General features: G+C 47.1%; 99 protein-coding genes, 13 tRNA genes and 1 pseudogene (1 of these 113 running past the window's edge). 59 read left to right on the top strand and 54 right to left on the bottom strand.

Going from position 1 to position 115,343, the window contains the following annotated elements:
- Positions 1-174: 174 nt before the first annotated feature.
- Together ACF8CV_RS07120 and ACF8CV_RS07125 are read right to left on the bottom strand one after the other, a co-directional pair.
- A pseudogene (locus tag ACF8CV_RS07120) lies at positions 175-482 on the bottom strand (transposase); the annotation flags it as partial.
- A 278-nt stretch (positions 483-760) separates the two neighbouring features.
- Positions 761-1,750 (bottom strand): sensor domain-containing diguanylate cyclase, encoded by a 990-nt coding sequence (locus ACF8CV_RS07125; protein ID WP_025590452.1) that lies wholly within the window; start codon positions 1,748-1,750, stop codon positions 761-763.
- Positions 1,751-2,239: 489 nt separating this feature from the next.
- Between ACF8CV_RS07125 and ACF8CV_RS07130 the strand changes: the two genes are divergently transcribed.
- Positions 2,240-3,805: an ABC-F family ATP-binding cassette domain-containing protein gene (locus ACF8CV_RS07130; protein ID WP_138938211.1), complete on the top strand. Its 1,566-nt coding sequence runs from the start codon at positions 2,240-2,242 to the stop codon at positions 3,803-3,805.
- Positions 3,802-4,959 (top strand): MFS transporter, encoded by a 1,158-nt coding sequence (locus ACF8CV_RS07135; RefSeq protein WP_138938210.1) that lies wholly within the window; start codon positions 3,802-3,804, stop codon positions 4,957-4,959. Before ACF8CV_RS07130 ends, ACF8CV_RS07135 begins: the two co-directional genes overlap by 4 nt.
- A 127-nt stretch (positions 4,960-5,086) precedes the next feature.
- Here the strand turns inward: ACF8CV_RS07135 and fis are convergent, their stop codons facing one another.
- From fis to ACF8CV_RS07180, 9 genes are all read right to left on the bottom strand, one after another.
- Positions 5,087-5,383, bottom strand: a complete 297-nt coding sequence (fis, locus tag ACF8CV_RS07140; protein ID WP_000462885.1) for a DNA-binding transcriptional regulator Fis — start codon at positions 5,381-5,383, stop codon at positions 5,087-5,089.
- Between the two features lie 23 nt (positions 5,384-5,406).
- Positions 5,407-6,375: a tRNA dihydrouridine synthase DusB gene (gene dusB, locus ACF8CV_RS07145; protein WP_047707150.1), complete on the bottom strand. Its 969-nt coding sequence runs from the start codon at positions 6,373-6,375 to the stop codon at positions 5,407-5,409.
- A 139-nt stretch (positions 6,376-6,514) separates the two neighbouring features.
- Positions 6,515-7,402 carry a 50S ribosomal protein L11 methyltransferase gene (gene prmA, locus ACF8CV_RS07150; RefSeq protein ID WP_021484712.1) on the bottom strand — a complete coding sequence of 296 codons (888 nt, stop codon included), beginning with the start codon at positions 7,400-7,402 and terminating at the stop codon, positions 6,515-6,517.
- Between the two features lie 130 nt (positions 7,403-7,532).
- Positions 7,533-8,876: an acetyl-CoA carboxylase biotin carboxylase subunit gene (accC, locus tag ACF8CV_RS07155; protein WP_025627842.1), complete on the bottom strand. Its 1,344-nt coding sequence runs from the start codon at positions 8,874-8,876 to the stop codon at positions 7,533-7,535.
- A gap of 14 nt (positions 8,877-8,890) precedes the next feature.
- Positions 8,891-9,349: an acetyl-CoA carboxylase biotin carboxyl carrier protein gene (gene accB / locus ACF8CV_RS07160; RefSeq protein ID WP_005459553.1), complete on the bottom strand. Its 459-nt coding sequence runs from the start codon at positions 9,347-9,349 to the stop codon at positions 8,891-8,893.
- Positions 9,350-9,410: 61 nt separating this feature from the next.
- Positions 9,411-9,860: a type II 3-dehydroquinate dehydratase gene (gene aroQ, locus ACF8CV_RS07165; protein WP_005478606.1), complete on the bottom strand. Its 450-nt coding sequence runs from the start codon at positions 9,858-9,860 to the stop codon at positions 9,411-9,413.
- Positions 9,861-10,164: 304 nt separating this feature from the next.
- Complete coding sequence (gene acs / locus ACF8CV_RS07170) at positions 10,165-12,117, bottom strand: acetate--CoA ligase (protein WP_005458005.1); 1,953 nt, start codon at positions 12,115-12,117, stop codon at positions 10,165-10,167.
- Between the two features lie 237 nt (positions 12,118-12,354).
- Positions 12,355-12,984 carry a 3'-5' exonuclease gene (locus ACF8CV_RS07175; protein ID WP_021449808.1) on the bottom strand — a complete coding sequence of 210 codons (630 nt, stop codon included), beginning with the start codon at positions 12,982-12,984 and terminating at the stop codon, positions 12,355-12,357.
- 32 nt (positions 12,985-13,016) lie between these two features.
- Entirely contained in the window at positions 13,017-14,843 is a 1,827-nt protein-coding gene (locus tag ACF8CV_RS07180; protein WP_140117610.1) for a DUF294 nucleotidyltransferase-like domain-containing protein, read from the bottom strand.
- 229 nt (positions 14,844-15,072) lie between these two features.
- On the opposite strand from ACF8CV_RS07180, the gene ACF8CV_RS07185 reads away from it, so the two are divergent.
- Positions 15,073-16,263: a 3-phenylpropionate MFS transporter gene (locus tag ACF8CV_RS07185; protein ID WP_005458010.1), complete on the top strand. Its 1,191-nt coding sequence runs from the start codon at positions 15,073-15,075 to the stop codon at positions 16,261-16,263.
- 121 nt (positions 16,264-16,384) lie between these two features.
- Positions 16,385-19,816 (top strand): PAS domain-containing hybrid sensor histidine kinase/response regulator, encoded by a 3,432-nt coding sequence (locus ACF8CV_RS07190; protein ID WP_005458012.1) that lies wholly within the window; start codon positions 16,385-16,387, stop codon positions 19,814-19,816.
- Between the two features lie 87 nt (positions 19,817-19,903).
- Here the strand turns inward: ACF8CV_RS07190 and ACF8CV_RS07195 are convergent, their stop codons facing one another.
- The 5 genes from ACF8CV_RS07195 to ACF8CV_RS07215 all read right to left on the bottom strand — a co-directional run bounded on the left by ACF8CV_RS07195 (position 19,904) and on the right by ACF8CV_RS07215 (position 24,456).
- A complete protein-coding gene (locus tag ACF8CV_RS07195) occupies positions 19,904-21,289 on the bottom strand; it encodes a lyase family protein (protein WP_140306781.1) in 1,386 nt (461 codons plus the stop codon).
- 17 nt (positions 21,290-21,306) lie between these two features.
- A complete protein-coding gene (locus ACF8CV_RS07200) occupies positions 21,307-21,684 on the bottom strand; it encodes a hypothetical protein (RefSeq protein ID WP_005458016.1) in 378 nt (125 codons plus the stop codon).
- Between the two features lie 177 nt (positions 21,685-21,861).
- Complete coding sequence (locus ACF8CV_RS07205) at positions 21,862-22,344, bottom strand: hypothetical protein (RefSeq protein ID WP_005458018.1); 483 nt, start codon at positions 22,342-22,344, stop codon at positions 21,862-21,864.
- Positions 22,345-22,452: 108 nt separating this feature from the next.
- Complete coding sequence (locus tag ACF8CV_RS07210) at positions 22,453-24,180, bottom strand: sodium:solute symporter family protein (protein WP_005458020.1); 1,728 nt, start codon at positions 24,178-24,180, stop codon at positions 22,453-22,455.
- A 12-nt stretch (positions 24,181-24,192) separates the two neighbouring features.
- Complete coding sequence (locus ACF8CV_RS07215; protein WP_005458022.1) at positions 24,193-24,456, bottom strand: DUF4212 domain-containing protein; 264 nt, start codon at positions 24,454-24,456, stop codon at positions 24,193-24,195.
- A gap of 446 nt (positions 24,457-24,902) precedes the next feature.
- On the opposite strand from ACF8CV_RS07215, the gene ACF8CV_RS07220 reads away from it, so the two are divergent.
- A complete protein-coding gene (locus ACF8CV_RS07220; protein WP_015297432.1) occupies positions 24,903-26,648 on the top strand; it encodes a potassium/proton antiporter in 1,746 nt (581 codons plus the stop codon).
- A 3-nt stretch (positions 26,649-26,651) separates the two neighbouring features.
- Here the strand turns inward: ACF8CV_RS07220 and ACF8CV_RS07225 are convergent, their stop codons facing one another.
- From ACF8CV_RS07225 to aspA, 4 genes are all read right to left on the bottom strand, one after another.
- Entirely contained in the window at positions 26,652-27,281 is a 630-nt protein-coding gene (locus ACF8CV_RS07225) for a response regulator transcription factor (protein ID WP_005465748.1), read from the bottom strand.
- Between the two features lie 194 nt (positions 27,282-27,475).
- Positions 27,476-29,317, bottom strand: a complete 1,842-nt coding sequence (locus ACF8CV_RS07230) for a protein-disulfide reductase DsbD (protein WP_155007058.1) — start codon at positions 29,315-29,317, stop codon at positions 27,476-27,478.
- Between the two features lie 160 nt (positions 29,318-29,477).
- Positions 29,478-30,785, bottom strand: coding sequence for an anaerobic C4-dicarboxylate transporter (locus ACF8CV_RS07235; protein WP_005457503.1), 1,308 nt, complete (start codon positions 30,783-30,785; stop codon positions 29,478-29,480).
- A gap of 175 nt (positions 30,786-30,960) precedes the next feature.
- A complete protein-coding gene (gene aspA, locus ACF8CV_RS07240; RefSeq protein WP_005460458.1) occupies positions 30,961-32,412 on the bottom strand; it encodes an aspartate ammonia-lyase in 1,452 nt (483 codons plus the stop codon).
- Between the two features lie 459 nt (positions 32,413-32,871).
- Here aspA and ACF8CV_RS07245 point away from each other — a divergent pair, with 459 nt between their 5' ends.
- The gene (locus tag ACF8CV_RS07245) at positions 32,872-33,390 is read left to right on the top strand and encodes an FxsA family protein (protein WP_025501248.1); all 519 of its coding nucleotides are present in this window, start codon (positions 32,872-32,874) and stop codon (positions 33,388-33,390) included.
- 71 nt (positions 33,391-33,461) lie between these two features.
- On the opposite strand, the gene trmL is transcribed toward ACF8CV_RS07245, so the two are convergent.
- The 4 genes from trmL to ACF8CV_RS07265 form a co-directional block, all read right to left on the bottom strand.
- Positions 33,462-33,941 (bottom strand): tRNA (uridine(34)/cytosine(34)/5-carboxymethylaminomethyluridine(34)-2'-O)-methyltransferase TrmL, encoded by a 480-nt coding sequence (gene trmL / locus ACF8CV_RS07250; protein ID WP_138938205.1) that lies wholly within the window; start codon positions 33,939-33,941, stop codon positions 33,462-33,464.
- 111 nt (positions 33,942-34,052) lie between these two features.
- Positions 34,053-34,661, bottom strand: a complete 609-nt coding sequence (locus ACF8CV_RS07255) for a superoxide dismutase (RefSeq protein ID WP_047707131.1) — start codon at positions 34,659-34,661, stop codon at positions 34,053-34,055.
- Positions 34,662-34,733: 72 nt separating this feature from the next.
- Positions 34,734-36,137, bottom strand: a complete 1,404-nt coding sequence (gene cpxA / locus ACF8CV_RS07260; RefSeq protein ID WP_005455264.1) for an envelope stress sensor histidine kinase CpxA — start codon at positions 36,135-36,137, stop codon at positions 34,734-34,736.
- Entirely contained in the window at positions 36,137-36,826 is a 690-nt protein-coding gene (locus tag ACF8CV_RS07265; RefSeq protein WP_023583865.1) for a response regulator, read from the bottom strand. Before ACF8CV_RS07265 ends, cpxA begins: the two co-directional genes overlap by 1 nt.
- Before the next feature lie 190 nt (positions 36,827-37,016).
- Here ACF8CV_RS07265 and ACF8CV_RS07270 point away from each other — a divergent pair, with 190 nt between their 5' ends.
- From ACF8CV_RS07270 to pfkA, 3 genes are all read left to right on the top strand, one after another.
- Positions 37,017-37,529 (top strand): CpxP family protein, encoded by a 513-nt coding sequence (locus ACF8CV_RS07270; protein WP_005487153.1) that lies wholly within the window; start codon positions 37,017-37,019, stop codon positions 37,527-37,529.
- Positions 37,530-37,644: 115 nt separating this feature from the next.
- Positions 37,645-38,553, top strand: coding sequence for a CDF family cation-efflux transporter FieF (gene fieF / locus ACF8CV_RS07275; protein WP_005482190.1), 909 nt, complete (start codon positions 37,645-37,647; stop codon positions 38,551-38,553).
- A 284-nt stretch (positions 38,554-38,837) separates the two neighbouring features.
- Positions 38,838-39,800, top strand: a complete 963-nt coding sequence (gene pfkA, locus ACF8CV_RS07280) for a 6-phosphofructokinase (RefSeq protein ID WP_005460467.1) — start codon at positions 38,838-38,840, stop codon at positions 39,798-39,800.
- A 108-nt stretch (positions 39,801-39,908) separates the two neighbouring features.
- Here the strand turns inward: pfkA and ACF8CV_RS07285 are convergent, their stop codons facing one another.
- Positions 39,909-41,291 carry an MATE family efflux transporter gene (locus ACF8CV_RS07285; RefSeq protein ID WP_025442329.1) on the bottom strand — a complete coding sequence of 461 codons (1,383 nt, stop codon included), beginning with the start codon at positions 41,289-41,291 and terminating at the stop codon, positions 39,909-39,911.
- Between the two features lie 229 nt (positions 41,292-41,520).
- On the opposite strand from ACF8CV_RS07285, the gene ACF8CV_RS07290 reads away from it, so the two are divergent.
- The 3 genes from ACF8CV_RS07290 to ACF8CV_RS07300 all read left to right on the top strand — a co-directional run bounded on the left by ACF8CV_RS07290 (position 41,521) and on the right by ACF8CV_RS07300 (position 44,395).
- A complete protein-coding gene (locus ACF8CV_RS07290; RefSeq protein WP_005381516.1) occupies positions 41,521-41,811 on the top strand; it encodes a co-chaperone GroES in 291 nt (96 codons plus the stop codon).
- 77 nt (positions 41,812-41,888) lie between these two features.
- A complete protein-coding gene (groL, locus tag ACF8CV_RS07295; protein WP_005482180.1) occupies positions 41,889-43,532 on the top strand; it encodes a chaperonin GroEL in 1,644 nt (547 codons plus the stop codon).
- 299 nt (positions 43,533-43,831) lie between these two features.
- Positions 43,832-44,395, top strand: coding sequence for a VC2662 family protein (locus ACF8CV_RS07300; RefSeq protein ID WP_005457036.1), 564 nt, complete (start codon positions 43,832-43,834; stop codon positions 44,393-44,395).
- A gap of 82 nt (positions 44,396-44,477) precedes the next feature.
- On the opposite strand, the gene ACF8CV_RS07305 is transcribed toward ACF8CV_RS07300, so the two are convergent.
- The 3 genes from ACF8CV_RS07305 to epmB all read right to left on the bottom strand — a co-directional run bounded on the left by ACF8CV_RS07305 (position 44,478) and on the right by epmB (position 48,170).
- A complete protein-coding gene (locus ACF8CV_RS07305) occupies positions 44,478-44,975 on the bottom strand; it encodes an MgtC/SapB family protein (RefSeq protein WP_005482203.1) in 498 nt (165 codons plus the stop codon).
- Positions 44,976-45,225: 250 nt separating this feature from the next.
- Positions 45,226-46,440: an alanine racemase gene (gene alr / locus ACF8CV_RS07310; RefSeq protein WP_005496464.1), complete on the bottom strand. Its 1,215-nt coding sequence runs from the start codon at positions 46,438-46,440 to the stop codon at positions 45,226-45,228.
- Between the two features lie 707 nt (positions 46,441-47,147).
- Positions 47,148-48,170 carry an EF-P beta-lysylation protein EpmB gene (gene epmB / locus ACF8CV_RS07315; protein WP_025541118.1) on the bottom strand — a complete coding sequence of 341 codons (1,023 nt, stop codon included), beginning with the start codon at positions 48,168-48,170 and terminating at the stop codon, positions 47,148-47,150.
- Positions 48,171-48,203: 33 nt separating this feature from the next.
- Here epmB and efp point away from each other — a divergent pair, with 33 nt between their 5' ends.
- The gene (gene efp, locus ACF8CV_RS07320; RefSeq protein ID WP_005456976.1) at positions 48,204-48,770 is read left to right on the top strand and encodes an elongation factor P; all 567 of its coding nucleotides are present in this window, start codon (positions 48,204-48,206) and stop codon (positions 48,768-48,770) included.
- A gap of 268 nt (positions 48,771-49,038) precedes the next feature.
- Positions 49,039-50,442 carry an SPFH domain-containing protein gene (locus tag ACF8CV_RS07325; RefSeq protein ID WP_005456928.1) on the top strand — a complete coding sequence of 468 codons (1,404 nt, stop codon included), beginning with the start codon at positions 49,039-49,041 and terminating at the stop codon, positions 50,440-50,442.
- Between the two features lie 101 nt (positions 50,443-50,543).
- Here ACF8CV_RS07325 and frdD read toward each other — a convergent pair whose 3' ends face one another.
- The 4 genes from frdD to frdA are packed head-to-tail and all read right to left on the bottom strand — an operon-like array spanning position 50,544 to position 53,858.
- Entirely contained in the window at positions 50,544-50,921 is a 378-nt protein-coding gene (gene frdD / locus ACF8CV_RS07330) for a fumarate reductase subunit FrdD (protein WP_005456924.1), read from the bottom strand.
- 11 nt (positions 50,922-50,932) lie between these two features.
- Entirely contained in the window at positions 50,933-51,316 is a 384-nt protein-coding gene (gene frdC / locus ACF8CV_RS07335) for a fumarate reductase subunit FrdC (RefSeq protein ID WP_005381491.1), read from the bottom strand.
- A gap of 2 nt (positions 51,317-51,318) precedes the next feature.
- Positions 51,319-52,059: a succinate dehydrogenase/fumarate reductase iron-sulfur subunit gene (locus tag ACF8CV_RS07340; RefSeq protein ID WP_005456956.1), complete on the bottom strand. Its 741-nt coding sequence runs from the start codon at positions 52,057-52,059 to the stop codon at positions 51,319-51,321.
- Complete coding sequence (gene frdA / locus ACF8CV_RS07345) at positions 52,059-53,858, bottom strand: fumarate reductase (quinol) flavoprotein subunit (protein ID WP_005496469.1); 1,800 nt, start codon at positions 53,856-53,858, stop codon at positions 52,059-52,061. Before frdA ends, ACF8CV_RS07340 begins: the two co-directional genes overlap by 1 nt.
- 438 nt (positions 53,859-54,296) lie before the next feature.
- Between frdA and epmA the strand changes: the two genes are divergently transcribed.
- The 4 genes from epmA (at position 54,297) to ACF8CV_RS07365 (ending at position 57,413) form a co-directional block, all read left to right on the top strand.
- Positions 54,297-55,268 (top strand): elongation factor P--(R)-beta-lysine ligase, encoded by a 972-nt coding sequence (gene epmA, locus ACF8CV_RS07350; RefSeq protein ID WP_047734065.1) that lies wholly within the window; start codon positions 54,297-54,299, stop codon positions 55,266-55,268.
- Between the two features lie 9 nt (positions 55,269-55,277).
- Entirely contained in the window at positions 55,278-55,652 is a 375-nt protein-coding gene (locus ACF8CV_RS07355) for a VanZ family protein (RefSeq protein ID WP_020904523.1), read from the top strand.
- Between the two features lie 21 nt (positions 55,653-55,673).
- Entirely contained in the window at positions 55,674-56,309 is a 636-nt protein-coding gene (locus ACF8CV_RS07360; RefSeq protein WP_005456944.1) for a TetR/AcrR family transcriptional regulator, read from the top strand.
- Between the two features lie 147 nt (positions 56,310-56,456).
- Positions 56,457-57,413 (top strand): acetyltransferase, encoded by a 957-nt coding sequence (locus ACF8CV_RS07365; RefSeq protein ID WP_025533069.1) that lies wholly within the window; start codon positions 56,457-56,459, stop codon positions 57,411-57,413.
- 43 nt (positions 57,414-57,456) lie between these two features.
- Here the strand turns inward: ACF8CV_RS07365 and ACF8CV_RS07370 are convergent, their stop codons facing one another.
- The 5 genes from ACF8CV_RS07370 to ACF8CV_RS07390 form a co-directional block, all read right to left on the bottom strand.
- Entirely contained in the window at positions 57,457-58,602 is a 1,146-nt protein-coding gene (locus ACF8CV_RS07370; RefSeq protein WP_005456946.1) for a murein hydrolase activator EnvC, read from the bottom strand.
- Between the two features lie 26 nt (positions 58,603-58,628).
- Positions 58,629-59,450: a serine O-acetyltransferase gene (cysE, locus tag ACF8CV_RS07375; RefSeq protein ID WP_005496472.1), complete on the bottom strand. Its 822-nt coding sequence runs from the start codon at positions 59,448-59,450 to the stop codon at positions 58,629-58,631.
- 78 nt (positions 59,451-59,528) lie between these two features.
- On the bottom strand, positions 59,529-60,566 hold the full coding sequence (gpsA, locus tag ACF8CV_RS07380) for an NAD(P)H-dependent glycerol-3-phosphate dehydrogenase (protein ID WP_005496473.1): 1,038 nt from the start codon (positions 60,564-60,566) through the stop codon (positions 59,529-59,531).
- A gap of 196 nt (positions 60,567-60,762) precedes the next feature.
- Complete coding sequence (secB, locus tag ACF8CV_RS07385; protein WP_005456911.1) at positions 60,763-61,227, bottom strand: protein-export chaperone SecB; 465 nt, start codon at positions 61,225-61,227, stop codon at positions 60,763-60,765.
- A 224-nt stretch (positions 61,228-61,451) separates the two neighbouring features.
- Entirely contained in the window at positions 61,452-61,886 is a 435-nt protein-coding gene (locus tag ACF8CV_RS07390) for a rhodanese-like domain-containing protein (RefSeq protein WP_005381472.1), read from the bottom strand.
- Between the two features lie 548 nt (positions 61,887-62,434).
- Here ACF8CV_RS07390 and gpmM point away from each other — a divergent pair.
- Positions 62,435-63,967, top strand: coding sequence for a 2,3-bisphosphoglycerate-independent phosphoglycerate mutase (gene gpmM / locus ACF8CV_RS07395; RefSeq protein ID WP_005456931.1), 1,533 nt, complete (start codon positions 62,435-62,437; stop codon positions 63,965-63,967).
- Positions 63,968-64,049: 82 nt separating this feature from the next.
- Here the strand turns inward: gpmM and ACF8CV_RS07400 are convergent, their stop codons facing one another.
- From ACF8CV_RS07400 to rsgA, 5 genes are all read right to left on the bottom strand, one after another.
- Positions 64,050-64,937 carry a DMT family transporter gene (locus ACF8CV_RS07400; RefSeq protein ID WP_005482188.1) on the bottom strand — a complete coding sequence of 296 codons (888 nt, stop codon included), beginning with the start codon at positions 64,935-64,937 and terminating at the stop codon, positions 64,050-64,052.
- Positions 64,938-65,093: 156 nt separating this feature from the next.
- Complete coding sequence (locus ACF8CV_RS07405) at positions 65,094-66,974, bottom strand: methyl-accepting chemotaxis protein (RefSeq protein WP_005482186.1); 1,881 nt, start codon at positions 66,972-66,974, stop codon at positions 65,094-65,096.
- A gap of 266 nt (positions 66,975-67,240) precedes the next feature.
- Entirely contained in the window at positions 67,241-68,656 is a 1,416-nt protein-coding gene (locus tag ACF8CV_RS07410; protein WP_138938202.1) for a DASS family sodium-coupled anion symporter, read from the bottom strand.
- Between the two features lie 169 nt (positions 68,657-68,825).
- Positions 68,826-69,683 (bottom strand): archaetidylserine decarboxylase, encoded by an 858-nt coding sequence (asd, locus tag ACF8CV_RS07415; RefSeq protein ID WP_005496488.1) that lies wholly within the window; start codon positions 69,681-69,683, stop codon positions 68,826-68,828.
- A gap of 124 nt (positions 69,684-69,807) precedes the next feature.
- Complete coding sequence (gene rsgA, locus ACF8CV_RS07420; RefSeq protein ID WP_029806204.1) at positions 69,808-70,872, bottom strand: small ribosomal subunit biogenesis GTPase RsgA; 1,065 nt, start codon at positions 70,870-70,872, stop codon at positions 69,808-69,810.
- 127 nt (positions 70,873-70,999) lie between these two features.
- On the opposite strand from rsgA, the gene orn reads away from it, so the two are divergent.
- From orn to ACF8CV_RS07490, 14 genes are all read left to right on the top strand, one after another.
- Positions 71,000-71,545 carry an oligoribonuclease gene (orn, locus tag ACF8CV_RS07425; RefSeq protein ID WP_005456987.1) on the top strand — a complete coding sequence of 182 codons (546 nt, stop codon included), beginning with the start codon at positions 71,000-71,002 and terminating at the stop codon, positions 71,543-71,545.
- A gap of 156 nt (positions 71,546-71,701) precedes the next feature.
- A tRNA-Gly gene (locus ACF8CV_RS07430) sits at positions 71,702-71,777 on the top strand.
- A gap of 35 nt (positions 71,778-71,812) precedes the next feature.
- Positions 71,813-71,889 (top strand) — tRNA-Met (locus ACF8CV_RS07435).
- Positions 71,890-71,908: 19 nt separating this feature from the next.
- A tRNA-Gly gene (locus tag ACF8CV_RS07440) sits at positions 71,909-71,984 on the top strand.
- Positions 71,985-72,023: 39 nt separating this feature from the next.
- A tRNA-Met gene (locus ACF8CV_RS07445) sits at positions 72,024-72,100 on the top strand.
- Between the two features lie 30 nt (positions 72,101-72,130).
- Positions 72,131-72,206: transfer RNA gene (locus ACF8CV_RS07450), tRNA-Gly, on the top strand.
- 55 nt (positions 72,207-72,261) lie between these two features.
- A tRNA-Met gene (locus tag ACF8CV_RS07455) sits at positions 72,262-72,338 on the top strand.
- 30 nt (positions 72,339-72,368) lie between these two features.
- Positions 72,369-72,444 (top strand) — tRNA-Gly (locus ACF8CV_RS07460).
- Positions 72,445-72,493: 49 nt separating this feature from the next.
- Positions 72,494-72,569: transfer RNA gene (locus tag ACF8CV_RS07465), tRNA-Gly, on the top strand.
- Between the two features lie 49 nt (positions 72,570-72,618).
- Positions 72,619-72,694: transfer RNA gene (locus ACF8CV_RS07470), tRNA-Gly, on the top strand.
- 50 nt (positions 72,695-72,744) lie between these two features.
- Positions 72,745-72,820, top strand: a tRNA-Gly gene (locus ACF8CV_RS07475).
- 35 nt (positions 72,821-72,855) lie between these two features.
- Positions 72,856-72,932, top strand: a tRNA-Met gene (locus tag ACF8CV_RS07480).
- Positions 72,933-72,950: 18 nt separating this feature from the next.
- Positions 72,951-73,026: transfer RNA gene (locus ACF8CV_RS07485), tRNA-Gly, on the top strand.
- 56 nt (positions 73,027-73,082) lie between these two features.
- Positions 73,083-73,159, top strand: a tRNA-Met gene (locus ACF8CV_RS07490).
- Between the two features lie 620 nt (positions 73,160-73,779).
- Here the strand turns inward: ACF8CV_RS07490 and queG are convergent.
- Positions 73,780-74,907, bottom strand: a complete 1,128-nt coding sequence (gene queG, locus ACF8CV_RS07495) for a tRNA epoxyqueuosine(34) reductase QueG (protein WP_025555124.1) — start codon at positions 74,905-74,907, stop codon at positions 73,780-73,782.
- Positions 74,908-75,271: 364 nt separating this feature from the next.
- Here queG and tsaE point away from each other — a divergent pair, with 364 nt between their 5' ends.
- From tsaE to hflC, 8 genes are all read left to right on the top strand, one after another.
- Positions 75,272-75,736, top strand: coding sequence for a tRNA (adenosine(37)-N6)-threonylcarbamoyltransferase complex ATPase subunit type 1 TsaE (gene tsaE, locus ACF8CV_RS07500; RefSeq protein WP_005457080.1), 465 nt, complete (start codon positions 75,272-75,274; stop codon positions 75,734-75,736).
- Positions 75,730-77,445, top strand: coding sequence for an N-acetylmuramoyl-L-alanine amidase (locus tag ACF8CV_RS07505; protein ID WP_029559151.1), 1,716 nt, complete (start codon positions 75,730-75,732; stop codon positions 77,443-77,445). The genes tsaE and ACF8CV_RS07505 overlap by 7 nt, the downstream gene beginning before the upstream one ends.
- Positions 77,446-77,467: 22 nt before the next feature.
- Complete coding sequence (gene mutL, locus ACF8CV_RS07510; RefSeq protein ID WP_025589037.1) at positions 77,468-79,477, top strand: DNA mismatch repair endonuclease MutL; 2,010 nt, start codon at positions 77,468-77,470, stop codon at positions 79,475-79,477.
- A complete protein-coding gene (gene miaA, locus ACF8CV_RS07515; protein ID WP_025442323.1) occupies positions 79,474-80,406 on the top strand; it encodes a tRNA (adenosine(37)-N6)-dimethylallyltransferase MiaA in 933 nt (310 codons plus the stop codon). Before mutL ends, miaA begins: the two co-directional genes overlap by 4 nt.
- A 193-nt stretch (positions 80,407-80,599) precedes the next feature.
- The gene (hfq, locus tag ACF8CV_RS07520) at positions 80,600-80,863 is read left to right on the top strand and encodes an RNA chaperone Hfq (protein ID WP_005438329.1); all 264 of its coding nucleotides are present in this window, start codon (positions 80,600-80,602) and stop codon (positions 80,861-80,863) included.
- A 38-nt stretch (positions 80,864-80,901) separates the two neighbouring features.
- On the top strand, positions 80,902-82,191 hold the full coding sequence (gene hflX / locus ACF8CV_RS07525; RefSeq protein ID WP_025627383.1) for a ribosome rescue GTPase HflX: 1,290 nt from the start codon (positions 80,902-80,904) through the stop codon (positions 82,189-82,191).
- 45 nt (positions 82,192-82,236) lie between these two features.
- The gene (gene hflK / locus ACF8CV_RS07530) at positions 82,237-83,439 is read left to right on the top strand and encodes an FtsH protease activity modulator HflK (protein ID WP_005460667.1); all 1,203 of its coding nucleotides are present in this window, start codon (positions 82,237-82,239) and stop codon (positions 83,437-83,439) included.
- Positions 83,440-83,441: 2 nt separating this feature from the next.
- Positions 83,442-84,422 (top strand): protease modulator HflC, encoded by a 981-nt coding sequence (gene hflC, locus ACF8CV_RS07535; RefSeq protein ID WP_005460668.1) that lies wholly within the window; start codon positions 83,442-83,444, stop codon positions 84,420-84,422.
- Positions 84,423-84,506: 84 nt separating this feature from the next.
- Here the strand turns inward: hflC and ACF8CV_RS07540 are convergent, their stop codons facing one another.
- The gene (locus ACF8CV_RS07540; RefSeq protein ID WP_005480030.1) at positions 84,507-84,692 is read right to left on the bottom strand and encodes a DUF2065 domain-containing protein; all 186 of its coding nucleotides are present in this window, start codon (positions 84,690-84,692) and stop codon (positions 84,507-84,509) included.
- A 173-nt stretch (positions 84,693-84,865) separates the two neighbouring features.
- Here ACF8CV_RS07540 and ACF8CV_RS07545 point away from each other — a divergent pair, with 173 nt between their 5' ends.
- Both ACF8CV_RS07545 and ACF8CV_RS07550 read left to right on the top strand, forming a co-directional pair.
- Positions 84,866-86,182: an adenylosuccinate synthase gene (locus ACF8CV_RS07545; protein WP_155007001.1), complete on the top strand. Its 1,317-nt coding sequence runs from the start codon at positions 84,866-84,868 to the stop codon at positions 86,180-86,182.
- 229 nt (positions 86,183-86,411) lie between these two features.
- A complete protein-coding gene (locus ACF8CV_RS07550; RefSeq protein WP_005496512.1) occupies positions 86,412-87,047 on the top strand; it encodes a flagellar protein MotX in 636 nt (211 codons plus the stop codon).
- Positions 87,048-87,129: 82 nt separating this feature from the next.
- Here the strand turns inward: ACF8CV_RS07550 and hmpA are convergent, their stop codons facing one another.
- On the bottom strand, positions 87,130-88,314 hold the full coding sequence (hmpA, locus tag ACF8CV_RS07555; RefSeq protein WP_392416602.1) for an NO-inducible flavohemoprotein: 1,185 nt from the start codon (positions 88,312-88,314) through the stop codon (positions 87,130-87,132).
- A gap of 158 nt (positions 88,315-88,472) precedes the next feature.
- Between hmpA and nsrR the strand changes: the two genes are divergently transcribed.
- The 5 genes from nsrR (at position 88,473) to trpS (ending at position 94,248) form a co-directional block, all read left to right on the top strand.
- Positions 88,473-88,898 carry a nitric oxide-sensing transcriptional repressor NsrR gene (gene nsrR / locus ACF8CV_RS07560; RefSeq protein ID WP_005460673.1) on the top strand — a complete coding sequence of 142 codons (426 nt, stop codon included), beginning with the start codon at positions 88,473-88,475 and terminating at the stop codon, positions 88,896-88,898.
- Between the two features lie 115 nt (positions 88,899-89,013).
- On the top strand, positions 89,014-91,521 hold the full coding sequence (gene rnr, locus ACF8CV_RS07565) for a ribonuclease R (protein ID WP_020839777.1): 2,508 nt from the start codon (positions 89,014-89,016) through the stop codon (positions 91,519-91,521).
- A 62-nt stretch (positions 91,522-91,583) separates the two neighbouring features.
- On the top strand, positions 91,584-92,327 hold the full coding sequence (gene rlmB, locus ACF8CV_RS07570) for a 23S rRNA (guanosine(2251)-2'-O)-methyltransferase RlmB (RefSeq protein ID WP_005455666.1): 744 nt from the start codon (positions 91,584-91,586) through the stop codon (positions 92,325-92,327).
- Positions 92,328-92,429: 102 nt separating this feature from the next.
- Complete coding sequence (locus ACF8CV_RS07575; protein WP_005496518.1) at positions 92,430-93,116, top strand: phosphoglycolate phosphatase; 687 nt, start codon at positions 92,430-92,432, stop codon at positions 93,114-93,116.
- 115 nt (positions 93,117-93,231) lie between these two features.
- The gene (gene trpS / locus ACF8CV_RS07580) at positions 93,232-94,248 is read left to right on the top strand and encodes a tryptophan--tRNA ligase (RefSeq protein WP_005468382.1); all 1,017 of its coding nucleotides are present in this window, start codon (positions 93,232-93,234) and stop codon (positions 94,246-94,248) included.
- A gap of 64 nt (positions 94,249-94,312) precedes the next feature.
- Here the strand turns inward: trpS and ACF8CV_RS07585 are convergent, their stop codons facing one another.
- Complete coding sequence (locus tag ACF8CV_RS07585; RefSeq protein WP_024699762.1) at positions 94,313-94,687, bottom strand: hypothetical protein; 375 nt, start codon at positions 94,685-94,687, stop codon at positions 94,313-94,315.
- Between the two features lie 535 nt (positions 94,688-95,222).
- Here ACF8CV_RS07585 and ACF8CV_RS07590 point away from each other — a divergent pair.
- From ACF8CV_RS07590 to ACF8CV_RS07615, 6 genes are all read left to right on the top strand, one after another.
- Positions 95,223-98,177: an ExeM/NucH family extracellular endonuclease gene (locus ACF8CV_RS07590; protein WP_138938200.1), complete on the top strand. Its 2,955-nt coding sequence runs from the start codon at positions 95,223-95,225 to the stop codon at positions 98,175-98,177.
- Between the two features lie 177 nt (positions 98,178-98,354).
- A complete protein-coding gene (locus ACF8CV_RS07595; RefSeq protein WP_005458124.1) occupies positions 98,355-98,942 on the top strand; it encodes an aminodeoxychorismate/anthranilate synthase component II in 588 nt (195 codons plus the stop codon).
- A 361-nt stretch (positions 98,943-99,303) separates the two neighbouring features.
- Positions 99,304-100,515, top strand: a complete 1,212-nt coding sequence (locus tag ACF8CV_RS07600; RefSeq protein ID WP_005458126.1) for an aspartate aminotransferase family protein — start codon at positions 99,304-99,306, stop codon at positions 100,513-100,515.
- Positions 100,516-100,624: 109 nt separating this feature from the next.
- Positions 100,625-101,644, top strand: a complete 1,020-nt coding sequence (gene astA / locus ACF8CV_RS07605) for an arginine N-succinyltransferase (protein ID WP_005458129.1) — start codon at positions 100,625-100,627, stop codon at positions 101,642-101,644.
- 28 nt (positions 101,645-101,672) lie between these two features.
- A complete protein-coding gene (gene astD, locus ACF8CV_RS07610) occupies positions 101,673-103,130 on the top strand; it encodes a succinylglutamate-semialdehyde dehydrogenase (protein WP_005496530.1) in 1,458 nt (485 codons plus the stop codon).
- A 242-nt stretch (positions 103,131-103,372) separates the two neighbouring features.
- A complete protein-coding gene (locus tag ACF8CV_RS07615; protein WP_017449501.1) occupies positions 103,373-104,164 on the top strand; it encodes a DUF1338 domain-containing protein in 792 nt (263 codons plus the stop codon).
- 156 nt (positions 104,165-104,320) lie between these two features.
- Here the strand turns inward: ACF8CV_RS07615 and crp are convergent, their stop codons facing one another.
- From crp to ACF8CV_RS07645, 6 genes are all read right to left on the bottom strand, one after another.
- Positions 104,321-104,953 carry a cAMP-activated global transcriptional regulator CRP gene (gene crp, locus ACF8CV_RS07620; protein WP_005381432.1) on the bottom strand — a complete coding sequence of 211 codons (633 nt, stop codon included), beginning with the start codon at positions 104,951-104,953 and terminating at the stop codon, positions 104,321-104,323.
- 240 nt (positions 104,954-105,193) lie between these two features.
- On the bottom strand, positions 105,194-106,063 hold the full coding sequence (locus ACF8CV_RS07625; RefSeq protein ID WP_005458134.1) for a phosphoribulokinase: 870 nt from the start codon (positions 106,061-106,063) through the stop codon (positions 105,194-105,196).
- Positions 106,064-106,188: 125 nt separating this feature from the next.
- Complete coding sequence (locus tag ACF8CV_RS07630) at positions 106,189-106,401, bottom strand: YheU family protein (RefSeq protein ID WP_005458136.1); 213 nt, start codon at positions 106,399-106,401, stop codon at positions 106,189-106,191.
- A gap of 33 nt (positions 106,402-106,434) precedes the next feature.
- Entirely contained in the window at positions 106,435-107,442 is a 1,008-nt protein-coding gene (locus tag ACF8CV_RS07635; protein ID WP_005496534.1) for a hydrolase, read from the bottom strand.
- Positions 107,443-107,528: 86 nt separating this feature from the next.
- Positions 107,529-108,017: a TIGR02444 family protein gene (locus ACF8CV_RS07640; RefSeq protein WP_005458139.1), complete on the bottom strand. Its 489-nt coding sequence runs from the start codon at positions 108,015-108,017 to the stop codon at positions 107,529-107,531.
- A complete protein-coding gene (locus ACF8CV_RS07645; RefSeq protein WP_021449774.1) occupies positions 108,014-109,933 on the bottom strand; it encodes an ABC transporter ATP-binding protein in 1,920 nt (639 codons plus the stop codon). The genes ACF8CV_RS07640 and ACF8CV_RS07645 overlap by 4 nt, the downstream gene beginning before the upstream one ends.
- A 167-nt stretch (positions 109,934-110,100) precedes the next feature.
- Between ACF8CV_RS07645 and kefG the strand changes: the two genes are divergently transcribed.
- From kefG to ACF8CV_RS07670, 5 genes are all read left to right on the top strand, one after another.
- Positions 110,101-110,694, top strand: a complete 594-nt coding sequence (gene kefG, locus ACF8CV_RS07650) for a glutathione-regulated potassium-efflux system ancillary protein KefG (protein ID WP_025578685.1) — start codon at positions 110,101-110,103, stop codon at positions 110,692-110,694.
- Positions 110,678-112,474 carry a glutathione-regulated potassium-efflux system protein KefB gene (gene kefB / locus ACF8CV_RS07655; protein ID WP_005464769.1) on the top strand — a complete coding sequence of 599 codons (1,797 nt, stop codon included), beginning with the start codon at positions 110,678-110,680 and terminating at the stop codon, positions 112,472-112,474. The genes kefG and kefB overlap by 17 nt, the downstream gene beginning before the upstream one ends.
- Before the next feature lie 33 nt (positions 112,475-112,507).
- Positions 112,508-112,708, top strand: coding sequence for a YheV family putative zinc ribbon protein (locus ACF8CV_RS07660; RefSeq protein WP_005464767.1), 201 nt, complete (start codon positions 112,508-112,510; stop codon positions 112,706-112,708).
- An 88-nt stretch (positions 112,709-112,796) separates the two neighbouring features.
- Complete coding sequence (gene slyD / locus ACF8CV_RS07665) at positions 112,797-113,378, top strand: peptidylprolyl isomerase (protein WP_005464765.1); 582 nt, start codon at positions 112,797-112,799, stop codon at positions 113,376-113,378.
- 131 nt (positions 113,379-113,509) lie between these two features.
- Positions 113,510-114,451 (top strand): isoaspartyl peptidase/L-asparaginase family protein, encoded by a 942-nt coding sequence (locus tag ACF8CV_RS07670; RefSeq protein ID WP_005496537.1) that lies wholly within the window; start codon positions 113,510-113,512, stop codon positions 114,449-114,451.
- A gap of 76 nt (positions 114,452-114,527) precedes the next feature.
- Here the strand turns inward: ACF8CV_RS07670 and ACF8CV_RS07675 are convergent, their stop codons facing one another.
- Together ACF8CV_RS07675 and ACF8CV_RS07680 are read right to left on the bottom strand one after the other, a co-directional pair.
- A complete protein-coding gene (locus tag ACF8CV_RS07675; RefSeq protein ID WP_005458294.1) occupies positions 114,528-114,755 on the bottom strand; it encodes a SlyX family protein in 228 nt (75 codons plus the stop codon).
- Positions 114,752-115,343: the 3' portion of a WD40 repeat domain-containing protein gene (locus ACF8CV_RS07680; RefSeq protein ID WP_017449506.1), read on the bottom strand. 395 nt of this gene lie beyond the right edge of the window; 592 of the gene's 987 nt are visible here — the last part of the coding sequence; its start codon lies off the right edge, out of view; the stop codon is at positions 114,752-114,754. The genes ACF8CV_RS07675 and ACF8CV_RS07680 overlap by 4 nt, the downstream gene beginning before the upstream one ends.

The following is a 115,343-nucleotide window of genomic DNA, read 5'->3' on the forward strand; positions in this document are numbered from 1 at the left end:
AGACCATTCTCGATGATCTGCAGTTCCACGACTTCGCCATTTATACCAATCTGGAAAATTAACTGGTCAGGTCTATCCACCTTCTCGAGCACATTGGGTGACTATTTTGGATCAATCCAAAACCGATTCTATGCATCGCAGACTTTGGAGATGATGTCGTCGTAATACGTAAAAGATTGGTTGCCTCAACCAACGCCATACTTGTTCGATAAGGTTTAGCTCTGGGGAATAAGGTGGAAGTTTGATGACACTGACATTTCAAAGTCACTGGCAATTTCTTCTGTATGTCATCCTCCACCATCCATAACAACGACGGCGCGGCATCCCTCCTCCGTGACTGCCAATATTTGTTTTAAGTGCTCTATCATGATGTATTTATTAACCCAAGAGACAACGATAGCCTCACAGATTCCTTTTCTGGGACAGATTGAACCGAACAGATAAGCATACTCAAATTGTTGTTGCTTCACGGCTCTTGGGCGATTTGTGTGTGAGTACCCATCTTTGAAATGAGCAAGGGCTAACAGTCTCATTTTAATCTGAATGGATTTTTGCTGACTTGTGAGCTTTTTAAGTCGACATTAAGGATTTAATGATAGTGGTTTAGGTCGATAAATAGCGAACACATATAGAGCACTTTTTACTAATAGTTATAAGGTTTTTAGATAAGCGAGTTTTTAGCGATGTTATTGTGGGGACTGCGTAGGACGGAGATTTCTTAGTAAAGAGGCTATTGTGGTCAGAAAGGGGGAACTTATATTTAAGAAACTCTTTGTATTTTTAAGTGACCGGCTTGATAAAGCTTAAGATCTGGCAGGTTTTCGTAAGCTAGGGTGACTTGATTGCGTCCTGAGTGCTTTGAATAGTACATCGCTTTATCGGCCTCGATTAGAAGCTCTTTTGAGTTGGATTGTTGTGAATTCAACTCTGCTACACCGATACTAACAGTGGTCGTAATTTCAACGTCATCGACATGACAGATCGTTGCTTGTATAGCTTGGCGGATGCGTTCAGCTACTTCATACGCTTGAATCGCATTCGTATCTGTTAAGATTACTGCGAACTCTTCTCCTCCCAATCGACCTATAAAGTCGCTGCCACGAATGACTCCTTGGCAAACGTGAGCAATGCGAGTGATAACATGATCACCAGAAAAATGGCCAACTTTATCATTAATATCTTTGAAGTGATCAATATCGATCATCAAGCATGAAAGTGTTTTAGAACGTTTTGTATGTTGAATGATCGCATTATCTAAATTGGAGACAAACGCCCGACGGTTGAGAAGACCAGTAAGTGCATCAGTTTCTGATAATTGTTTAAGGCGTTGCTCTAGTAAATGAGTCTTGGTGATATCACGTACAGACCAGATCACCAGTTTGTTTGCATTTTCAGGAGCGTTAACTGGTTTTATAATTGCCTCAAACCACATTTCTTCTGGATTTTCCAACGCTTCTAGCTCTTCTATAGGCAGGAGTAGGTGATCATGCAGAGAAAGGTTGTATTTCACGACTTTCGTTTCGTTATCTTGCATAACGTCAAAAATGAACCCCATGAGTTCGTCTGCTTTGGTCGGGGAAAGGACATCGCTAAGCTGTAAGCCAGTGTAGCGTTCTGCGTTGAACGTTTTGGAGTGGTGGGTTCCACCAAAGCTTTCAATATAGCGCCCGCTTTCGTCTAGGATAAACACATGATCCGGTAGGGTGTTTAAAATGGCTTCTAACCATGTTTCCCTTTCTTTATAAATCATGTGGTTACTTTCCTTCTTCTCGGCAAGTAGCCGATTATATAGGTTTGTATTGATGACACAATCAATATGGATCACATAATGGTTTATCGATTCAGCTAATCTGTGTGTGTTAGCTTTTGAGCTGTTTGAGTGAAATTTTTATAGCACTTTGTTTCGTCCGGGTGTAGGCTCTTGCCTGTATATTTTTGAGACAAAAATTCATGTTATATCTCTTGTTTAAAAACTTCGTAAGAAGGCTGAACTCCGTGCATAAAACGCGATGAAGTGTTGCTCGGAGTCATAAATTATCTTCATCAGATGTGGAAATACGTGCACAGCTAAGCTGGAAAATGCGTAGGTTGTATTACATCTGAGTAAAGACAAGAGACCGCCGGTGATATTTCATCACCGGCTTTTTTGTATCTGAAGTTTGAAATCAGATATGAAGTTACCCATAGTTGAAATAGGGGCCGGTATGTAAGTACCGGCCCTTTTTATTTGGTAAAAAACATGAGTGTGTTACACGTTAAAAATATGTCCTATCAGGTTGTTGATCATCACCTATATAGCCATTCCCACTTCACTATTCATGCTGGAGAGCATGTAGGAATCACCGGTGCAAACGGAGTAGGAAAAAGTACGTTGTTAAAGTTGCTTGTTGGTGAAATTTCTGCCGATGAGGGAGATATTCATTGGCAGCCAAACTTAGAGATTGGCTATCTTGATCAACATCTTGTGGTTGATAAAACTCAGACGATTAGAGAATGTTTACAATCGGCATTTAATGAGTTGTTTGAAGCTGAACGTGAATTATTTTCTTTGTATCAAGAGATGGCTGAATCTGCATCGCCTTCTTTGCTTCGCCGAGTTGCTAAGTTACAAACGGAATTGGAAGCCCAAGGCTTTTACGCCTTACATGCCCAAATTGAAAGTGTATCCGCAGGGCTTGGTATACAGCAGTTGGGACTGGATACTCTAATGAGTGCGTTAAGTGGTGGGCAACGCCATAAGGTCTTATTAGCGCGCTTATTGTTGCGTGAACCAGACGCCTTATTGTTAGATGAGCCGACTAACTATCTTGATGCAACTCATATTGAGTGGTTGAAGAGTTATCTCAATGCTTATGTAGGAACCGTACTGTTGGTGTCTCATGATGTGAGTTTCCTGAATGCGGTTACTACCTGCATCTGTGATATCGACTATCAAAAAATCCAGAAATACACCGGCTCATACCACAAAGCAATGGCGCAAAAGCGACACAACAATTCGCTGTTGGAAAAAGAGTACCGCGCACAGCAAGCAGAGATTAAGAAACTGGAACAGTTTATTGCGAAAAATAGCGCAGGTGTGAATGCGAGCATTGCGAAGGGACGTAAGAAGCAATTGGATAAAATTGAAAGGGTTCAGTTGCATAAAACAGATACCGTGACTGAATTTGATTTTTCTTATGCGCCTATTGGACATCAAAGTGTTATTAGCGCCGAAGCGTTGAGCATTGGCTATCAAACGCCTTTACTGTCACCGATTGATATCACTGTCGCACGAGGAGAAAAGTTAGTGATTGAGGGCTTCAATGGCGTAGGGAAGTCGACATTGCTTAAAACGCTAATGGGGGAGGTGCTTCCACTCTCTGGTGAAATGACGTTTGCACAAGGTCTTAAGATCGGTTACTTCGCTCAAGACCTATCTTGGCGTCATCCGGATCATACACCGGAGCAAGAGGTGTGTGCGGTCGATTCTTCAATCAATAGTAAATCGGCTCGTAAGCTGTTAGCACGCTTCGGGATAAAGGGTGATAAAGCACTACGTCGCTTAGAGGCGTTGAGTGGTGGAGAGCAAACTCGCGTTAAGCTTTGTTGTTTAGCAACACGAGGCTGCAATGTACTCATTCTCGATGAGCCAACTACGCATCTTGATACCAGCAGTAAAGATGCGTTGAAGCAGGCGCTACAACGTTTTGCGGGCAGTGTCATCTTGGTTTCACACGAGAAGGCATTTATCCAAGATTGGCCAGACAGAATCGTCGATATCGCGACCTTAGCGGAGCTTTCGTTGCAAGCGGAGGTTGAAGCATGATTCAGTCGATAGCGTTGTTCCTTATTGCATTTCTGGTAGGTGCTGACGAATTGCTGCTTGGCTCAATTTTAGAACCTATCGGAGGTGATCTTGGTGTTCCACCGAGCCAGGTGACACTCTTTATTACGGCGTATAGTCTAGCGATTGCGTTTTGTGCGCCTTATTTAGGGCGCTGGTCGGATCGAGTAGGGCGTCTTCGCCTTATGCTGCCTGCTTGTTTCGTTTTTGGCATCTCCTCGATTCTGACTGGCTTGGTTAGCCACTTTGAATTGGCTCTAGTCACTCGTGTTGTTACGGGCATTGCTAGCGCAGGAATGCTGCCAATCGCATTTGCGTTGGCTGGTGATGCAAAAGGTGGGCGCTCGATGCGGCATATTGTGATGGTGCAAGCTGGATTGACATTAGGCATGATAACCAGCCCTGCTATCGGCGCACTGATCACACAGCTCTTATCATGGAGAGCAGCTTTTATCATTTTAGGGATGGCGGCACTTGCTGTTGGGGCCTTAGTTTGGGGATGCATGAGAGAGCCTCACGATCAGAACGAGCGGTTAATGACATTACCTCCCGTTATAGAGGCATTTCGCCTTCCTGGAGCGTTGGGTGCGATTGCGGCTATGTGTTTTGGCTTAGGTGGTGGTATTGGTGTGTTCAATCTCATTGGGCTCAATATGCGAGATGTCGCGGGACTGTCGATAAGTTGGATTGGCATGATGTACGCAGCTTTAGGAATCGTGAGTGTTCTTGGAAATCTACTCACGACTCGAGCTTCTCATCGCCTTGGAAGTGGCCGAGCTGTAATGCGTATTGCGCTTGTGGTGTGCATGCCATGTAGCATCTGGGTATTTGCGTGTGGTGCGAGCCAATTCGTGGCCTATCTTCCCATATTGGCAATTTGGTCGTTGGCAGGCGGTATAGGCTCTCCGGCTCTACAGGCTTATATAGCGAGCTTATCGGATGAATATCGAGGAGTTCTAATGTCATCTGCGATGAGCATGATGCACTTTGGCGTCGCAATTTGGTCTGCGCTTGCTGGATTTGCCTATGATGTAGGGAGTGAATGGGTCGCTGTATTGGCCGTATTACTCTTTGGCTTCGCTATCGCAGCATTGAAGCCCATTCAGGAAACGGAGCAACTCCAGCGCTACTCATAAAAGAGTGTGAATCGCGTGATGCGAAAGTGTCACGCGTGTTTCTTTACTAATATTTTTAGATCAGTAGATAAAGAAAAGCCGCTACCCGAAGGTAACGGCTTGTTCCAAATACTTTTGAAATCCGGTCTTAGTTCATGCCGTATTTCTTAAGTTTCTTGCGAAGAGTACCGCGGTTGATACCCATCATAGTTGCTGCGCGAGTTTGGTTACCGCGAGTGTACTGCATGATAGTATCTAATAGTGGCTGTTCAACTTCAGCTAGAACTAATTCGTATAGTTCTGTTACTTCCTGGCCATTTAGTTGAGCAAGGTAGTTTTTAAGAGACGCTTTAACAGAGTCACGTAAAGGCTTTTGAGTAATCTGGTCTTGTGACGTTACTGTAGTTACTGTTAATGCTTCTGAAGTCAGATTTTGTTCGAACATATTCGGTCTAGCTCTTCTCTTAATTATGATGCAACGTTATCAAAATAACCTTCTAGCGCTTCAATTTGCAGCGGAGCTGCGTCGATAGCGTTGAAGGTACGGCGAAACTCACTCGCTTGTTCATGTTCTTTCAGATACCAACCTACGTGCTTACGCGCGATACGTGGACCTAAATACTCACCATAAAATTCATGAAGAGCATTCACATGACCAAGCATAATGGTTTTCACTTCCTGAGTGGGAAGCTCATCCATAGTGGTGCCGTTTTCCAAATAGTGATGGATTTCCTGGAAAATCCAAGGACGACCCTGGGCAGGGCGTCCAATCATTAAAGCGTCCGCACCGGTGTACTCCAGTACAAATTTGGCTTTCTCCGGGCTATCGATATCACCGTTCGCGATAACCGGAATTGAAATCGCCTCTTTTACCGCTTTAATGCTGTCGTATTCGGCCTCACCTTTGTACATACACGCTTTTGTTCTGCCATGCAGGGCAAGAGCTTGTATGCCGCAGTCTTCGGCTAATTTAGCGATTTGGACACAGTTTTTGTTTTCTGTATCCCAGCCTGTTCGGGTCTTTAACGTTACAGGAACGTCTACCGCATTCACTACCGCTTTCAAAATCTCTTCGATAATGGTTGGGTATTGAAGCAGTGCAGAGCCCGCCAGCTTCTTATTCACTTTTTTTGCCGGGCAGCCCATGTTGATGTCGATGATTTGCGCACCGTTTTCAACACTGAATTGAGCTGCATCTGCCATAAGCTGTGGATCGGAACCGGCAATTTGTACAGAGCGAATGCCCGATTCGCCTTCATGTACCATGCGCTGTTTCGACTTCGACGTTTTCCATAGTTTTGGGTTGGCGGACATCATTTCACTGACGGCCATGCCCGCACCATAACGAAGACACAACTCGCGGAACGGTCTATCCGTTACACCAGCCATAGGGGCTACGATTAGATTGTTCTTAAGTTGGTAGTTTCCGATTTTCAAAACGTCATCACAGTTCTGTGCCAGCAAGGGCGCGCATTTTACGCATTTTTTCACTGCGTGAAAAGACTAATATTTGAGCATTTACAAATTGTTTTTGTAAATTGTATGAATTTCAAACAATTAGCCCTGAAAACCTTGTCTAGCCTTGCTTACGACCAGAGATGCGACACCATTCGCTTTGCTCAACGATAGGGTCAATGTGAAGCTCATCACGGTAATAGCTTGCAACATCTTCCGCTTGCGTGTCCAAAACACCAGACATTGCTAGGGCGCCATTTGGCTTAACTAGGCCTTTAATGATTGGTGCAAGTTCACGTAGTGGGCCAGCAAGAATGTTAGCAACAACCACGTCTGCAATCAGACCTTCTGGTTGGTTTTGAGGAAGGTATACTTCTAGTTTTTCGGCAACGCCGTTACGCTCTGCGTTGTCTTTTGAAGCAAGTAGCGCTTGAGGATCAATGTCGATCCCGATAACTTTTTCTGCACCCAGTTTGATCGCTGCGATCGCAAGAATGCCTGAGCCACAACCGAAGTCGATAACGGTTTTACCGCTTAAGTCCATGCTTTCTAGCCACTCAAGACAAAGTGCGGTTGTTGGGTGAGTACCAGTACCGAATGCAAGACCTGGATCCAGCATTACGTTGACAGCGTCTGGTTCTGGCACTTCACGCCAGCTTGGGCAAATCCATAGGCGCTCACCAAATTTCATTGGGTGGAAGTTTTCCATCCACTCGCGTTCCCAGTCTTTGTCTTCAAGCTGTTCAACTTTGTAAGCAAAATTTTCTGCTAGCATATTGCTTGCTTTGATTTGGTCGATGATGAAGTTGGTATCGGCTTCTGCATCGTACAGTGCCAGAATGTCAGTATCGCCCCATAAGCGAGTCTCGCCAGGTAGAGGTTCGAATACAGGTGTATCCTGCGCGTCTAAGAAAGTTACAGACAGCGCACCAGTCTCTTCCATTAGCATGTCGCCGATTTGCTCGGCGTTTTCATTGGTCGCGTTGAGTTTGATTTGAATCCAAGGCATTTGTTTTTGCTCTTAAAGTGAATGAAGTGGCGCAGAGTTTACCAGAACTCTGCGATTTGTTTGAGTATAGACTTTATACAAAACAAAAATGCCCACAGATGTGGGCATTTATTTAGAGGTTCGCTGAGGCTTATTGTAGGCCTAGTTTCTTCTCTAGGTAGTGAATGTTCGCACCGCCGTGTTGGAAGTTTTCATCATTCATGATTGACACTTGCAGTGGCACGTTAGTTTTAATGCCTTCGATGATCATCTCACCCAGTGCATTTTTCATACGTGCAATCGCTACGTCACGGTTTTCACCGTAAGTGATCAGCTTACCGATCATTGAATCGTAGTGAGGTGGCACTGTGTAACCAGAGTAGATGTGCGATTCCCAACGAACACCCATGCCGCCTGGCGCGTGGAAGCGTTGAATCTTACCTGGAGACGGTAGGAAGCGCTCTGGGTCTTCTGCGTTGATACGACACTCAATCGCATGGCCGCGGATCTTGATGTCATCTTGAGTGAATGACAGTGGTTGACCTGCTGCTACGCGAAGCTGTTCTTTGATTAGGTCGATACCGGTAACCATTTCTGTTACTGGGTGTTCTACCTGAATACGAGTGTTCATTTCGATGAAGTAGAACTCACCGTTCTCGTATAGGAATTCGAATGTACCTGCGCCGCGGTAACCAATTTCAAGACATGCACGAGTACAACGTTCACCGATGTACTTACGCATCTCTTCAGTAATGCCCGGAGCTGGTGCTTCTTCCACAACTTTCTGGTGACGACGCTGCATAGAACAGTCACGCTCGCCTAGGTGAATTGCACCACCTTGGCCGTCAGCAATAACCTGAACTTCAACGTGACGTGGGTTTTCCAGGAATTTCTCCATGTAAACCATGTCGTTGTTGAATGCTGCTTTTGCTTCTGCGCGTGTCATAGCAATCGCCTGGACCAGGTCTTTTTCAGCACGGACAACGCGCATACCACGACCGCCGCCGCCGCCAGATGCTTTAATGATGACAGGGTAGCCGATACGCTTAGCGTGAGCTTTGTTCTTGTCTTCGTCGTTATCTAGTGGACCGTCTGAGCCAGGTACACATGGAACGCCCGCTTTTTTCATTGCGGTGATCGCTGATACTTTGTCGCCCATCATGCGGATAGTGTCCGCTTTTGGACCAACGAAGATGAAACCACTGCGCTCAACTTGCTCTGCGAAGTCAGCGTTTTCTGACAAGAAGCCGTAACCTGGGTGGATAGCTACCGCGCCAGTTACTTCTGCTGCAGAAATGATGCGTGGGATGTTTAGGTAGCTGTCGATACCACGAGCAGGGCCGATACACACGGTTTCATCTGCAAGTAGTACGTGCTTAAGATCGCGGTCAGCTGTTGAGTGAACAGCAACGGTCTTAATACCTAATTCTTTACAAGCGCGAAGAATACGAAGTGCAATTTCACCTCGGTTCGCGATGACTACTTTGTCTAGCATAAGGCAAGCCTCGCTTATTCGATTACAACTAGAGGTTGGTCGAATTCAACTGGTTGGCCGTCTTCAACTAGGATTGCAGTAACAACGCCAGATTTGTCCGCTTCGATTTGGTTCATCATCTTCATTGCTTCAACGATACATAGCGTGTCGCCAGCGTTAACTTTTTGGCCCACTTCTACGAATGATTTCGCATCAGGACTTGGAGAGCGGTAGAAAGTACCAACCATTGGAGAAAGAACTTGGTGACCTGCAGGTACCGCTGCTGCTGGAGCTTCAGCTGCTGGCGCGTCTGCTACAGGTGCTGCTACTGGAGCAGGTGCTGCTACTGGAGCCGCTGCGTAGTGAACTGGTGCTGGAGCTGCTGTGCCGTGACGACTGATGCGTACTGACTCTTCACCTTCAGAAATCTCTAGCTCAGCAATGCCAGACTCTTCAACTAACTCGATTAGCTTCTTGATTTTACGAATATCCATCTTTTCTTTCTCTTTTATCTTGTGATTAAGACAACCCCTGTGGGGTTGCAGAGTGTTAGGGTTACTTTGCCTGTAGCTTGTTAATCGCGGCAGACAGAGCGAATTCATAACCTTGTGCGCCTAAACCGCAGATCACGCCTTCTGCCTTATCAGACAGGTAAGAGTGATGACGAAACGGCTCACGTGCATGCACGTTCGATAGGTGCACCTCGATAAATGGGATGGCCACGCCAAGTAATGCATCTCGCAGTGCTACACTGGTGTGAGTGAAAGCAGCTGGATTGATGATGATGAAATCAATCTTACCGTAAGCGGCATGAATGGCTTCAATCAGTTCGTACTCACGATTTGATTGTAGGTGTTCCAATTCCACCCCTGCGTTGTGCGCTTGTTCAGTCAAAGCGTCCACAATTTGTGCTAGGGTGTTGTTACCATAGTGTGTCGGTTCACGCAGACCTAATAGGTTAAGATTTGGTCCGTTTAGAACAAGAATCCGTGACTTTGCAGACATTATGTTGCTATCTTCCCTTATCGTGAGTGGAACGTTTATATTCCCAAATATACGATAATTCAGCACGATTTTTTTGTTAAAACCGAGCAAATTTTAAAAAATCGACCAAGATTATAGCTAATTCATAGCAATTAGCAGCAATTTACTGGTCTAATCTCCCAATTGCCCGCCTCGTTTCTGTAACCAAGTTAACAAAAACAACATAATCACCATATCTATGTTGTGGTTAATTTGCGCCCAAAAGCAAAAAACCGCCATGCAAAGATGGCGGTTTTCGTTCACTGTTTAAAACAGGCTGGCGAGCTTATACCAGTTCTGCTTTTTCGGCGATGAGTTTGTCTACTACACTTGGATCGGCAAGCGTTGAAGTATCGCCTAGGTTGCTGGTATCACCTGTCGCAATCTTACGCAGAATACGACGCATGATCTTACCTGAACGAGTCTTTGGTAGAGAGTCTGTCCAGTGCAGTACGTCAGGCGTTGCAATTGGACCAATCTCTTTACGCACCCAATCTTTCACTTCTTTGTGCAGCTCTGCGGATGGGAATTCGCCATCGTTGAGCGTGATGTAGGCGTAGATCGCTTGGCCTTTGATGTCGTGTGGAATACCAACAATCGCGGCTTCGGCAATTTTGTGATGCGCGACTAGCGCAGATTCAATTTCAGCGGTGCCCATACGGTGTCCAGACACGTTCAGTACGTCATCGACGCGGCCAGTGATCCAGTAATAGCCGTCTTCGTCACGACGCGCTCCGTCACTGGTGAAGTACATGCCCTTAAAGGTTGAGAAGTAGGTTTGTTCGAAGCGTTCATGGTCGCCGTAAACCGTACGCATCTGACCTGGCCAAGAATCAAGAATTACCAAGTTACCTTCAGCCACGGTGTCTTCAAGGATATTACCCATGTTATCAACCAGTGCAGGTTGTACGCCGAAGAATGGGCGAGTTGCTGAACCTGGTTTGAGATCTGTCGCTCCCGGAAGTGGAGCGATCAAGATGCCGCCGGTTTCCGTTTGCCACCAAGTGTCGACGATAGGTGAATTTTCGTTTCCGATCGTTTTGTAGTACCACTCCCATGCCTCTGGGTTGATTGGTTCGCCCACTGAGCCCATGATGCGAAGGCTTGAGCGAGACGTGCCAGCAACCGCTTCGTTGCCTTTTGCCATCAACGCACGAATAGCCGTTGGTGCGGTGTACAGAATGTTCACTTGATGCTTATCGACCACTTCGCTCATACGGCTTGTGTTCGGGTAGTTTGGTACACCTTCGAACAGGATGGTTTTCGCGCCGTTCGCAAGTGGTCCGTAGATAAGGTACGTGTGGCCTGTAATCCAGCCTACGTCTGCGGTACACCAGAAGGTTTCACCTGGTTGGTAATCGAAGACGTATTTAAACGTCATGGCCGCATAAACAAGGTAGCCACCTGTGGTGTGAAGTACGCCTTTTGGTTTGCCTGTCGAGCCAGATGTGTAGAGGATGAACAGTGGGTCTTCCGCTTTCATCTCTTCTGGTGGACAAACATCAGATACTTTTGCGGTTGCTTCGTGCCACCAAACATCACGATGCTCATGCCAATCTACATTGCCGCCTGTGCGTTTTAGTACCACAACTTTGCTGATAGTTTTTACTTCTGGGTTAGTGAGTGCTTCGTCTACGTTCTTTTTCAGTGGAACGGCACGTCCACCGCGCACACCTTCGTCCGCAGTGATCACAACTTTCGCGTCAGAGTCGATGATACGACCAGACAGTGCTTCTGGTGAGAAACCACCAAACACCACGGTATGTACCGCGCCGATGCGTGTACACGCCAGCATAGCGATAGCTGCTTCTGGCACCATTGGCATGTATAAACACACCACGTCGCCTTTGCGCACGCCTTGGTCTTTTAATGCGTTAGAGAACTTGCACACTTCTTTGTGCAGTTCGTTGAAAGTCAGCGTTTTGTCGTCTGCTGGATCATCGCCTTCCCAGATGATCGCTACGTCGTCGCCGTGTTCTGCGAGATGACGGTCGATACAGTTTGCAGATACGTTCAGTGTGCCATCTTCAAACCAGCGAATGTCAACGTGGCCGGTGTCGAATGAGGTGCTTTTTACTTTGGTGAAAGGTTTGATCCAATCAACGATTTTGCCGTGCTCGTTCCAGAAGCCCTCTGGATCGGTGACCGACTGCTGATACATGGCTAGGTAGGTATCATTATCCGCGTGTGTATGAGTTTTAATATTTTCTTTTACCGGATAAACGTGGGCTTCGCTCATGGCTTCTCTCCTTGTGCCTTAATTCTCGGCCTTACACCAATCTACTTAAGATTCTGAATATGTATTTTTGTAGGGCTGTCTTTTGGTTCTTAAATACTCAGTCGTCCTAGAACGACGTTGTGCCTATAACTGTCAGTCACAGCGCGTATTTCCACAATTAGACTTTAGGATGAGACAGAGTGGTGTGCCGGAAAATGCTTGAAATAAAAGTAATTATGGGAGCTAGGTCAACAGGATTTATGTGTATGGCGCGGTGAGATTTGGCAGATCGCCCTTGGTGAGGCGCACAAAAACCAAGGCGGCAGAAATCGCATCTTGCAGCGCGTCGTGTTTATCTTGAATGGGCAGTTCAAGGTGCTTGCAAATCGCATCCAGACTTAAGTCGAAGTAGGCATTGGGTAAATGCCGTTCTAATTTGTCGTGATAAATCTGGCTGACTTCAATCAATGGGTTTGGCAGTGGGAAGCCGAGTTGCCTTTGGCAGGCAAGGTCGAGAATTTTTTTGTCATAGCGAATGTGATATCCGACTAAAGGACGGTTGCCGATGAACGTGAGCAGTTTCAGCAACGCTTCTTTCTCGCTGATACCATCAGCCAGATCTTGGTGGCGAATTTTATGAATCTTCACTGACCCAGAATCTAACGATTGGGGTGCACGTAAGCGTACTTCAAAAGGCTGACTGGTGAGGATGCGGTTGTCGATGATCTTGGTTGCCGCTATGGTTACCAACTCAGCACGGTTTGGATCAAGGCTGGTGGTCTCACAATCTAGAGACACAAACTCGGTTTTGTGTGGCGCACAAAACAGCGACTGATAAGGCGAGCCTTTCAGTTTGTAATGCCAATATTTGCGTTGTAACCAGTTCATCCTCTACGCCTCATTTTGACTTGTGTAAGCGCTTAATCGCGGATTTGATAGTGGAAGCCCAAGAACTGCTTAAACTTCTTCACCACATGCAAGCTATGACGCAGCAAGTCACGCTCGGTTCGGTCTAACTGTTTGATATCAATGTTGTTAAGTGTTTCTTGTTTACTCAATTGCTGATTAAGGCGAATCTTAAAGAACAGCTTCAACGCTTCGTTTAAGTTGTCTGCGGTCTCCGGTTCTAAGATGCGTTTTTTTCTTAGTGCTTCGATGCGTTCAAAGGTGTTTTTTTCTTCAATCGCATATTCCAACGACAAGGTGCGAATACCATGCACAATAGGGAAGATGCCACCACGTTTGATATCCAAGCCATCCTTGGCACTTTTTACGTTGCCAAACAGAGTAAGGGGCACGGAAAATTGCAAAGCAGGGCGCGTGAAATCCGACAAAACCAGCATGCGATCTTTCATGCTGTCTCTGAGGTGATTTGCTATTGGGGTGAGAAGCTCTCGATTTCCTGCTACTGCATGTGCGTCACTGAAAATCGCCAAGTCCATGATAGGTTCAGGCTCCGCCTTCGCAATCCAATGATCTAAGGTGTGGATCCACTCTTGCTGCGTTTTGACCCATTTCGGGTTGTTGACCATCACTTTTCCGGGGCAGAGTGGGTAACCAAGCTGCTGCAGTGTGTGGGTGAATGATTGCATCACTTGTTCGCAATGCGGCCATTCTAGCCCGTCTTCAATAATGAGCGCGTTGTCTTGGTCGGTCTTAAGAATTTGCTCGCCACGCCCTTCTGAGCCTAGCACGATCAAACAACAGTGGTCGTGCAAAGCGGGTGGCACCACCAGTTCAAAGGCTTTTTCGATAATTTGTTCGTTTACCGCAGAGATGAGCTCCATGATGAAGCGAGTACGGATACCGTTTCTCAGCAAGCTTTCTACCAGTTGACGTTGACGGTTTGAGGCCAACGCCAGTTCTTCTACGCTGCTTGCTCGTGCAATGCTGAGTGTTAACACGTGGGAGTGGGTCGAAAACGCGCTGAGAATCTGTGTCATGTCGAGCATGCCCACCGCGCGATTGCCTTCGCAGACCATCAAACGCTTCATGCGATTACGTGTCATGGTGATCATGGCGTTAAACAGAAAATCCCCGTTATCAACATGGTAGACAGGGAAAGTTGCGATCTCACCTACAGGTGTGTCCACGGCGCAATTATCCAACATAACCGAGTGCAGTATGTTGGTACGAGTCACGATGGCGTACGAGTGAGCTGACGGCCATTTTTCCAATCGCGGGTCGTCGTCATGGAGCTGAACCAATGCAGCATCGATGCCGTTATCTTTTAGAGTTCGAGTTACCTCGTTGATTGGCGTTTCTGGCGCGAGGATCATCGGCGGATGATAAATGCTGTTATCGACTTTGGTCAGAATAAATTCGGCCAAGTTTTGCTGTTGCTGCGCGGCTTCGATGAGTTCTTGTCGTTTGGATAAGTTGTTGTCGAAGTAAGCTGCGAACTGGCCATTCTCGTTATAAAGCTCGAGAAAAACGTCTTTTGGCAGCAAGTACGAAAGGGTGTCTTCCAGCGCGATGTATTGATGTCGAACGCATTCTTCAAACAGTGAACGCACATCAAACATGTCGTCATTAGCGTAGTGAGCGAACACTTCGGATTGGTCTTTGGAACGTTCTTCGACTGCGCCTTTGATCAATATGTGCAAGTGAGGGTTGGTCTGCCCGCTAGATAAAATGACATCTCGAGTTCGATAGTACGCCACATCTAAGGACGAGCGCAGCCGAGTTTGCTGAGCATCGGTCAGACGATCGAACGGGGGAGATTGCATATTAAATTTGTCAGGCATGGAGACACCTAAAATTGGGAGGAACACAGTATAAGTCTGACAAATTTCTTGCCGTAAGCCAGACGACTTTGGTCTAAACCGCTGGATATTGATGGGCGAATTTGGCGCATCAAAAGTCAGAATGACATCGAGGAAACGGTAAGTTGCCTATTCTTCCCTTTTTCTAATACGCATAGCGATCCATAATCCACGGTTCGAGCGATGGTGTTCCCGTTTTAGGATATTAGTAATGTTGAAACCTTCTCCGTATGGCTGGATTTCCCAGTACTTTCTCGGATTCTTTTTTGCGTATGGCGTTTACCTGCCATTTTGGTCGTTGTGGTTTAAAGAACAGGGCGTTTCTTCCACGGACATTGGTTTACTGGTTGGTTTAGGTTTGGCGACACGCTGCGTGGCTAACCTCGTCATTACCCCTCGTGTACACCGAGTTGAACATCTAATGCCAACGTTGCGTTGGTTGAGCTTTGCAGCCCTCATTTTTGTTGGTTTCCACTTTTTTACGGGCGGCAGTTTTTGGCTCATGGCATTGGCAACGGTGTTGTTTAACTTGTGTTGTGGTCCGGTAGTTCCGCTATCAGACGCGATGGCAAACTACTACGCTCGCTTGAAAATGTTGGATTACGGGCGCACGCGTTTGTGGGGGTCTATAGCCTTCATTGCGGGTTCAACGGTGGTGGGTTTCCTTGTCGCAGAATTTGGCTCGGATATGATTCTGTACACCGCGATGGTGGGGGTGTTCTTTTCATTGCTTTTCGCGATGCGCAGCATCAATCCAATGCCTGTCACTCGCGGTGACCAGCATGCTGAACGTCCGAAATTATCTGCACTGCTTACCGATAAATCAGTGGTGAAGTTCTTGGTTTTGGTATCGCTTATCCAAGGTAGCCATGCGGCGTACTACGGCTTTAGTGCCATTCACTGGAAAGCGGCGGGTCACTCAGAAGACGTGATCGGCTACTTGTGGAGTCTGGGCGTTGCGGCAGAAGTGGCTGTGTTTGCATTGAGTAAGCGTCTGTTTGCTGGTTGGGCGCTGCGCACGCTGTTTATTGTTGCAGCTTGTGGTGTGATGATGCGTTGGGGCATGACCGCTGCAACAACGTCTATCGTTGCGTTGGTTATCGTGCAACTTCTGCACGGTGTGACATTCGCGACGGCGCACATTGCGGCCATTCAATACATCCAAAACTCTGAAGAGCACAAAATGGTGGCGCTGCAAGCGCTATACAACGCGATCCCGCTTGGCGCATTTATCGCGCTGATGACGGTGCTCAGTGGTTGGGGATACGAGCACTGGGGCGCGTTGGTGTTCTGGGGTATGGCGGCAATGGGCCTATTGGCGCTGTTCATTAAATTGGACCCTCAAGAGCCTAGCCACAACGTGGTGGATGTGTCTGAAAAGGCACTTGAAACACAGAATTAGACTTCTGTGACAAAGGTTAAAAACTAATCTTTGTCTCCATTGTGAAAGCAGTGTTAAATGAAACCTCTCCCTCAAGGAGAGGTTTTTTATTTTCTGTAAGAAAAGCTAGAAAGGATATCGGATGCAAGGATGGCTGGTGGTTCCCGTTTCTTTGGCGTACTTGGGAGCCCTATTTATAATCGCGTGGTACGGAGACATACAGAAGCGCTGGCTCGCCCGTTGGCGACCGTGGATTTATAGCCTCTCGATTGCGGTGTACTGTACCTCGTGGACCTTCTACGGCACGGTCGGACAGGCGAGCAGCAATCCTTGGTCTTTCTTGCCCATCTATATCGCGCCGATTTTGGTGTTTACCATCGGATGGCGGGTTCTGGCTCGACTCATTCTGATCGCGAAGCGCGAACACATCACTTCCATCGCTGATTTTATTGGTGCCCGTTACGGAAAATCGCAAGGTTTGGCGGTGGTCGTCACATTGATTGCGGTGGCGGGGATCTTACCTTACATCGCCTTGCAGCTGCGTGGCATCACCATGGGGTTGGAGATCATCGCCCCGGAATTGGCGACCGATTTTGGTTATCAGAATGACAGCGTGTCTTGGTTTGTGGTGGTGGCACTGGCCATTTTTACCATGTTGTTTGGTACTCGCCATATTGATAACACCGAGCATCACCGTGGGATGATGATGGCGATCGCGTTCGAATCCATCATCAAATTGCTGGCGTTTTTGGTGGTGGGGATTTTCATTGTCTGGCTGGCGATGAGCACGGAAAACTTGAGTCTGATTGAAGTGGCTTCTGAAACCTACCAGTCACCAAACATTCCAACCTTATTGATTCATACTGTGCTGACCATGTTGGCGATTGTCTGTTTGCCGCGTCAGTTCCACACCATGGTGGTGGAAAATGAACGTGCGCAAGACTTGCATGTCGCGCGTTGGTTGTTCCCGCTGTATCTGATTTTGATGGGCGTATTTGTGTTGCCAATCGCGTGGGTCGGGCAAGGGTTATTGAGCGGAACATCTGCCGATACTTACGTGATCAGTGTGCCGATGGCGGTGGGGGCAAGCGAGATTGCGTTACTGGCGTTTTTGGGCGGTACTTCGGCGGCGAGCGGTATGGTGATTGTTTCAACCATTGCTTTGGCGATCATGGTATCGAACGACTTAGTGATGCCGCTGATATTACGCCGAATGCGCTTGGCGCAGCGCAACCATCACCACTTTTCTGAGCTTTTGCTGCGTATTCGCCGCGCTCTAATTCTGATTTTGTTGATTGGTGCATGGGGATTTTATCAGGCTTTAGATAGTATCCACTCACTCTCTGCGATAGGTTTTCTCTCGTTTGCAGCCATTACCCAGTTTGCTCCTGCATTGATTGGCGGTATGTATTGGCGTCAGGGTAACAAGAAAGGCGTTTATGTTGGCCTCGCGGTCGGTTTTACGATTTGGTTGATTACCTTAATGAGCCAAACCGACATGTTGGCTGGTAATGCCAGCAACAACTTTTTGATTTGGTTAATTACGCCGCCAGAGATGCTGTCGAGCTTCGACATTGCGATTTCGGATTGGGGCATGATCATGAGTGTGGTGGCGAACGCGGTGTGTTTTGTCGCGGTGTCTCTGGCGACGCGTCCAAGCCTAAGTGAGCGCTTACAGTCGGCGTCTTTTGTCGGAACACCGCTGCCTGAAAGCGAAAACATCAGCTTGTATCAAAGTCGTGTTACCGTGGCTGAGCTGGAAATGCTTGCCTCACGCTTTGTTGGTCGCACTCGGGTGAAAGTGGCTTTCCAAGCCTATTGGAGTCAGCAGCGAGAGGAGTTGTTACCGAACCAACAAGCGCCGTCTTCGTTGATTCGTCACACTGAACGCGTATTGGCTGGGGTGTTTGGTGCCTCTTCCGCTAAGTTAGTACTTACTTCTGCGTTGCAAGGCAGAAATATGCAGCTTGAAGAAGTCGCAACCATTGTTGATGAAGCATCCGAGCTGTACGACTTTAGCCGCGGGTTACTCCAAGGGGCGATAGAACATATCGGCCAAGGGATTGCGGTGGTCGACAAACAACTGCGGCTGGTGGCGTGGAACCAGCGTTACCTAGAGCTGTTTGTATTCCCACCCGGATTAATTCAAGTTGGCCGACCGATTGCTGATGTGATTCGCCACAATGCTGAGCAAGGTTTGTGTGGCCCCGGCGATCCAGAAGACCACGTACGCCGCCGCGTGTATCATCTTGAGCAAGGCACGCGACATACCTCTTCCCGTGTGCGCCCTGATGGACGAGTGATTGAAGTGCAGGGTAACCCGATGCCCGGCGGTGGTTTTGTAATGAGCTTTACGGACATCACCGTATTCCGCGATGCCGAGCAAGCGCTGAAAGACGCCAATGAAACGTTAGAAGAACGAGTGCGCGCGCGCACTAGAGAGTTGGAGCAACTCAACAAACAGTTGGTGGCAGCGACGCAGCGTTCGGATTTGGAATCGAAATCGAAATCGCGTTTTTTAGCGGCCGTGAGTCACGACTTGATGCAGCCGCTCAATGCCGCCCGTTTGTTTGCGTCTTCACTTTCTGAAGTAGCCAAAGACAGCGAAACTCGCAAGTTGTCGGCACACATCGAAAGTGCGTTAGGCGCGGCGGAAGATTTGATCGGAGATTTGCTGGATATTTCGCGTTTGGAATCGGGTAAGTTGGAAGTCAATGTTCATGGCTTCGCGGTCAACGATGTTTTGGCGAACCTCAATGCGGAATTTAGCGCATTGGCCAAACAACAGGGGATCGAGTTCACTATGATCCCATCTTCTCTCATGGTGAAATCGGACCCTAAATTACTGCGTCGTGTGGTGCAGAATTTCCTCACCAATGCCTTCCGTTACAGCCCAAATGGTAAAGTTGCGCTGGGAGTGCGCCGAGTTCAAGGGCGTGTGCGCATTGATGTGTGGGATAACGGCATGGGCATCGAGGAAGAAAAACAGCAGGAAATCTTCGAAGAGTTTAATCGCGGAACGCAAGTGCGCTCCGATCAAGGCTTGGGATTAGGCTTGGCGATTTCCAAAGGGATTGCGCAGGTGTTGGGACACGAAATTTCAATGCGTTCGTGGTTTGGCAAAGGCAGCGTGTTCTCGATAACCTTGGATAAGGCTCATCACGTTCAGCCACACCCTGCGAAAGTCGAGACCAGTCCTCAATCTGAGTTGTGCCACTTGCGAATTTTGTGTGTCGATAACGAACCTGACATTTTGGTCGGAATGGAAAATCTTCTCTCTCGTTGGGGGTGCGACATACGTGTTGCGACGGATCTCGTCGAAAGTTTACAAGCGCTCGAAGGCGATTGGGTGCCAGACGTCATTTTTTCTGATTATCGATTGGATAATGGACGTACGGGGTTAGAAGTGTTGCAACAGTGTCGTTTGCGTCTGGGGAATCGTTTTGAAGGGGTGATCATCAGTGCTGACCGTACTGACGATATGATGGAAGGCATCAAAGCGAACGGTTTCAGCTTTATTGCCAAACCAGTTAAGCCACTCAAATTGCGCTCGGTGCTCAATCGAGTCGCGTAGCTTAGGTAAGTTGAGCGCATGAGCCAGATAGTAAGAGACCTCCGATGAGAGGTCTCTTTGTATTCTGCAGATATTCAAAGCAGTGCTTTACTCAGCCACGCCACCTTGAGTCAATTTGGCTGGATTAAGCAGCCTTTCAAGCGTTTCGCGGTCTAAATCCGTTTCCTCTTCGGCCACATCAATGATGGCTCGTCCTTGTTTGTAGGCTTTTTTCGCGACTTCTGCCGCTTTCAAATACCCGATCACCGGGTTTAGTGCGGTGACTAAAATCGGATTCTTGGCCAAAGCAATATCGAGGTTATCTTGTCGAACGTCAAAGGTCGCAATCGCCTTATCGGCAAGGGCGGTCGCACTGTTCGCAACGAGCTCAATGCTCTCCATAATATTATGTGCAATCACAGGTAGCATAACATTCAACTGGAAGTTACCAGACTGACCCGCGATGGTGATGGTTGCGTCGTTGCCAATCACTTGCGCTGACGCCATGGCTGCGGCTTCAGGGATAACCGGGTTTACTTTGCCCGGCATGATTGATGAACCCGGCTGTAAGCCTTGCAGTTCGATTTCACCCAAGCCAGCCAATGGGCCAGAGTTCATCCAACGAAGATCGTTTGCGATCTTCATGATCGCAATTGCTGCTGTTTTGAGCTGTCCGGACAGTGCGACGATCGCATCCTGGCTGCTGAGGTTGAAAAAGAAATTGTCGCTTGAAGTAAAGGTGACTCGAGTGGACTGAGTGAGGTTGTCTGCAAACAGAGAGGCAAAACGCGGATCGGCGTTGATCCCTGTGCCAACGGCAGTGCCGCCTTGAGCAAGGGCTTTCACCATCGGCAGTGTTTGTTCAATGGCTTGTTTAGCGTGTTCAATCTGGAATTGCCAGCCGCCCAGCTCTTGCGCGAAAGTGATTGGCATGGCGTCCATCAAATGAGTTCGGCCTGTTTTTACCACACCTTGCAAAGCTTGCTTCTTGGTTTCTAGGCTTTGGCTAAGATGAGCCAGTGCAGGCAACAACTTGTGTTCAATAGCAAGTGCTGAGCTGACTTGAATCGCCGTCGGCACCACATCGTTACTGCTTTGACCCATGTTAACGTGGTCATTCGGGTTGACGTTGCCGCCAAGCAATTCAGACGCGAGCGTGGCAATCACTTCATTGGCGTTCATGTTGGAGCTTGTCCCAGAACCGGTTTGGAACAGGTCGATAGGGAACTGATCGAGATGTTGGCCGTCAATAATGGCTTGCGCAGCCTCTGCAATCGCATTAGCGATATCACCTTCCAGTAACCCTAGTTGTGCGTTGGTCAGTGCTGCCGTCTGTTTGATGTGGGCTAAAGCTTGGATGAAGCCGCTTGGCATGGTGTGCTGGCTGAATGCAAAGTTATTGATAGCGCGCTGAGTTTGCGCTTGATACAAGGCATTCGCCGGGACTTTTACTTCGCCCATGCTGTCGGTTTCAATACGAAATTCGGTGGTCATAGTAGGGTTCCTTTCGTTTAATCAAGAGAAGTCTGAATGAGGCGTAATTGTTGTTGTAATTGGAGAAACTTTACGTCGCCATGTTCAAACTGATAGTAGTAACGTTTGAGGCAGAATAAGGGTGTGTGAACCGAATCAAGGCAGACCCGGCGAAATGTACGAGTGCGAGTTGGGTCTTGAATCGCTTCGAGAAGGTGGAAATACACTTGGCGTAAAAACAGTTCGCACAAGAGTAAGTTTTCGTCTTCTGCTTCATGTTCATAGCTGGATGACAACACCATACCCCAATGAATATAGTCATGAATGACGTCGGGCTCAAAGCCACTTGGCGCGGCAAGTTGGAAGCGATCTTGCGCTTTGAAGAAGGCGTTGAATATGTCCTTTCTGCGTTTCATATCTGCCTCAATAAATTAGATAATGATAATTATTATCAATTAAGAATAAATTAGCAACCCTCTATTTTCAGCAAGGCTAGATATAAAAAAGCCGACGCAGTCGCATCGGCAGAAATGGTTGGGTTTTCATCCCGCAGCAAAGTTTATCCGTTGTTTAGAAGGATAAGCAGCGTAATGTTACTCAGTAAACAAGGTTTCGTATTTCACAAATGCTGTTTGTGTTTCGCCGTAGTAAAGCGTGCCTTCGGCTTGGATAACGACTCGCAACCAGCTCTCTGCGGAGGTTGGCTTTGGCAGAGTGATGTACCAGTTTTGGCCAGCTTGATCGGCGCGTGTCATATCAATCGGTTGAGCGTTCTGTTGTTGGTCATCGACTACGGACAGCTTGACGCCTTCCAGCGGATAGGCAGCGTTGAGAGACAGTTCTAGGCTATCTTTTGTCAGTTTTTCAGAACGGAACTTAACTTTAAAATCGCCATTTTCCATGTCACATAGGCCACTGGTGTAACGGCAGTTGGACTTACTCGCGAGCTTGTAAGTTTCCCCTTCTTTAGCGGCATGAGGCTTTTCGCTCAGTGCCATATCGGTACCAAAGTAGGCAATGATAGAAAGGATGGGCGCGATTAACAGGGCGAGAATAAAGTGCTTGTTTTTGAACATCTTGGCTTCCTTGCAACGACATACTGCGAATATGGTAACTGAAAAGTGAGAATAAAAAAGCCCCGGACGGCAGGTTCCAAACGGGGCTTTTGTGGTTTTGGTTATATTTTAGTGATCCACTGCGCTACCAGCACCTACCGGTACGCGAACGTGTTCGACTAGGTCTTTCACTTCTTGTGGTGTTTCTGCTGTTACTTTCGATACAGCGAACGCGACGATGAAGTTGAATAAGGCACCAATCGCACCAAATGCGTTTGGCTCAATACCTAGGAACCAGTTGCTGCCCCAGCTTTCTAGGTAAGTCCAATCTGCGATGAATAGGATACCTTTGTGTTGGAACACGTAGAACAGAGTGATACTGATACCTGCAATCATACCCGCGATAGCACCTTCTTTGTTGATGTTCTTACTGAAGATACCCATCATCAGAGCCGGGAAGATGGAGGACGCCGCCAGACCGAAGGCTAGTGCTACCGTACCTGCCGCGAAGCCCGGTGGATGCAGACCCAAGTAACCTGCGACTGCAATGGCCACCGCCATCGAGATTCGACTCGCAAGCAGCTCTTTCTTCTCTGAGATATTCGGATTAATTACCCCTTTGATTAAGTCGTGGGAAATCGCGGACGAAATCGCCAGCAATAGACCCGCTGCGGTTGATAGTGCGGCGGCTAGACCGCCCGCTGCGACCAGTGCGATAACCCAGTTAGGTAGTTTCGCGATCTCAGGGTTAGCCAGTACCATGATGTCGTTATCAACTTTCAGTTCGTTAGTTGCAGCATCTGATGTGTAGTTGATGTTGCCATCACCGTTCTTATCATCAAAGCCAAGCAGACCCGTTTTCTCCCAGTTTTTGAACCAAGTCGGACGTTCGTCATAAGCCAAGTGTTGGCCCGGCGCTGGGTTAACGGTATCCATTAGGTTTAGACGTGCCATTGCTGATACTGCTGGAGCCGTTGTGTATAGGATAGCGATGAACACAAGTGCCCAACCTGCAGAGGTACGAGCATCACGCACCTTCGGTACAGTGAAGAAACGGATGATTACGTGTGGCAGACCCGCAGTACCGATCATCAGTGACATGGTGTAAACGAACATGTTTAGCGTGTCACCGCGGACTTGAGTGGTGTATTCACTAAAGCCGAGCTCCGTCACCACTTGGTCTAGCCGATCTAACAGATAGACATCGGTGCCGGCCATGGTACTGCCGAGCCCTATTTGTGGAATTGGATTGCCGGTAAGCTGCAGAGAGATAAAGATTGCAGGAATAGTGTAAGCCAAAATGAGTACGCAATACTGAGCAATCTGCGTGTAAGTGATGCCTTTCATGCCACCAAGAACGGCGTACATGAATACGATACACATACCAATCAGTAGACCGGTTGAGTAATCCACCTCAAGGAAGCGACCAAACGCAACGCCAACGCCTTTCATCTGACCGATAACATAAGTGACCGACGCGATGATCAGACACACTACGGCTACGATACGCGCTGTCTTGGAGTAGAAACGCTCGCCGACAAACTCAGGCACGGTAAATTTACCGAACTTACGTAGGTAAGGGGCAAGCAACAGTGCAAGCAGCACGTAACCACCAGTCCAGCCCATTAGGAATACGCTGCCGCCGTAACCCATAAAGGCAATCAGACCCGCCATCGAGATAAACGATGCCGCAGACATCCAGTCTGCTGCGGTTGCCATGCCGTTAGCGATAGGGTTTACACCACCGCCCGCGACGTAGAACTCTTTGGTTGATCCAGCGCGTGCCCAAATCGCAATACCGATGTAGAGGACAAACGTCGCACCAACAACCAGATAAGTGATAGTTTTCAAATCCATCTGAGTGACTCCTTACTCATCCACGCCGAATTCACGGTCGATTTGGCGCATTCTCCACGCGTAGTAGAAAATAATACCTAGGAAGGCATAGATGGAGCCCTGCTGAGCAAACCAGAAACCAAGTTTGTATCCACCTAATTGAAATTGATTAAGTACGTCGACAAATAAAATGCCGCAGCCGAAAGACACGACGAACCAGATGACCATTAGACCGATCATGAGCTTCACGTTTTTGTCCCAATAGGCTTTGGCTCTTTCTTCGCTTTCAAATGCCATTGCCGTCTCCTTACGATTGGTATTGTTGTTAAAAAAATGTTTCACAATGTACATTAGCAAGGTGTTGGCAATAACTCTTTTCAACTTTAGTCGGGGCGTAAAAAAGGAAAAACGACCGAATAATGGGCGTTTATGGCGAAATCGATAAGATTTGATGATGTTAAAAAGGTGTTAAATTAGCCTAAGGTCTAATGATTTGATGCATAAAATTTTCAATATGTTGCATTGGTTAATCTTTTCTTCATTGATTTCACCGAATCTATACCTAGATTCAACCTTCTCAAGTGATTTGTTTACATAAAGTTTTCGTACCGGAGCTCGGTTTTGAGGCACAATAAAGCCTGTGCTTAACTCATCACGCTTACATCTTAAAGTTGAGGTGATTTAGGAACTTATATGCTTACTCGTTGAGATTGTTTGTAGCTTTTCATTTAGGGAGGGTGAGAATGGACGCAGACACCATTAACAGCTTTTTTCTGATTGGTGCATTACTGATTGCACTGAGCGTTCTTTTAAGCCCCGTGTCCTCAAAATTGGGGATTCCAATCCTTCTCGTATTTCTTGCGGTAGGTATGTTGGCTGGGGAAGATGGCCTTGGCGGAATCTTATTTGATAATTATTCCATCGCTTATTTAGTCAGTAACTTAGCGCTCGCCATCATTCTTTTGGATGGCGGGATGCGAACGCGAGTCGCCAGTTTTCGGGTCGCCTTGTGGCCTTCGGTGTCGTTGGCAACCATAGGCGTAGCCATCACGACATTGTTAACTGGCTTGATGGCGACCTGGTTGTTCGATTTGGATTTATTGCAAGGTATCTTGGTTGGCGCGATTGTCGGTTCAACGGATGCGGCCGCGGTCTTCTCTTTATTGAAAGGGCGCAGTCTGAACGAACGTGTTGGCTCGACGTTAGAAATTGAATCGGGCACCAACGACCCAATGGCGGTGTTCTTGACCGTTACGTTAATTGCGATTCTTTCTAGTACGGGAACGGAGTTAAGCGCCGGCTTTTTAGCGCTCAGTTTTGTTAAGCAGTTTGGTATCGGTGCGCTTCTTGGTTTTGCTGGTGGCTGGGTCTTGTGGAAAGTCATCAATCGCAATCAACTGCCGGATGGCTTGTACTCGATTTTGACCGTCAGCGGCGGCTTGATCATTTTCGCGTTGTCGAACTCGTTAGGCGGCAGCGGTATTTTGTCGATTTACCTCGTGGGCTTATTGCTGGGTAACCGTCCAACGCGCAGCCGTCATTCGATTCTGCATGTGTTAGATGGTATGACGTGGCTAGCGCAAATTGGCATGTTCCTCGTGCTTGGTTTGTTGGTTACGCCGTCGAACTTGCTGAGTATTGCGGTGCCAGGCTTGGCGCTTGCGTTTGGTATGATTTTGTTTGCCCGTCCTATTTCCGTGTGGATTGGACTGCTGCCATTTAAGAGTTTCACGCCACGTGAAAAGTGGTTTGTCTCTTGGGTTGGTTTGCGCGGCGCGGTGCCAATCATTCTTGCGGTATTCCCTATGATGGCTGGTTTGCCAGACGCGCAGCTGTACTTCAACTTGGCCTTCTTCGTGGTGATGGTATCGCTGATCGTTCAGGGCGGTACGCTGACCAAAGCGATGTCGCTTGCCAAGGTTGAGTTGCCACCAAAGCCCGAGCCAATCTCTCGCACTGGTGTGGAGATTTACCCAACCAGTGAGTGGGAACTGTTTATCTACCGATTGAAAGCGGATAAATGGTGCATTGGCGAACCGCTGCGCAGTTTGTCGATGCCTGAGGGCACGCGCATTGCGGCTGTTTTCCGTAATCAAGAACTGCTTCACCCATCGGGCAGTACCAGGTTGGAAGAAGACGATACCCTATGTGTATTGGCTCAAGAGAAAGACTTAGCTGCACTGAGCTTGTTGTTCAGTGAAGCGCCGGAGAAAGCCTCTCTGACTCGTTTCTTTGGTGATTTCTTCTTAGATATTGAAGTGAAGCTGGCCGACGTGGCGATGATGTACGGTTTGAATTTGGGCGATGAACTGCAAGATAAAACCTTGAGCAATATTGTTGAAGAACAGCTGGGTAGCACGCCTGTTTTGGGCGACCAGTTTGAATGGCAAGGTTTGCAATGGGTAATCGCGGACGTGGTGGATCACCAAGTGACTAAGGTTGGTTTACGTTTACCCAATGAAGAAGAGGAAGGGGAAGAGGAGGACTAAGTCCTAATCATTCATTTCCGTTAACATGATGACGGCTTGCGTGCGGTTCTTCACGCCGAGCTTGCGGAAAATCGCCGTCATGTGTGCTTTGATGGTGGCTTCTGATACATTCAACTCGTAAGCGATTTGTTTGTTCAGCAAGCCATCAGACAACATCCCCAACACTTTGTATTGCTGTGGCGTTAGCGCGGCAATCTTCTCTGCTAAATCATTACACGCAGCGTTATTGGTGATCAGCCCTTCAGGGAAGTATGGGTCGCCATTGAGCACTTGGTTGAGTGCATTGACCAGTTCACGCATATCACTCGATTTCGGAATAAAGCCAAACGCACCATGGCTCTTCACTTGACTCACCACCGTTGGCTCTTCGCTGGCGGATACCACGACGATAGGCAAATCTGGGTATTCCGCTCTTAAGTGGATAAGCCCTGACATTCCATTAGCCCCAGGCATTTTGAGATCCAACAGCACCAAATCCGGCTCTTCCTCTTTGGCGAGTAATGCAAGCAGGGCATCAAGAGAGTCTGCTTCAAGCAGATTGGCACCACTGACAGCCATGTGTACCGATTGGAACAATGCATTACGGAAGAGAGGGTGATCATCGGCGATGATGATGGTGTAGGTCGAATCCATGACGTTAAACACTTTTGACTATTTCGTTAAATGAATTATTGTCCAGCTTTGAGAAGGTGGACAATATTTATTCGCTAAAAGTCTGAACCAAATCGACTTTTATTAGGAAAATTGCATATAGCCGCATTTTTCTCATTCAAATCTGTGCAACAAAAAACGCCAGCGAAAATCGCTGGCGTTTGAATGATGTGATATCAGAATCGATTAATGTGCTCTAAGAAAGGCTCGGCTTGCATAAAGCCAGTTAAACGAGCGTTTGAAACGTGTTCGCCTTTCGCATCCCAGAATTCGATGGTCGGCAAACCCAGCACGTTCATGTGTTTGAGTAGCTCAATATCTTGCACTTGGTTTTTGGTGACATCCGCTTGCAGCAACACGAAGTCTTGCAGCTTGGCTTCGACTTTTGGATCGTGGAAGGTGTACTTCTCAAACTCTTTACACGCTACACACCAGTCGGCGTAGAAGTCGAGCATGACTGGTTTACCTGCTGCTTTCGCCAGCGCCAGTTGCTCTTCAAGCTCGGCCACATTAGCAATGCGAGTAAAGCTAACCGTTGTTTGCTGTGCTTGGGTTTCGTGATTGCCAAACCAATAATTCAGTGCTGGTTGCGCAGAGGCGAACAAACCGAGGACGGCACTAATGCCTATTGCACTTTGCTTCCAGCCACCAAACTCCAAGCTGTTTTTGATGTGATACAACCAACCAAATGCCGCGATACCGAGCGCAGACCACAACGCCGTCGACCACGTTTCTGGCAAGATACGCTCAAGCAAGAAGATTGGTGCTGCCAGCAGAATGAAACCAAATAGTGTTTTCACGCGGTCCATCCAACCGCCGGCTTTTGGCAGCAGTTTGTTGCCAAATACCGCCACGAGAATCAGCGGAATACCCATACCCATCGCCAGTGCGTAAAGCGCAATACCACCAGTCAGCAAGTCACCACTTTGTGCAACGTAGAGTAGTGCGCCCGACAGAGGTGCTGTGGTACACGGTGAGCACACCAGACCTGAGATCGCGCCCATCGCGAATACGCCTGCGCTGCTGCCGCCTTGCTGTTTGTTGCTCAGGTTGTTTAGCCACGTTTGTACACTGCTTGGCAATTGCAGGGTGTACACACCAAACATGGAAAGTGCCAATGTGACGAATAAGATACTCAAACCAATCAACACATATGGGTGTTGCATCGCCGCTTGGAACTGCATGCCTGCTGATGCCACCACTAAGCCGAGAAGAGTGTAAGTCAGCGCCATGCCTTGCACGTAAACTAGGGATAAACCCAGAGCGCGGCGTTGGCTGAGTTTCCCGCTGCCAAGTACGATGCTGGTCAAAATTGGGTACATTGGCAGAACGCATGGCGTAAACGCTAAGCCTACACCAAGAGCTAAAAACAGCAGCGGAGTCCACCAATTGTCAGCAAGGTTCGCCGCGAGGCTGTCTTGCTCAGTGACTGGTGCTGGACCATTGTTTGATGACACTGACGTGCTCGCCGTTGGTGATGTCGCGTTTGTTTGGTTGTTGTTTGCTGTTGATTGCGTTGGTTTTGTTGCAACTGCGGAATCAGCAATGGAAGCCGTAAAAGCGTCTATTGGAATGATGCGAGTTTCTGGCGGGTAGCAGAATCCAGCCTTCGCACAGCCTTGATATTGCACGATTACGCGTGCGCCTTCTTGCCACTCATCAAGCGGTACATTCACAAATAAAGGCGTGGTGTAGATATGCACATCACCGAAAAATTCATCTTTATGTGGCGTGCCGTTTTCCATTTGCAGTTCGCCAAGAGAGATGTTTTCACCAGACACAGACAAGCGCTCTTGATACAGATAGTAGCCGTCACGTACCTGCCAATCGAGCATCAACTTGTCGTCTTGTTGGTAGAAGTTAAATGGGAACGCTTGGTCGACCGGAACAAAGCTGTCGTTGCTGCTACCAAAGCTGTTGTTCTGGCTATTGTTAAACTGGTCTTTGCCAAATAAAGCCAAAGACGGAGTGGAAAAGGTAATGAGCCCTAAGAGTAAAACGGAAAGTAATGCGCGCATAAAAGGTTCAATTCATCTTAGATAATTGCCGTTAGTGTAACTCAATCAGACCCGCAGGCGAGTTAATAAGTTTCATCCAAGTGAAGATTTGTTAAGCAATACTCAAGGCGCAGAAAAGAAAAAAGGGAGCCGAAGCTCCCCGAGTAAGACTCTGTTTCTACTAGATCAGTAGACCACCGAATGCGAAGCCAAGTGCTACCGCTGATGCGATGGTGACCACGCCTGGAACGAAGAACGGGTGGTTAAATACGTACTTACCGATACGAGTTGAACCCGTGTCATCCATCTCAACCGCAGCTAGTAGCGTTGGGTAAGTTGGTAGTACGAAGAGCGCACTTACTGCTGCGAAAGACGCAACCGCTGTTAGTGGCGCTACACCGATTGCAAGTGCTGCAGGCATAAGCGCAACGGTAGTTGCACCTTGAGAGTAAAGCAGCATAGATGCGAAGAATAGAACAAGTGCTAGCATCCATGGGTAGTCAGCTAGTAGTGCACCAGCCACTTCTTTGATGCCATCAACGTGCGCATTAACGAACGTAGAACCTAGCCATGCCACACCAAGAACACACACGCACGCTGTCATACCAGAACGGAATGTTGCTGCTGCTGGGATTTTGCCAGCATCAATTTTACAGCTCATTACGATCGCCGCGGCTGCTGCCAGCATGACCGTCATGATTGCTTCGTTACGACCTAGAGCAGGGTTCTCGATTAGACCCACTGAACCAGAGATAGCCGCTGCGTAGCACACGACGAAAGCGATAGCGCCAAGGAAGATGAACGTCGCTTTTTTTGCAGTTGGTAGGATTTCGCGTTTTGCTTCTGTGTTTAGCTTGATTAGGCCTTTCTCTAGACGCTCTTGGTATTCAGGATCGTCTTTTAGCTCACAGCCCATGAAGTTCGCAACGAATGCACCGATCATACAAGCGATGAACGTGGTTGGAATACAGATCGCAAGTAGCGTTAGGTAATCCACACCAAACGGATGCAACATAGCAGCAAACGCCACAACTGCCGCTGAAATTGGCGACGCTGTGATAGCGATTTGCGATGCCACAACCGCGATAGACAGTGGGCGAGAAGGGCGAACGCCTTGGCCTTTCGCTACTTCTGCAATAACCGGTAGAGTAGAGAATGCTGTGTGACCTGTACCCGCCATTAGTGTCATTAGGAATGTCACGATTGGCGCATAAAAGGTGATGCGCTCAGGGTGTTTACGCAAAAAGTCTTCCGCAACTTGTACCATCCAATCCAAACCACCAGCCACTTGCATTGCTGCGATAGCCGTGATTACAGACATGATGATCAAAATTACGTCAACAGGGATGTACGCTTGGCTTGTCGGGACACCCAAGATCAAAGACAACGCAATGACCCCAGCACCACCGGCAAAACCAATGCCGATACCGCCGATTCTTGCCCCCAAATAGATGAAGAGCAGAACCACGAAGAGTTCGACCATGACCATATTGATACCTCTTTAGTTTTTTATTTGATTCTGATTTTTTGAACACTCAGGAACAGGAGTAAATGTTCAGAGAATCAGAACCCAGCGGCCTACGGCAATAAAAGCTTATTAAAAATGTGGTTACCGTGAAAAAGCCTAAAAAAGGGGCCTGGATGGCCCCCCTTAGCTTCAATGCTTACTCGTAGCGTTTCGCTTTGTAAGTAGGATGCATGAAGTTTTCAACTGTTAAGATTTCATCAAGTTCTTCTGCAGTTAGCAGGCCGCGCTCAAGCACGACTTCACGAACACTCTTACCAGTTTCTGCACAAATCTTACCGACAATGTCACCTTCGTGGTGGCCAATGTATGGGTTTAGGTAAGTTACGATACCGATTGAGTTATAAACGTAGTTCTCACAGATTTCTTTGTTTACAGTGATGCCGTCGATACATTTATCACGTAGGTTCACACACGCATTGTGTAGTAGAGAGATAGACTCAAACATGCTTTGTGCGATAACTGGTTCCATTACGTTTAGCTGTAGCTGACCGCCTTCTGCTGCGAAAGAAACCGTGTTGTCGTTACCTAGAACTTTGAAGCAAACTTGGTTTACTACTTCTGGGATAACTGGGTTTACTTTCGCTGGCATGATTGAAGAACCTGCTTGCATTTCAGGTAGGTTCAACTCGTTTAGACCCGCGCGAGGACCAGAAGAAAGTAGGCGAAGGTCGTTACAGATCTTCGATAGTTTCACTGCTAGACGTTTTAGCGCGCCGTGAGTCATTACGTATGCACCACAGTCAGAAGTCGCTTCGATTAGGTCTTCTGCAGGTACAACGTCAAGGCCAGTTACTTCCGCTAGGTGTTTCACTGCTAGAGCTTGGTAACCAGTTGGTGTGTTAAGACCAGTACCGATTGCGGTTGCACCTAGGTTGATTTCTAGTAGGAGTTTAGATGTGTAATCTAGAGCACGAATCTCTTCGTTTAGCGTTACAGCCCAAGCGTGGAACTCTTGACCAACAGTCATTGGTACCGCGTCTTGAAGCTGAGTACGACCCATCTTCAATACGTCTTTGAATTCAGTTGCTTTAAGATCGAATGCGCCTTTTAGGTATTCAATCGCTTCCATTAGTTTGTGTACGCTGTTGTAAACCGCGATACGGAAACCAGTTGGGTACGCACAGTTAGTAGATTGGCTCTTGTTAACGTGGTCGTTCGGGTTGATGAACTCGTATTGGCCTTTTTCTTTGCCCATCAGTTCAAGTGCAACGTTCGCGATAACTTCGTTAGTGTTCATGTTAACGGAAGTACCCGCGCCGCCTTGGAATACGTCTGAAGGGAACTGATCCATACACTTGCCTGTTTCTAGGATCAAATCACACGCTTCTAGGATGTAGTTAGCAACTTCTTTAGGAATAGCGCCAAGTTCTTTGTTCGCCAACGCCGCTGCTTTCTTCGTCATCACCATGCCGCGTACGAACTCAGGTACGTCAGAAATAGTTACGTTAGAGATGTTAAAGTTTTCGATCGCACGTAGGGTATGAATGCCGTAGTACGCATCAGCAGGGACATGACGTTGACCTAATAGATCTTCTTCAATACGAGTGGCTTGGTTTGCTGTTTTTGGAGCATCAGATAGGGTAGCCATAGCAGGATCCTTAGATGATAATTCTGATAATAAAGTTATTTATTAGCCATTTCTGCAATCTAGAATCCATTCATCAGAATTTTTGGCTGGAAAATCCGTCCTGACTTATGTGGCACATCATACTGCACCTAGCGCATAAAAATAGTAACTAGATCACCTTTTTCGCTTTTCATGAGTCAATAATTTGCAAAGTATGAACGGGTTATTAATAACCCTTTGTGGGTATTCAATTTTCCTCGACAAACATGGTTTTTTAGAGTTCGAAATTGGCACTTTTCAAGCACGAAAAAATCGGTATGCGCACAAATGCAACGCATAAATGTATAGCGTGTTTTCGCAAAGTTTTCCTGTGTGTTCGCCTGAATAAAAAAGCCATGAGTATGAACACGCTTTTTTACAACGATTCGTTTGAGGTTACTTGGCTTTTACCATTACACTGAATTAAACAAAGGAGGGCGTGTGTTTCCTATCTTATTATTGGCGTTTATTTTCGTCCCAATCATTGAAATTGGCTTATTTATTCAGGTGGGGGGCTTTTTAGGTCTCTGGCCAACCATCGCATTAGTGCTGATCACGGCATTTGTCGGCGCGTCATTAGTGCGCAGCCAAGGTATTCAAACCTTGATGTCTGTTCAGGGCCGTCTTGAACAAGGCGAAATTCCAGCACAGCAAATTTTTGAAGGTGTGATGCTAGCGGTTGCCGGTGTGCTATTGCTGACTCCCGGCTTTATGACTGACGCGTTGGGTATGGTGGTATTGCTGCCTGCGCCGCGTGCCGCGATTGCGAAATACTTGATGAGCAAGATGGTCGTCAAAACCATGCATGGTGGTGGCTTCCAAGGTGGTTTCTCAAATCAAGGGCCATTTGAGCAAGATCCGTTTCATCGTGACCCGTTTGATTCTCGCTCGGACAACGGCAACACCTTCGAAGGTGAATTCGAGCGTAAAGATGACGATGATCGTAATAAGCTCAACTGATTGAATCAGTGAATCAAGAAAACAAAAGGGCGCATTCCGCGCCCTTTTTTTGTGTCTGGAATTCGTTGAGCTTACAACGCCCCTTCAAAGCCCATTTGACGCCAGGCTTCAAAAGCAATGATCGCAACGGCATTCGAAAGGTTCAGGCTGCGCGCGTCTGGCATCATTGGGATGCGAATACGCTGTTCCATTGGCAAGCCTTCAATGATCTCTGCGGGTAGGCCGCGAGTTTCAGGGCCAAACATCAACACATCACCTGCTTGGTATTTCGCATCAACGTGGTGACCTGTGGTTTTTGTGGTGCAAGCAAACAGACGGTAATTGCCTTGCTTTTCTTTATCGAGATATTCCAAGAATGCTTGATAGTTCTTATGACGCGTTACGCGAGCCAAATCGTGATAATCCAATCCTGCGCGGCGGACTTTTTTCTCTTCCAGATCGAAACCCAGCGGTTCAATCAAATGCAGGTTTGCACCGCAGTTGGCACAAAGTCGAATGATGTTGCCGGTATTCGGCGCGATTTCTGGTTCGTATAAAGCGATATCAAACATGGTATTGAAATAGAGTTGGTCAAAGAGAGGGGCAGTATATACCCAAGTGCAGCGACTTGGGTACAAAAGAGGGCTTGGCGCTTACCAACCTTCCCCCTTTATCGTTAGCGGTTACACGAGCGCGCGAGCGTAGTTTTCTTCGACGGCGCGCCAGTTCACCACATTCCACCAAGCGTCGATGTATTCTGGTCGACGGTTCTGATAACTGATGTAGTACGCGTGCTCCCACACATCTAATGCAAGGATAGGCTCGCCGCGTACATCGGCCACGTCCATTAACGGGTTATCCTGATTGCTGGTGGAGGTAATGTGAATCTCCCCATCCTTTACGATTAGCCAAGCGAAGCCAGAGCCAAAAGTATTGATAGCTGCTTGTGCGAACTCGTCTTTGAATGTCTCGAAGTTGCCAAACTTGTCGTTGATGGCTTGTGCTAGTGCGCCTTGTGGTTCACCGCCGCCTTCTGGCGACATGCAATTCCAGTAAAGAATGTGGTTGTAGTAGCCGCCGCCATTGTTGCGAATGGCTGGGCTATGTTGCGAAACGGCTGCGAAGATTTCGTCTAGCGATTGTGTTTCAAGATCACTGCCTTGCACGGCGGTGACGAATTTATCGAAGTAAGTCTTGTGGTGTTTGCTGTAATGCACTTCCATGGTTTTTGCGTCGATGTATGGCTCTAACGCATCGTATGGGTAAGGCAGAGCGGGAAATGTATGCGACATAGTAAATCCTCCTTAATCGGAGGATTTACTCTAATGTTAATGAAAATCATTATCAACTGAAATCTTGTAGGGTTATTTGCCCACTTTGACTAAAGGCAACGTGATGGAGACGCGCAAACCTCCCAGTGGGCTGCGGCTTGCGACAATCGTACCGCTGTGCTGACGAATCGCACTTTCGGTGATGGTTAACCCTAATCCTGTGCCGCCAGAGTGACGATCACGAGCGGTAGACACACGATAAAATGGACGGAAAATCGCTTCTAACTCTTCATCCGGAACACCATCACCGTTGTCATCGACGGTAATCGTCAGTGTGTCAGTCTTGTCTTGAATGTCTATCTGCACTTCATCTTTTCCGTAATAAATCGCGTTGCGGATGATGTTTTCTACCGCGCTCATCAACAGTTTTGGGTTGCCTGAGATATGTCGCTCAGGGATCTCTGAATAGCGGAGTGTTTTACCCATTTGCTCGGCTTCAAACTGCGCATCTTTAATGATCTCTTCCCACAAACTTTCTATTGGCTGTGTCTCGCGTGTCATGTGGCTGTTCACCTGCATGCGCGAGAGCTCAAGCAATTCGCTGATCATCTGCTCAAGGCGCTGCGCTTCGGTATCAATGCGAACCAACTCAGGGCTGTCACCCTGTTTGCGCGTCGCTAATGCACTGGCCATGCGCAATCGAGTGAGTGGCGAGCGTAATTCGTGAGAAATGTCCGACAGTAAACGCTGCTGACCTGAAATCATCTGATTCACCGCTTCGACCATTTGGTTGAAGCTGCTGCCCGCTTGACGAAATTCTGCGGTGCCTTTTTCAAGATTCGGATCGATGACGAACTCACCTTTTGCTACTCGCTGCGCGGCGGCTTCAAGGCGTCGTGCGGGTTGGCTCAGCGCCCAAGCAAGCCACAGCAGTAATGGCGTGCTCACCAGCATGACGGCCAACAGTAACTGGAATGGGTGGTCGAAGAGACGCAGTAGCAGCGGTGGTGGCTCGTTCCATTTAAAGCCAACGTACATCAGAAGATCAGAGTCGGCCAGAACGATTGGCACAGGGCCGGCAATCATATAGCGGCCATAAAGTCTCTGTTTTGGCTTGTTGTAATCTTCAATACTGGTGACAAAGTTTTGCATCGCACGCAGTTGAAAGTTGCTGCGCTTATCGGTGGTTAAGACGTTGCCGTTGTAATCCGAAAAGAACACTCGTGGTCGTGGGTCATGTTTACCTGCGCGATTGCCCTCTACACGGAATAAAATGCGTCCTAGATCGGTTTCTTTGCTGTATTTGTTTTGAATGGCATCACGCGTTTCAATGATTCGCTGATAATGCTCGTCGGGAATGTCGCGTGCTTTCCTTGGATCCAAATGTGGCAGTGATAGCACGGCTATCAATACCAACAGCATAGTGAACCAAAAGATGGCAAAGATGCGTCCATACAAGCTATTAATCTTTGGCAGTTTGATGCGTGATAGGCGCATTAATCCTCCTCAAGCAGCATATAGCCGCGACCACGTAGGGTTTTGATGCGCGGTTTGCCATTGCTTTGGTCGGGCAGCTTTTTGCGTAAGTTCGACACGTGCATATCGATTGCGCGGTCAAAGGCCGCCAGTCGTTTACCTAGTACGTCGAGGCTCAACGTCTCTTTGGTGAGTACGTGTCCTGGGTTTTGGACAAAGTGGGTCAACAGCGCGAACTCGGTTGCGGTTAGATCCAGCAGTTGTTGATCGCAGTAAGCCTCTTGCTTGCCCGGATACAGGCGCAACTCTTGGTACTCAATACAATCGCTGTTTTTGCCGTTTTTCTGCGTGTTATTGGTGCGACGTAAAATCGCGCGAATACGAGCGAGCAGCTCTCGGTCGCTGAAAGGTTTTGGTAAGTAGTCATCTGCGCCGAGCTCTAAACCGATCACTCGATCAATCTCTTCGCCTTTGGCGGTCAACATCAACACGGGGGTTTCCCAGTTCTCTCGCAGACGCTTCAGCGTTTCCATACCATTCAATTTTGGCATCATTACATCCAGTAGGATGAGGTCGATATCGCTGTTGATTGCGGCAAGGCCGGCTTCACCGTCGTTTGCTTCACTGACTTCGAATCCTTCGAAGCTGAGCACCTCTTTTAATAGGCTTGTCAGTTCTATGTCGTCATCAATTAAAAGAATGTTTGCCATCAGGGCACCTTTGGTCAGTTACCGTTTACTTAATATTACATTGGATTGATGTGCGACGAAGAGGGCAAAAATCACTCTTTACGATTCTTTACGCTCCCTATACGCCGCTTTACCTAGCGAGTCGTATTCTATACTCAAGCGCTGTGAGAACAGCCCAGAAGAATCACTCACTTGTGTAAGGAATCGAATTATGAAATCTGCAAAAAAACTTGTGTTAGCTGCTGTTGTTCTACCTCTAACTTTAGGCACTGCGAGTGCATTCGCATTTGGCGGTAAAGATCACCACAAAGGCCCACGTGATGAATGTGGTATGGGTATGGACCGTGGCATCATGCGCGATTTGAACTTAACTGACGCACAAAAAGACCAACTGCAATCTTTCCGCGATGCAAACCGTGCGGAAATGAAAGGCAAATATTCACAAAACCGCGAAGCACGCATGGCAGAGCGCCAAGCGCATCACGCGAAAATGCAGTCTCTATTGCTAGCGGATACGTTCGATGAAGCGCAAGCCACTGCTCTAGCGAAAGAGATGGTTGAGCGCCAAACTGAGCACCGCGTGAAAATGCTGGAGAGAAAACACCAAATGTTGAGCGTGCTGACCCCAGAGCAAAAAGCTGAATTTGTAAAACTGCAAAACGAGCGCATGCAAGAATGTGGTGACCAAATGCAACAACGCATGGGAAAACACCGCAATAATTAAGTCATGATCCGATGATATATATGAAGAGGCAGCCACACGTTGCCTCTTTTTGATCTGGCGATTTCACGCGCATTCAACGTATACTCAAAATACGGTTTGAGTTAACTCTTTGATTATGAAACAGCAATATGCACGCTTAGTCACGACGGCAGCTTGGACAGCAACCATAGTGGCGACGCTTCTTCTCATTGTAAAAGTCATCACATGGTGGGTGACGGGATCGGTCAGCCTATTGGCATCGCTTATTGATTCGATGCTGGACATCGCCGCTTCAGTGGTGAATTTGGTGGTGGTTCGCTATTCGCTGCAACCAGCCGACAGAGAACACACTTTTGGGCATGGTAAGGCCGAGTCTCTCGCTGCGTTGGCACAGGCGATGTTTATCTCCGGCTCTGCGGTATTTTTGATCCTAAACGGTATCGATCGTTTCTTCAGGCCACACGAACTGAACGCGCCGGAGCTGGGTGTGTATGTCTCCTTGTTTGCGATGATGGTGACGTTTGGTTTGGTCATGTTCCAGAAACGCGTGGTGCGCATCACGGGCAGCCAAGCAATCGCGGCAGATTCGTTGCACTACCAAACGGATTTATACATGAACGGGGCGATCATGGTCGCGCTTGGGCTCAGCTACTTTGGTGTAACGCAAGCGGATGCGGTCTTCGCGATTGGCATTGGCATCTTCATTCTTTACAGCGCCTTCAAAATGGTCAGCGAAGCGATTCAAACGTTGCTCGACAGAAAGCTGCCCGATGAAGAGCTTGAGCAAATTAACCAAGCCTGTTTGAGCGTGAAAGGCGTGTTGGGCGTACATCAGTTGCGTACCCGTATGTCTGGTCCAACACGTTTTATTCAATTGCATTTGGAATTGGATGACAACTTGCGTTTAATTGAGGCGCATTATATTGCCGATAAAGTGGAAGATAACTTGTTGGCATTGTTCCCAGAGGCGGATGTATTGATCCACCAAGATCCGTTGTCGGTGGTATTTGGGCCAGAAAAAGAGCAAAAAGCACAAGATTGGTAAGAGTCGAAAAAACGTTTTGATCTTAACGACAAACAAGCGCTTATTGACTATCTTTCCATCAATGCTTATTAAGATTCGTGATCCTGATGTGAATCAACAAAGTTTCAAAGAGAAACTGTAATACTCTTACATAAGTAGAAAAGTTACATAAAAAAGTGCGTTTTAATTGGTATTCCTGTAGAGGAAATGTAACATAACGCACAGTTCTGGATTATGCAGGTTGCTTGGTAACAAGGGGCCTAAAAGAAAATTAAATAATTGATTGCCAAAGATCGAGGGTGAGCATGATTAAGAAGATCGGTGTTTTAACAAGTGGCGGTGACGCACCTGGTATGAACGCTGCTATACGCGGCGTAGTACGTACAGCACTATCCGAGGGATTGGAAGTTTTCGGTGTGTACGACGGCTACCTAGGCCTATACGAAGGCCGCATCGAGAAGCTAGATCGTTCTAGCGTTTCAGATGTGATCAACAAAGGTGGTACGTTCCTAGGTTCTGCACGTTTCCCTGAATTTAAACAAGTGGAAGTGCGTGAAAAAGCGATCGAGAACCTAAAGAAACATGGTATTGATGCGCTAGTCGTGATCGGTGGTGACGGTTCGTACATGGGTGCGAAGAAACTGACTGAAATGGGTTACCCATGTATCGGTCTTCCAGGCACAATCGATAACGATATCGCTGGTACTGACTACACAGTGGGCTACCTAAGTGCACTAAACACAGTTATCGATGCAATCGACCGTCTACGTGATACTTCTTCATCTCACCAACGTATTTCAATTGTAGAAATCATGGGCCGTCACTGTGGTGACCTAACTCTGATGTCTGCAATCGCGGGTGGTTGTGAGTACATCATCACTCCAGAAACTGGTCTAGACAAAGACAAGCTGATCAGCAACATCCAAGACGGCATCGCAAAAGGTAAGAAACACGCAATCATCGCGCTTACTGAGCTAATGATGGATGCAAATGAACTGGCTCGTGACATTGAAGCGGCTACAGGTCGTGAAACTCGTGCAACAGTACTTGGTCACATCCAACGTGGTGGTCGTCCAACTGCATTTGACCGCGTACTAGCATCTCGCATGGGTAACTACGCTGTTCACCTACTGCTTGAAGGTCATGGCGGTCGCTGTGTCGGTATCGTGAAAGAGCAACTTGTTCACCACGACATCATCGATGCGATCGAAAACATGAAGCGTCCAGTGCGTAACGATCTATACAAAGTTGCGGAAGAACTGTTCTAAGCAAGCTTGAAATAGATAAAGAAAAACCGCGGCTTTCCGCGGTTTTTTTGTATTTGAGTATCAGCGAAAGGAAGCTGATGTATCGGGTATCGGGTATCGGGTAGAATCTTACGAAGCGCTGTTTTGTTCAATCAGCGTCAATTTACGTTCGCGCAACGCGAACATGTAACCCAGCAGCCCACCTAGTGTGTTGCCCAGCGCAATACCGATGAACAAGCCTTCAATGCTGTACACTTGGCTGCCAACCCATGCAGCAGGCAGCGTAAACACAAACAGGCGCATGAAGCTCCATTGGAAAGCGCGTAGCGGCTTGTGCATCGCATTCAGCCCACTCACCAACATCATCACAATACCTTGGAAACCATAGCTAAATGGAACCACGAGTAGATAGTGCCAAAGTAGATTCTTTACGGTTTCTTCTTGTGAAAATAACGCCGCTAAAGGAATGCTCAATGGCACCATCATCAAGAAGATAAAACCTTGGAACACCACAGCAAAACGCATGCTGAGAAACAAACCAGAGAAAGCGCGCTGAGGATTTTTTGCCCCTAAGTTCTGCGCCATAAATGGCGTGAGTGCGGAGGTCAGCGACATCAACACTAAGATCAGAATCGACTCAATACGCTGCGCAGCGCCGTAAGCTGCCACCGCTGCCGTGCCGTGGCTAGATAGCAGCATCATCAAAATCGCCCCCGACAACGGATTCATCGCATTGGATAGCGCTGCAGGGGTGCCAATTTTTAACGTCTGTTGCCAATCTTGTTTCAATGAGGCCCATTGAGGTTGTGCGAGCAGTTTTTCGCGTTTCACCAATACATAGAAAGAGCCGCACAAAGCGCCTAGCCAACTAAAGGCACTCGCTATAGCTGCGCCTTGAATGCCAAGTTCTGGGAAGGGGCCGTAACCGAAAATCAGTAGTGGATCGAGTATGCCGTTGATCAGACCGGCCAACATCATGATCTTAGCGGGTGTCTTAGTGTCGCCAGTGGCACGAATCGCACTGTTGCCCGCCATTGGAATCACCAACAGTGGAATGGTGAGATACCACACCTGCATGTATTGTTCGATGAGTGGAATCAGATCGTCGGCCGCGCCAAGGAAACGAAACAGTGGCGCAATGGTAGCAAAGCCAATAGAAGAAGCGATAGCGACGAGCAACACCGCCAACAGCAAACCGTGAGTCGTAAATCGCGCCGCTTGTGGAGCATGACCTTGACCAAGTAAGCGTCCAATGTTGGTCGATAGCCCCATCCCGATCCCCATCGTGATGCAGTTCACCGCAAAGGTGACAGGAAACGTGTAGCTGATTGCCGCCAGGGCATGCGTCCCCAACAACGAGATAAAAAACGTATCCACCAAGTTAAACATCAAAATTGCGATCATGCCCATGGTCATGGGGACGGTCATCTTGCGCAGTGTTTCGGGAATGGGCGCGCTCAGCAAACCATGCTTATCTGTCGCGTGGTTTTCTGGCTTGTTCTTTTCCAGCATGTTGAACATCTATCTGGTGGGCAAACTGCAAGGATACAAGAAAGCGAGAAGCTGGGCGAGTGAGCATTTCGCACGCAAACCGTTGCTTAGCTGTTCGTTATTTTAACTAAGTCACAAAAAAAATACGTCTCCCCCTTGGGATTACTCGTTTGACCCCTTATATAGGGATCACGTGCCCCAACGCGGGCAATTATCAAATAAACATGGAAATTTTCAGGAGAGACGACCGATGAACATTCGTCCATTACATGACCGAGTTATCGTTGAACGTAAAGAAGTTGAATCTAAGTCTGCTGGTGGCATCGTTCTTACTGGTTCTGCTGCGGAAAAATCAACTCGCGGTGTTGTTCTAGCTGTAGGCAAAGGCCGCATCCTAGAAAACGGCACAGTACTACCGCTAGACGTAAAAGTTGGTGACACCGTTATCTTCGCTGAAGGTTACGGCACTAAAACTGAAAAAATCGACGGTAAAGAAGTGCTTGTCATGTCTGAAAACGACATCATGGCGATCGTTGAATAATAGCAATCATTGAGTAATTTTTTGCTCAGATTCAAATTGAAAATCAAACACAAAGAATTTTAGAAAGGAAATCAAAGATGGCTGCTAAAGACGTTAAATTTGGTAATGACGCACGAGTTAAGATGCTAGAAGGTGTAAACGTTCTGGCTGACGCAGTGAAAGTAACACTGGGTCCTAAAGGTCGTAACGTAGTTCTAGATAAATCTTTCGGTGCTCCAACCATCACTAAAGACGGTGTATCTGTAGCGCGTGAAATTGAGCTGGAAGACAAGTTCCAGAACATGGGCGCGCAAATGGTTAAAGAAGTAGCGTCTAAAGCAAACGACGCTGCGGGTGACGGTACAACAACAGCAACCGTACTAGCGCAAGCAATCGTAAATGAAGGTCTAAAAGCAGTTGCAGCGGGTATGAACCCAATGGATCTTAAGCGCGGTATCGACAAAGCTGTTGCAGCGGCAGTAGAGCAACTAAAAGAGCTTTCTGTTGAGTGTAACGACACCAAAGCAATCGCACAGGTTGGTACTATCTCTGCGAACTCTGACGCAAGCGTAGGTAACATCATTGCTGAAGCAATGGAACGCGTTGGCCGCGACGGTGTTATCACTGTTGAAGAAGGTCAGGCTCTACAAGACGAGCTAGACGTAGTAGAAGGTATGCAGTTCGATCGCGGTTACCTATCTCCTTACTTCATCAACAACCAAGAAGCGGGCAGCGTTGAGCTAGAAAACCCATTCATCCTTCTAGTTGATAAGAAGATCTCAAACATCCGTGAGCTTCTACCAACTCTAGAAGCAGTAGCAAAAGCATCTCGTCCACTGCTAATCATCGCAGAAGACGTAGAAGGCGAAGCACTAGCTACATTGGTTGTGAACAACATGCGTGGCATCGTGAAAGTTGCTGCGGTTAAAGCGCCTGGTTTTGGTGACCGTCGTAAAGCAATGCTACAAGACATCGCTATCCTAACTGGCGGTACTGTGATTTCTGAAGAAATCGGTCTAGAACTAGAAAAAGTAACGCTTGAAGATCTAGGTCAGGCTAAGCGCGTAAGCATCACGAAAGAAAACTCAACCATCATCGATGGTGCGGGTGAAGAAGCGATGATCCAAGGCCGCGTTGCTCAAATTCGTCAACAAATCGAAGACGCAACTTCAGACTACGACAAAGAGAAACTACAAGAGCGCGTTGCTAAACTGGCTGGCGGTGTTGCAGTAATCAAAGTTGGTGCAGCGACTGAAGTTGAAATGAAAGAGAAAAAAGACCGCGTAGAAGACGCGCTACACGCGACTCGCGCAGCGGTTGAAGAAGGCGTAGTTGCTGGTGGTGGTGTTGCACTAATCCGCGCTGCATCTAAGATTGTTGACCTAGAAGGCGACAACGAAGAACAAAACGTTGGTATCCGCGTTGCTCTACGTGCAATGGAAGCACCAATCCGTCAAATCACGAAGAACGCAGGTGACGAAGACTCTGTTGTTGCGAACAACGTGAAAGCGGGTGAAGGTTCTTACGGCTACAATGCAGCAACGGGTGAATACGGCGACATGCTAGAGATGGGTATCCTAGACCCAACTAAAGTAACTCGTAGCGCTCTACAATTTGCAGCGTCTGTCGCTGGTCTCATGATCACAACAGAAGCGATGGTAACTGACCTACCACAAAAAGAAAGCGCAGGCATGCCTGACATGGGTGGTATGGGCGGTATGGGTGGCATGGGCATGATGTAATCATCCCGCGCTATTCCAAGCCGAGTAGAACAAAAAGCCGAGGTGTGAACCTCGGCTTTTTTGCGTCTGGTGTTTGCCCACTGTGCATTTTTCAGGGCAGGTAAAAGAAGATGTGAATTGTGAGGGATGCGTTCCGGCAGCGTCAGTGGAAAAACAGAAAAATAACTGAGATGAATTTTTTTCTAGGATAGTCAGATTGTTAAATATGACCTATTGCTAACACTTTTTGTGTCCGAATAGCGCAAAATCTGAACATTACACTATGTTGTAAATTACTGCTTACCATCATGGAGATAAAAATGAAAAAGCTTATGACGTCATTGGCTGTTGCAGCCACTATCGCATCACCTGTTGCTCTTGCGAACAGCACCCCTGTGATGTTTTCAACGATCGACCATACTAACGCTCCATCAAACTCTGCTGTTGGTGGTGTTCGTTTGGCGGTACTGCATGGCCAAGTAAACGAAGTAAAAGGCGTCGACTTCTCAGTTCTAGGTATGTCTGAAACTGACCGTACTACGGGTGTGAACTTCGGTCTGTTCTTTGGGGCAGCGAAAGTAAACCAAGAAATGAAAGGTGCGTCACTTGGTTTGGTTAACTGGAACCAAGGCCAAACAACCGGTGTGAACTTTGGTGCGGTAAACATCACGAACAACGTGAAAGGCCTAAACTGGAGTGCGGTGAACTACTCAGAAGGTTACACCATGGCAGACGTTGGTCTGGCGAGTATTTCTAAAAAGTCCAACTTCCAACTTGGCTTCTTCAATATGACTGACCAAATCGATGGCGTGCAAATTGGTCTGTTGAACTGTGCGGATAACGGCTTCTTCAAATGTTTCCCTATCATCAACTTCGCTAAATAAGCTTAGCGAAAGCCTGATACCAAAAAGCCCGCGATGTTCGCGGGCTTTTTTATTGGAAAATTGAAACAGGCCAACCATTCTCTTATTTGATCAAGCGAGAGGAGGTTTTGCGCTGCTGAATTTTTTGATGAACACCGCGACGTAACGCCTTGATACGGTTTTCGGCTTTATCCACGCCAAGCAGAACGCTCAACGCAAGCAAGGTAATCACGACCGATTGCATTAAGTAACCGAGGCCGATCATCAAACCGAGCCCTGCCAGTACCCAAATGACGGCTGCCGAAGTGACGCCATGGATTTTGCCATCCAGCGTCATCATCACGCCTGCACCCAAGAAGCCGACGCCAGTAATTATCTGACCAAGCACACGAGCTTGGTCGAGCGTGTTTGGTGATAACGACACTGCCATCGACATAAACAGGTAGGTGCCTGAAATAATGAGAATTGCTGTGCGAATACCTACTGGTTTACCACGGGTTTGGCGTTCTATGCCAATCATTAACCCATTGATGGCACAGCAAAATAAGGCAGGCCAACTGAATGGGCCAAGATCGAAAATTTGTTCGAATGTTGTATGCATCTTGACCTCCAAAGCAGCGGAGTATGCATAGACTTATCCTGCAAAGCGAACAAAAAGGATCGTTCGTGTCGACAAATTTACATTGAACATCTGCTTCTGGTTTGGAGCGCGACGATGAGCCAAATGGTGAGCAAAAACGATCAAATTGGCGATGATCTTATTTTATCGTTTTGATGGAATGACTTTATTAAACAATAGACATAAAAAAGGCCAGTATGAGACTGGCCTTGGTGATTATTGCACTTGCCGTTTAACGGTAAACGCGAGGGTTAGTTGCACCCCAGATAGTGTAGTGCTCAGGCAGAATACGACCGCTTTTCTCTTCGGTTTCTTCTGCTGTGATTTCTTCAAAGCCTTGGCGGCCAAATACAACTACTTCGTCGTTTGCCTGAACACCAATGATGTCAGTGACATCAACCATAGTAGTGTTCATTGACGCTTTACCCATTACGCGAGCGCGCTGACCGTTGATCAGAACATCAGCTTTGTTGCTTAGCGAACGGGCGAAACCGTCTGAGTAGCCGATAGGCAGGTTAGCCAGGATAGAGTCGCGCTCTAAAACTTTAGTGCTGCCGTAGCCGATTGTGCTGCCTGCAGGGAAGAAGTGCAGTGATGCTACGCGTGTTTTGAAAGACACGATGCGCTCGTAAGGTAGGGTTGCAGGGTAGTCACCGTACAGCATGCCGCCAGGACGAACCATATCCAGATGTGCTTCAGGCAGATTTAGCGTGATGTAAGAGTTAGCCACGTGCAGTGTGATGTCTTTACGTTTCAGACCTGCGCTGTCCATTAGCCACTTTGTTTCTACTTTGAAACGGTCAACCTTGCGGCGGATTTCATCAAGACCTTCATTCGGGAAGTGGGTCATCATACCTACGATTTTTAGGTTAGGATCGCTTGCGATTTCCACACCTTCAACCTGACCTTCATACGTTGTCAGATCCAGACCATTACGACCCATGCCTGAAGTATTCAGAGCAAGGTGAACAGGAATAACGGTATTGTAGTTGTATGCAATCTCGATGATTTGATCTGCCTGCATCTTAGTGCCAATCAGCTCTTCGATTTCGTACTGTACGCCGTTTTCAATTTCGTTGCGGCTAGCCGCACGGACACGCATGATCTTGCCTTCGAAGCCGTGCTCACGCACTACGCGAGCTTCTTCATTACTGGTGATACCTACACATGCAACGTTGTTCGCGATGATGCTAGGCATCAGGCCAGCGATACCGTTACCGTACGCGTCAGCCTTCATGATGGCACAGATCTGAGTGTTGCCCTTTAGATCCTTCTGAAGCAACTGAATATTATTTGAAAATGCCTGAGTATCAATTTCCAGCCAAGCGTTGCTCGCCTGAACGCGCTCTTCGCGCTCGCTGTCATCAAAATCAACTAGCAGAGGAGCGGCATGTGCGGCTGTTTGGCCCATCAGAGCCAGTGCAGTTAGGCTAAGTTTCAGTTTCAAAGGATATCTCCTGTTATGAGTTTTTTCTTCTTGTTGGTTGAAGTTAAAGTGTAAATAGATGCACAACGTCGCGTAGCGCAGTAGCCTTGCGTTTCCGCTCTTCAACCCCTTGTTGTGCGTCCTTAGCAGATAATCGGTTTTCTTCGGCACTGTTGCTCAGTGCGGCAAGATTGAATGATAAGTGTTCGCAGGAAAAGGTCTCTCTTTGACCGATTCAGTCCTCTCTTCCATGCTTTGGTAACGGTTGAGATTTCGCTGCGTAAACCGTTAAGTGAGGCGTTGGCCTGGTCGACAGAATGCTTGGTTACGTCCCGAATCATCGGTTTCAGCTAGGTAATGGTTGCTGCAATACTTTCTGGTGGACTGGTTAACTTTCCGCAGGGCTGCCTTAAAGGCGATGAAGGCATTTACCAATGCGTAGACTTCACGTTTACTGGCTACCGTTCTTTACGTCTTTCATCTTCAGTTTGGTTGAATATGGATGTCGTAAACTCGACCATTTTTCATCACAATAGTGTGATTTTCATTCCATATTTTGTGTCGCAAATAATCTAGGCGGCAGAGACTACATGAGACTTAAATGTTTTAGAACGGTTTGGTGTCTTTTTTATTGAGTTTTCTGAAAATAAACAAAAATCAGAGAGAAATCGTAAGATTTTGTGCCTCGACCGACACAAAATCTCATGATTTGTAGGAGTTATAGATGGTTATGCAAGGTGTAGGTCGAGCGGCGTTTTGCTTTTTCGGCCGCCGATTTCACGGGTGAGGGTCGGGATCAGGTAGCCAGAGACGTTTTCTAATAAGCCTGCCATTAGTTGTCGGGCTCGTTCGTCATCGACCATAAAGTGAGCCGCTCCCTGGACTTTGTCTAGCACGTGCAAGTAATACGGCAGGATCCCAGCATCGAACAGGGTCTCGCTGAGCTGGCTCAGGGCATCAACGGAATCATTAACGCCTCTTAGTAACACTCCCTGGTTTAGCAGGGTGACATTGGCTTCTTTTAGTTTTTTCATTGCCTGGCGCAGCTCATCGTTAATCTCATTAGCATGGTTGATGTGCGTAACAAGGATAATTTGCAAGCGTGACGCTTTTAGCAACTGACACAGCTCATCTGTGATTCGAGCTGGGATCACTACAGGCAAACGGCTGTGAATGCGCAGACGTTTGATATGCGGAATCTGAGCAATGTGTTCCAGCAGCCAATGAATCTCATCGTCTTTTGCCATTAGTGGATCACCGCCAGAGAAAATCACCTCATTGAGCTCTGGTTTTTCCGCCATGTATTCGATGCACTGGCTCCAAGCTTGTTTGCCGCTCTTGTTCTCTTGATATGGGAAGTGACGACGGAAGCAATAACGGCAATTCACCGCACAGCCGCCTTTGACGATCATCAGCACTCGGTTTTTGTATTTATGCAGCAATCCCGGGATCGCATTGTCCTGTTCGTCAAGAGGATCATTGGAATAGCCTGCATGCACTTCAAACTCGTCACTCAAGGGTAAAACCTGACGCAAAAGAGGGTCTTTAGGATTGCCTTTTTCCATCCTATCGACAAAACTTTGCGGTACACGCTGTGCAAACAGCTTGCGTGCGGCAAACCCGTCTTGCCACGGTGAGGGATCTATTTCCAGTATTTCGAGCAATTTTGCAGGATCAGAGATCCCATTCGCCAACTGTTTGAGCCAGTTTTGCTCAACAGAATCGACTTTTCGGGTTATTATGTGCGGCATTGGAATTTAGCTCTAAGAATGTAAGAGGAAAAAATGGCTACAGTTAGCACCAATGAATTTAAAGGCGGTCTTAAGTTAATGCTTGATAATGAGCCTTGTGTAATTCTGGAAAACGAATACGTTAAACCAGGTAAAGGCCAAGCGTTCAACCGCGTGAAAATTCGTAAACTTCTTTCTGGTAAAGTGCTAGAGAAAACATTCAAGTCTGGTGACACTTGTGAAGTGGCAGACGTAATGGATATCGACCTAGATTATCTATATTCAGACGGCGAATTCTACCACTTTATGAACAATGAAACGTTCGAACAGATCGCAGCTGACGCGAAAGCGGTAGGTGAAAACGCTAAGTGGTTGGTAGAAAACAACACTTGTATGATCACTCTTTGGAACGGGAACCCAATTACCGTTACTCCACCAAACTTCGTTGAGCTAGAAGTTACAGATACTGATCCAGGTCTGAAAGGTGATACTCAAGGTACTGGTGGTAAACCAGCTACACTAGCAACTGGCGCTGTTGTTCGTGTTCCACTATTCATCGCAATTGGCGAAGTGATCAAAGTTGACACTCGTACTGGTGAATACGTAGGTCGTGTGAAGTAATTAATACTTCTCTGAGAAAGGTCGCTTCGGCGGCCTTTTTTATTGCCCGCAATTTTCCTTTTCTACTGCTTTTCAGCGAAATACGAAGCTCACCGCATATTCTTATCTATTTTGTATTATTCGTAAAAATCGCATTAATTTCATGAATCTTTCGATTATTTCTTAATGTAACAATTTGATACATTAACACCTGTTGTCAGCGAGTTGCATAGCAGCTTGATTTTCATCGATTTAACTCAATGACAACCGAAATAATAAGGAGAAAAACATGGAAAGCAGAAGCTTAGGACAAGGCTTAAAAGTAGAAGAACGACGTCAGTTGCTTCATCGCGGGATAAAAGCGGCATTGATTGGTGTGCCTTTATTGGCTGTAGGCTTAACGATCAACAGTTCGGTTTTGATGACAGATGCTGGCTATAGTTATGTGCATCAAAACAACATCACTGGTGAGTTGGATGTGTTTACTGAACCTGGTATTCATTTCCGGATGCCGTTTCTATCCAAAATCACTAAGTACGATCAAGTGATCACTGTGTCTTTTGGTAACAGCAAGGGTGAAGACTTTTACCAACGTCTTGATTCGGTTCAAGTTCGTTTCGCTGATACCTATATTGGCCAAATACCAGTGACGTTCCGCTTTAAATTGAGTAACGATCCAGAAGCTCTAAAAAAGATGCATCGTGAGTTTCGCAATAACAACAACTTGATCGACGCACTGCTTGTGAAAAATGCGCGTAACGTGACAGTTATTACCGCCACGCAATACACCGGAGAAGAGTTTTTCCAAGGTGGTTTGAACCAGTTCAAATCGAAACTTGGCGATCAGTTGCGAGAGGGAATTTATCTTACAGAGCGACGTCAGGTTGAAGTGGAAGAACTAGACCTTGCGCCTGTTGGGGCTAATCAGGCTAACGCGAACCAATTGCAACGTACCAATCAGCTGGTTTGGAAAACGGTGCCAGTCGTAGACAAAACCGGGCAACCGATTCGTCAAGATAACCCGTTGCAACAATACGGTATTCAGGTAACGCAGGTGACCATTGGTGATCCACAACCAGAGAAACAGCTCGACCAATTGCTGGCGGATAAAAAGCGTTTAGTGGCAGATCGCATTCGTGCGATTCAGGAACAAGAAACGTCGAAAGCACAGGCAGAAACGGAGCAGTTACGGAAAGAAATTCAACGTACTCGTGAAGTGCAAGATGCACAGCGTCAGAAAGAGTTGGCGATTATTTCACAGCAAAAAGAGGTCGAGGTTGCGCGCCAAATCGCGGAACGTGAAATCGTCGAAGTAGAAAAAACCAAACGACTTGCTGAAGTTGAGAAAGAGAAAGAGTTGGCAATTGCCGAGGCTAACTTAGCGATTCAAAAAGCAAACGCACTTTCCGCAGAGTTTGAAGCGAAAGCGATATTAGCGAAAGGTCGCGCAGAATCTGAAGTCCTAAAAGGTAAGTATGCGGCGTTAGGAGCAAACCGTGAAGTTTACTTGGCGGAATTGAATCGAGACGTAGCGAACTCGTTGTACAACAACTTGCAAAACTTCCAAGTTCAGATGCCACAAAACTACATCGGTGGAAGTGACGAAACGGGCTTGAAAACGAACTTAGATGTGATTACTGGCTTTGGTGCTCTTGGTCTTATGGACCAAACAAAGAAGGTCACACAGCAATAAGATCATGGGTGGTCAAAAGCTTAAAAAGCAAAAAGATCATTGGTAACCCAAAGCAATAAAAAAGCTGGCATTGAGCCAGCTTTTTCTTTTGGGTCAGTCTCTTAAATCATGAAGATAAAGATAACTGCTAGTGCAGTGATTAAGCCTGCAAATGCGTAACATGCTACTTTACCAATCACACCAGTGTGGAATTTAAGGTCGTGCATGCCGTGGTGTACACGGTGCATTGCATGCCACATTGGCAATGCTAGCGTGCCAATGATGAATAGCGCACCGATGATGCTGGTTGCGAATGCAGAGACACGCTCGTAGCTCATCGCTTCTGCGTCAATCACGCCTAGTGGTACCAAGATACCTAGCACAAGAACAGTGATTGGCGTCAGCATCGCGAACCAAGTACCGCCCGCACCAAACAGACCCCACCAGATTGGCTCATCAGAACGTTTTGGTGATGTGTTTACACTATAATTCGGTTTCATTGCTCAGCTCCTTACACCACGATGAGAACGATCAGTGAGATGAACGCAACAGCGGCCCACTGAGTCAATACGATGATCTTCTTGTCCACTGGTTTGCCTTTCAAACGAATTGGCATTACTTGTGGCATCATGCTGAAGAAAGTTTGAGCGTGGAATAGGCTACCTAGCAGCGCAACGATGTTGATTGCGACTACGATTGGGTTCGCCATGAACGCTAACCAACCTTGCCAAGCTTCAGGACCTTTCACCAAGCAACCTAAACCGAAAGTTAGGAACAGAGTGAATAGGATCAAAGGAAGCACAGTCGCTTCACGTAGCATGTAGAAGCGGTAGAAAGGATGGTTCTTCCACCAAGTGCGTTTTACTTCACGAACGTAAGGTTTACGGTTGCTCATCCTTATGCCTCCTGAGGTTTCAACATAGCAATCACGAAGTCCATAGAAGACTCCACTTTGCCTTGGTTTACTGCCGCTGCTGGGTCAACGTTCTTTGGACAAACTTCAGAACAGTAACCAACAAACGTACAACCCCAAGCACCGTTTTCACCGTTGATAAGCTTCATGCGCTCATCTTTACCGTTGTCACGGCTGTCTAGGTTGTAGCGGTGCGCTAGCGTTAGTGCCGCAGGACCGATGAACTCTGGGTTTAGACCAAACTGAGGACATGCAGCGTAGCAAAGACCACAGTTGATACAGCCAGCGAACTGCTTGTATTTCGCCATCTGTTCAGGCGTTTGCAAGTTCGTACCGTCTTCTGGTTTACGGTCGTTACCAATGATGTATGGTTTGATTGCTTCAAGACGTTCGATAAACGGTGTCATATCAACAATCAAGTCTTTCTCGATTGGGAAGTTTGCTAGAGGCTCGATAGTCACGCCGTCAGGGTAGTCACGTAGGAAGCTCTTACAAGCAAGTTTCGGTACGTTGTTCACCATGATGCCGCAAGAACCACAGATCGCCATACGGCAAGACCAACGGTAAGACAGATCTTTGTCTAGGTGATCTTTGATGTAGCCAAGTGCGTCAAGCACAGACATGGTTTCATCGAATGGTACTTCGAATGTTTGCTTGTATGGTTCTGCATCTTTTTCTGGGTCGTAACGCAGGATGTCTACTTTTTGAATGCGATTTGCTGACATTATGCTTGCTCCTCTGCGTTCTTCTCTTCAGCCGCTGCTTTTTCTGCTGCTTCACCGTATAGACGAGCTTTTGGTTGTGACTTAGTGATGGTCACATTGCTGTAATCGATGCTTGGTGCTGAATCTGGTTTGTAGAAAGCAAGTGAGTGTTTTAGGAAGTTCACGTCATCACGCTCTGTACAACCATCGTCTAGACGTTGGTGCGCGCCGCGAGATTCTTTACGTAGAATCGCAGAGTGAACCATCGCTTCAGCGACTTCTAGGCCGTAACCCACTTCGATTGCATATAAAAGGTCTGTGTTGAACACTTTACCTTTGTCTTTGATGCTGATGCGTTTGTAGCGTTCTTTCAACTCAGTGATTTTGTCGATAGTCGCTTGCATCAAATCTTCTTGGCGGTAGATACCACAGCCCGCTTCCATGGTGTGACCCATTTCTGTGCGGATCTCTGCCCAGTTTTCGTCGCCTTCTTGGTTCATCAGTTTCGCGATGCGTTCTTCAACCGCTTTTACTTGCGCGTCAATTGCCGCGTCGTTCCAGCCTTTGAATTCTGCCGCACGTTTCACTGCGTTTTCACCAGCTACGCGGCCAAATACCACGAATTCAGCCAGTGAGTTAGAACCTAGACGGTTTGCACCGTGAAGACCAACAGACGCACATTCACCAACCGCGAATAGGCCTTTAATGCGAGTTTCACAGCCGCCGTCCGTTTCAATACCACCCATGGTGTAGTGAACGGTTGGACGAATTGGAATCGGCTCTTTTGCTGGGTCCACGTTTACGTAAGCTTTTGCTAGCTCACAGATGAACGGTAGACGCTCTTGTAGGTACTCTTCACCAAGGTGGCGAAGGTCTAGGTGCACCACGTCACCCAGTGGGTGTTTGATGGTGTTGCCTTTCTGTTGTTCGTGCCAGAAAGCTTGAGAAACTTTGTCACGAGGACCCAGTTCCATGTATTTGTTCTTCGGTTGGCCAACTGGAGTTTCAGGGCCCATGCCGTAATCTTGTAGGTAACGGTAGCCGTTCTTGTTAACGATGATACCGCCTTCACCACGACAACCTTCTGTCATCAGGATACCTGTGCCAGGAAGACCTGTTGGGTGGTATTGAACAAATTCCATATCACGTAGAGGAACGCCGTGACGGTAAGCCATTGCCATACCATCGCCCGTTACGATACCGCCATTGGTGTTACAGTGGTAAACACGACCCGCACCACCTGTTGCTAGAACAACAGATTTTGCTTTGATAGTAACAAGCTCGCCTTCAGACATGTGAATAGCAATCAGACCTTGAACTTCGCCTTCATCAACAAGCAGATCCAACACAAAGTACTCATCAAAACGTTTGATGTTGCTGTACTTCATTGATGTCTGGAATAGCGTATGAAGCATGTGGAAGCCAGTTTTGTCTGCAGCGAACCAAGTACGTTCAACCTTCATACCACCAAAGCGGCGTACGTTGACTTCACCGTTCTCTTTACGACTCCATGGGCAACCCCATTGCTCCATTTGGATCATTTCGCGAGTCGCGTTCTCTACAAAGTATTCAACAACATCCTGTTCACATAGCCAGTCACCACCGCCAACAGTGTCGTTGAAGTGGTTGTCTAAGCTATCTTCATCCTTGATAACTGCTGCTGAGCCACCCTCTGCAGCGACCGTGTGGGAGCGCATTGGATAAACTTTAGAAATCAGAGCGACTTCTAAGTCAGGGTTTGCTTCAGCCGCTGCAATAGCAGTACGAAGACCAGCGCCGCCTGCGCCGATGACTGCGATATCTGTGGTGATAATTTGCACAGTTATCCTCCAGTGTGTGATTGCGGAAATCCGCTTGTTATTGTGATTGCGAGGCGCTCTTTAAAAAGAACCCCCCAAAAGTAGTAGGGTTAGTGTAGATGAGCCACATGGCAGAAAAATTGATGTAATTGGGTTTTTGCTTCGGTAATGCACTTAAGGGCATAGAATTTATAGGTTATGTGACTGCTATCACGGCACGAAACATTTGAAACTCAAACGTCATATCCATGAATGTTAAATGAGTGTTGCCCGACATTACTGTCATTGATAATAGGTTTTATTTCGAATGTTTTTTGTACTGCAGCACGAGTATTGCTTGCTTCAAATTTAAACAATGTGGTGGGAAAATAGAGAAGGGAAATTCCCCTCTCGTCGAACCGTGAAAAGCATGTAGAATGGGTTTTTTACGCGCTAAATTAGAGTTTTGAGAGACTTATTATGCAAACCAACTGGCAACCTACCGCTTCCATTGAGCAACTTCGTCAACGTGCGACGTTAATCGCCGCCATTCGTCAATTCTTTGCCGAGCGACAGGTGATGGAAGTGGACACGCCAGCGATGAGCCACGCGACCGTGACTGACATTCATTTGCATACTTTCCAAACCGAGTTTGTTGGCCCTGGTTACGCTGATGGCAGTAATCTGTTCTTTATGACCAGCCCAGAATTCCATATGAAGCGCCTTTTGGCTGCGGGCAGTGGTTGTATTTATCAAATCAATAAAGCGTTTCGTAACGAAGAAAATGGTCGATACCACAACCCCGAGTTTACGATGTTGGAGTGGTATCGCGTTGGCTTTGACCATCATAAATTGATGGATGAAATGGATGACCTGTTGCAACTGGTATTGAAGTGTGGCGCAGCGCAGCGCATGACGTATCAACAAGCCTTCATTGATGTGTTGGGTGTGTGTCCATTAGAAGGCTCGATGACGGAGCTGAAAGCGGCGGCAAGCAAGCTGGGCTTGAGTGACATTGCTGAGCCAGAAGAAGATCGCGATACGCTGCTGCAACTGCTATTTAGCGTGGGAGTAGAAAACAAAATTGGTCAGGATGTGCCGGCTTTTGTGTACGACTTCCCTGCGTCACAGGCGGCGCTCGCGAAAATCAATCCTCAAGATCATCGCGTCGCGGATCGTTTTGAAGTGTACTTTAAGGGGATAGAGCTGGCGAACGGATTCCATGAACTGGACAATCCGAAAGAGCAATTAGCGCGCTTTGAACAAGATAACGCAAAGCGTATCGAAATGGGTTTAAAACCGCAGCCGATCGATTATCATCTGATTTCTGCACTGGAAGCAGGGTTGCCAGACTGTGCAGGGGTCGCGTTGGGTATCGATCGTTTGATCATGCTGGCGCTAGGCTGTGACCACATTGATCAAGTCACGGCATTTCCATTGCCAATCGCATAAGGATATCCAATGAATTTGACGGCTGCACGTTTCGTCATCTTGAGCTACGCCATATTGATCGCTTTTTTATCTCTGAGTTCAGGTGAACTACAAGACTGGGGCAATATTGCGTACCTCGACAAAATGCAGCACGCCATGGCGTACAGCGGCTTTGCGTTTTTAGGTTGCTTTTGCGTGTGGCGTTGGCGTCAACGTTGGGCGGTGGCGATGGGTATTTTGCTATTTAGCGCCGTCATTGAGTGGCTACAAGGCTATGTCGGCAGACAAACCTCTTGGTTAGACCTTGTCGCCAACTCGATTGGCATCTTAACTGGTCTGTTATGTTACCGTATTTGGAGCCTCTATCGACCTAGGTTGGTGAAGTCGCTATACTCGATTCGTTAATGAAGAGGGAATACGATAACAATGAAAACGCGCGACAAAATCGTCTACGCGGCACTGGAGTTGTTCAACCAACATGGTGAGCGCAACATCACCACCAATCACATTGCCGATCACATCGAAATTAGCCCTGGTAATCTGTATTACCACTTCCGCAATAAGCAAGAAATCGTTCGTGAGATCTTTGCGCTTTATTCAGCAGAACTTTTAGAAAGATTTACCCCTATTCAAGGCTCACAAGAGAGCCTGACTATGCTGAAGAGCTACCTAGACTCTATTTTTACCTTGATGTGGAAATACCGCTTTTTCTACGCAAACCTACCAGAAATCTTGTCACGAGATGAACAGCTGCACGAGCAGTACATCGATGTGCAAGAGAAGCTGCAAGCCAACCTCATTGCGATTATGCAGGAGTTTGTTTCTTTGAAGCTGCTGGATGTGAATGAACAGCAGTTGAAATCACTGGTGTGCACGCTGCATTTGATCGCTTGTAGTTGGTTAGCTTACCAATCTGCAATGGCATCGAAAACCAGCATTACCGAGCAAATGGTGAAGCAGGGGATGCTGCAGATGCTGAATGTTGTGAAACCTGTCGCGACTGAACAAGGTTTAGAGCAACTACAGCTGTTGGAAGAAGCGGTCAGCACACTGCAGGGCTGATCGGTCACTTGCTTCAATATTTCGAGAGTCACTCTCATTTTCGAGTCGCGCCTTGAGTTGACTTGTCATACTTGCTACGCACAATAAGACGACTATCTCCCTCGATTAGTTCAAGGGATTGACTCTCGATAAAGGAACTATCGCTCAATGAATTACGACATCTTCAATGGTGATGCAGACGGCATCATCGCACTTCTACAACTGCGTTTGGCTGACCCTATCGATTCCCAATTAATTACTGGCGTAAAGCGCGATATTAAGCTGGTGGAAAAAGTGGACGTGCAAGCGGGTGATGAGCTGACTGTGTTAGACATTTCGATGGAAAAGAACATGGCTGGTTTAGAGCAAGCATTGGCTCAAGGCGCGCACGTGTTTTACGCCGATCACCACAAAGCTGGTGACATTCCTCAACACGGTAATTTGGACGCCCATATCGATCTTGACGCTAATATGTGTACCGCTTTGATTGTCGATAAGTTGCTGGAAGGACGCTTTCATACTTGGGCGATCACCGCTGCTTACGGTGATAACTTGATTGCTAAAGCGGATGCGCTGGCGGATCAAGCCGGACTTAATAACGAGCAAAAAGCGCAGTTAAAAGAGCTCGGTACATTAATCAACTACAACGGTTATGGCTCGAAAGTCGACGATCTTCATTTCCATCCTGCGGATTTATACCGAGCGTTGGTTCAATATATTTCGCCATTCGAAGTCATTGAAGATAAAGCCTCGCCTTACTATCAATTGCAATCGGCTTACCAACAAGACATGGATGCCGCGCAAGCGTTACCAGCCACACATGAAAGCGATACATTGAAGTTGTTTGAGCTACCAAACACGGCCGCATCACGTCGAATTAGCGGTGTGTATGGCAACTGGCTGGCAAACCAAAATCCAGACTCTGCGCATGCGGTACTCACAGAAAACGCAGATGGTACTTACACAGTTTCACTCCGTGCACCATTGAACAATAAACAAGGTGCTGTTGCCGTGTGTGGGCAGTTTCCGACAGGTGGTGGGCGAGAGGCGGCTGCGGGTATTAATGCCTTACGCAAAGAAGATGTGAATGCATTTATTGATGCGGTCGAAACGTACTACGCATAGCATTTTCCAAAATATGAATACAACAAGTAAATAAGTCAGATAATCAGCGCTTTAACCAAGATTTCGGGTTCTGTGCTTCACTATTACGGCGGATTTCGAAATACAGTGATGGTCGGTCCTGCCCGCCTGTATCTCCGGCGAGAGCTATCACTTCGCCCGCGGTGACTTTATCGCCTTCTTTTTTGGTTAACGCTTGATTGTAGCCGTAAAGCGTCATGTCACCTTTACCGTGATCAAGCAGCACCACTAAACCGTAACCTCTTAAATACTCTGCAAATACGACTGTGCCAGGGTAAACTGCTTTAACTTGTTGACCATAGTTAGCGGAAAGCACCATACCTTTCCAGTTTACTTGTCCGGTTTGACGCGTACCGAAGTTATGTAACACACTGCCTTTGAGTGGCCATGGTAGTTTGCCGCGCTGTTTGCCGAGCCCGTCCATTGGTACCGCATTTCGCTTGGCGGCTTTTGCAATCTCGGCTTTTAGACGGGTTTCATTGCGTTGTAGCTCAGCAAGGTAACGTTTGTCGTTTTTAATGCTGCTCTGAATTTTGTTCAGCGTTTGCTTACGATTCGACTGCGTACTGGCCAGTGCGGTACGCTTTTCTGATTGCTGCTTGAGCAGGGTTTCGATCTGCTCTTTCTCTAGCTCAAGTTGGTTTTTGTTGTGCGCCAACTCTTGAGTGGTTTTGGTGATGGCATCAATCACTTCGGCACGAGCCTTGGCTAAGTGCTGAAAGTATTGGCTAATGCGGTCTTCTTCTACACCTTGATTCAATAAGTGCCCATTCGCTTTCGCTCGCTCGGTCACGTAATACGTTTGCAGCAACTGCTTGAGCTCTTCCTCTTGTGCTTGGCGCTGGGCTTCTTGCAAGGAGATTTTCTCTTCCAGTTTGTTGATGTTTTTGTCTGCTTGAGCAAGGTCGGCTTTGGTTTGCTTGATTTCTCGCTCCAGCTTAGAAATGCCAAGCTCTTGGTCTTTGAGCGATTTTTGCAGCTCGTTAAGCTGTTTCTCTTGCGAGGTTAGCGCCTTCTTTTGGCGATTGATTTCGCTGGAAACGCCTTTGAGCTCTTGCTGACTAGCGGCGAAAGAAGAGAGGGGATAGGTGGCAGATAAAGCACAAGTTAATAAAATAGCCGAGCGGAGCACTGGGTGATTTTGTTTTCGCACTTGAGAGTTACCTACCACATTATTGTCAAAGGATCAGAAGACGGTTAAATGCCATCTCCATGGATAAAGCTTTGTGATTTACCGTTAAAGCCTTGGTCCATATCGAGAGACGGTTTGTCTGTTTTTGGTCGACCGACGATTTTCGCGGGTACGCCCGCCACGGTTGTGTGCGGTGGCACCGCTTGCAATACTACGGAGCAAGAGCCGATTTTCGCCCCTTCGCCTACTTCGATATTACCAAGAATTTTGGCACCTGCACCAATCATCACGCCTTCACGGATTTTCGGGTGACGATCGCCGCACTCTTTACCTGTACCACCTAGGGTGACGTCTTGTAGGATCGACACATCGTTATCAACCACCGCTGTTTCACCAATCACGATGCCCGTCGCATGGTCGAGCATGATGCCGCTACCAATACGTGCTGCTGGGTGAATGTCTACCTGACACGCCACAGAAATTTGGTTTTGCAAATACGTTGCAAGGGCATGACGGCCTTGTTTCCACAACCAGTTTGCCACGCGATAGCCTTGCAGCGCATGGTAACCTTTCAAATACAATAATGGCATTGAGTACATGGAAACAGCAGGGTCGCGGTTGACCGTCGCACAAATGTCACACGCAGCAAAATCCGTAATGGTAGGGTCTGCGGCAAATGCCTCTTCGACCACTTCACGAACGGCCATTGCTGGCATCGACGCCGTGTTTAATTTGTTGGCCAAAATGTAACTCAGTGCCGCGCACAAACTTTCATGCTTGATGATGGTTGCGTGGTAAAAGCTCGCCAACATAGGCTCTTGCTCTGACATTTCACGGGCTTCTGAGACAATTTTGTTCCAGACTTTTTGTTTTTCGCAGTGTTTCATTCTCAATATCCTGAGTGGTTCTTCCGTGACCCGACAACTTCTATTCTTCTCAGATGAGGTGCGAAGGTGCGTAGAGTGCTACTTTCCTTCGGCTTTTTTGTCACGAGCAAGTAAATCTTGCGCTGCCAGGCGTGCATCTTTTCCTTGATACAATACTTGATAAATTTGGTCAACAATCGGCATTTCAACGCCCATGCGTTGGGAGAGCATCCATACTTCTTTCGTGTTGCGGTAGCCTTCTACGACTTGGCCAATTTCTTCTTGTGCGGTGTCAACGTCTTTACCTTGACCAAGAGCTAAACCAAAGCGGCGGTTACGTGACTGGTTGTCGGTACACGTAAGAACCAAGTCACCTAAACCAGCCATACCCATGAAGGTTTCTGGTTTGGCACCAAGTGCAGCGCCAAGGCGGCTCATTTCAGCCAAGCCACGGGTAATCAACGCAGTACGTGCGTTTGCACCAAAACCGATGCCGTCTGACATACCAGCGCCAATTGCGATAACGTTTTTCACTGCACCGCCAAGTTGCATGCCGATGAAGTCGTTGTTCGCGTACACGCGGAAGGTTTTGCTACAGTGGATTTTCTCTTGCAGATCCGCCACGAACTCTGCATCTGGAGAGGCAACGGAAATCGCAGTTGGTAGACCCATCGCGAGCTCTTTCGCGAACGTTGGGCCAGATAGAACGGCCAGCGAGTAGTTCTCACCGATGATGTCGTATGCGACGTCTTTGAGCAGTCGGCCAGTTTCAGGTTCAAGACCTTTGGTTGCCCAACAGATACGCGAATCTTCGCGCAGGAACGGTTTGCAGCTGTTAAGCACGATGCCAAAGACATGGCTTGGAACCACAACTAACAAGTCACGGCTTGCTTGAACGGCTTTTTCTAAATCCGATTCAATAATCAAGCTTTCTGGGAAATCAACACCTGGTAAAAATGCGTGGTTCGCGCGATCCGCCTCTAAGCGAGCCATGTGCTCAGGCTCGTGTCCCCAAAGGACAACGTTCGCACCATTGCGCGCGAGGGAGATCGCTAGAGAAGTACCGTATGAGCCTGCGCCAATTACAGTCATTGCGATGTCTTTACCGTAAGCATTGTTTGTATTTGCTTGTGTCATGCTACCGCCTAATTGTCTTTCTACTAGTAGAATCTAGTTCATAATCACCAGATTTTACGCTCTCTAGGGATTAGGAACTAGGAACTTTTGTCAGAAATAAAAAATGCACATTGCATCGGATGGTAGACGCTATGTGCATTTTCTTCGAGTCGGTGACGAAAGCGCTTATGGCTGCTCGTCACTTACAAAACGTGAATTACGCTTGAGCTTCGCCTTGTTGAGCTTGCTGTTGTAGGTAGTTCATGAATAGCGCGTCGAAGTTAACTGGCGCTAGGTTCAGTTGAGGGAACGTACCTTTAACAACTAGGCTTGAGATAGTTTCACGAGCGTAAGGGAATAGGATGTTCGGGCAGAATGCACCTAGGCAATGTGCTAGTTGACCAGCTTCCATTTGCTCAGCAGTGAAGATACCACCTTGTTGAACTTCACATAGGAACGCAGTTTCTTCTTCGTTCTTCACAGTCACAGTTAGACGTAGAACCACTTCGTAAACGCCTTCACCAAGCTCACGGCTTTGAGTGTCTAGGTCTAGTTTAACGTCTGGGTTCCATTCTTTTTGGAAGATTACTGGAGAGTTTGGCGCTTCGAAAGAAACGTCTTTTAGGAAGATGCGTTGAATTGCGAAGTTTTGTTGTGCTTCTTGAGGTGCTGCTTCAGCCATTTTTAAATCCTTAATAAACATTTGTTGAGTCTAGAAACGCCTAAACTCAGAAATTTGGTTTGTCCTGAGACTAACTGAGCAAATGTACCTTGACTAGATGAAGCGTGTATTACGTGCAAAGCGTCACAACTTAGGGCTTCAACTGCTTTCTATTTGCTCAGTTTTATATCCACGAGGCTTGGCAAAATCGCGTTTAAATGCGTACCTTAGTTTTTGCCACGTTCCTACTTTTTACCACGAACTAAAGGTAGGTTTGCTTCGTTCCATGCAATCAAACCATTCTTAAGTAGGCTAACTTTTTCAAAGCCCGCTTTTACTAGAAGGTTCGCGCTTTCTTGAGCGGTTTGGCCCGTCTTGCATACAACAATGATTGGGTCTGATTTATGGTTTTCAAGGCTACCCAAGTTACCAGCTTTGATGTCTGAAGGTAAAATGTGAAGTGAGTCGGTGATATGACCTTTTTTGAACTCATCTTTTGTGCGGATATCCACAACAACGCCGTTTTCACGGTTCATTAGGTGAGTCAGTTGGTTTACGTTGATTTCTTTGTATGCTGCCGTCGCTGACTTCACGATGTTCATGATAAATGCGACAAGAAGACCTACCCAAACCAAAGATAGAATCATGTTCTGTTGGAAAAATTCAATGTACTCTTGCATGTCTTGAGCTCTTACGCTGTTGGCGGAAAAATAAAGCAGGAGTATAGCGGGGTTAAGCCTCTTAGGCGAGAGGGTTAAAATTTTCTAACGAATAATTGAGATCTCTATAAACTCGCTACGTCCTTGTTATCGCATCCCTTCTCCTATCCTCATTCATCACTTTTCCCTATCGAAGTAATCGGTCTAAGTGACTTCTGTTTTGCTAAGAAAAGAGAACAATAGAACCTATCTTCAGCCAGTTATGTTGAGCGCTCTAAAAGAAGACCGTTTTGACAGTTTTGTGGCAACGTTGAGAGCCGTGCCATCGAATGTTGGCTTGGGTGTACAAAGCGTATTGGGAATGACTATGCTTGTGGAACACGTTTGTTGGTGACGCTTGGTTGCTCGCTAACTTGTAAGATAGCAACATTAAATCGCAAACATTATTTGATCTTAACCTACAGTTTTGGTTAAAAAGTGTAGTAAAATTACGCTAGTTTTGTTTCAAGGTTAGATAGGGCAGCGAAGCCCTACGCCAAAAGTTACTTAAATTTGATGAGGTCATCACTATGTCAGCTAAGAAGCCACTGGCTCTAGTTATCCTTGACGGTTACGGTTACCGTGAAGACACAGCAAGTAACGCAATTGCGAATGCGAAAACACCAGTAATGGATGCTCTGATTGCGAACAACCCACATACTCTAATCTCTGCTTCAGGCATGGATGTTGGCCTTCCTGATGGTCAAATGGGTAACTCAGAAGTTGGTCACACTAACATTGGCGCAGGTCGCGTTGTATACCAAGATCTAACTCGTATCACTAAATCAATTGCTGATGGTGAGTTCGAACAAACGCCTGCTCTAGTGGAAGCTATCGACGCTGCAGTGAAAGCAGAAAAAGCAGTACACATCATGGGTCTTATGTCTCCAGGTGGCGTACACTCTCACGAAGATCACATCTACGCAGCGGTTGAAATGGCGGCAGCTCGTGGCGCTGAGAAAATCTACCTACACTGTTTCCTAGACGGTCGTGACACACCACCACGCAGTGCAGAAAACTCACTACAACGTTTCCAAGATCTATTCGCGAAACTAGGTAAAGGCCGCGTTGCTTCTCTAGTTGGTCGTTACTACGCAATGGACCGTGACAACAACTGGGAACGCGTTCAAGTTGCTTACGATCTACTAACCCAAGCTAAAGCTGAATTCACAGCAGAAACGGCTGTTGCTGGTCTTGAAGCGGCTTACGCTCGTGACGAAAACGACGAGTTCGTGAAAGCAACGGCGATTAAAGCAGAAGGTCAAGAAGACGCAATCATGCAAGACGGTGATGCGGTTATCTTCATGAACTACCGTGCTGACCGTGCACGTCAAATCACACGTGCATTCGTTCCTGGTTTTGACGGTTTTGAGCGCGCAGTATTCCCAGCAATCAACTTCGTGATGCTGACTCAATACGCGGCAGATATCCCTCTAGCAACAGCATTCCCACCAGCGTCTCTAGAAAACACGTACGGTGAATGGCTATCTAAGCAAGGTCAAACTCAGCTACGTATCTCTGAAACAGAGAAATACGCGCACGTTACTTTCTTCTTCAACGGTGGTGTTGAGAACGAATTTGAAGGCGAAGAGCGTCAATTGGTTGCTTCTCCAAAAGTAGCAACTTACGACCTACAACCAGAAATGAGCTCTCCAGAGCTAACTGAGAAATTGGTTGCGGCTATCAAGTCTGGTAAGTACGACACAATCATCTGTAACTACCCGAACGCAGATATGGTTGGTCACACTGGTGTTTACGAAGCGGCTGAAAAAGCGATCGAAGCACTAGACGAAAGCGTAGGCAAAGTGGTTGAAGCAATCAAAGAAGTTGGCGGTCAGCTACTGATCACTGCGGACCATGGTAACGCAGAAATGATGATCGACCCTGAAACTGGCGGTGTTCACACTGCACACACTAACCTACCAGTGCCTCTAATCTACGTAGGTGACAAAGCGGTTGAGTTCAAAGAAGGCGGTAAACTGTCTGACCTTGCACCAACAATGCTTTCTCTAGCGGGTCTAGAAATCCCTGCTGAAATGTCTGGTGATGTGCTAGTTAAGTAATTAACTGACGATTCAGAATGACAAAAGCCCGAGTATAAACTCGGGCTTTTTTGTGTCTGGTAATAAGGACTGGTTTGTAAGATTACTGAACCAAAATCCCCGCACCAATCACCGCTAGGGCCGCGCCCAACCAAGCAAATCGGTTTGGTCGGCGTTTAGTGTAAACCCAGAGCAGCGGTAGCAACATGATTGGCGTGGTTGAAGATAGCAGAGCAACCATACCTACGTTCCCTTCGCGCAGCGCGTAAAGAATTAACGTCATTCCTACGGCCATCGCGAGAAAGCCATTCAACGCCGTAATGCCAAAAACACGCCAAGTAATGCGTTGGGTGGAGCGAGCAACTTTTACTCCAACGATAAGTAATAAGCAGTGCGCAACGAACGCGCTGATCATTCGAATTGCCGATGCAGCGATTGGGTCGACACTGGTTTGCATGACCGGTTTGGCAATAATGCCACCGAGCGCCTGACATATTGCAGCGGTAAGGCCGAGTGAGACTCCAACCCAAATGTTGCCTTTGATTTCCTCGAGCACATTGTTAGTTTGTCCGCGTCGGCCAAAGAATATCGCCATCACCACACCGCTAAACACCAGCGCAGAACCAAGCAGTTCAATGGCCGTCATGCTTTCGCTAAACAGGAAATAACCTAAGATGGTGGAAAACACGGCATGGCAGGAAAACAACAGGCCCGCTTGCCTTGGCCCCATGCGATTCAAACACGCAAACAGTGCGGTGTCGCCAATGAATATCCCTATCAATCCGGATGCCATCATCGGCGTAATGTGTTCCCAAGACACACTTAGCCAACCGCCGGTTATCCACGCCATGGTCGACAAAATTACGGCTGTGCAGCCCATCCGCCAACGACTGTAAGAGAAGGCACCCAGATGCTGCGCAGGAATAACCGAAATCAGGCTGGAAACCGCCCATAAAAAGGCAGCGCACAGAGCAAGCCATTCGTAACCCATGATTGATAGACGTCCTTGTTGAATAGGGTTGAGGGCTTTTAATATGCATGAAATGCCACGAGCAATGCCATCATTTTTTTATTTATTATTGGGAAGTTAAAGGCCTAGATAACATCAATAAAAAGGCAGCTCTGGGAGCTGCTTTTTCGGGGCGGTTTACACTTTAAAGCGACTGATGTTTTCTCGCATGGTGTTCGCTGTGTTGAACATTCTGCGTGCGCCTTCACTGCTTTTCAGTGATTGCTCAGCAATGACATCTGCATCGTCTTTGATACCTTGAGTATTGCGGCTGATGTCTTCACTTACCGCTCGCTGCTCTTCTGCTGCGCTCGCAATCTGCATCGCCATATCATTAATCTCAGTGATAGAGTTGGTGATGCTGGTTAGACTGTCGTGCGCTTGCTGTGCGTAATCCACGCTGGTATCTGCCAAGCTAGTGCTGGCTTGCATGCTGTTTACGGCAAGCTTGGTATTGCTTTGCAGCGTTTCAATCATGGTACGGATTTCTTCTGTTGAGCCATGAGTGCGTTGGCTAAGTACACGTACTTCATCTGCTACCACGGCAAATCCGCGTCCTTGTTCACCCGCGCGTGCTGCTTCGATGGCCGCATTGAGAGCGAGCAGGTTGGTTTGCTCAGCAATGCCTTGAATCGTAGACAGGATTTGGTTGATGCTTTGGGTGTTCGCTTCCAGTTCAGAAATCACATTTGCCGCATCACTCACTTGCTCAGCAAGCGACACAATCGCTTCTCGGTTTTTCTGAATAACGCTTTGACCTTCCACACACGCAGATGCGGAGTTTTGGGATGCACTTGCGGTCAATTCTGCATGACTTGCCACTTCTGCAGCGGTTGCTGACATTTCATGAATGGCCGTAGCAATTTGGTTTACGTCATTTTGTTGGTGCTCAACGCGTCCTGCCGCCATGGCTGAGAGTTCATTCGCCTGTTGTGCTTGTTCTGACAACTGCTGACTGTTTTCGACGATGTTTTTTAGCATTGATTGCATCTGAGCAAGGAACTGGTTGACGTGCGTAGCCAGTTCACCAATTTCATCCATGCGTTCAATCTCGATGCGCTGCGTCAAATCACCTTCACCTTGTGACAGTTCAGAGAGTGCATCCGACAAAGTTTGCAGTGGACGTAGTAGGCGAGTGATCACGTAAGTGCTAATGGCTGCGATGATCAAATACATTACGATTGAAGCAATGGCAGTAAAGGTCACTTGCTCCGAAACGGAGGCAAAAGCCATTTGTTTGTCTTGCACAACGCCCAGAGACCAATCGGTGTTAGGGACTTGAGCAACATAAATCAGTTGGTCGCCTTGTTTTGGCCACGTGATTGTTTCTAGCTTCGCGTGTTGTGCCAAGTTGGCCATTTTATCGCGAGTCAGTTCTGGATTTAACGTGGTGAGCGGTTTCTGGCTGAGCTTTTCATCTTTATAAGCGACGAGGTTATTGTTGCCATCCACCAAAAACGCGAAGCCGTTGTTATCCAGTTGGATATTCAATACTTCGTTGATGATGTCTGTGACGGCCAAGTCAGCGGCCAATACGCCTTGTTTGTTTTGGTTAAACGCTTTGGCAAAGCTGACCACAATACTGCCATCAAAATCTTGGTATGGCTCGGTAATGATCAGCCCAGATTGTGCCATCGCGTCTTGATACCAAGGGCGAGTTCGAGGGTCGTAATCGGATGGCCATGATTCGCTTTTATCGCCGTAGGCAATAGCGCCGTCAGAGAACCCTGCGTAAACCGAGAGAAATTTCCCCGCGCGTTTGGTCAGCAATAACTCGCGATCTGCATCATCAGAACCGGCGATGATTTGTTCGTTAGCCAACATCATATCGCTACGAATTGAGAGCCAATCGCTGATATAACGGTTAGTCGACTCAGAAATATTCTGTATTTCTCGGTTGAGTGTGGATGTGGTTTCTTCGTGAAGTTGATTAACGGAAACCCAAGCTTGAACGCCACTTACGATGGCGATAATGACTGCGATAGCAATCTGGATTTTTAACTTAATGGTATTTCTCATTGTCTAACCTTTATAAACAGACAAAAAGATCAGTGTCACAACGTGTGACTCCAGAGGGTTTAGACGATTCAAGCACAGAGCGTTACATGAAAGGCTTTAGTGAATTTATCGACAGTTAGTGATGAAACTTGAGGCACATGGTGTGATTTTTATTCAGCAATGCAATGTTAAATCTCTATTCATCATGGTGTGCAAAGGGGGACGAAGTCGAGGTAATGGGAATGAAGGGGCTCTGTGAAGGCATAACCCCTCACAGAGCCAGAACGTTAGAAGAGAATCAACACAGCGCCGTAAACTATAAACAGACCAATTAAGCCAATGATGAGTCCGACTTTCGCCATGTCTTTGCTTTCTATCAGGCCCGTTGAATAAGCTAATGAGTTTGGTGGGGTGGAGACAGGTAAAATCATGCCCAGTGAAGCTGAGAATGCGACCACAACCAGTAAGCCTTGTAAGCCACCGACAGCGGCCAAACTCGGCATGGAAACCCCGATTGCTGCGGCAATTGGCATCAACAAGTTCGCGGTCGCAGTGTTCGACATAAAATTGGCCATCAACCAACACACGATGGAGAGTGCAACCACCACCGAAAATGGAGACAGCGCCTCATAATCAATTGCGTGGGCGAGTGCTTCTGCCAAGCCCGTTTTATCGAGTGCAATACCAATCGCAATACCACCGGCAACCAACCACAATACGTCCCAGTTGATCAGTTTGAGCTCTTCTTTGCCCATGATGCCCGTTAAGGTAAAGACTGCCAGAGGAATAATCGCGACGACGTACGTATTCATGCCATGAGCTTTGGTGGTCATCCACAAGACGATGGTGAGGGCGAAGGTCACGTAAACCACCATTGCGCGCCAGCTCTTTTTGAAAGTGCCATCCAACTTGAGTTTCATTTCTGGCTCGCTCGATGGGAACAGCTTTTGCAGTAAGAACCAAGCGATGGTCAATTGCACTAAGACAAAAGGTAAGCCCATCATCATCCATGAGAGGAAGTCGATGGTGTTTTCTCCAGTGAGATATTGCAGTGCGATGGCGTTCGGTGGCGTACCTATTGGCGTAGCAATACCACCCGTATTGGCGGCTATTGGAATACACAAAACCAGTGCTTTAATGCCTAAGTCACCTTTCGGTGCTGACGCCACAATAGGGCCAAGTAGCGCTAACATCATGACCGTTGTTGCGGTATTGGACATGAACATGGAAAACACCGCGGTGATCAACATCAGCCCGAGCATGATGAATTTGGGCTGGTTGCCAAACGGTTTAAGCAACACGCGAGCGAGGTTGTTATCGAGCTCATACTTAGAGGCGGCAATCGCTAATGCGAAGCCGCCCATAAAAAGAATAATGATTGGTGACGAAAAGGCAGAGAAGATATCAGTGTAGTTGATTAGCTCGCCAAGATCGTGCCCTGGTGGTGGATTGCGAAACAGATGCAAGCCTTTGTCGGAAATCATGATCAGTTCGAGAGCGATAATAAGAATGGACGTAGCAAAAACGGGAACCGGCTCAAGAACCCAAAGTAGGGCCGCAAGAAGAAAAATGGCCAACAAGCGATGCTGAATTAAAGTGAGATCTTCAATGGGAATAGCATCAATCGGCATCATCAAAACGCCGAGCGGAATTAAAAAACACACCAGCAATTTAGCCAGTGTGCCGACATTCATCTTTGGCATTGGTAGCCCCTCTAAATATTCATCCTAAGCGCAGGATAAATGATTGTGGATTTAGGGTCTTAGAGGCAGGTATGAGTTTGGAGAAGAGAGTCTAAATTTCGAACAGAATTTTGCTTTTCATCAATAAAAAAAGAGCCCTTGATAAAGGGCTCTTTTAACTGAATTTCGCTTATTTTTTCAGGGCGTAAGGTGTGCCCATTACGGTTGGTTGGCCGTTTTCCATGCTTACGTCAAACTCAATCGCGTCTTTCGCAAACAGGTTGATCACAGTCGAACCCAGTTTGAAGCGACCCATTTCTTCGCCTTTTTTCAGGATAACGGCTTTGTCACCTTCTGCTGGGTAATCCCATTTGTAGACCGTGTTACCGCGAGGTGGCGTGATGGTGCCTGCCCAAACTTGCTCGATACTGCCTACGATGGTTGCACCAACCAGAACTTGTGCCATTGGGCCAAATTCGGTATCGAAGATACATACCACTCGTTCGTTACGTGCAAATAGGTTCGGTACGTTTTCTGCTGTCAGAGGGTTTACTGAGAACAGATCACCAGGAACGTAAATCATTTGGCGCAATGTGCCGTCACATGGCATGTGTACACGGTGGTAATCGCGAGGCGATAGGTATAGCGTTGCGAATGAACCGTCTTTGAATTCTTCTGCGAGTTTCTCATCACCACCAAGCAGTTCTTGCGCCGAGTAGTTGTGGCCTTTTGCTTGAATCAGTTGACCATCTTCAATTGGGCCAAATTGGCTCACACAAGCATCTGCTGGGTGCGTAATAATCTCATCACCTTCAGTGATTGGGCGTGCGCCTTCTTTGAGCTCACGAACAAAAAACTCGTTGAACGTTTTGAAATGCTTAGGATCAGAGTGCTTTGCCTCGTCCATATTCACATTGTACTGTTTGATAAACCAGCGAATGACCGCGGTGGTTAGACTACCAGCTTTGGCTGATGCCAGTTTGCCCATTAGGCGAGTTAGGCCATGTTGTGGGATCCAGTACTGCAGTCCAACTTTAATCTTGTCCATCTTTAATTCCGATACTTCTGTCTGTTCTGTTAGATTCGCGCTTTGGGCGCGTGATGTTACTGAACTTTAATGTGCTTGTCAGTATTCGGTGAAGAATTCTTACACAGTTGCTCAGATAATCTGGTTACAGATCGGCCTTCTTATTGCGTGAGTATTGGCGGTTTGCTTTGTTCTCCATCATGCTTTCTAGAATGCGATGGTAGTTCTCAAAACGAACCTCACTCACTTCGCCTTTCTCAACGGCTTCACGCAGAATACAGCCAGGGTCGTCGTTGTGTTTACAGTCTCGGAATTTACAGCCACCAAGGTATGGGCGGAACTCAACGAACGCTTTGGTGACTTCTTCAGCCTCTAAGTGCCAAAGACCAAATTCGCGAACCCCTGGTGAGTCAATAAGATCGCCGCCAGTTGGAATGTGGTAAAGGCGTGCTGCTGTCGTGGTGTGTTGACCTAAGCCAGAGTTTTCAGAAATTGCGCCTTCTTCCACTTCTTGTTCTAGTTCAGGCATTAATGCATTAACCAAACTCGATTTACCTACGCCAGATTGACCAACAAAGATGTTGATACGATCGCGTAACTGCACTTCTAAATCACTAATGCCTTCACCAGAATTTTTACTCACGAACAGCACTTTATAACCAATTCGCTCGTATTCTTTGAGCCACTCTTCGTACATTGCACGGTCATCTGCCTCAAGCAAATCAACCTTGTTGAGCACCAACAATGGTGCGATGTTGAGTGTCTCTGCGGCCACTAAATAACGGTCGATAATGTTCAGTGATAGCTCAGGCAAGACAGACGAGACAATCACCATCTGATCGATGTTTGCCGCAACTGGTTTGAGGCCGTCGTAGTAGTCTGGGCGAGTCAGCATCGATGTACGAGGCTCTACGGCTTCCACAACACCTGAGATGCCTGCCATTGATTCAAGACCTTCACGCCAGAGCACTCGGTCACCGGAAACCAGAGACTCAATGCCACGACGTAGGTTACAGCGTTGAACCTCGCCACTTTCTAAATCTTCGATGTCAGCGTGCTGGCCAAAGCGAGTAATCACTAGACCCTGTTTACTTGCGCCAAGCATGTTCTCATCCCATTGGATGGACTCTTCTTGCTTTTTTAGGCGTTTTTGTTGGTTGCTGCGTACGCGGCGCACCTGACCTTTGGTTAACTTTTTCTTCTTTGCCACAATGTTTTACTTAGTGAGTTAACTCAAGCGATTGAGCTCGTTCTCGGCTCAAGTTCGTGAGTATCGTGTTTCAAGTATTTTCAGGTATAGTACCTCTTTTATCGATAAACAAATAGGCGGCGTAACCATGTCCTTTAGCGATCAAAACCTAATTTGGGTGGATTTAGAGATGACAGGGCTTGATCCTGAAACGCACAAAATCATCGAAATTGCTTCTATCGTCACGGATAGCGAACTGAATATTTTAGCTGAAGGGCCAGTGCTTGCCGTGCATCAGCCAGAAGAAGAGCTAGCCAAAATGGACGATTGGTGCACCAACACGCACACGGCTAGCGGTTTGGTTGAGCGCGTTCGGAACAGCAAAATCTCTGAGCAAGATGCCGTAGCACAGACCATCGAATTTTTAGAAAAATGGGTACCAAAAGGCGTATCGCCAATCTGCGGTAACAGCATCGGTCAGGACCGTCGTTTCTTGTACAAGCATATGCCTGAACTGGAAGAGTACTTCCACTACCGTTACTTAGATGTGAGTACACTAAAAGAGCTAACTCGTCGTTGGAAGCCAGAGGTGCTGGACGGTTTCTCTAAACAGGGCACACATTTAGCGTTGGACGACATCCGTGAATCTATTGCGGAGTTAAAGTACTACCGCGAAACGATCTTTAAGATCTAACTGTTAAGGCTGCGATCTAAATTGTTGTCATTCTTGATTGTTTTGCTTGCTTTTTCGTCGTTCAGTAAAAAATTAAAGTTTTTTTGAACGAAGGACTTGCATCACAAAAAAATGCTCTTATAATTCGCAGCCCTGAACAGCGGAAACGTTGTTGATGCGACACTAGCTCAGTTGGTAGAGCGCAACCTTGCCAAGGTTGAGGTCACGAGTTCGAACCTCGTGTGTCGCTCCAAATTTTTATTATTGCATTAAGCAATGATACATGGACGCGGGATGGAGCAGCTTGGTAGCTCGTCGGGCTCATAACCCGAAGGTCGTCGGTTCAAATCCGGCTCCCGCAACCAATTCTCTTCTTGAGAACATGCGACACTAGCTCAGTTGGTAGAGCGCAACCTTGCCAAGGTTGAGGTCACGAGTTCGAACCTCGTGTGTCGCTCCAATTTGATAGCTCTCATTGTGCTTAACAATGAAATACGGACGCGGGGTGGAGCAGCTTGGTAGCTCGTCGGGCTCATAACCCGAAGGTCGTCGGTTCAAATCCGGCCCCCGCAACCAAATTTAATCAATAGCGTTTGCTGTTGATATGCGACACTAGCTCAGTTGGTAGAGCGCAACCTTGCCAAGGTTGAGGTCACGAGTTCGAACCTCGTGTGTCGCTCCACTTTCTTTCTAAGTGGACAGTATAGCTCTCATTGTGCTTAACAATGAAATACGGACGCGGGGTGGAGCAGCTTGGTAGCTCGTCGGGCTCATAACCCGAAGGTCGTCGGTTCAAATCCGGCCCCCGCAACCAAATTCAATCAATAGCATTTGCTGTTGATATGCGACACTAGCTCAGTTGGTAGAGCGCAACCTTGCCAAGGTTGAGGTCACGAGTTCGAACCTCGTGTGTCGCTCCACTTTTCTTTAAGTGAAAAGTAAAGCCTTCATTGTGCTTAACAATTACATGCGACACTAGCTCAGTTGGTAGAGCGCAACCTTGCCAAGGTTGAGGTCACGAGTTCGAACCTCGTGTGTCGCTCCACTTTTCTTTAAGTGGAAAGTAAAGCCTTCATTGTGCTTAACAGTGACATGCGACACTAGCTCAGTTGGTAGAGCGCAACCTTGCCAAGGTTGAGGTCACGAGTTCGAACCTCGTGTGTCGCTCCACTTTCTTCAAAGTGAACTGCATAGCCCTCATTGTGCTTAACAGTGACATTGCGACACTAGCTCAGTTGGTAGAGCGCAACCTTGCCAAGGTTGAGGTCACGAGTTCGAACCTCGTGTGTCGCTCCAAATTTATATTATTGCACTACGCGATAATACATGGACGCGGGATGGAGCAGCTTGGTAGCTCGTCGGGCTCATAACCCGAAGGTCGTCGGTTCAAATCCGGCTCCCGCAACCAATTCTTTTAAGAGAATGTGCGACACTAGCTCAGTTGGTAGAGCGCAACCTTGCCAAGGTTAAGGTCACGAGTTCGAACCTCGTGTGTCGCTCCACTTTCTCTAATGAAAAAGCAAAGTTCTCATCGTACTTAACGGTGACGTAATACGGACGCGGGGTGGAGCAGCTTGGTAGCTCGTCGGGCTCATAACCCGAAGGTCGTCGGTTCAAATCCGGCCCCCGCAACCAATTTCAGACGATAGTTACAGTTTGAGTGGTTGGTATTTTCTAGCTCTCAGATCGTCACGGATGCGCCGCCCAGTTCACTTTGGCTTTCGCTCCATTCCATCGCTCTTTTCATAATGCTGCGAAGCATGAATCCCCTAAAAGCATATCTTAATCCGCATCAAATGATGTCGGACGGTTTCGTTTGTGTTTAAAACACGATATGAATCGGCTGGCGTAATCATTTCATGATGTTCGGAGCGTTTTACCTATGTTAATTAACAGAGTTATCCACATATAACGTTCTGTGGATAAGTTGGTTGATAAAGTGTTTTTAGCTTGAGGATTTTGATGGGTAAAGAAAGATCTTTTCTTTTTTAGGAAGTCTTGGTTGCTGGTGATTTGGTCTTAACTTATTGTTATTTAAGGTTAAATGTATTATTTCATCGGATCGAATACGTTAAAATACGATCATAACCTTGTCTTTTTTTGATCCTAGTCATTTACTCAGGTTGTGTTTAACTTTTTTTTGCAACCCATTTTTAATCAAATCTAGAATTTTTTTCCACATTACAGAATTGAGAACAGGGTCATGTATTGAGCATGCAAAAAGTGTTTTCAATCTCTTGCATATAGGCTACGCACTAGGCATCTCTAGGTAAGCCTTTCTCAACAATTCTAATTAAACGCTTTTTCTTCGTCTCAATCGGTTCTGCATCTACAGAAGGGATATGGTTGAGCTGCTGGGTAAGTGCCCATTCGATGTGCTCATCCAGTAATTTACTTTCACCAAGTCGCGCATTGAGTGCGTCTATCACCCGTTGGCTGTATTCTGCATTACCAAGTGCGACAGATATATTACGTAGCCATTGTTCGTGACCGATACGACGGATAGCAGAACCTTCCATATTTTTTAAGAACGTCGCCTCGTCCCATTGGAATAATTCAACTAAGTCTGGATTGTGAAAGCTTTCCCGGCGATGGAAATCTTCTTGTTCGGTTACGTCTGCATAGCGGTTCCATGGGCAGACGAGTTGGCAGTCATCACAGCCGTAGATGCGGTTACCCATCGGTCTGCGGAATTCTTCAGGGATGACACCATCAAACTCTATCGTGAGATAAGAGATACAGCGTCTCGCATCGACAACTTTATCTTCTACAATGGCTTGAGTCGGGCATGACGTAATACACGCTCGGCATTTTTCGCATTGGTCGACACTTGGAGTATCGACTGGTAAAGGTAGGTCAATCAGCAGTTCACCAAGGAAGAACCAAGAACCACACTCTTTATCTAAGATCAGTGAGTGTTTACCTGTCCAACCCAATCCGGCCTTTTGGGCTAAAGGGCGCTCAAGTATTGGCGCAGAGTCGACAAAAGGGCGATAACCAAACTGACCCACTTCTTCTTCTATGAGCTTACCCAACTTGTTGAGCTGCTTTCTGACCAGCTTATGGTAATCACGCCCTAGCGCATAGCGGCTAATATAAGCGTGATTTTTATTCGCGAGATTTGAAGCAAATTGCGCTTCTGGCGGTAGGTAGTCCATCCGGACGCTGATAACGCGAACGGTTCCCGGTAATAACTCATTGGGTCTGGCGCGCATCATTCCGTGACGAGCCATCCAATCCATTGAGCCGTGATAGCCAGCATCTAGCCATTTTTGTAGTGCGGCTTCATGTTCACTAAGATCAACGTCGCAGATGCCTACTTTTTGAAAGCCGAGCTCTTTTCCCCAAACTTTGATTTGTTGTGCGAGTTGTTCGTAGTTCATGTTTTATCACCGAGATAAAGGGGGCGGGATCTTAACGGATCTATTCTATTGGTGCTACCGTAAAGTTGAGGTTAGTACTCGGAAATTCGTTTCTCAAAGTTCAGGCTGAATGGCCGTTGGCGCGTTTTTATCAGCAAAATCATTATGCATGTATCACGGAACCTTTTGCTATATGCGGCGTTCTTATAACTGTGAGTTAAACTCTTTTCGATCAAAGTTAATACTCGGTAAATAAGTTACAGTTTTTGGCTACTTTTTTCGCACATATGACATTTGAAAGCTTGTCTCTCAAAACCAACACGGTTTACTATTCCTGTTCTTTTGATTTTTATATAGTCAACGATCATTAGTTAGAGAAGCATCAATGAGCACGAAACAATTTACTTTAAAAGATGAGCAAGAAACGGTAGCACTGGGCACCGAGCTGGCTCAACTTTGTTCTCAACAAACCACTATTTATCTGCATGGTGATTTAGGTGCAGGTAAAACAACCTTCAGTCGTGGTTTTGTCCGTGCTCTTGGGCATCAAGGAAACGTGAAAAGTCCGACTTATACGCTTGTCGAACCTTACCAATTAGATAAGTGGCAGGTTTACCACTTTGATCTTTACCGATTGGCAGATCCTGAAGAATTGGAATTCATGGGGATCCGAGATTACTTCACAGATGATGCGATCTGCTTGGTTGAATGGCCTGAAAAAGGGCAAGGATTGCTGCCACAACCAGATTTAGATGTAGAAATTCGTTATCAAGGTGAGCAACGCGTCGCTGAGATAACGGCGAACAATGATTACGGTGTGCAGTTACTCAGTCGATTGGAGCTATGTTGAGTCTTTCAAATTTTAGAGCAGTGGCGACGTTTGTCGCCACTTTTCTCCTTATCATCCCCAATTTAGCATTTGCTAACGTCGTTAAAAGTTTCCGAGTGTGGCCTTCCCCAGATGAGACTCGTGTTGTCATCGATTTAGGCTCGGAAGCGGACTATTCCTATTTTTCTCTATCAGGGCCGGACCGTCTTGTGGTGGATATGAAAGACACCACCATGCAAGCTAAATTGCCAGTGACCGTTTCTGATAGCCCAGTGCTTAAATTGGTGCGTAAAAGCTCGCCTCCAGAGAAAGGCACCTATCGCCTTGTTTTTGAATTAAAGAAAAACGTTCAGGCAGAGTTATTCAAACTCAGTCCAACGCCGGGCGGCCAATATGGGCATCGTTTGGTGATTGACCTGCCACACGGTAAGAAAACCGCGACAACAGCAGCGAAACCAAGCAAACCGGCGACAACCAGCAAAGACATGAGTACCGTACAGCGTGCTCAAGAAGTATTGATCGTGATCGATCCTGGTCATGGTGGTGAAGACCCTGGCTCAATTGGTCCATCTCGTCGCAAGTATGAAAAAGACGCGGTACTGAGCATTTCTCGTAAGCTTGCAGCGCAACTTGATGCGACGCCGGGAATCAAAACGCGCATGACGCGTACCGGTGACTACTTTGTTAACTTAAACCGCCGTGTTGCATTTGCCCGCGAAAATGACGCGCACCTGTTAATCTCAGTTCACGCGGATGCGTTCACATCACCACAACCTCGTGGGGGATCGGTATTCGTATTGAATACGCGTCGCGCAAACACTGAGATTGCTCGTTGGGTTGAGAACCACGAGAAACAGTCCGAGTTGCTCGGTGGTTCTGGCAATGCATTTGTCACGAACACGAAAGACCGCAACGTGAACCAAACTTTGCTCGATCTCCAGTTCAGCCATTCGCAAAAAGAAGGCTACAAGTTGGCGACCGAAATTTTGGGTGAAATGGGACGCGTCGCGCATCTACACAACACCAAACCAATCAACACCAGCTTGGCAGTATTGCGTTCGCCACAAATTCCATCGGTCCTTGTAGAGACTGGATTTATCTCTAACCCAACAGAAGAGAAACTGCTGTTCCAACGCGCGCACCAAGATAAGTTAGCGCAGGCTATCTCTAAAGCGGTGGTTAAATATCTAAAAGATAACCCACCTGAAGGCACGGTGTTCTCACCTTCCTCTAAACCAATGGTGCACATTGTTAAGCGTGGTGAATCGCTGTCTGTGATTGCGAATAAATACGGTACTAACTCGAAAGCGTTGATGGCTGAGAACAAGTTGAAATCGACCAGCTTAGCGGTTGGACAAAAACTGCGTATTCCGTCAGCTGGCAAGATCCAAGTGCCAAGCAAGCCTATTACAGTAGAGACTGAAACGATTACTCATACCGTTAAATCGGGTGAGTTCTTGGGTAAGATCGCAAGTCACTATAAAGTGAAGCTGTCGGATATTCGTCGTGAGAACAACTTAAAATCCGATACCTTATGGGTTGGTCAAAAACTTAAGATCACCGTAGCAGTGAAAGATAAACCGATTCGCAAGCACAAAGTCGCGCGAGGGGAATACCTTGGTAAGATTGCGTCCAAATATGGCGTGAGTGTTGCGAGTATTCGCCAAGCAAACAACTTGCGCTCGGACGAGCTTGCTGTTGGGCAAGTCCTGATCATTCCAAACAAATAAGTAAGTGAGCTTCTAACTCATTATGACGATAAAAATTTTGCCAGCTAGGCTCGCCAACCAAATTGCGGCAGGGGAAGTGGTCGAAAGACCTGCCTCTGTCATCAAAGAGTTGGTGGAAAATAGCCTCGACTCTGGCGCAACCCGAATCGATATCGATATCGAAAAAGGCGGTGCCAAGCTTATTCGTGTTCGTGACAACGGAAAAGGGATTGCGAAAGATGAGCTCGGGCTGGCACTCAGTCGTCATGCAACGTCTAAAATCCATACCTTAGATGATTTAGAAGCGATCATGAGCTTGGGCTTTCGTGGAGAGGCATTGGCGAGTATCAGTTCCGTTTCTCGTCTTACATTAACCTCTCGCCCTGCTGCACAAGAAGAAGCATGGAGTGCATATTCGGAAGGGCGTGATATGCAGGTCAAATTGCAGCCTGCTGCCCATCCCATTGGTACCACGGTTGAAGTGCTGGATTTGTTTTTCAATACTCCTGCACGCCGTAAGTTTCTGCGTACCGAAAAAACGGAATTTGCTCACATTGACGAGCTGTTAAAACGCATTGCACTGAGCCGCTTTGATGTCTCGATCAACGTGCGCCATAACGGCAAAGTTATCCGCCAGTACCGTGCGGCTAAGAATCAACTGCAAACCGAAAAGCGTATAGCGGCGGTGTGTGGTAATGCATTTGTGCGTAACATGCTTCGTATTGAGCTTGAGCATCAAGGCCTCAAGTTGCATGGTTGGATCACCACTCCGGATGGGGCTCGTCAGCAAAGCGATTTGCAGTATTGTTACGTGAATGGCCGCATGATGCGGGACAAACTGATCAATCATGCGATCCGTCAAAGCTACGAAATGAGTTTAAAGCCGGATCAATTCGCCGCTTATGTGTTGTTCATCGAGCTAGACCCGCATCAGGTGGACGTGAACGTTCATCCAGCGAAGCATGAAGTGCGTTTCCACCAAGCAAGATTGGTACATGACTTTATCTATCAAGCTTTGGCTGATGCACTGGCACAAAGCTCTGTGATTGATAAGCCGCAAGTCAATGAGTCCGCGTTCCATCGAGCAGAGCCTGAAGAGCGAGAAAGCCAACCGGAAACGACGCCTCAATACTCGCCACAATCAGTGAGTACTACTGTCCCAGAGCGTGTGTATCAAGCGATTGATAAAACGCCTACGTACCCTGGACGTACTGATTATGAGATAAAGCCACGCGATCGTGCGCCGAGTGATTCATCTGTGCGTGAAGCGCGCATTGCAGATTCCTTTAAGCGAACGGATTGGATTGAGTCCAAACCTGCGCCTAAACCAAATGTAGGTAAAGAGCGTCATGCTGAACCTGCACCAAGTAAGCGAGAAGTCCACGCTTACCATGAACTGCTAAAAACACCCGACTTCGAATCTCAACAAGCTGAGCAACCGACATCGATAGAGTCCGTTCGAGAAGTGAGTTTGCCTCAAGTTACAGCGTTGGGGAAAGCGTTGGCCGTTGTGGATGAACAATTTGTTCTGATGAGCAGCGACAGCGGCGTAGCATTAGTTTCATTACCTCGAGCTGAGTTCTATCGCACCAAAGGTCAGTTGACGCCAAGTGAAGGAGCGTTAAAAGCGCAGCCTTTATTAGTACCGTTGTCGATGAAGTTGGACACTGACTTAGTGAAGTTGGCACAAGATTATCAACAAGACTTTGCTCAGTTGGGTATCCAATTAAAAGCCAGAAATGATAAAGCGCTAATGGTCATGGGCGTGCCAGCACCATTACGCCAACAAAACTTACAAAATTTAGTGCCAGATCTGTTATCTTACGCGCAAACGTGGATGAAGGGAGAAAAGGCGTCAACTCAGATGCTTCCTGCTCTGATCGATTGGCTTGCTGTGCAGGTCACAACGGTCAAGAGTCACTATACTCTCTCTGAAGCCATTCAAATTATTGCGGAACTTGAACAGTTAAGGCATGGTCAATTGCCACTAGACGATAAAACATTCGTATCTGCTGTTGATTTCTCTGCCACGATAGCCAAATTAAAACCATGACAGACAAACTACCTTTGGCTCTTTTCTTGATGGGGCCAACTGCATCAGGTAAAACCGAGCTAGCGATTCGCTTGCGTCAAAAGTTTCCGGTTGAGATCATCAGTGTGGATTCTGCATTGATCTACAAAGGAATGGATATCGGTACGGCAAAACCTGACGAAAAAGAGTTGAGTTTAGCGCCGCACCGCTTAATTGATATCCTAGATCCTAGCGAATCTTATTCGGCGGCGGACTTTCGCCGCGATGCTTTGCAAGCGATGGATGATATTGTTGCAGAAGGAAAAATTCCACTCCTAGTGGGTGGTACAATGCTGTATTACAAGGCATTACTTGAAGGCTTATCACCTCTTCCTGCTGCAAATCCTGAAATTCGTCAGCAAATTGAACAAGAAGCATTGACTAAAGGTTGGTCAGTGTTGCACGATGAACTGAAAGAAATTGATCCTGTATCAGCTGCGAGAATACATCCAAATGATCCCCAGCGTTTATCTAGGGCGTTGGAAGTGTATCGTATTTCAGGTAAAACTCTTACTGAGTTGACTCAAACTAAAGGTGAAAGCCTGCCGTACCGAGTTAAACAGTTTGCAATAGCTCCCAAGGATAGGGCAGAACTTCACCGTCGCATTGAACTGCGTTTCGACAAAATGATGGAAGCGGGTTTTGAAGATGAAATGAAAGCGTTGTATGCGCGCAAAGATCTTCATCCGGATCTTCCTTCTATTCGTTGCGTTGGTTACCGACAGATGTGGGAGTATTTAGATGGGGAGTGCACACGTGATGAAGCAGTATTTCGTGGCGTATGTGCGACTCGTCAATTGGCCAAGCGTCAAATCACCTGGTTACGCAGCTGGGATGACTTAACTTGGTTGGATAGCGATAACATTGAGCAGGCACTCGAAACCATGTCAGAAGCAATAGCATCTGATTGAGATAGCTGTGTATAATGTGATCGTTTTTGCGTGAACGCACTCTCAAAGGATCTGTTGTTGGCAGTTTTTATACTATGCTGCTAATTACTTAGAGTGCATTTTTGATTCGTTTAGCTCAGATGCAAAAGCAGTACTTTTTGCATTGCACCACTAGCTAAATAATTACAACTACAAATTAAATAAGGAAAATAAAATGGCTAAGGGGCAATCTCTACAAGACCCATTTCTAAACGCGCTACGTCGTGAGCGTATTCCAGTGTCTATCTACCTTGTGAACGGTATCAAACTACAAGGTCAGATCGAATCATTCGATCAATTCGTGATCCTGCTGAAAAATACTGTAAACCAAATGGTGTACAAGCACGCGATTTCTACAGTTGTGCCGGCTCGTCCAGTGAGCCACCACAGCGGTGATCGTCCTCAAGGCGACCGTCCACAAGAGAAATCAGAAGATTAATTCTTCATCGAGTATTTTTAAAATAAGGAGTTGATTGCTTGTTTGACCGTTATGAATCCGGTGAGCGAGCCGTACTTGTTCATATCAACTTCACGCAAGAAGGTGAATGGGAAGATCTGGCTGAGTTCGAAATGCTGGTTTCTTCCGCTGGGGTTGAGACGCTGCAAGTGGTAACTGGTAGTCGTCAATCCCCACACCCGAAATACTATGTCGGAGAGGGTAAGGCCCAAGAAATTGCTACTACGGTACAATTGACTGGTGCTGAAATTGTGATTTTTAATCACTCCCTCTCTCCTGCCCAAGAACGTAACCTCGAAACACTGTGCAAATGTCGAGTTCTCGACCGCACTGGTCTCATCCTCGATATCTTTGCTCAACGAGCACGAACACACGAAGGTAAGCTACAGGTCGAGCTGGCCCAACTTCGACACATTTCTACTCGTTTAATTCGTGGTTGGACGCACCTTGAAAGGCAGAAAGGGGGGATCGGTTTACGTGGCCCGGGTGAAACCCAGCTGGAAACCGACCGTCGTTTATTGCGTGAACGAATCAAAGCCATCCTGCGCCGCCTAGAAAAGGTAGCCAAGCAGCGTGAACAAGGACGCCGTGCCCGAAATCGAGCTGAAATCCCAACAATTTCTCTCGTGGGTTACACCAACGCGGGTAAGTCGACACTCTTCAACCGAATAACCGAAGCTGGCGTGTATGCCGCAGACCAATTGTTTGCTACTTTGGATCCTACACTACGTAAGATGGAGTTAGCGGATGTTGGCCCAGCCATACTGGCAGATACGGTTGGTTTTATTCGACATTTGCCTCACGACTTGGTTGCTGCCTTCAAAGCGACCTTGCAGGAAACGCAAGAAGCTGACATTTTGTTACATGTTGTTGATGCCAGTGATGAGCGTTTTCGTGAGAATATTCAAGCTGTTCATGAAGTATTAGAAGAGATCGACGCGCACGAAGTGCCGACGCTTGTCGTCATGAACAAAATCGACAATCTAGAGTCGCAGACACCTCGTATAGAACGTGATGAGGAAGGGGTTCCTCGTGCGGTCTGGGTATCTGCAATGGAAGGATTGGGCATTGAGCTCCTGTTTGATGCGCTGACGGAACGTCTGGCGTCGCAAATGGTCGAGCATCAGTTGCGAATTCCTCCACAGTATCAAGGAAGATTCCGTAGTACATTCTTCCAAATGAAGTGTATTCAACGTGAGGAATACGACCAGGATGGTAACTTGTTGATCGATATTCGAATGCAGCAAGTAGATTGGTCTAGACTTGAAAAAAGAGAAGGGGCAGTTTTGACTGACTTTATAGTCACTTAAAGGACTGCTACAGTATAACGTCATATCAAATGATGGAGCTTTCTAATGGCGTGGAATGAGCCTGGAAATAACAACGGCAACAATGGCCGCGATAATGACCCTTGGGGTAATAATAATCGTGGTGGCCAGCGTCCTGGTGGCCGAGATCAAGGTCCGCCAGATTTAGATGAAGTGTTCAACAAACTGAGTCAAAAGCTGGGTGGCAAGTTTGGTAAAAAAGGCGGCGGTGGTTCCTCTATCGGCGGTGGCGGTGGTGCAATTGGCTTTGGTGTCATTGCGATCATTGCAATTGCGGTGTGGATTTTCGCTGGTTTTTACACCATCGGTGAAGCAGAGCGTGGTGTTGTACTGCGTTTAGGTAAATACGATCGTATCGTAGACCCAGGCCTTAACTGGCGTCCTCGTTTTATTGATGAATACGAAGCGGTTAACGTACAAGCGATTCGCTCACTACGTGCATCTGGTCTAATGCTGACGAAAGATGAAAACGTAGTAACGGTTGCAATGGACGTTCAATACCGAGTTGCTGACCCATACAAATACCTATACCGCGTGACCAATGCAGATGATAGCTTGCGTCAAGCAACAGACTCTGCGCTACGTGCGGTAATTGGTGATTCACTAATGGATAGCATTCTAACCAGTGGTCGTCAGCAAATTCGTCAAAGCACTCAAGAAACACTAAACCAAATCATCGATAGCTATGATATGGGTCTGGTGATTGTTGACGTGAACTTCCAGTCTGCACGTCCGCCAGAGCAAGTAAAAGATGCGTTTGATGACGCGATTGCTGCGCGTGAGGATGAAGAGCGTTTCATCCGTGAAGCAGAAGCTTACAAGAACGAAATCTTGCCGAAGGCAACGGGTCGTGCTGAACGTTTGAAGAAAGAAGCTCAAGGTTACAACGAGCGTGTAACTAACGAAGCATTAGGTCAAGTAGCACAGTTTGAAAAACTACTACCTGAATACCAAGCGGCTCCTGGCGTAACACGTGACCGTCTGTACATTGACGCGATGGAAGAGGTTTACACCAACACATCTAAAGTGTTGATTGACTCTGAATCAAGCGGCAACCTTTTGTACCTACCAATCGATAAATTGGCAGGTCAAGAAGGCCAAACAGACACTAAACGTAAATCGAAATCTTCTTCAACCTACGATCACATTCAACTAGAGTCTGAGCGTACACAAGAAGAAACATCGAACACGCAGTCTCGTTCAACAGGTACACGTCAAGGGAGATACTAAGAATGCGTAAGTTAATGATCCCTGTACTGGTAATCGCACTAGCATTGATGCTGATGTCTCTGTTTGTGATTCCTGAAGGTGAGCGCGGTATTGTGGTTCGATTTGGTCGTGTTCTTAAAGACAACAACGACATCACTCGAATTTATGAGCCGGGTCTGCATTTCAAAATGCCACTGTTTGATCGCGTGAAGCAGTTAGATGCTCGTATTCAAACGATGGATGGACGTGCTGACCGTTTCGTAACGTCAGAGAAAAAAGACGTTATCATCGATTCGTACGTGAAATGGCGTATTGAAGACTTCGGCCGTTACTACCTAGCAACAGGCGGTGGTAACTCTCTGACAGCTGAAGCACTTCTTGAGCGTAAAGTCACAGACGTACTTCGTTCTGAAATCGGTGCTCGTGAAATCAAGCAAATCGTTTCTGGTCCACGTAATGATGACGTGCTACCAGAAGACGCAAGCAGTGATGAAGTGAACACAGAAGCGGCACGTGAAGCGTTAGAAATTGATGGTGAACGTGACCTAATCATGTCGGATGTACTGCGAGATACTCGTGAAAGTGCAATGAAAGACTTGGGTGTTCGTGTTGTCGATTTCCGTATGAAGAAAATCAACCTTCCTGATGAAATCAGTGAGTCGATTTACCGTCGTATGCGCGCTGAGCGTGAGTCGGTAGCTCGTAAGCACCGTTCTCAAGGTCGTGAGAAAGCAGAAATCATTCGTGCACAAGCGGAACTTGAAGTAGCAACCATTCTTGCAGAAGCGGATAAAACCGCTCGTGTTACACGCGGTGAAGCGGATGCAGAAGCGGCGAAGATCTATGCGAATGCATACAACAAAGATCCTGAGTTCTTCAGCTTCCTACGTTCTCTAAGAGCATACGAAAAATCATTCAGCTCTAAGAACGACATTCTTGTTCTGGATCCGAAGAGTGACTTCTTCCAGTACATGAATAACGCGAAAGGTGCGAAAGCTGAATAAGCGAACCATCTGAAATCTAAAAAGGCTCCGTAAGGAGCCTTTTTTGTATCGGTTGTACCGTTGGTTTTGGTATGCCACCAAACATTAGCTCATCATAAATGCGATGACGGCTCCCGCCACCACAAGGCAGCCACCAATGCGCCGTAGCTGGTTGTCCGGTTGTTCACTCAGCTGTGCCACCATGTTTCGCCAGCCGTTTGGCGCGATCAAAGGGCCTATGCCTTCGACAATTAAAACAAGTCCAATCGCTAGCCAAATAGAGTCAGACATAAAGATTTCCAGTCGAATTTAGAAAAGTAAATATTATCAGTGATGTATTGATTTCGAAATGTACAGCGTTGATGAGATTACATTCTGGTATCAACTCTGTGAACAAAAAATGACTGCAAGAATTGCGATTCGGTGCTAGAATCCATTTTTAACTAGCAATCAGACTTGGAAAGATGGGAAATAACGTAGTCGTTCTAGGCACCCAATGGGGTGACGAAGGTAAAGGTAAAATTGTAGACCTTTTAACTGAAGATGCAAAATACGTGGTGCGCTACCAAGGCGGTCACAACGCAGGTCACACTCTTGTAATTGACGGTGAAAAAACCGTTCTTCACTTAATTCCATCAGGTATCCTTCGCGATAACGTAAAATGTGTTATCGGTAACGGTGTTGTACTATCACCTGAAGCTCTACTTAAAGAAATGAAACCTCTTGAAGAGCGTGGTATTCCAGTACGCGAACGTCTTTTCATTTCTGAAGCATGTCCTCTAATTCTTCCATACCATATTGCAATGGACCAAGCTCGCGAAATCGCTCGCGGTAAAAAAGCTATCGGTACAACTGGCCGTGGTATCGGTCCTGCATACGAAGATAAAGTTGCTCGTCGCGGTCTACGCGTTGGCGACCTATTCGATATGGAAGCTTTCGCTGAGAAACTTAAAGAAGTTATGGAATACCACAACTTCCAACTAGTTAATTTCTACAAAGCTGAGCCAGTAAGCTACGAAGCAGTGCTTGAAGAAGCAAAAGGCTACGCAGAGCTACTAACTTCAATGGTTATCGACGTAACTGACGAACTAGACGCAGCACGCAAGCGCGGCGACAAGATCATGTTTGAAGGTGCGCAAGGTACACTACTTGATATCGACCACGGTACTTACCCATACGTAACTTCTTCTAACACGACTGCTGGTGGTGTTGCTGCAGGTTCTGGTTTCGGTCCTCGTCACATCGGTTACATTCTAGGTATTGCGAAAGCATACTGTACTCGTGTTGGTGCTGGTCCATTCCCAACAGAATTGTACGATGGTTTAGAGAAGCAAGACCCAGTAGGTAAGCACCTAGGTACTGTAGGTCACGAGTTCGGCGCAACCACTGGTCGTCTACGTCGTACTGGTTGGTTCGATGCTGTAGCTATGCGTCGTGCAATCCAAATCAACTCTGTATCTGGTTTCTGTCTAACTAAACTAGACGTACTAGATGGTCTAGAAGAGCTAAAAATCTGTACTGGTTACAAGATGGAAGATGGCTCTGTACTAGAAGTTTCGCCAATGGCTGCTGAAGCATTCGAAAAAGCGACGCCAATCTACGAAACAATGCCAGGTTGGTCTGAGAACACATTTGGTGCTAAGTCACTAGATGCTCTACCTCAAGCAGCTCTAAACTACATCAAACGTATCGAAGAGCTAACGGGCGTACCAGTAGACATCATCTCAACTGGTCCAGACCGTAACGAAACTATCATTAAGGTTCACCCATTCGAAGCTTAATAAGTACTCGTTAGAGATTTTAAAAGCCGACCTCAAGGTCGGCTTTTTTGTATCTGAGATAAAAATACCCACAGCGATAAATAATCTGCATATGGCAAGTTATTGCCGTTAAGCTTAAGGAAGAGGCAAAAATTGTCTAAAGCTTAGCTGCTGATTGCCGATAAGTTTATCAAGCAGAGGAGATCCTTGGCTGATCTTTGGTTTCTCAGATACCTTGAAGAGTACGTTTATGAAGTTACGAACAGTGGCTGCTTCACTGTTACTGATGCTGTCTGCCACAACAGTGCGAGCGAGTGCTGCTGACGTTGGCGCGCCAGTCCCCATCTACACCGAAGCAGAACTGATAAAGCTTATTGAGCAGAATAAGCATTTACAACGCGTGCGCGCTGATAACTGCCAGCTGGTGGAAGATATCGTAGCTCGTGCGACTCGAATTAACTTGCCTGCTTACGAGTTCCTATATGGCGACATGTTGGCGTGGGGCGTATGTGTCGAGCAAGATGTCGAGCTGGGGCTCTACTACATGGAAAATGCCGCGCAGCAAGGCTTACCTGCGGCATTAGAGCAGATTGGGCGTTACTATTCGCGCGGTACTTTGGTGCAACAAGACAAAGAGCGTGCGATTCCGTATTTGCGTGAAGCCGCTTCTATGGGTAATTTAAACGCGCGTATTCATCTGGCTGAATTGCTGCTACGCGATTACGGTAGTCCGTTGGACTATGAAGATGCTTACCGCTGGTTGTACAACTCGGTGACCGCCGATCAGCGTCAACACAAACGCATTGCCGTATTAAGGCGTGGGCTAGAACAGCGTATGCCACAAAACATCATTGCACGCGCAAAAAGGCGTGACATGTTCTGGTAGATCTCCAGAAAATTTTCGGTAACTTCATACAACAAAGCCCACACTTCGTGGGCTTTGTTGTTTTCCCGATAGGTGAACGCGCTTAAACCACCTTATGTGGGCCAAAGCATTCGTAATGGAATTGTTCCTCAGGGACGCCAAGTTCTTGTAGCTGTTTCGCGACGTGCTGCATAAAGCCCACCGGACCACAGAAGTACACTTGTACGTTGTCTTGTTTGAGTGCGGCTTCGATTTCATGCAGGTTTACAAAGCCGGTAAAGTGGAAGTCTTCACCTATCTTGTCTTCTGCCGTTGGTTGGTTATACCAAATGAGCGCGTTCATGTTTTCTTTCGCCGTGACTAGCTGGTTTACGTGCTCTTTAAAGGCGTGGTGTTTGCTGTTTTCTGTTGCATGTACCCAAGTCACTGGCGCGTGATGTTCCGTCAAGCTTTCTAGCATTGACAGTGTTGGCGTAAGGCCGACACCTGCAGAAATCAGCACCACTGGTGTATTGGTGTCTACATCCATAAAGAAATCACCCGCTGGCGCTGCGAGTTTTACTTTATCGCCGATGTTTAGCTCATCGTGCAGATAGTTGGATACTTTACCGCCTTGTTCACGTTTTACGGAGATGCGGTAAGTGTTCTCTTGATCCGAAGAAGATAGGCTGTATTGACGGATCTCTTGGTTTTCAAACTTATCGCTGTTGATGTAGATGCCGAGGTACTGCCCAGGCTTGTACTTCGTCACTTTACTGCCATCCGTCGGTTTGAAAACAAAACTGCAAATGTGTTCACTTTCCAATTGTTTACCGACCAACTCAAACTCACGTAGCCCTCGCCAGCCACCTTCTTGCGATGCATTCGCTTGATAGATTTGCTCTTCGCGCTGGATAAATACATTAGCCAATACGCCATAAGCTTCAGCCCACGCGTCTAAAACTTCTTGGCCCGGATTGAATAACTCATCAATTGTAGCGATCAAGTGTTTACCTACGATTTGATACTGATCTTTCGTGATCAAAAAGCTGGTGTGTTTATGCGCAATTTTCTCCACTGCGCCAAGCAGAGCAGGCAAGTTTTCAATGTTAGCAGCGTATGCACAGATGGCATTGAATAGCGCTTCACGCTGATCGCCATTACGCTGGTTGCTCATGTTGAAAATGTCTTTTAACTCAGGGTTGTGAGTAAACATGCGGTCATAGAAGTGAGCGGTCAGTTTTGGTCCTGTTTCTGCGATTAGTGGCGCGGTCGCTTTCACGATCTCAATGGTTTGATTGCTGAGCATAAGAACTTCCTATTTTTAAGTTGTATTTGTAATGCATGTTTAAAGTTGTATCTCAAATGTATCTTTCGATCAAGAAAAGATTTACACTTTTGTCGATAGCGTAAGTTAGTTGTTTCGTCACTGACATTGAGCTATTAAGTCGCACTCTGGGAGAGAACATGCAGTTAACGAGCTTTACTGATTACGCGCTGAGAACCTTGATTTACTTAGCATCATTGCCAAAAGATGAGCTGACCAATATCACCGAAGTGACGGATTTGTTTGGTGTGTCTCGTAATCATATGGTCAAAGTAATCAACCGTTTAGGGCAGCTAGGCTACGTGCATACCGTGCGCGGTAAAAACGGTGGTATTCGCTTGATGAAGCCAGCGTCTGAGATCACCGTTGGTGGTGTCGTGCGAGATTTGGAGCCGTTAGATTTGGTCAATTGTGGGGTGGAGTTTTGCCACATTACCCCCGCATGTCGCCTCAAAGATAAGCTTGCCAAAGCAAAAAGTGCCTTCCTCGCCGAGTTGGATGAGTGCACCATTGAATCCTTACTGAGCGATAACTCTGAGCTTTTGATCCTGCTTGCTCGCCCTTAGTTTATTTGCAGTTCCAGAGTCGATCTCGATCATTCTTTTTTCAAAGCAATTCTGTAGGTTATCGAGAGACTCAGATATACTAGCTCTATACCTTCCTTGCTAGATAGGCGTGCCTATGTCAGACAATATTCCAAACGATCCATTCGCAGATCGTGAATCCCAAAATTACGAAAATCCAATTCCAAGCCGAGAGTTCATCCTCGAGTTCCTTGAACAAGCGGGCGTGCCAATGAACCGCAATGACTTGTTCGAAGCTTTAAAGTTAGCGGGCGAAGAGCAATACGAAGGGTTGCGCCGCCGTTTACGTGCCATGGAACGAGATGGTCAACTGGTGTTTACCCGCCGTCAGTGCTACGCATTGCCTGAAAAACTTGAAATGGTGAAAGGTTACGTGATTGGCCACAAAGATGGTCACGGTTGGGTACGTCCAGAAGGCAGCGTCGGCAAGGACGATGATATTTTGCTGCCACATCACCAAATGAAGAACATCATTCATGGTGATTTCGTGCTGGTGCAACCAACAGACAACAGCAAGCGTGGTCGTCGTGAAGGTCGTTTAGTTCGCGTACTTGAAGAGCGCAATAGCCAGATTGTTGGTCGCTTCTTCCTTGAGTACGGCTACTCATATGTTGTGCCGGATGATTCGCGCATCAGCCAAGATATTCTGATCCCGAACGAGCATAAAGCTGGCGCTCGTATGGGTAATGTCGTGGTGATTGAAATTACTGATCGTGGTTCACGCTCGCGTGGCATGATGGGTAAAGTGGTTGAAGTTCTTGGTGAAAATATGGCGCCAGGTATGGAAACACAAATCGCAATTCGCACCCATCAAATCCCTTATGAGTGGCCAGAAGCGGTCGAAAAACAAATCGTAAACTTGGGCGAAGAAGTCCCTGAAGAAGCGAAAGTTGGCCGTGTTGACTTGCGTGAATTGCCGCTTGTTACCATTGATGGTGAAGATGCGCGAGACTTCGATGACGCCGTTTTCTGTGAGAAGAAAAAAGATGGAGGTTGGCGTCTTTGGGTCGCAATCGCAGACGTAAGCTACTACGTGCGCCCAGACTCAGCGTTAGACAAAGAAGCCATCAACCGTGGTAACTCTGTGTACTTCCCATCGCAAGTTGTCCCAATGTTGCCTGAAGTGCTTTCAAACGGTTTGTGTTCGCTTAACCCGCAAGTGGATCGCTTGTGTATGGTGTGTGAGATGACCATTTCTGAAAGCGGTAAGCTCTCCAGCTACAAGCACTACGAAGCGGTAATGAATTCCCACGCTCGTCTCACATACAGCAAAGTGAGCGCGATTCTTGAAGGTGATGAAGAACTGCGTGAACGCTACCAGCCACTCGTGTCGCATCTTGAAGAGTTGCACGCGATGTACAAAGTGTTGAAAGAAGCGCGTGATCAACGTGGTGCGATTGAGTTTGAGACCGTCGAAACCAAATTCATTTTTAATGCTGAGCGCAAGATTGAAAGCATTGAGCCAGTGATTCGTAATGATGCGCATAAGATCATCGAAGAATGTATGATCTTAGCTAACATTGCCTCGGCATCATTGGTAGAAAAAGCCAAAGAGCCTGCACTGTATCGTATTCACGAATCTCCGGGTGAGCTGCGCTTGCAAGGCTTCCGCGATTTCCTTAGTGAGCTAGGTTTAGAGTTGAAAGGTGGTTTAGAGCCTTCTCCGACAGATTACGCCGATCTCGCGCGTCAAATTGCAGGTCGTCAAGACCAAGAGCTGATCCAAACCATGCTGCTGCGCTCCATGAAGCAAGCGGTGTACAACGCGGACAACGCAGGCCACTTCGGTTTGGCGCTTAAGCGTTACGCGCACTTTACGTCACCAATTCGTCGTTACCCTGACTTGTTGCTGCACCGTGCTATCAAGTACTTGATCGCTAAAGAAGAAGGCCGCAACCAAGACCGTTGGACGCCAACGGGTGGTTACCATTACTCATTCGATGACATGGACTTCTACGGCGAACAATGTTCAATGACAGAGCGCCGCGCTGATGATGCAACGCGTGAAGTTGCGGATTGGTTGAAGTGTGAATACATGCAAGATCACGTCGGCGATGAGCTGGAAGGTGTGATTGCTAACGTCACCAGTTTTGGCTTCTTCGTGCGCTTGACCGATCTGCATATCGATGGTTTGGTGCACATTTCAACGCTTGCGAACGACTACTACCAGTTTGATCCTATTGGTCAAAGACTTATCGGTGAAAGCTTCGGTAACATCTATCGTCTGGGTGATGCGGTCAAAGTAAAAGTGCTGGCTGTTAACCTAGATGACAAGCAAATTGACTTTGAATTGGTCGAAACAAGTCGTAAGCTACGCGGCGAAGGTAAGACAGCTAAGAAACGAGCTGCGGAAGCGCAACGCAAAGCCAAAGAGAAAAAACGTGCGGCGACACGTTCTTCATCAAAAGAAGGTGCTACAGCGCGCGCTGTTCCTGCTATTGAGCCAACTAAGCGCCCAGAACAAACGGATTCTGGCCGTAAACGCAAAGGGCCAAAACGTGGGGATGACGATAGCGCAAAGAAGCCAAAGGTGAAGAAAGCCCACAAGAAAAAGCCACACAGTAAGCCAAAGAAAACCAAGCGCACTAAGCAAGACGCGCAGTAGGCTGAAGCGCCAATCTGTTACCGCAGATTGGCGGTGAGCGAAGCACAGAAACAGGTTAAGTAATGAGTAACGAATTTATTTACGGTATTCATGCCGTGAAAGCGGTATTGGAACGCGAACCAGAACGTTTTATTGAAGCGTACGTTCTAAAAGGACGCCAAGACGATCGCCTAATGCCAATCTTGAACGATTTGCAGGTGTGTGGTGTTTCTATCCAACAAATGACGCGTAAAACCTTGGATGACAAAGCACATGGTGCAAACCACCAAGGCATCATCGCGCGCGTAAAACCAGCAAAACAGCTGAACGAAAACGACATCGACGACATCCTAGCGCAGCATGAGACACCGTTGCTATTGGTGTTGGATGGCGTGACTGACCCTCACAACCTTGGTGCCTGTTTACGTAACGCCGATGCTGCTGGTGTTGCTGCGATTATCGTTCCTAAAGATCGATCAGCACCAATGAATGCGACAGTAAGCAAAGTAGCCTGTGGCGCTGCAGAAGTGGTGCCTTTGATTCGTGTAACCAACCTAGCGCGCACAATGCGTACTCTGCAAGAGCAGGGCATCTGGTTCGTGGGTACGGCGGGTGAAGCGACACACGACATTTATCAAGCAAAACTGACTGGTCCTCTGGCAATTGTCATGGGCGCAGAAGGTGATGGCATGCGCCGCCTAACGCGAGAAACTTGCGATGATTTGATTAAAATCCCAATGGCAGGTAGCGTATCAAGTTTGAATGTGTCGGTTGCATCAGGCATCTGTTTATTCGAAGCAGTTCGTCAGCGCTTGGCTGCGAAGTAAGCGAATGAGACCATATGTCACTGAGCCCAAAGGCTTAGTGGCTTGAAGAATCAAACACATAGGATGGGAAACCATCCTTTGTTATTTTTAGCTAGGGAAATTATGACTCAACAAGATATTAAACTGATTGCGTTCGATCTGGATGGCACATTGTTGGACAGCGTACCTGATTTGGCCGTTGCTGCAGACCAAGCGGTACAAGCTTTGGGTTACCCTGCAGTATCGGAAGAGCAAGTACGTGATTACGTAGGTAACGGTGCTGACGTCCTGATTGGTCGCGCGCTAAGCCAAAGCATGACCATCAGTAGCGATCTTAGTGAAGAGCTGCGTGCAAAAGGACGCGAGCTGTTTGATGACTTTTACGCGCAAAGCGGTCATCAGCTGAGCCATCTTTACCCAACAGTAAAAGAGACGCTAGAAGAGCTACATCAGGCAGGCTTTACGATGGCGCTTGTAACGAACAAACCATCGAAGTTTGTTCCAGAAATTCTAGAGCAACATGGCATCGCAAAATACTTTGTGGACGTATTGGGTGGTGATGCATTCCCTGAGAAAAAACCAAATCCAGTCGCACTGAACTGGTTGATGGAAAAACATCAGGTGAAAGCGAGCGAAATGCTGATGGTTGGCGACTCGAAGAATGACATCCTTGCGGCGAAAAACGCAGGTTGTGCTTCGTTTGGTTTAACATACGGTTACAACCATGGTGAGCCTATTTCAGCTTCAAACCCAGATTTTGTCGCAGACAGTTTATCTGAATTATTGGAAGTAGTAGCCGTTTCTGCATAACGGCAACAAAAGAGCTTCCAAAATACTTGTTAATGAGTACACTGAGTAAACCGTGCGCTAAAAGCCGCACGGTTTTTCATTTTAATTAGATTAAGAAGTCAAAGGAATCATTCTAATGAGCAAACCCATCGTATTGAGTGGTGTTCAACCGTCAGGTGAACTAAGTATCGGTAACTACTTGGGTGCTCTACGTCAATGGCAGCAGATGCAAGACGATTATGATTGCCAATACTGTGTTGTAGACCTTCACGCGGTTACGGTTCGCCAAGATCCTAAAGCCCTACATGAAGCGACTCTAGACGCATTGGCGATCTGTCTGGCAGTTGGTGTTGATCCGAAGAAGAGCACGCTATTTGTTCAGTCACACGTACCAGAGCATGCTCAACTTGGTTGGCTTCTTAACTGTTACACTCAAATGGGTGAACTGAGCCGTATGACTCAGTTTAAAGACAAGTCTGCACGTTACGCGAACGACGTAAACGTGGGTCTGTTTGATTACCCAGTGCTAATGGCAGCAGACATCCTGCTTTACGGCGCACACCAAGTGCCAGTAGGTAGCGACCAGAAGCAGCACCTAGAATTAGCGCGTGATATCGCAACGCGTTTCAACAACATTTACTCGCCAGAAAGCCCAATCTTCACGGTGCCTGAGCCATACATTCCAACGGTTAACGCACGCGTAATGAGCCTTCAAGATGCGACTAAGAAAATGTCGAAGTCTGATGATAACCGTAAGAACGTTATCACGCTGCTTGAAGAGCCGAAATCGATCATCAAGAAGATCAATAAAGCCCAAACGGATACCGAAACGCCACCAAGCATTCGCCATGATGTTGAAAACAAAGCGGGTATTGCAAACCTAATGGGTCTTTACTCTGCAGCGACAGGCATGAGCTTTGAAGAGATTGAAGCGAAATACAAAGGCGTTGAAATGTATGGCCCATTCAAGAAAGACGTGGGTGAAGCGGTTGTTGCGATGCTTGAGCCAATTCAAGAAGAATACCGTCGTATTCGTGCAGATCGTGCGTTTATGGATGAAGTGATGAAGCAAGGCGCGGAGAAAGCATCGGCTCGCGCGGCGGAAACACTGAAAAAAGCATACGAAGCTGTTGGTTTTGTTGCTCGTCCGTAATCTCAAGTAATCCAATACCCAAAAAGCTCCACTTCGGTGGAGCTTTTTTTATGTGCTGAGAAAATTACTCAAAGGGCGTGTTGTCCATACAGCGCTCCATATCATAGTACTCAACGCGGCCACGAGCGCCTAAAAACGACGATTTCACTACCATCCCACGATCCACATAATTAGTGAGGAAAACACAGGATATCTCGTAACTTAACTGTTTGATTTTATATGGCTCCCAGTAATAGTCTGGTCCAGGCAGGCGGGCACGAAAAGAAATGACACCATCGTCACTGACTTCAAACTCTTCCATTCCCTTGAACTCATTTTTTGCTGATTGGATAGTTTTTTGATTAGCGGTTGGGTAAAGCGGTTCAGAAGATGTTAGCTGACAACCTGTCATAAGCCCAAACGCGGAGAGAGCTAGCCCAATACGTTGAATTGTTTTCATTGATTTGTCCACGATAGATGATGGATGAGATCTTATTGTCTCGCGTTGGTGTTATAACGCTTGTGTATGTTTTTCTCCACTGTGTTGTTGGAATTTATCATTTTTGATTGATAAAAATTTGAAGTGTAAATGGCGAGTGCGGAAAGCGGGGGAGTAAATAACAAGCGAGATTCTGAAATAAACCAAAGTAGCAATATTCTAAATTAGTAATTAATTATATTTAATGAAGCATGAAAGCGCTCGAAATAATAACTTGGTGTACCAAGAAAGTATTGATGTATTCCATAACATGGAATGGAAAAATAAACTGAGCAATTAGTCTAATTTTGCTTTCCTGCTGCACTACTGAACTGTATTTATTACAAAATATGTTTGAATACGCTGTTTTGGCATATTTTTATAGATTCACATGTGATTTATTTCACGGCTTTTACTGCTCTTTCTTATTTATTTCATAAATAAACCTGATAGTAGACGCAAATGGTAGGCTCTGATCGGAGCTTAGTTTGCATTTAAATAAATATCAGGTACGACAATGGACACGTTAATCAAACCCTCAATACTTGCATTAACCATCGCTAGTGCGCTTAGCGCTAACGCGAATGCAGAAATTATCATTTCCCAGTACGTAGAAGGTGGCTCGTATAATAAAGCGGTCGAGATCGCGAATACCGGTGATGCCGCAGTCACGCTAACAGGTTATGAGCTAGCGAAATCATCTAATGGTGGTGGCACTTGGGGCAGCAAGACCGATTTGAGCCAAGTAACGTTGCAAGCGAAGCAGGTGTTTGTTCTTGCCCATGGCGATGCCAGCGATGCGATTAAAGCAGTGGCTGACCAGACCGATAAAAACGTGGCGAACTTTAATGGTGACGATCCTCTCGCACTATTAAAAGATGGTGAAGTTCACGACATGGTCGGCGTGATGGGTGGTGTAGCATTTGGCAAAGACGCCACTTTGGTACGTAACGGTGACGCACTGACGCCTTCTGCGACTTTCCAATCTTCTCAATGGACAACGTTAGCAAAAGACAACATTGATGGCTTGGGCGAGCTGAACGCAGCTGAGCCACCTGCAGCATTTGTGTGTGAAGTGGATGGACACGCGCCAACGTTCACATCCATTCAAGACATTCAAGGTGAAGGTGCTTCTTCGCCATTTATCGATGGTTACCCATACATTACGACAGAAGAGCATTTTGTTACTGGTGTCGTGAGCGCTGTTACTAGCGGTTTGACGAAAGGCTTCTACCTGCAAGCTATCGAGAACGATAACAACGATAAGACGTCAGAAGGTCTATTTATTCATACGAACGCCGCAGATACCGAGCTAAAGCCTGGTGACGTAGTTTGTGTGAAAGGTAAGGTTCAGGAGTACTACAGCAATACTCAGCTTTCTTCTGACGCAACCAGCTATGTAAAAACTGGCACGTCAGACGCTCCATTGGTGACGCCGCTTGTGATCAAAGAAGGCGAAACTCTGCGGGATGCGTTAGAGCGCCATGAAGGGATGCAAGTGACGCTGAACTCAGCCAGTGATTTGTTTGTTACTCGCAACTTCTCTTACGATTACGATTCAAAACGTAACAACATGATGTTGTCGCACCAAGCTCCGCTCTTTAAGCCAACTCAGCTTCACGCAGCAGACAGTGCAGAAGCGGTCGCATTAGCAAAACAAAATGCAGAGAATCGAGTTTTCCTAGAATCTGATGCCAAAGCACCGAACGGCAAAATTCCTTACTACCCTGAGTTTGGTCAAGATTTGGATCAAGACGGTTCATCTGAACAGCACATTCGCTTAGGTTCGCGCGTTGAAGGTTTACAGGGCGTAGTGAATTACAGCTACAACGAATACCGTCTGATCGCGACGAATGATGTAAACAACACTAACTTTGTGGCAGCGGATGATGGTTTTGATGTAGAGCGTAAAGCGGCGCCAGCTATCGCAGAGTCGGATTTACGCGTTGCAAGCTTTAACGTGCTTAATTACTTCACTTCGGTTGCAGACAGCGGAAACAACAACCCGACAGGCCAAAACCGTGGCGCGACGAATCACGATGAGTTCTTGATCCAACAAGCGAAAATCGTGTCTGCGATGAATAAGATGGATGCTGACATCATTGGTTTGATGGAAGTGGAAAATAACGGCTTCGGTGATGGCAGTGCTGTGCAAAACTTGGTGGATGCATTGAATGCAGAAATCGATGACGCAGACGATCATTACACTTACGTTGAAATCGCAGATAAAGACAAGTACCAAGAAGAGTACTTCGGAAGTGATGCGATCATGGTTGCTATCTTGTACCGCGCGAAAGTGGTCACGCCAAAAGAAGCGGCGAAAGTGATCTTCACGCCAGAGCAGCACATTGCCGAAAACACCATTACCCGTAAAGATGGTGCTGAGAGCAACCCTGCGTACGACAAATACCAACGCCACAGCTTGTTGCAAACCTTCACGGTACAAGAGAGCGGTGAAGATCTTTCTATCGTCGTTAACCACTTCAAATCGAAAGGTTCTGAATGTATTGAAGAGTGGATTGCCGGCGTAGAAGACTCGGAGCCTGCGGATCTGCAAGGTAACTGTAACAACTTCCGTGTTTCTGCTGCGCACGCAGTGGGTGAAGCGTTGAAAGACGTGAAAGGCGATGTGTTGCTGATGGGGGACCTCAATGCGTATGGCATGGAAGATCCACTACTGACACTGACTGATTACTCGAAAGAGAAATACGGACGTGATATCTACACAGCGGGTTACACCACAATCAACGGTGGTGAGTTGCAAGTTGAGCAAACGCAAATCAAACAAGGTTACGGCCTGAACAACCTTAATACCTTGCTGCATGGCACAGACACGTTCTCGTACACCTACTCTGGTGAGCTGGGCAATTTAGACCACGCCTTGGCAAGCAACAGTTTGGCGCAAAAAGTGGTAGCGATTGAAGATTGGCACATTAACTCACTAGAAAGTAATTTGTTTGAGTACGGCAGCAAATACACAGGTGACATGCCGAAATACAAAGATGCGTTCTCGGCATCTGACCACGATCCTGTGATCATCGCGATTGATTTACCTGATACGGATATCGATTTACCGAAAGCGGGTGAAAACTTAGCGGTAGATGTACGTTTGCCACCAAACGCGGTTGCAGGTGACATCGTGACTGTTAGCTTAACCGTCGCGACTCAAGCTACCGCTGTAAGTAGTGACGCGAAAGCTTACTCAGCGAGCAAGACTTTAGATCAAACGGACATTAAAGCGCGCAGCGTGAATGTTGAGTTTGAACAGGCGCCAGAGCAAGGTAACTACCAACTGGAAGAGAAAGTGACAGACTCGACTGGCAACGTCGTTAAGTTTAGCTCTGCTCGTGCAGTCTCTATGACTCAACCTGAAACGGGCACCACAGATTCGAAAGACTCTGATGGTGGTTCGTTTGGGTTTGGTGCACTGCTAGCAATGCTTGGACTTGGTTTGTTCCGCCGCCGCCGTTAAGCCACTCCTTTCCTAAAAACATAGCTGTAAAACTCAAAGGCCAGCCGATGCTGGCCTTTTTATTGCGCAAAGACTTGCCTTTCTAATTGGGTGTTGCAAAATACCGCCCTCAATTGTGGTAAACCAGACAATTGATCCTTAAGCCTTGCCAAAACGGATTGGAGCAGCCGACACGTTATGTTGTTGATCATCGATAACTACGATTCTTTCACTTATAACCTTTACCAATACTTTTGCGAGCTTGGTGCTCAGGTAAAGGTCGTGCGCAATGACGAAATCGACATTCAAGGTATCGAAGCCCTCAATCCAACCCATTTGGTGATTTCCCCTGGGCCTTGTACGCCAAACGAAGCGGGTATTTCCCTGCAAGCGATAGAGCATTTTGCCGGTAAGCTTCCTATTTTGGGGGTGTGCCTTGGCCATCAAGCCATTGCGCAAGTGTTCGGTGGTGAAGTTGTGCGTGCGAGACAAGTCATGCATGGTAAAACATCGCCTATTCGCCACACGGGTCGCAGTGTGTTTAAAAATCTAAATAACCCACTTACGGTAACCCGCTACCACTCTCTTGTGGTGAAAAATGGCACGTTACCCGATGTGTTTGAATTGACCGCTTGGACGGAGCTGCCTGATGGAAGCATGGACGAAATAATGGGATATCAGCACAAAACCCTGCCTATTGATGCTGTGCAGTTTCATCCAGAATCAATCAAAACTGAGCAAGGACATGAGCTGTTAGCCAACTTTCTTGCACGCAGAGCGATCTGATCTCGATCACTTTTCTTAACAAATTGTTCATCTTTTTGACGGTGTAAGTGGAATGCAAAACTATGCGTTTCATGGTTGATGGTCTGCTTATGCACGCCATTTTGACTTGTCTAACCCCTGTATTACATAACTTTTATAAAAATTCACTTCTCTATTTTACTTTCTTGATGCATAAATACTCATAAGTAGTGATTAATGGCAGTTGCGCAGCAATACGAAAAGAATAAATCACTATTGAAATGGTTAATTAAATGTAAATACAATGCCGCAATAGCTTAAATGCAAAACATTATTTGCTGGCAACGATGGCCGGTTAAATTCGCTTATCTGCTACGCATGCGGTATCAAGAAGGAATGTGCAATGACAACGGAAATTAAAGTAGAGCGCGGTTTATTCGATGAGGTGATGGTACCTTGCTATAACCCGATGGAAATGATCCCTGTAAGAGGCAAAGGCTCACGTATTTGGGATCAGGACGATAACGAGTACATCGACTTTGCTGGTGGTATTGCAGTGAGCTGCTTGGGTCATTGTCATCCAGTAATGGTTGATGCGTTGACTGAGCAAGGCAACAAGCTGTGGCATCTAAGTAACGTGATGACGAACGAGCCGGCACTTCGCCTTGCGAAAAAGCTAACTGAAGTGAGCTTTGCTGAGCGCGTATTCTTTGCTAACTCGGGCGCAGAAGCCAACGAAGCGGCACTGAAATTAGCACGCCGTTACGCGGCAGATGTTCATGGCCCTGAAAAATCAGAAATCATCGCATTTAAACAAGGTTTCCACGGTCGTACATTCTTTACTGTGACGGTTGGCGGTCAAGCGGCTTACTCAGACGGTTTTGGTCCTAAGCCAGGCGATGTTACGCACTTACCATACAACGACATCGAAGCACTTCAAGCACACATGTCAGATCGCACATGTGCAGTTATGATGGAGCCGCTACAAGGTGAAGGCGGTATCGTGCCACCAACTCCGGAATTTGCCCAAGCAGTACGTGAACTGTGTGACAAGCACAACGCGCTACTTATCTTTGATGAAGTTCAAACGGGTAACGGACGTACTGGTCATTTCTATGCTTACCAAGGTCTAGGTATCACGCCAGACATTCTAAGCACAGCGAAATCACTGGGTGGTGGTTTCCCTATCGGTGCAATGCTAACAACAGCAAAACTGGCTGAGCATCTGAAAGTGGGCACTCACGGTTCAACATACGGTGGTAACCCATTGGCATGTGCAGTGGCAGAAGCGGTCGTTAACGAAGTGACAAAACCAGAAGTGCTTGCTGGTGTTTTAGAGCGCGAAGCGCTGTTCCGCGCAGGTCTAGAAAAGATCAATGCGAAGTACAACCTATTCTCTGAAGTTCGTGGCAAAGGTCTATTGCTAGGCGCTGCGCTGAATGAAGAGTGGCAAGGCCGTGCACGTGATGTGCTGGTTGCTGCAGGTAAACAAGGTCTATTGGTATTGGTTGCGGGTGCCAATGTCGTGCGTTTCACACCATCACTCGTTATCACACAACAAGAAATTGAAGAAGGCTTGGCGAAACTGGATAAAGCTATCGCGACTTTAGTTTAAGCGCGATATCAGTTTAAACGTCAACGCAGACACCCCCGTCAAGGATCTCTGATGGGGGAATTGTTCCTACAATATAGTTAGGATCTTCTTGCATCTGGAGGGAGTATTGATGCTAGTAGTTCGCCCTATCGCGATGTCGGATTATGACGCGCTGCACACCTGTGCGGTGGAGTCTGGTCACGGATTTACATCTCTACCGGTTAACGAAGAACTGTTAACCAATCGAATCAAACACTCGGAGTACAGCTTTGGTAAGCCCGACGTGACCGAACCCGGTGACGAAGGCTACCTAATGGTGGGTTTTGACTCTGAATCGGGTGAGGTTGCGGGTACCACCGGAATCGAAGCATCTATTGGCTGGGACGTACCGTTCTACTCATATCACATCAGTAAAGTGGTTCACTCTTCGCCAAAACTCGGCGTAAATAACGTCGTTAAACTACTGACATTTGGCAACAACTACACGGGGAACAGTGAGATTTGTACGCTGTTTCTACGCGAAAAATATCGCCAGGGCTTAAATGGCCGTCTGATGTCTAAGTGCCGTTTTCTTATGATGGCGGAGCACCCAGAGCGTTTCTCTAAAACCATCTTTGCCGAGATGCGTGGCGTCTCTGATGCGAATGGTAATTCTCCATTCTGGCAATGGTTACAAGAGCACTTCTTCTCTATTGATTTCACACTTGCAGATTATCTTACCGGCATCGGCAAGAAAGGCTTTATCGCTGACTTGATGCCAAAGCTGCCAATTTACATCAACCTATTGAGCCCAGAAGCACAAGCGGTGATTGGTCAAGTGCATGACAACACGCGCCCAGCGCTGAAGCTGCTAGAGCGTGAAGGATTTACCAACCGTGGCTACGTCGACATCTTCGATGGCGGTCCAACGGTTGAATGTGACTTACGCAATATCGAATCGGTACGTCATTCATTCCGTGCTCAAGTCAAAATCTCAGCGCATACCAGCACTCAAGACTTCTTGATGTGTAACTCGTCATTCGAGAACTTCCGTGCCGCTGCAGCAAAAGCCGCGTACGACGCAGAAACGCAAAGCGTTGTGTTGGCGCCTGAATTAGCTGATGCGCTCTTGGTGAAGGAAGGGGATTTCGTTCGCCTTCTACCGCAGTAACAGACGACAGAATTTAAGGATAGTAACAATGACACATTGGATTGCAGGTGAATGGGTACAAGGTCAGGGTGAAGAGTTTGTGTCTCTGTCTCCGTACAACCAAGAAGTAATTTGGCGCGGTAACGGTGCAACGGCGGAACAAGTAGACCAAGCCGTTGCTGCAGCGCGTGCTGCGTTCGTCGAATGGAAAAAGCGTCCATTCGCTGAACGCGAAGCAATTGTGTTGGCTTTTGCTGAAAAAGTGAAAGAAAACAGTGAAAAAATTGCCGAAGTGATCGCGAAAGAAACGGGTAAACCAATTTGGGAAACGCGCACAGAAGCGGCAGCAATGGCTGGCAAAATCGCTATTTCTATTCGTGCCTACCATGACCGTACTGGTGAAGCGACTCGCGAAGCTGCGGGCAACCAGATTGTATTGCGACATCGTCCTCTTGGCGTAATGGCGGTGTTTGGGCCATATAACTTCCCTGGTCACTTACCGAATGGCCACATCGTTCCTGCCTTGCTAGCGGGGAACACAGTTGTGTTCAAACCATCTGAGCAAACGCCTTGGACTGGCGAGCTAGCTATGAAATTGTGGGAAGACGCGGGTTTACCAAAAGGCGTGATCAACCTTGTTCAAGGTGCGAAGGAAACCGGTATTGCGCTGGCTGATGCGAAAGGTATTGATGGCATTCTGTTTACGGGCAGTGCGAACACGGGTCACATTCTGCATCGTCAGTTTGCAGGTCAACCAGGCAAGATGTTAGCGCTAGAAATGGGCGGCAACAACCCGATGGTCATCTCTGATAACTATGGTGATTTGGATGCAACGGTGTACACCATCATCCAATCGGCATTCATCAGTGCTGGTCAACGTTGTACTTGTGCTCGTCGTCTATACGTGCCGTTTGGTGAGAAAGGGGATGCTCTGATCACTAAGCTGGTGGAAGCGACGAAAAACATTCGCATGGATCAACCATTCGCAGAACCTGCGCCATTTATGGGCCCACAAATCTCTGTGGCTGCGGCGAAGTTCATACTTGATGCGCAAGCAAACCTGCAATCTCTAGGCGGTGAAAGCTTAATTGAAGCAAAAGCAGGAGAGGCGGCGTTTGTTTCTCCAGGCATCATCGATGTGACTAACATTGCCGAGTTGCCAGATGAAGAATACTTCGGACCGCTGCTGCAAGTCGTGCGCTATGAAGGTTTGGATAAAGCCGTCGAGCTGGCGAATGACACGCGCTTTGGCCTGTCGGCAGGTCTTGTATCAACAGACGATCAAGAATGGGAATACTTTGTTGACCACATTCGCGCAGGCATCGTAAACCGCAACCGTCAATTGACGGGCGCAAGTGGTGACGCCCCATTTGGTGGCCCTGGTGCATCAGGCAACCTTCGTCCAAGCGCCTACTACGCGGCGGATTACTGTGCTTACCCTATGGCATCTATGGAAGGGCAGGAGACGGAATTACCTGCGACATTGAGCCCTGGCGTGACGCTTTAAGTTTCAATAACAGGGTCACGACCATGCATCGTGGCCCAATGTGCTGACGCATCATTTAGGTTTGGGTAGTACGCGTTGGCATTACACGGCAAGTGAGCACAGACTCAAAAAGCGTGTTTGACTGACTGACATTTACCGTCACAGGTTGATGGTTGCTCGTTCATTATTCTGGACAGCTTTTGGGCTGTGAACGAGCGACCACACTCTTATCTTAATCCTACATCTCGTAACAAGGAGTCGTTATGACGCCCGATGTGTTATTTGAATCGCTATGGCAAGACTACATCCAACGTCTTTGTCCTTCTGCTGCTAAGGTGCATCAACTTCTACAAGAAGATGAGGCTCTGATTAATGATCATATTGCTTTACGCACTTTCAATGTTGAACCGCTAGGTATCGAGACATTGGCGAAACCGTTTTTAGCTGCTGGCTATAAAGCGTGTGGGGACTACGTATTTGAGAGCAAAAAACTGGTCGCAAAACACTATGAGCACCCAGATCCGAAGCAGCCTAAAGTCTTCATCAGTGAGCTGAAAGTCGAAGAGTGTTCGCCAGAGCTGCAAGATATTGTGGCGAAACTGGTTGCGCAAGTGGATGCTGAAAAACTGTCGGGCAGTGCATTTCTGCATGGCGGTCGCTTATGGGAGCTAAGCTTTGCTGATTACCAAACGTTGGCTAAAGAGAGCGAGTATGCGTCTTGGCTGGCCGCGCACGGTTATGGTGCTAATCACTTTACGGTGAGTGTGAATCAGTTGAATCAACACGATGAAGTCAAACAGGTTAACGACCATCTTCGTCAAGCAGGGTTTGTTATCAATGAGTCGGGCGGTGAGGTGAAAGGCTCGCCGGAAGTGCTGCTTGAGCAATCGTCGACAATGGCAGACAAAGTGCCAGTGACCTTCGAAGAAGGTTCGGAAATTATCCCAGGTGGCTTTTACGAGTTTGCTAAACGTTACCCAATGGAGAATGGCGAGTTGTATCCAGGATTTGTTGCAGCATCAGCAGACAAAATTTTTGAAAGTACTAATGGCTAAACGCAATGGAATACCTCGGGCTAACGTTGTTGTTTGTTAGCCTCTTGCGACCTAGGGTTTGACTGAGTTGCAAGGTGAATAACAAAGTAAATAAAAAGCCACCAATGTCGCCATTGGTGGCTTTTATAATTTTGTTCGTGTCACTCTAAATTGAGATTAACGAGTACCGTAAACAACTATAGTTTTACCGTGCGCAGAGATTAGGTTCTGCTCTTCTAGCATCTTCAAGATACGACCTACTGTCTCACGAGAACAGCCAACGATTTGACCGATTTCTTGACGAGTGATCTTGATTTGCATGCCGTCTGGGTGAGTCATTGCATCTGGTTGTTTAGCAAGGTTCAGAAGCGTCTGAGCGATACGACCAGTTACGTCTAGGAACGCTAGGTCACCCACTTTTTGGCTAGTTACTTGAAGACGACGAGCCATCTGCGCAGAAAGACGCATTAGGATGTCTGGGTTTACTTGGATAAGCTGACGGAACTTCTTGAAAGAAATTTCAGCAACTTCACAAGGAGATTTAGCGCGAACCCAAGCTGTACGCTCTTGGTCTTCTTCGAATAGACCAAGTTCACCAATAAAGTCACCTTGGTTTAGGTAAGAAAGAATCATTTCCTTACCTTCTTCGTCCTTGATAAGAACCGCAACAGAGCCTTTAACGATGTAGTACAACGTTTCAGCTTTTTCACCTGCGTGAATTAGCGTGCTCTTTGATGGGTACTTATGAATATGACAGTGTGAAAGAAACCACTCTAATGTTGGGTCGGTTTGAGGTTTACCTAGAACCATAATATCTCACTTCCTCTGCAGGGTACGCTTGCGCTATCCATATTTTAGCTAAGCCTGAATTAGGCTTACTAGAATAAGAGCACTTTTTATATGCTGCAAGCTCTCTTGTGTTTCGGTAAGAAATAGTATCCTTTTTCGAAAACGATTTCTTGATTTTAATCGTGCCATGATTGAGATTTTGTAAGCAAAACTGTGCACATGATCACGGTATGAAAAGTAAACATCTAGCCCGCTACGTTTTTAGCCAATTTTTCCTGTTTCAATCAGCTGTTGTAGGATAGGCCTAACTATGAGCTCCATTGCAAAGCTCATTTTGCCGCCTGGCACAACAATGGTGTTGTGGCGCGACATAAATGAGCCATCAATCATGGCCAGCAGATATGGGAAGTCGACATTCTTAATGCCGCGCAGACGAATCACCACAAAACTTTCATCTAAACTCGGAATACCTTTGGCGTTAAGCGGGTTGGAGGTATCGACGGTTGGGACGCGTTGAAAGTTGATGTGAGTACGAGAAAACTGCGGAGTGATGTAATTGAGGTAATCGTCCATTGAGCGCACGATTGAGTCCATCACCGCTTCACGCGAATGGCCGCGATCGCGAGTGTCGCGCACGAATTTTTGGATCCACTCTAAGTTCACAATTGGCACCATGCCAATTAAGAAATCCACATGCTGAGCAACATTAACATCGCCATCGACCACGCCACCGTGCAGTCCTTCATAAAACAGCACGTCACTGTTTTCAGGTAAGTCTTGCCACGGTGTAAACGTGCCAGGCATTTGATTGTAGGGAACCGCTTCGTCAAACGTATGCAGATAACGGCGCACGCTGCCAGTGCCGTCATGACCGAACTTACGGAAAAACTCTTCTAATCCCGGGAAGTCATTCGCTTGCGGACCAAAGTAACTGATGTGTCGGCCTTGCTCGCGGGCTTTGCGAATTTCGATGTCCATTTCAGGGCGAGTAAAGCGATGGAAGCTGTCTCCTTCCACCCATGCCGGCCTGATGTTCATCATATTGAACATCTTGCGGAATGCTTCAGACGTCGTGGTTGTGCCGGCACCGGATGAACCAGTAACCGCAATGATTGGGTGTTTAGCTGACATGACAAACCTTGTCGAAAATTACGTACCTGTAAAGTGCAGCAGCGAACCGCTGCACGGTCGATAACCCACTATAGCATGTAACAACGACTTGTCATCGAGTGGGATACGGTAAAAATGTGAACGTGCTAAAACTTTGCTTTGAGTTGAATATCAACCGTTTCATGCAGTTCTGAGAACACGATGACGGCTTCACCTTTTTCTAGTTGCGTCTTCACTTGATCGATTTTGTTTTGCAGTGAAATTTCAACCGCGCCATAGTCGGTGCCTTCGCGTAGTACGAACTCACGAATTAGATTTTCCAGTGTTTCTGGCGCGATGTCTTGCCAAGGAATGATCATAAATACCTCAAACTTTTATGATGAAAGGCTAGTTTACTGTGTTCGCGGTTTGGATACAGCTGAAAGGTACTCTGCCGCGACACTTTCGTAGTACGCGGGCAGGGCTTCCTCTAACCAGAACTTTGGTTTTAACGCCGTACCAGTCAGAAAACCAACGTGTCCGCCGTGCTCAAACAGACGGTAATCAATGTTATCTGGCAGAACAAATTTGGGGATCACCTCTTCGGTCATGAACGGGTCGTCTTTGGCGTGGATGATCAAAGTTGGCAAGGTGATCTGCTGTAACTTGCTCAATCCTGAGCATTGATCGTAATAATCTTGTGCATCCTTAAAACCATGCAGAGGTGCAGTGATCAAGTCATCAAATTCGTACAGACGAGTGACGCGCTTGATGGAGTTGTACGACAGCGCCAATTCGCCATGCAGTAGATGATGTTTTTGTAGAGCATTCCGTTTGAGAGAAGAGAGTAGGTAACGGCGATACACTTTGGAAAAGCCCTGCTCAATTCGATTGGCACAAGCCGCCAAATCCAGTGGTGCAGAGACGATGGTGGCCGCTTTTAAAATCGGGTCATCTTTGTATTGGGCTAAGTAGTTCGCCAGCATATTGCCACCAAGGGAGATGCCGACGGCGACTTTTGGATTGTTTGGAAAGCGCAGATGAAGGTGTTCCAAAAAGAAGCGAGCGTCCGTTACTTCTCCTGAATGGTATGCGCGAGCTTTTTTGTTCGGTTTGCCGCTACAGCCACGAAAATGCATCATCACCGATAACCAACCAGATTTCGCAAACGCATTCATCAGGCCATTTGCATACGGGCTGTAGAAGCATCCTTCCAAACCATGAAACAAAACGAAGATGGGTTTGTTCTGCGCGGGTTCTTTGGTGGGGTCTTCACTCCAAGCGAGATCGAGGAAGTCGCCATCGTCGGTATCCAGTGTCTGCCAAATAGGCGTAAACAGCGCTTTTTTACGAATAAAGCGCGGTAAAAGGGTCTGAAGGTGCGGGTTCTTGATCCCGGCGGCTGCGAAAAATTGTGTCATACCTAACTGCTCTTATATGGTCCTTCATGTCAGTTGAAGAACTTATTAATATAATCCTTTATAAAGATTATAGGTATTCTACAGCGTTATGAGTGTTTTGGTGGGTGAATGTTTGGCACAGGGATAGCAAAGGCTTGTTGCAAATGCTCTCCACCAAGCTGACGACAGTATCTGAGCGTGAGTGGATCGCCATCGTTTTTAATCAGTGTAAGTGAGTTAATACAGTCGACCAAATCGGCTTGTTGTTGCTTTTCGAGTTGCAGTTCAAACTGCAGGCTTTCTCGATATAACGCATCGTTCACTTGGGATTTTAGATGACGTCGCAGGTCGCGAAAAGAGTGTAGCAGCGTTTCACTACGGCCAAGGCAGCTTTGAACCAAATGCCAATCTTTCTCTTGGAAGATAAGCTGCTGCTCGTCGAGCCAACGGAGCAGCAGTAATAGATTCACGTTACCGTGGTAATTGTTTTGCAATGATAAACACGCTTCTTTTACTTCTCGCACGCCATAAAACTGCAGGCTGAACTGCCAAAGGTGTTCTAGGGTAAGAGTGTATTCCGCGTGTTTGTTTGTCATTGGTTAAACTCTAGCTCCATCTGCTCCAGTTCTTCCTGAGCAGACATCCATTCCATTTCCACTTCTTCAAGTTCTGATTTGCTCGAAGCTTGAAGGGCCAGCACTTCATTTAGTTTAGCTTTATTTTCGGCTTCATACAGTGAGTTATCCGCCAATTGTTCTTCAGCCTCTGCCAGTGCTACACCTAACTTATCCATTTTATTTTCTAATTGTGTCAGGGTTTTGCGAATTGGCGCCGTCAGTTTACGAAATTCCGCTTCGCGACGTTTTTGCTCTTTCTTCGCAGCGGCACTGTTTGCGGTATCTTTAACTGGTTGCGACGCTTGTGCTTCTTTTCGCTCGGCTTTTTGTTGTTCAGTCAGCCACTTGTAGTAGTCGTTTAGGTCACCATCGAATGGCGCAACTTGGCGATCATGCACTAAGTACAAATCATCGGTGGTTGCGCGCAGTAAGTAACGGTCGTGTGAAACAATCACCATCGCACCTTCGAACGTTTGCAGAGCCATGGTTAACGCTTGGCGCATGTCTAAGTCTAGGTGGTTGGTTGGTTCGTCGAGTAGCAATAGGTTTGGTTTTTGCCACACGATCAATGCCAGCACCAAGCGTGCCTTTTCACCACCAGAGAACGGTGCGACTTTTTCTAGCGCTTTGTCGCCTTGGAAACCAAAACTACCTAGGTAATCGCGCAGTTGCTGCTCTGTTTGATCCGGTGCGATCTGCATCATGTGCTGCAGTGGTGTTTCTTCTGGGTGCAACGTTTCCAACTGGTGCTGAGCAAAGTAGCCGATCTTTACGCCTTGCGAATAGGTGAGATCGCCACCTTGCGCTTTAAGTTCACCTGAAAGCAGTTTGATTAAGGTCGATTTACCTGCGCCGTTGCGGCCAAGCAAACCAATACGGCTGCCCGGTACTAAGTTCAGACGAATCTTTTCTAAAATTAGGTTGTCGCCGTAACCTGCCGATACGTCGTCCATCATCATGATTGGATTTGGCAGCGCAGCTGGTTGACGGAATTCAAAGCTGAATGGGTTATCGAACTGCGCGGGCAAGACTTTTTCCATGCGTTCTAGCGCTTTGATTCGGCTTTGTGCTTGGCGCGCTTTCGACGCTTTGTAGCGGAAGCGGTCGATGTAGCTTTGCATGTGCGACATTTGCTTTTGTTGCTTCTCGAACATCGCTTGTTGCAGCATCATTTTTTGCGCACGTTGATTTTCGAATGACGAGTAGTTGCCCGTGTATTCGTTCAGCTGTTGGTTTTCGATATGGATGATGCGACCAACGATCGGATCTAGGAAATCTCGGTCGTGCGAGATCAAGATCAGTGTGCCAGGGTAGTTCTGCAGCCAGCGTTCTAGCCACATTACGGCGTCCAAATCCAAGTGGTTGGTTGGTTCGTCGAGCAGTAGTAGATCGGAACGACACAATAGTGCTTGAGCCAAGTTAAGGCGCATACGCCAACCCCCAGAGAACTGAGTTAAGTTCCAGCTCATCTGTTCTTGGCTAAAGCCAAGGCCGTCAAGCAATTCTGCCGCACGGGCACGGATGCTATAACCGCCAATGGTTTCGATCTTGCCGTGAATTTCTGCCACCAGCGTACCGTTGTCTTTTTCTTCGGCAACCGCTAGCTGTTGCTCAAGACCACGGTATTCGCGATCACCATCAATGACGTATTCCAGTGCGCTGCGTTCTAAAGCAGGTGTTTCCTGCGCTACCCACGCCAATTCCCAATGCTGAGGTTGGCTGAACGAGCCCGCGTCAATCGACAGTTCATCTTTCAGTAGAGCAAATAAGGTCGATTTACCACAGCCGTTTTTGCCAACCAGACCCACTTTGTCACCTGGGTGAATGGTTGCCGATGCTTGGTCTAAAAGAGGTTTACCGCCACGCAGTAACTGAATATCAGAGAAGGTAATCATAGGGTTTTTGTTCACTTTGCGCAGCGCGCGTTTCTTGGTCGTTGATCTCGCGATGAATAGTAGGGCTATTGACGGGAAAAGTCGATCACTGAGCTTTAATTGCATTATGCTATACAAAAAAGTATAACAATTTGATAACGGATAAAAATCACCACAAGGACGACCATTTGGCTGTAGCAGCGTCTATTCTCCCAAGAGTTCTGGTCATTTATGCCCACCCAGAGCCACACAACTCCATTGCCAATCAAGTGATGATAAAGCGAGTGCAATCACTTGAGCACGTGACGGTGCACGATCTTTATGGCGCTTATCCTGATTTCTTTATCGATGTGAATCACGAACATGATCTACTGATGAATCATGATGTGATTGTCTTTCATCATCCTCTTTATATGTATTCATGTCCGGCGTTGTTGAAAGAGTGGTTAGACCGAGTACTCGGCAAGGGCTTTGCGTTTGGCGATGGTTCTGCACTGGAAGGCAAATATTGGCGCAGTGTGATCACCACGGGTGGTAAAGAAGAAGCCTTCAGTGCTAGGGGGTATAACAAGTACCCGTTAGAGCAGATTCTGCAACCGTTCGAGTTGACGGCTGCACTATGTCAGATGCATTGGATGGAGCCGCTGGTGCTGTATTGGTCGCGCAATGTTTCTGATATTGAACGCTATGAACACGCGGAGCAGTATCGTCGATGGCTGAGTCATCCTCTTGATGAGTGGGAAGCGTTGCACCAAGGAGGTCAGCATGGCGATAACCAGTGAGTTTCTACAAAGCAGTGTCGTGTTTCTGTCGGCGGCGGTGATTGCTGTTCCTTTGGCGCAGCGATTTGGCTTAGGTTCAGTGCTTGGCTATTTGTTGGCAGGGGTATTGATTGGCCCATGGGGATTACGCCTGATTAGCGATGTCGATGCGATTCTGCATTTTGCCGAGCTCGGGGTGGTGTTACTGCTGTTCTTAATTGGCTTGGAATTGAACCCGAAAAAATTATGGCAAATGCGAGGGCCGATTTTAGGTCTTGGCGGCGCGCAAGTTGTGGTGACGACGGCGGTTATCGGTAGCATTGTCAGTTTGTTTGGCTTGAGTATGCAGGTGAGTTTGGTCATCGGCATGGGTCTCGCTCTTTCCTCTACGGCCATTGCACTCAAAGTGATTGAAGAGCAAGGCCTCAATGGCACCGAAACCGGGCAGTCTGGTTTTGCTGTGCTGCTTTTTCAAGATATCGCCGTCATACCGATGTTGGCTATGTTACCGCTTTTGGCTGGTGAACAGAATGTAGGTAGTTGGTTCGATGCTTTTACCGTTTTAGGCAGTGTCGTAGCCTTGTTGATTGGTGGTCACTTTTTATTGCGCCCTTTGTTTCGTTTTGTCGTGATGAGTGGGGTTCGCGAGCTATTTACCGTGGCTTCACTCTTGGTGGTGTTAGGCATTTCGGTGGTGATGCAAAAACTGGGCTTGTCCATGGCGCTAGGAACTTTCTTAGCTGGAGTGTTGCTGGCCGAAAGTGAATATCGCCATGAGCTAGAAATCGCTATCGAGCCGTTTAAAGGCTTGCTGCTTGGTCTGTTTTTTATCGCGGTTGGCATGGCGGTAAACTTAGGCTTACTGGCGTTGCATCCTCTTGAAATTCTTGGTGCGGTGGTGGCTTTGGTTGTGGTGAAAGGTTTGGTGTTGTACGCCCTAGCCAGGGCGGGGCGAGTGCGAGAAAAAGCACGTAGCCGTATGGCCGCCATCTTGAGCCAAGGTGGTGAGTTTGCTTTTGTGATTTTCACCGCGGCAAGCCAAGAAGGCATTTTATCCAAAGAACAAGTGGCGTTTTTGTTGGTTGTGGTGAGCCTATCGATGGTGACCACGCCACTCTTGTTGATGGGACAAAAGAAGTGGTTCGCTCATACGCTTAATCAGGAAGAAGAGAGCGTCACCAGTCACGTGGTTGATCGTCGTCCTCGCGTCATCATTGCGGGTTTTGGTCGTTTTGGGCAAATCGTTGGACGCTTAATGTACGCCAATAAAATCAAAGTTACGGTATTGGAAAGTGACGCCAGCCAAATTCACTTACTGCGTAAGTACGGTTACAAAGTTTTTTATGGCGATGCCACGCAAATCGATTTGTTGCGCGCCGCTGGCGCAGACAAAGCGGAAGCGTTAGTGATTTGTACAGACTCGCCGGATGAAGTGATGGCGATTGTCGATATCTGCCGTACGCATTTTCCGAATCTCAAATTGCTCGCTCGTGCTCGAAGCCGAGTGGAAGCCTATCAGTTGATGAGCCATGGTGTGCAAAACTATTCGCGTGAGACTTTTTTAGGCGCACTGGATCTTGGTCGTCAAACTCTGGTTGAGTTAGGCATGCACCCATATCAAGCAAAGCGGGCAGAAGCACATTTTCGTAAGCTCGATAATGCTATGCTTAAAGACTTGCTGCCTCAGCATAATGAAGATAAGAAGCTCGCCCAAAGAGCCAAAGAAGCTCGTAAAGAGCTAGAAGAAATTTTTGGTCGTGAGATGGAAAGCGATCACCAGTCGCCTAATCATTGGAAGTAGTACCCGCAGACCTAAGCGGGAAAAGGAACAAAAGTGAAAGCCAAGAAACGTTTTATCGCGGGGGCAACTTGCCCACAGTGCAGCCAGCAAGATACCCTACGCTGGTGGATAGAAAACAATATTGAGTTAGTCGAGTGCGTTGAATGTGACTACACCGAGCAGCGTAAACCGCAATCTGTAGAGAAAAATAAACACTCCGCGCAGGAAATGATTGGGATTTTTAAGCCTGAGTAATTGAACTTCGATAATTGATCCCCATAATACTACCATCGCAGTACTTAACCCCATTCTGGTTAAGTCAATTAATCTCTCTGGAGTTAGTATGAAAATTGAAAAGAACGTTGTTGCAAGCCTTGCATACAAAGTAATGATGGAAGACGGTGTAGTAGTTGACCAATCAACTGCAGACGCGCCTCTAGATTACCTTCACGGTCACAACAACCTAATCACAGGTCTTGAAAAAGAGCTTGAAGGTAAAGTGGCTGGCGACAAGTTCTCAGTAACTGTAGCTCCTGAAGATGCATACGGTGAACACAACGATGCTCTAGTTCAGCGCGTTCCTGCTGACGTATTCCAAGGTGTTGATCAAATCGAAGTTGGCATGCGTTTCCTAGCAGACACTGACCAAGGTCCAATCCCTGTAGAAGTGACTGAAGTAGATGGCGACGAAGTGGTTGTTGATGGTAACCACATGCTAGCAGGTCAAACTCTAACATTCGAAGTTGAAGTAATGGCAACTCGTGAAGCAACAGCAGAAGAGATCGAACACGGTCACATTCACCAAGCTGGTGGTTGTTGTGGTGGTCATGACCACGATCACGACCATGAAGGCGGCTGCTGTGGCGGCGAAGAGAAAGGCGACGACCACGAATGTTGTGGCGGCGGCGGTTGCGGTTCTCACTAATCGCATGCTCTTCACTAGATAAACGCATCTAGCAAAACTTTAAAAAAGCGCAAGTTGAGGTTTCAACTTGCGCTTTTTGTTTATCTGCGGTGTAGTGCAAATCATACAAGGAATAACAGTTGGACAAAGCGATGACGAAACCGTTCTCAATTGCCATTCACGGCGGAGCAGGCACCATTTTGCGTGAACAAATGAGTGATGAACTTCAGCAATCCATCTTGGCAGACTTAGAAGCAGCGGTAAAAGCAGGACACCAAATACTCGAACAAGGCGGAGAAGCGCTTGATGCGGTGGTCGCTGCGGTAAAAGTGCTGGAAGACTCTCCCAACTTTAATGCGGGTAAAGGCTCGGTTCTTACTCACAACGAAATGGTAGAAATGGATGCCTCTGTGATGGATGGTCGCAACCTTGCCGCTGGTGCTGTCGCGGGCGTTAGACACATTAAAAACCCGATCGAGTTGGCTCGGGATGTGATGCTCCGCAGCAACCATGTGTTGTTGGTTGGTGAAGGTGCTGAGAAGTTTGCTTTTGAACAAGGCCATCAATACACCGAACAAGATTACTTCTTCACAGATCGCCGTTATGAACAGCTGCTCTCAATGCGTGAGAAAGGTTTGTTTGCGTTATCTGAGTCTCGTTACCCGGATGATCGTAAACACGGCACCGTAGGCGCAGTGGCGTTAGACCAGCAAGGCAACTTAGCTGCGGCGACCAGTACGGGTGGGGTAACCAATAAGCAATATGGTCGTGTTGGAGATTCTGCACTGATAGGCTGTGGCACGGTGGCTGAGAATGGCGTGGTGGCAGTTTCAACTACGGGTGTTGGTGAGTTCTTTATTCGTAAACGTGTTGCGGAAGATGTAGCAGCACGCATGCGTTATTTGCAAGAGGACGTACATACCGCGTGTGAAGCCATTATTCAGGGAGATCTCAAAACCATGGGCGGAGAAGGTGGCCTGATTGCCATTGATGCGAATGGGGAGTTGCATTTCGCTATGAACAGTACCGGGATGTATCGTGCGGGTATCAATACTCGTGGTGAGTTGTGTGTGAAAATCTACGCTAACGACTAACCGTTCGACGAGCCACCGTGCAATTACAACAAAGCCCAGCATAAGTCTGGGCTTTGTTTTGTCTTTCGCGTATTGATCAGTAATGCGGCGGCGGTGGCTCGTTGGCTGGATCTTCCATATTCGAAGAATCCATATTTTTCACTTTGCCTACTACGTACTTCATTTGATCTTGCATCTTCGTGATCTGCAATTGTTGTTGTGACAATGCACTGTTCAGATCTTCGATTGTTTGCTCTTGGAACGCCACCTGACACTCTAAGTCGTTGATGCGTGCTTCCAATTGCTCAATGAGTTTTTCTGTCATGACCCGTTCTCTAGTTGCCAAGCTTGGGCGATGCCCGCCGATGTGGCAGTAATTACACGTTGCTTAGAATCAAAGGCAGCATCATACACGACCGCGCGAGGAGGGCGAGTATCTTTTTTCGGCTCGACTTCAAATCCGTCAATGCGCTTTCCGCTCTGCGTATCCCAAATCGAGACGCGGCCTGAAGGTGTTCCCGTTACCAGTCGAGAGCCATCATCAGAAAAACGCGCGGTAGAGAAAATCAACTGGCGCGACCAACTGCTGAGTTGCGAAACCTTTTGACCCGTTTCTAAATTCCAAATGATCGCTTGATTGCCACCGTCTGACGTCATGGCGAGTTTGCCATCTCGTTGCAGTGCCACGCGCACAACACGTTGTTCATGTTCAAAAGTTCGTAATACCTGACCAGATTCAGTATCCCAGAGGTAAGCTTTGTAGTCGTTACCGCCTGTCAATGCGAATCGACCATTAGGAGAGATGGCGACAGAGTTGACTTTTTCTCGGTGAGCGAGGAACTCCAAGCGACGACCGGTGACTAAGTTGACGTAAATGGCTTTACCGTTTGAGAGCCCGAGTAGCACTTGTTCA

The organism is Vibrio sp. zbq_1 (assembly GCF_043102935.1).
Classification (GTDB): domain Bacteria; phylum Pseudomonadota; class Gammaproteobacteria; order Enterobacterales; family Vibrionaceae; genus Vibrio; species Vibrio parahaemolyticus.

Coding starts and splice junctions, on each gene's coding strand:
- ACF8CV_RS07125 (WP_025590452.1), bottom strand. CDS start 1,750: ATGATTTATAAAGAAAGGGAAACATGGTTAGAAGCCATTTTAAACACC.
- ACF8CV_RS07130 (WP_138938211.1), top strand. CDS start 2,240: ATGAGTGTGTTACACGTTAAAAATATGTCCTATCAGGTTGTTGATCAT.
- ACF8CV_RS07135 (WP_138938210.1), top strand. CDS start 3,802: ATGATTCAGTCGATAGCGTTGTTCCTTATTGCATTTCTGGTAGGTGCT.
- fis (WP_000462885.1), bottom strand. CDS start 5,383: ATGTTCGAACAAAATCTGACTTCAGAAGCATTAACAGTAACTACAGTA.
- prmA (WP_021484712.1), bottom strand. CDS start 7,402: ATGCCTTGGATTCAAATCAAACTCAACGCGACCAATGAAAACGCCGAG.
- accC (WP_025627842.1), bottom strand. CDS start 8,876: ATGCTAGACAAAGTAGTCATCGCGAACCGAGGTGAAATTGCACTTCGT.
- accB (WP_005459553.1), bottom strand. CDS start 9,349: ATGGATATTCGTAAAATCAAGAAGCTAATCGAGTTAGTTGAAGAGTCT.
- aroQ (WP_005478606.1), bottom strand. CDS start 9,860: ATGTCTGCAAAGTCACGGATTCTTGTTCTAAACGGACCAAATCTTAAC.
- acs (WP_005458005.1), bottom strand. CDS start 12,117: ATGAGCGAAGCCCACGTTTATCCGGTAAAAGAAAATATTAAAACTCAT.
- ACF8CV_RS07175 (WP_021449808.1), bottom strand. CDS start 12,984: ATGAACTGGTTACAACGCAAATATTGGCATTACAAACTGAAAGGCTCG.
- ACF8CV_RS07180 (WP_140117610.1), bottom strand. CDS start 14,843: ATGCCTGACAAATTTAATATGCAATCTCCCCCGTTCGATCGTCTGACC.
- ACF8CV_RS07185 (WP_005458010.1), top strand. CDS start 15,073: ATGTTGAAACCTTCTCCGTATGGCTGGATTTCCCAGTACTTTCTCGGA.
- ACF8CV_RS07190 (WP_005458012.1), top strand. CDS start 16,385: ATGCAAGGATGGCTGGTGGTTCCCGTTTCTTTGGCGTACTTGGGAGCC.
- ACF8CV_RS07195 (WP_140306781.1), bottom strand. CDS start 21,289: ATGACCACCGAATTTCGTATTGAAACCGACAGCATGGGCGAAGTAAAA.
- ACF8CV_RS07200 (WP_005458016.1), bottom strand. CDS start 21,684: ATGAAACGCAGAAAGGACATATTCAACGCCTTCTTCAAAGCGCAAGAT.
- ACF8CV_RS07205 (WP_005458018.1), bottom strand. CDS start 22,344: ATGTTCAAAAACAAGCACTTTATTCTCGCCCTGTTAATCGCGCCCATC.
- ACF8CV_RS07210 (WP_005458020.1), bottom strand. CDS start 24,180: ATGGATTTGAAAACTATCACTTATCTGGTTGTTGGTGCGACGTTTGTC.
- ACF8CV_RS07215 (WP_005458022.1), bottom strand. CDS start 24,456: ATGGCATTTGAAAGCGAAGAAAGAGCCAAAGCCTATTGGGACAAAAAC.
- ACF8CV_RS07220 (WP_015297432.1), top strand. CDS start 24,903: ATGGACGCAGACACCATTAACAGCTTTTTTCTGATTGGTGCATTACTG.
- ACF8CV_RS07225 (WP_005465748.1), bottom strand. CDS start 27,281: ATGGATTCGACCTACACCATCATCATCGCCGATGATCACCCTCTCTTC.
- ACF8CV_RS07230 (WP_155007058.1), bottom strand. CDS start 29,317: ATGCGCGCATTACTTTCCGTTTTACTCTTAGGGCTCATTACCTTTTCC.
- ACF8CV_RS07235 (WP_005457503.1), bottom strand. CDS start 30,785: ATGGTCATGGTCGAACTCTTCGTGGTTCTGCTCTTCATCTATTTGGGG.
- aspA (WP_005460458.1), bottom strand. CDS start 32,412: ATGGCTACCCTATCTGATGCTCCAAAAACAGCAAACCAAGCCACTCGT.
- trmL (WP_138938205.1), bottom strand. CDS start 33,941: ATGTTTGATATCGCTTTATACGAACCAGAAATCGCGCCGAATACCGGC.
- ACF8CV_RS07255 (WP_047707131.1), bottom strand. CDS start 34,661: ATGTCGCATACATTTCCCGCTCTGCCTTACCCATACGATGCGTTAGAG.
- cpxA (WP_005455264.1), bottom strand. CDS start 36,137: ATGCGCCTATCACGCATCAAACTGCCAAAGATTAATAGCTTGTATGGA.
- ACF8CV_RS07265 (WP_023583865.1), bottom strand. CDS start 36,826: ATGGCAAACATTCTTTTAATTGATGACGACATAGAACTGACAAGCCTA.
- ACF8CV_RS07270 (WP_005487153.1), top strand. CDS start 37,017: ATGAAATCTGCAAAAAAACTTGTGTTAGCTGCTGTTGTTCTACCTCTA.
- fieF (WP_005482190.1), top strand. CDS start 37,645: ATGAAACAGCAATATGCACGCTTAGTCACGACGGCAGCTTGGACAGCA.
- pfkA (WP_005460467.1), top strand. CDS start 38,838: ATGATTAAGAAGATCGGTGTTTTAACAAGTGGCGGTGACGCACCTGGT.
- ACF8CV_RS07285 (WP_025442329.1), bottom strand. CDS start 41,291: ATGCTGGAAAAGAACAAGCCAGAAAACCACGCGACAGATAAGCATGGT.
- ACF8CV_RS07290 (WP_005381516.1), top strand. CDS start 41,521: ATGAACATTCGTCCATTACATGACCGAGTTATCGTTGAACGTAAAGAA.
- groL (WP_005482180.1), top strand. CDS start 41,889: ATGGCTGCTAAAGACGTTAAATTTGGTAATGACGCACGAGTTAAGATG.
- ACF8CV_RS07300 (WP_005457036.1), top strand. CDS start 43,832: ATGAAAAAGCTTATGACGTCATTGGCTGTTGCAGCCACTATCGCATCA.
- ACF8CV_RS07305 (WP_005482203.1), bottom strand. CDS start 44,975: ATGCATACAACATTCGAACAAATTTTCGATCTTGGCCCATTCAGTTGG.
- epmB (WP_025541118.1), bottom strand. CDS start 48,170: ATGCCGCACATAATAACCCGAAAAGTCGATTCTGTTGAGCAAAACTGG.
- efp (WP_005456976.1), top strand. CDS start 48,204: ATGGCTACAGTTAGCACCAATGAATTTAAAGGCGGTCTTAAGTTAATG.
- ACF8CV_RS07325 (WP_005456928.1), top strand. CDS start 49,039: ATGGAAAGCAGAAGCTTAGGACAAGGCTTAAAAGTAGAAGAACGACGT.
- frdD (WP_005456924.1), bottom strand. CDS start 50,921: ATGAAACCGAATTATAGTGTAAACACATCACCAAAACGTTCTGATGAG.
- frdC (WP_005381491.1), bottom strand. CDS start 51,316: ATGAGCAACCGTAAACCTTACGTTCGTGAAGTAAAACGCACTTGGTGG.
- ACF8CV_RS07340 (WP_005456956.1), bottom strand. CDS start 52,059: ATGTCAGCAAATCGCATTCAAAAAGTAGACATCCTGCGTTACGACCCA.
- epmA (WP_047734065.1), top strand. CDS start 54,297: ATGCAAACCAACTGGCAACCTACCGCTTCCATTGAGCAACTTCGTCAA.
- ACF8CV_RS07355 (WP_020904523.1), top strand. CDS start 55,278: ATGAATTTGACGGCTGCACGTTTCGTCATCTTGAGCTACGCCATATTG.
- ACF8CV_RS07360 (WP_005456944.1), top strand. CDS start 55,674: ATGAAAACGCGCGACAAAATCGTCTACGCGGCACTGGAGTTGTTCAAC.
- ACF8CV_RS07365 (WP_025533069.1), top strand. CDS start 56,457: ATGAATTACGACATCTTCAATGGTGATGCAGACGGCATCATCGCACTT.
- cysE (WP_005496472.1), bottom strand. CDS start 59,450: ATGAAACACTGCGAAAAACAAAAAGTCTGGAACAAAATTGTCTCAGAA.
- gpsA (WP_005496473.1), bottom strand. CDS start 60,566: ATGACACAAGCAAATACAAACAATGCTTACGGTAAAGACATCGCAATG.
- secB (WP_005456911.1), bottom strand. CDS start 61,227: ATGGCTGAAGCAGCACCTCAAGAAGCACAACAAAACTTCGCAATTCAA.
- ACF8CV_RS07390 (WP_005381472.1), bottom strand. CDS start 61,886: ATGCAAGAGTACATTGAATTTTTCCAACAGAACATGATTCTATCTTTG.
- gpmM (WP_005456931.1), top strand. CDS start 62,435: ATGTCAGCTAAGAAGCCACTGGCTCTAGTTATCCTTGACGGTTACGGT.
- ACF8CV_RS07400 (WP_005482188.1), bottom strand. CDS start 64,937: ATGGGTTACGAATGGCTTGCTCTGTGCGCTGCCTTTTTATGGGCGGTT.
- ACF8CV_RS07405 (WP_005482186.1), bottom strand. CDS start 66,974: ATGAGAAATACCATTAAGTTAAAAATCCAGATTGCTATCGCAGTCATT.
- ACF8CV_RS07410 (WP_138938202.1), bottom strand. CDS start 68,656: ATGCCAAAGATGAATGTCGGCACACTGGCTAAATTGCTGGTGTGTTTT.
- asd (WP_005496488.1), bottom strand. CDS start 69,683: ATGGACAAGATTAAAGTTGGACTGCAGTACTGGATCCCACAACATGGC.
- orn (WP_005456987.1), top strand. CDS start 71,000: ATGTCCTTTAGCGATCAAAACCTAATTTGGGTGGATTTAGAGATGACA.
- queG (WP_025555124.1), bottom strand. CDS start 74,907: ATGAACTACGAACAACTCGCACAACAAATCAAAGTTTGGGGAAAAGAG.
- tsaE (WP_005457080.1), top strand. CDS start 75,272: ATGAGCACGAAACAATTTACTTTAAAAGATGAGCAAGAAACGGTAGCA.
- ACF8CV_RS07505 (WP_029559151.1), top strand. CDS start 75,730: ATGTTGAGTCTTTCAAATTTTAGAGCAGTGGCGACGTTTGTCGCCACT.
- mutL (WP_025589037.1), top strand. CDS start 77,468: ATGACGATAAAAATTTTGCCAGCTAGGCTCGCCAACCAAATTGCGGCA.
- miaA (WP_025442323.1), top strand. CDS start 79,474: ATGACAGACAAACTACCTTTGGCTCTTTTCTTGATGGGGCCAACTGCA.
- hfq (WP_005438329.1), top strand. CDS start 80,600: ATGGCTAAGGGGCAATCTCTACAAGACCCATTTCTAAACGCGCTACGT.
- hflK (WP_005460667.1), top strand. CDS start 82,237: ATGGCGTGGAATGAGCCTGGAAATAACAACGGCAACAATGGCCGCGAT.
- hflC (WP_005460668.1), top strand. CDS start 83,442: ATGCGTAAGTTAATGATCCCTGTACTGGTAATCGCACTAGCATTGATG.
- ACF8CV_RS07540 (WP_005480030.1), bottom strand. CDS start 84,692: ATGTCTGACTCTATTTGGCTAGCGATTGGACTTGTTTTAATTGTCGAA.
- ACF8CV_RS07545 (WP_155007001.1), top strand. CDS start 84,866: ATGGGAAATAACGTAGTCGTTCTAGGCACCCAATGGGGTGACGAAGGT.
- ACF8CV_RS07550 (WP_005496512.1), top strand. CDS start 86,412: ATGAAGTTACGAACAGTGGCTGCTTCACTGTTACTGATGCTGTCTGCC.
- hmpA (WP_392416602.1), bottom strand. CDS start 88,314: ATGCTCAGCAATCAAACCATTGAGATCGTGAAAGCGACCGCGCCACTA.
- nsrR (WP_005460673.1), top strand. CDS start 88,473: ATGCAGTTAACGAGCTTTACTGATTACGCGCTGAGAACCTTGATTTAC.
- rnr (WP_020839777.1), top strand. CDS start 89,014: ATGTCAGACAATATTCCAAACGATCCATTCGCAGATCGTGAATCCCAA.
- rlmB (WP_005455666.1), top strand. CDS start 91,584: ATGAGTAACGAATTTATTTACGGTATTCATGCCGTGAAAGCGGTATTG.
- ACF8CV_RS07575 (WP_005496518.1), top strand. CDS start 92,430: ATGACTCAACAAGATATTAAACTGATTGCGTTCGATCTGGATGGCACA.
- trpS (WP_005468382.1), top strand. CDS start 93,232: ATGAGCAAACCCATCGTATTGAGTGGTGTTCAACCGTCAGGTGAACTA.
- ACF8CV_RS07585 (WP_024699762.1), bottom strand. CDS start 94,687: ATGAAAACAATTCAACGTATTGGGCTAGCTCTCTCCGCGTTTGGGCTT.
- ACF8CV_RS07590 (WP_138938200.1), top strand. CDS start 95,223: ATGGACACGTTAATCAAACCCTCAATACTTGCATTAACCATCGCTAGT.
- ACF8CV_RS07595 (WP_005458124.1), top strand. CDS start 98,355: ATGTTGTTGATCATCGATAACTACGATTCTTTCACTTATAACCTTTAC.
- ACF8CV_RS07600 (WP_005458126.1), top strand. CDS start 99,304: ATGACAACGGAAATTAAAGTAGAGCGCGGTTTATTCGATGAGGTGATG.
- astA (WP_005458129.1), top strand. CDS start 100,625: ATGCTAGTAGTTCGCCCTATCGCGATGTCGGATTATGACGCGCTGCAC.
- astD (WP_005496530.1), top strand. CDS start 101,673: ATGACACATTGGATTGCAGGTGAATGGGTACAAGGTCAGGGTGAAGAG.
- ACF8CV_RS07615 (WP_017449501.1), top strand. CDS start 103,373: ATGACGCCCGATGTGTTATTTGAATCGCTATGGCAAGACTACATCCAA.
- crp (WP_005381432.1), bottom strand. CDS start 104,953: ATGGTTCTAGGTAAACCTCAAACCGACCCAACATTAGAGTGGTTTCTT.
- ACF8CV_RS07625 (WP_005458134.1), bottom strand. CDS start 106,063: ATGTCAGCTAAACACCCAATCATTGCGGTTACTGGTTCATCCGGTGCC.
- ACF8CV_RS07630 (WP_005458136.1), bottom strand. CDS start 106,401: ATGATCATTCCTTGGCAAGACATCGCGCCAGAAACACTGGAAAATCTA.
- ACF8CV_RS07635 (WP_005496534.1), bottom strand. CDS start 107,442: ATGACACAATTTTTCGCAGCCGCCGGGATCAAGAACCCGCACCTTCAG.
- ACF8CV_RS07640 (WP_005458139.1), bottom strand. CDS start 108,017: ATGACAAACAAACACGCGGAATACACTCTTACCCTAGAACACCTTTGG.
- ACF8CV_RS07645 (WP_021449774.1), bottom strand. CDS start 109,933: ATGATTACCTTCTCTGATATTCAGTTACTGCGTGGCGGTAAACCTCTT.
- kefB (WP_005464769.1), top strand. CDS start 110,678: ATGGCGATAACCAGTGAGTTTCTACAAAGCAGTGTCGTGTTTCTGTCG.
- slyD (WP_005464765.1), top strand. CDS start 112,797: ATGAAAATTGAAAAGAACGTTGTTGCAAGCCTTGCATACAAAGTAATG.
- ACF8CV_RS07670 (WP_005496537.1), top strand. CDS start 113,510: ATGACGAAACCGTTCTCAATTGCCATTCACGGCGGAGCAGGCACCATT.
- ACF8CV_RS07675 (WP_005458294.1), bottom strand. CDS start 114,755: ATGACAGAAAAACTCATTGAGCAATTGGAAGCACGCATCAACGACTTA.